The sequence below is a fragment of the Methylibium sp. genome (assembly GCF_965279545.1).
Classification (GTDB): domain Bacteria; phylum Pseudomonadota; class Gammaproteobacteria; order Burkholderiales; family Burkholderiaceae_C; genus Methylibium.
This window is the reverse complement of sequence record NZ_OZ257250.1, coordinates 396764-507983: the sequence shown is the minus strand read 5'-3', so window position 1 is coordinate 507983 and position 111220 is coordinate 396764. Positions and strand designations below refer to the sequence as shown.

The 111220-nt window shown below is 69.3% G+C and carries 109 protein-coding genes (1 of these 109 only partly in view); 59 read left to right on the top strand and 50 right to left on the bottom strand.

Annotated elements, in window-relative coordinates:
* Together ACQY9S_RS02405 and ACQY9S_RS02400 are read right to left on the bottom strand one after the other, a co-directional pair.
* A protein-coding gene (locus ACQY9S_RS02405) for a DUF2126 domain-containing protein (RefSeq protein WP_428422980.1) crosses the window boundary here: on the bottom strand, positions 1 to 917 show its 5' end (the start). Its footprint begins 2566 nt before the window's first position; 917 of the gene's 3483 nt are visible here — the first part of the coding sequence; its start codon is at positions 915 to 917; the stop codon falls past the left edge of the window.
* 36 nt (positions 918 to 953) lie between these two features.
* Positions 954 to 3500 carry a DNA internalization-related competence protein ComEC/Rec2 gene (locus ACQY9S_RS02400; RefSeq protein ID WP_428422979.1) on the bottom strand — a complete coding sequence of 849 codons (2547 nt, stop codon included), beginning with the start codon at positions 3498 to 3500 and terminating at the stop codon, positions 954 to 956.
* Between the two features lie 100 nt (positions 3501 to 3600).
* Here ACQY9S_RS02400 and ACQY9S_RS02395 point away from each other — a divergent pair, with 100 nt between their 5' ends.
* The 3 genes from ACQY9S_RS02395 to ACQY9S_RS02385 all read left to right on the top strand — a co-directional run bounded on the left by ACQY9S_RS02395 (position 3601) and on the right by ACQY9S_RS02385 (position 5019).
* On the top strand, positions 3601 to 4065 hold the full coding sequence (locus ACQY9S_RS02395; protein ID WP_428422978.1) for a RidA family protein: 465 nt from the start codon (positions 3601 to 3603) through the stop codon (positions 4063 to 4065).
* Positions 4062 to 4589 (top strand): disulfide bond formation protein B, encoded by a 528-nt coding sequence (locus tag ACQY9S_RS02390; RefSeq protein ID WP_428422977.1) that lies wholly within the window; start codon positions 4062 to 4064, stop codon positions 4587 to 4589. The genes ACQY9S_RS02395 and ACQY9S_RS02390 overlap by 4 nt, the downstream gene beginning before the upstream one ends.
* 76 nt (positions 4590 to 4665) lie before the next feature.
* The gene (locus ACQY9S_RS02385) at positions 4666 to 5019 is read left to right on the top strand and encodes a hypothetical protein (protein WP_428422976.1); all 354 of its coding nucleotides are present in this window, start codon (positions 4666 to 4668) and stop codon (positions 5017 to 5019) included.
* Positions 5020 to 5043: 24 nt separating this feature from the next.
* On the opposite strand, the gene parC is transcribed toward ACQY9S_RS02385, so the two are convergent.
* From parC to ACQY9S_RS02355, 6 genes are read right to left on the bottom strand one after another with little or no spacing between them, the layout of a single operon-like run.
* Complete coding sequence (gene parC / locus ACQY9S_RS02380; RefSeq protein ID WP_428422975.1) at positions 5044 to 7362, bottom strand: DNA topoisomerase IV subunit A; 2319 nt, start codon at positions 7360 to 7362, stop codon at positions 5044 to 5046.
* A 52-nt stretch (positions 7363 to 7414) separates the two neighbouring features.
* Positions 7415 to 7813, bottom strand: a complete 399-nt coding sequence (locus ACQY9S_RS02375; RefSeq protein ID WP_428422974.1) for a PIN domain-containing protein — start codon at positions 7811 to 7813, stop codon at positions 7415 to 7417.
* Entirely contained in the window at positions 7810 to 8046 is a 237-nt protein-coding gene (locus ACQY9S_RS02370) for an AbrB/MazE/SpoVT family DNA-binding domain-containing protein (RefSeq protein ID WP_428422973.1), read from the bottom strand. Before ACQY9S_RS02370 ends, ACQY9S_RS02375 begins: the two co-directional genes overlap by 4 nt.
* A gap of 45 nt (positions 8047 to 8091) precedes the next feature.
* Positions 8092 to 8631 (bottom strand): GNAT family N-acetyltransferase, encoded by a 540-nt coding sequence (locus tag ACQY9S_RS02365; protein WP_428422972.1) that lies wholly within the window; start codon positions 8629 to 8631, stop codon positions 8092 to 8094.
* A complete protein-coding gene (locus ACQY9S_RS02360) occupies positions 8628 to 10607 on the bottom strand; it encodes a DNA topoisomerase IV subunit B (RefSeq protein WP_428422971.1) in 1980 nt (659 codons plus the stop codon). The genes ACQY9S_RS02365 and ACQY9S_RS02360 overlap by 4 nt, the downstream gene beginning before the upstream one ends.
* 46 nt (positions 10608 to 10653) lie before the next feature.
* The gene (locus tag ACQY9S_RS02355) at positions 10654 to 11931 is read right to left on the bottom strand and encodes an NRAMP family divalent metal transporter (protein WP_428422970.1); all 1278 of its coding nucleotides are present in this window, start codon (positions 11929 to 11931) and stop codon (positions 10654 to 10656) included.
* 160 nt (positions 11932 to 12091) lie between these two features.
* Between ACQY9S_RS02355 and ACQY9S_RS02350 the strand changes: the two genes are divergently transcribed.
* The 6 genes from ACQY9S_RS02350 to ACQY9S_RS02325 all read left to right on the top strand — a co-directional run bounded on the left by ACQY9S_RS02350 (position 12092) and on the right by ACQY9S_RS02325 (position 17032).
* Positions 12092 to 13312: an MFS transporter gene (locus tag ACQY9S_RS02350; protein WP_428422969.1), complete on the top strand. Its 1221-nt coding sequence runs from the start codon at positions 12092 to 12094 to the stop codon at positions 13310 to 13312.
* Positions 13313 to 13319: 7 nt separating this feature from the next.
* A complete protein-coding gene (locus tag ACQY9S_RS02345) occupies positions 13320 to 13454 on the top strand; it encodes a hypothetical protein (protein ID WP_428422968.1) in 135 nt (44 codons plus the stop codon).
* Positions 13451 to 14038, top strand: a complete 588-nt coding sequence (locus tag ACQY9S_RS02340) for a class I SAM-dependent methyltransferase (RefSeq protein ID WP_428422967.1) — start codon at positions 13451 to 13453, stop codon at positions 14036 to 14038. The genes ACQY9S_RS02345 and ACQY9S_RS02340 overlap by 4 nt, the downstream gene beginning before the upstream one ends.
* A gap of 59 nt (positions 14039 to 14097) precedes the next feature.
* On the top strand, positions 14098 to 14979 hold the full coding sequence (dapA, locus tag ACQY9S_RS02335) for a 4-hydroxy-tetrahydrodipicolinate synthase (protein ID WP_428422966.1): 882 nt from the start codon (positions 14098 to 14100) through the stop codon (positions 14977 to 14979).
* Positions 14980 to 15068: 89 nt separating this feature from the next.
* Positions 15069 to 16241, top strand: a complete 1173-nt coding sequence (bamC, locus tag ACQY9S_RS02330) for an outer membrane protein assembly factor BamC (protein WP_428422965.1) — start codon at positions 15069 to 15071, stop codon at positions 16239 to 16241.
* Between the two features lie 23 nt (positions 16242 to 16264).
* A complete protein-coding gene (locus tag ACQY9S_RS02325) occupies positions 16265 to 17032 on the top strand; it encodes an MBL fold metallo-hydrolase (protein WP_428422964.1) in 768 nt (255 codons plus the stop codon).
* Between the two features lie 98 nt (positions 17033 to 17130).
* Here the strand turns inward: ACQY9S_RS02325 and ACQY9S_RS02320 are convergent, their stop codons facing one another.
* From ACQY9S_RS02320 to ACQY9S_RS02310, 3 genes are all read right to left on the bottom strand, one after another.
* A complete protein-coding gene (locus tag ACQY9S_RS02320) occupies positions 17131 to 17412 on the bottom strand; it encodes a hypothetical protein (RefSeq protein ID WP_428422963.1) in 282 nt (93 codons plus the stop codon).
* 141 nt (positions 17413 to 17553) lie between these two features.
* A complete protein-coding gene (locus ACQY9S_RS02315) occupies positions 17554 to 18096 on the bottom strand; it encodes a hypothetical protein (protein ID WP_428422962.1) in 543 nt (180 codons plus the stop codon).
* Positions 18089 to 19234: a JmjC domain-containing protein gene (locus ACQY9S_RS02310; protein WP_428422961.1), complete on the bottom strand. Its 1146-nt coding sequence runs from the start codon at positions 19232 to 19234 to the stop codon at positions 18089 to 18091. The genes ACQY9S_RS02315 and ACQY9S_RS02310 overlap by 8 nt, the downstream gene beginning before the upstream one ends.
* 25 nt (positions 19235 to 19259) lie before the next feature.
* Between ACQY9S_RS02310 and ACQY9S_RS02305 the strand changes: the two genes are divergently transcribed.
* Complete coding sequence (locus ACQY9S_RS02305; RefSeq protein WP_428422960.1) at positions 19260 to 19781, top strand: FKBP-type peptidyl-prolyl cis-trans isomerase; 522 nt, start codon at positions 19260 to 19262, stop codon at positions 19779 to 19781.
* Between the two features lie 49 nt (positions 19782 to 19830).
* Here ACQY9S_RS02305 and dut read toward each other — a convergent pair whose 3' ends face one another.
* Positions 19831 to 20280: a dUTP diphosphatase gene (gene dut / locus ACQY9S_RS02300; protein ID WP_428422959.1), complete on the bottom strand. Its 450-nt coding sequence runs from the start codon at positions 20278 to 20280 to the stop codon at positions 19831 to 19833.
* 4 nt (positions 20281 to 20284) lie between these two features.
* A complete protein-coding gene (coaBC, locus tag ACQY9S_RS02295; protein WP_428422958.1) occupies positions 20285 to 21529 on the bottom strand; it encodes a bifunctional phosphopantothenoylcysteine decarboxylase/phosphopantothenate--cysteine ligase CoaBC in 1245 nt (414 codons plus the stop codon).
* 1 nt (position 21530) lies between these two features.
* Here coaBC and ACQY9S_RS02290 point away from each other — a divergent pair, with 1 nt between their 5' ends.
* Genes ACQY9S_RS02290 through ACQY9S_RS02280 form a run of 3 tightly spaced genes read left to right on the top strand, consistent with a single transcriptional unit; the run spans position 21531 to position 24176 of the window.
* Positions 21531 to 21767 (top strand): hypothetical protein, encoded by a 237-nt coding sequence (locus ACQY9S_RS02290; RefSeq protein WP_428422957.1) that lies wholly within the window; start codon positions 21531 to 21533, stop codon positions 21765 to 21767.
* A gap of 34 nt (positions 21768 to 21801) precedes the next feature.
* Positions 21802 to 23184 (top strand): cytochrome ubiquinol oxidase subunit I, encoded by a 1383-nt coding sequence (locus ACQY9S_RS02285; protein ID WP_428422956.1) that lies wholly within the window; start codon positions 21802 to 21804, stop codon positions 23182 to 23184.
* Positions 23181 to 24176 (top strand): cytochrome d ubiquinol oxidase subunit II, encoded by a 996-nt coding sequence (locus tag ACQY9S_RS02280; RefSeq protein WP_428422955.1) that lies wholly within the window; start codon positions 23181 to 23183, stop codon positions 24174 to 24176. The genes ACQY9S_RS02285 and ACQY9S_RS02280 overlap by 4 nt, the downstream gene beginning before the upstream one ends.
* A gap of 82 nt (positions 24177 to 24258) precedes the next feature.
* On the opposite strand, the gene ACQY9S_RS02275 is transcribed toward ACQY9S_RS02280, so the two are convergent.
* The 6 genes from ACQY9S_RS02275 to ACQY9S_RS02250 form a co-directional block, all read right to left on the bottom strand.
* Positions 24259 to 24843, bottom strand: coding sequence for a putative glycolipid-binding domain-containing protein (locus tag ACQY9S_RS02275; protein ID WP_428422954.1), 585 nt, complete (start codon positions 24841 to 24843; stop codon positions 24259 to 24261).
* 394 nt (positions 24844 to 25237) lie between these two features.
* Positions 25238 to 25543, bottom strand: a complete 306-nt coding sequence (locus ACQY9S_RS02270; RefSeq protein WP_428422953.1) for a hypothetical protein — start codon at positions 25541 to 25543, stop codon at positions 25238 to 25240.
* Positions 25543 to 25797 (bottom strand): sulfur carrier protein ThiS, encoded by a 255-nt coding sequence (gene thiS / locus ACQY9S_RS02265; RefSeq protein WP_428422952.1) that lies wholly within the window; start codon positions 25795 to 25797, stop codon positions 25543 to 25545. Before thiS ends, ACQY9S_RS02270 begins: the two co-directional genes overlap by 1 nt.
* A gap of 25 nt (positions 25798 to 25822) precedes the next feature.
* Positions 25823 to 27241: an FAD-dependent oxidoreductase gene (locus tag ACQY9S_RS02260; RefSeq protein WP_428422951.1), complete on the bottom strand. Its 1419-nt coding sequence runs from the start codon at positions 27239 to 27241 to the stop codon at positions 25823 to 25825.
* Positions 27238 to 29085, bottom strand: a complete 1848-nt coding sequence (locus ACQY9S_RS02255) for an aldehyde ferredoxin oxidoreductase family protein (protein ID WP_428422950.1) — start codon at positions 29083 to 29085, stop codon at positions 27238 to 27240. Before ACQY9S_RS02255 ends, ACQY9S_RS02260 begins: the two co-directional genes overlap by 4 nt.
* Before the next feature lie 10 nt (positions 29086 to 29095).
* The gene (locus ACQY9S_RS02250; protein ID WP_428422949.1) at positions 29096 to 29572 is read right to left on the bottom strand and encodes a 4Fe-4S dicluster domain-containing protein; all 477 of its coding nucleotides are present in this window, start codon (positions 29570 to 29572) and stop codon (positions 29096 to 29098) included.
* A gap of 413 nt (positions 29573 to 29985) precedes the next feature.
* On the opposite strand from ACQY9S_RS02250, the gene ACQY9S_RS02245 reads away from it, so the two are divergent.
* The gene (locus tag ACQY9S_RS02245) at positions 29986 to 32085 is read left to right on the top strand and encodes a sigma-54-dependent Fis family transcriptional regulator (RefSeq protein WP_428422948.1); all 2100 of its coding nucleotides are present in this window, start codon (positions 29986 to 29988) and stop codon (positions 32083 to 32085) included.
* Between the two features lie 233 nt (positions 32086 to 32318).
* Here ACQY9S_RS02245 and ACQY9S_RS02240 read toward each other — a convergent pair whose 3' ends face one another.
* Entirely contained in the window at positions 32319 to 33320 is a 1002-nt protein-coding gene (locus tag ACQY9S_RS02240) for an alpha/beta fold hydrolase (RefSeq protein WP_428422947.1), read from the bottom strand.
* Positions 33321 to 33606: 286 nt separating this feature from the next.
* Between ACQY9S_RS02240 and pqqB the strand changes: the two genes are divergently transcribed.
* The 10 genes from pqqB (at position 33607) to ACQY9S_RS02190 (ending at position 41332) form a co-directional block, all read left to right on the top strand.
* On the top strand, positions 33607 to 34539 hold the full coding sequence (pqqB, locus tag ACQY9S_RS02235; RefSeq protein ID WP_428422946.1) for a pyrroloquinoline quinone biosynthesis protein PqqB: 933 nt from the start codon (positions 33607 to 33609) through the stop codon (positions 34537 to 34539).
* Positions 34540 to 34645: 106 nt separating this feature from the next.
* On the top strand, positions 34646 to 35380 hold the full coding sequence (pqqC, locus tag ACQY9S_RS02230) for a pyrroloquinoline-quinone synthase PqqC (RefSeq protein ID WP_428422945.1): 735 nt from the start codon (positions 34646 to 34648) through the stop codon (positions 35378 to 35380).
* 55 nt (positions 35381 to 35435) lie between these two features.
* Positions 35436 to 35705, top strand: coding sequence for a pyrroloquinoline quinone biosynthesis peptide chaperone PqqD (gene pqqD, locus ACQY9S_RS02225; protein ID WP_428422944.1), 270 nt, complete (start codon positions 35436 to 35438; stop codon positions 35703 to 35705).
* Between the two features lie 13 nt (positions 35706 to 35718).
* Positions 35719 to 36954, top strand: a complete 1236-nt coding sequence (gene pqqE / locus ACQY9S_RS02220) for a pyrroloquinoline quinone biosynthesis protein PqqE (protein WP_428422943.1) — start codon at positions 35719 to 35721, stop codon at positions 36952 to 36954.
* Between the two features lie 61 nt (positions 36955 to 37015).
* Entirely contained in the window at positions 37016 to 37765 is a 750-nt protein-coding gene (locus ACQY9S_RS02215) for an ABC transporter ATP-binding protein (protein ID WP_428422942.1), read from the top strand.
* Positions 37762 to 38565 (top strand): ABC transporter permease, encoded by an 804-nt coding sequence (locus tag ACQY9S_RS02210; RefSeq protein WP_428422941.1) that lies wholly within the window; start codon positions 37762 to 37764, stop codon positions 38563 to 38565. Before ACQY9S_RS02215 ends, ACQY9S_RS02210 begins: the two co-directional genes overlap by 4 nt.
* A gap of 178 nt (positions 38566 to 38743) precedes the next feature.
* Positions 38744 to 39490 carry a hypothetical protein gene (locus ACQY9S_RS02205; protein WP_428422940.1) on the top strand — a complete coding sequence of 249 codons (747 nt, stop codon included), beginning with the start codon at positions 38744 to 38746 and terminating at the stop codon, positions 39488 to 39490.
* Positions 39487 to 40092, top strand: a complete 606-nt coding sequence (locus ACQY9S_RS02200; RefSeq protein ID WP_428422939.1) for a hypothetical protein — start codon at positions 39487 to 39489, stop codon at positions 40090 to 40092. Before ACQY9S_RS02205 ends, ACQY9S_RS02200 begins: the two co-directional genes overlap by 4 nt.
* Positions 40093 to 40106: 14 nt before the next feature.
* Positions 40107 to 40601, top strand: a complete 495-nt coding sequence (locus ACQY9S_RS02195) for a hypothetical protein (protein ID WP_428422938.1) — start codon at positions 40107 to 40109, stop codon at positions 40599 to 40601.
* A 2-nt stretch (positions 40602 to 40603) separates the two neighbouring features.
* Positions 40604 to 41332 (top strand): hypothetical protein, encoded by a 729-nt coding sequence (locus ACQY9S_RS02190; RefSeq protein WP_428422937.1) that lies wholly within the window; start codon positions 40604 to 40606, stop codon positions 41330 to 41332.
* A gap of 171 nt (positions 41333 to 41503) precedes the next feature.
* Here ACQY9S_RS02190 and ACQY9S_RS02185 read toward each other — a convergent pair whose 3' ends face one another.
* The 4 genes from ACQY9S_RS02185 to ACQY9S_RS02170 all read right to left on the bottom strand — a co-directional run bounded on the left by ACQY9S_RS02185 (position 41504) and on the right by ACQY9S_RS02170 (position 45739).
* Positions 41504 to 41737 (bottom strand): hypothetical protein, encoded by a 234-nt coding sequence (locus tag ACQY9S_RS02185; RefSeq protein ID WP_428422936.1) that lies wholly within the window; start codon positions 41735 to 41737, stop codon positions 41504 to 41506.
* Between the two features lie 112 nt (positions 41738 to 41849).
* Positions 41850 to 42836: a hypothetical protein gene (locus ACQY9S_RS02180; RefSeq protein WP_428422935.1), complete on the bottom strand. Its 987-nt coding sequence runs from the start codon at positions 42834 to 42836 to the stop codon at positions 41850 to 41852.
* A gap of 780 nt (positions 42837 to 43616) precedes the next feature.
* Complete coding sequence (locus ACQY9S_RS02175) at positions 43617 to 44279, bottom strand: response regulator (protein WP_428422934.1); 663 nt, start codon at positions 44277 to 44279, stop codon at positions 43617 to 43619.
* Positions 44276 to 45739: a sensor histidine kinase gene (locus ACQY9S_RS02170; protein ID WP_428422933.1), complete on the bottom strand. Its 1464-nt coding sequence runs from the start codon at positions 45737 to 45739 to the stop codon at positions 44276 to 44278. The genes ACQY9S_RS02175 and ACQY9S_RS02170 overlap by 4 nt, the downstream gene beginning before the upstream one ends.
* 420 nt (positions 45740 to 46159) lie before the next feature.
* Between ACQY9S_RS02170 and ACQY9S_RS02165 the strand changes: the two genes are divergently transcribed.
* The 7 genes from ACQY9S_RS02165 (at position 46160) to fae (ACQY9S_RS02135) (ending at position 53016) form a co-directional block, all read left to right on the top strand.
* Complete coding sequence (locus ACQY9S_RS02165; RefSeq protein ID WP_428422932.1) at positions 46160 to 47179, top strand: beta-ribofuranosylaminobenzene 5'-phosphate synthase family protein; 1020 nt, start codon at positions 46160 to 46162, stop codon at positions 47177 to 47179.
* 44 nt (positions 47180 to 47223) lie between these two features.
* Positions 47224 to 48126, top strand: coding sequence for an NAD(P)-dependent methylenetetrahydromethanopterin dehydrogenase (locus tag ACQY9S_RS02160; RefSeq protein WP_428422931.1), 903 nt, complete (start codon positions 47224 to 47226; stop codon positions 48124 to 48126).
* A gap of 153 nt (positions 48127 to 48279) precedes the next feature.
* Positions 48280 to 49437, top strand: coding sequence for an ATP-grasp domain-containing protein (locus tag ACQY9S_RS02155; RefSeq protein WP_428422930.1), 1158 nt, complete (start codon positions 48280 to 48282; stop codon positions 49435 to 49437).
* A 40-nt stretch (positions 49438 to 49477) separates the two neighbouring features.
* Entirely contained in the window at positions 49478 to 50518 is a 1041-nt protein-coding gene (gene mch / locus ACQY9S_RS02150; RefSeq protein ID WP_428422929.1) for a methenyltetrahydromethanopterin cyclohydrolase, read from the top strand.
* Between the two features lie 94 nt (positions 50519 to 50612).
* Complete coding sequence (locus ACQY9S_RS02145; RefSeq protein WP_428422928.1) at positions 50613 to 51533, top strand: ATP-grasp domain-containing protein; 921 nt, start codon at positions 50613 to 50615, stop codon at positions 51531 to 51533.
* Positions 51530 to 52408 carry a triphosphoribosyl-dephospho-CoA synthase gene (locus ACQY9S_RS02140; RefSeq protein ID WP_428422927.1) on the top strand — a complete coding sequence of 293 codons (879 nt, stop codon included), beginning with the start codon at positions 51530 to 51532 and terminating at the stop codon, positions 52406 to 52408. Before ACQY9S_RS02145 ends, ACQY9S_RS02140 begins: the two co-directional genes overlap by 4 nt.
* Before the next feature lie 98 nt (positions 52409 to 52506).
* Positions 52507 to 53016, top strand: coding sequence for a formaldehyde-activating enzyme (gene fae, locus ACQY9S_RS02135; protein ID WP_428422926.1), 510 nt, complete (start codon positions 52507 to 52509; stop codon positions 53014 to 53016).
* 519 nt (positions 53017 to 53535) lie between these two features.
* Here the strand turns inward: fae (ACQY9S_RS02135) and ACQY9S_RS02130 are convergent.
* Entirely contained in the window at positions 53536 to 54030 is a 495-nt protein-coding gene (locus ACQY9S_RS02130) for a dihydroneopterin aldolase (RefSeq protein WP_428422925.1), read from the bottom strand.
* A gap of 263 nt (positions 54031 to 54293) precedes the next feature.
* Between ACQY9S_RS02130 and ACQY9S_RS02125 the strand changes: the two genes are divergently transcribed.
* From ACQY9S_RS02125 to ACQY9S_RS02105, 5 genes are all read left to right on the top strand, one after another.
* Complete coding sequence (locus ACQY9S_RS02125) at positions 54294 to 56354, top strand: sigma-54-dependent Fis family transcriptional regulator (RefSeq protein WP_428422924.1); 2061 nt, start codon at positions 54294 to 54296, stop codon at positions 56352 to 56354.
* Positions 56355 to 56439: 85 nt separating this feature from the next.
* Complete coding sequence (locus ACQY9S_RS02120; RefSeq protein WP_428422923.1) at positions 56440 to 56985, top strand: flavoprotein; 546 nt, start codon at positions 56440 to 56442, stop codon at positions 56983 to 56985.
* Positions 56964 to 58481 (top strand): DUF6513 domain-containing protein, encoded by a 1518-nt coding sequence (locus ACQY9S_RS02115; RefSeq protein ID WP_428422922.1) that lies wholly within the window; start codon positions 56964 to 56966, stop codon positions 58479 to 58481. Before ACQY9S_RS02120 ends, ACQY9S_RS02115 begins: the two co-directional genes overlap by 22 nt.
* Positions 58478 to 59068: a DUF447 domain-containing protein gene (locus tag ACQY9S_RS02110; protein ID WP_428422921.1), complete on the top strand. Its 591-nt coding sequence runs from the start codon at positions 58478 to 58480 to the stop codon at positions 59066 to 59068. The genes ACQY9S_RS02115 and ACQY9S_RS02110 overlap by 4 nt, the downstream gene beginning before the upstream one ends.
* Positions 59065 to 59748 (top strand): (5-formylfuran-3-yl)methyl phosphate synthase, encoded by a 684-nt coding sequence (locus ACQY9S_RS02105; RefSeq protein ID WP_428422920.1) that lies wholly within the window; start codon positions 59065 to 59067, stop codon positions 59746 to 59748. Before ACQY9S_RS02110 ends, ACQY9S_RS02105 begins: the two co-directional genes overlap by 4 nt.
* 54 nt (positions 59749 to 59802) lie before the next feature.
* Here the strand turns inward: ACQY9S_RS02105 and ACQY9S_RS02100 are convergent, their stop codons facing one another.
* From ACQY9S_RS02100 to ACQY9S_RS02090, 3 genes are read right to left on the bottom strand one after another with little or no spacing between them, the layout of a single operon-like run.
* A complete protein-coding gene (locus ACQY9S_RS02100; RefSeq protein WP_428422919.1) occupies positions 59803 to 60411 on the bottom strand; it encodes an aspartate kinase in 609 nt (202 codons plus the stop codon).
* A complete protein-coding gene (locus ACQY9S_RS02095; RefSeq protein WP_428422918.1) occupies positions 60411 to 61472 on the bottom strand; it encodes a hydantoinase/oxoprolinase family protein in 1062 nt (353 codons plus the stop codon). Before ACQY9S_RS02095 ends, ACQY9S_RS02100 begins: the two co-directional genes overlap by 1 nt.
* The gene (locus ACQY9S_RS02090; RefSeq protein WP_428422917.1) at positions 61459 to 62424 is read right to left on the bottom strand and encodes an ATP-grasp domain-containing protein; all 966 of its coding nucleotides are present in this window, start codon (positions 62422 to 62424) and stop codon (positions 61459 to 61461) included. Before ACQY9S_RS02090 ends, ACQY9S_RS02095 begins: the two co-directional genes overlap by 14 nt.
* A gap of 3 nt (positions 62425 to 62427) precedes the next feature.
* On the opposite strand from ACQY9S_RS02090, the gene ACQY9S_RS02085 reads away from it, so the two are divergent.
* The 8 genes from ACQY9S_RS02085 to ACQY9S_RS02050 all read left to right on the top strand — a co-directional run bounded on the left by ACQY9S_RS02085 (position 62428) and on the right by ACQY9S_RS02050 (position 71437).
* Positions 62428 to 63153, top strand: coding sequence for a HisA/HisF-related TIM barrel protein (locus ACQY9S_RS02085; protein ID WP_428422916.1), 726 nt, complete (start codon positions 62428 to 62430; stop codon positions 63151 to 63153).
* Positions 63154 to 63258: 105 nt separating this feature from the next.
* A complete protein-coding gene (locus ACQY9S_RS02080; protein WP_428422915.1) occupies positions 63259 to 64530 on the top strand; it encodes a formylmethanofuran dehydrogenase in 1272 nt (423 codons plus the stop codon).
* A 58-nt stretch (positions 64531 to 64588) separates the two neighbouring features.
* Positions 64589 to 66271, top strand: a complete 1683-nt coding sequence (locus tag ACQY9S_RS02075; RefSeq protein ID WP_428422914.1) for a formylmethanofuran dehydrogenase subunit A — start codon at positions 64589 to 64591, stop codon at positions 66269 to 66271.
* 4 nt (positions 66272 to 66275) lie between these two features.
* Positions 66276 to 67211 (top strand): formylmethanofuran--tetrahydromethanopterin N-formyltransferase, encoded by a 936-nt coding sequence (gene fhcD, locus ACQY9S_RS02070; RefSeq protein WP_428422913.1) that lies wholly within the window; start codon positions 66276 to 66278, stop codon positions 67209 to 67211.
* On the top strand, positions 67208 to 68017 hold the full coding sequence (locus tag ACQY9S_RS02065) for a formylmethanofuran dehydrogenase subunit C (protein WP_428422912.1): 810 nt from the start codon (positions 67208 to 67210) through the stop codon (positions 68015 to 68017). The genes fhcD and ACQY9S_RS02065 overlap by 4 nt, the downstream gene beginning before the upstream one ends.
* Positions 68018 to 68120: 103 nt before the next feature.
* Positions 68121 to 68654 (top strand): formaldehyde-activating enzyme, encoded by a 534-nt coding sequence (gene fae / locus ACQY9S_RS02060; RefSeq protein WP_428422911.1) that lies wholly within the window; start codon positions 68121 to 68123, stop codon positions 68652 to 68654.
* A 264-nt stretch (positions 68655 to 68918) separates the two neighbouring features.
* Complete coding sequence (locus ACQY9S_RS02055) at positions 68919 to 70778, top strand: chorismate-binding protein (protein WP_428422910.1); 1860 nt, start codon at positions 68919 to 68921, stop codon at positions 70776 to 70778.
* Complete coding sequence (locus ACQY9S_RS02050; protein WP_428422909.1) at positions 70775 to 71437, top strand: HAD family hydrolase; 663 nt, start codon at positions 70775 to 70777, stop codon at positions 71435 to 71437. Before ACQY9S_RS02055 ends, ACQY9S_RS02050 begins: the two co-directional genes overlap by 4 nt.
* 187 nt (positions 71438 to 71624) lie before the next feature.
* Here ACQY9S_RS02050 and ACQY9S_RS02045 read toward each other — a convergent pair whose 3' ends face one another.
* The 4 genes from ACQY9S_RS02045 to ACQY9S_RS02030 form a co-directional block, all read right to left on the bottom strand.
* Complete coding sequence (locus tag ACQY9S_RS02045; RefSeq protein ID WP_428422908.1) at positions 71625 to 72521, bottom strand: GTP cyclohydrolase I FolE2; 897 nt, start codon at positions 72519 to 72521, stop codon at positions 71625 to 71627.
* A 128-nt stretch (positions 72522 to 72649) separates the two neighbouring features.
* Positions 72650 to 74545 carry a 1-deoxy-D-xylulose-5-phosphate synthase gene (dxs, locus tag ACQY9S_RS02040; protein ID WP_428422907.1) on the bottom strand — a complete coding sequence of 632 codons (1896 nt, stop codon included), beginning with the start codon at positions 74543 to 74545 and terminating at the stop codon, positions 72650 to 72652.
* Between the two features lie 7 nt (positions 74546 to 74552).
* Positions 74553 to 75446: a polyprenyl synthetase family protein gene (locus ACQY9S_RS02035; protein ID WP_428422906.1), complete on the bottom strand. Its 894-nt coding sequence runs from the start codon at positions 75444 to 75446 to the stop codon at positions 74553 to 74555.
* Positions 75443 to 75700, bottom strand: coding sequence for an exodeoxyribonuclease VII small subunit (locus ACQY9S_RS02030; protein WP_428422905.1), 258 nt, complete (start codon positions 75698 to 75700; stop codon positions 75443 to 75445). Before ACQY9S_RS02030 ends, ACQY9S_RS02035 begins: the two co-directional genes overlap by 4 nt.
* Before the next feature lie 254 nt (positions 75701 to 75954).
* Here ACQY9S_RS02030 and ACQY9S_RS02025 point away from each other — a divergent pair, with 254 nt between their 5' ends.
* The 4 genes from ACQY9S_RS02025 (at position 75955) to ACQY9S_RS02010 (ending at position 79712) form a co-directional block, all read left to right on the top strand.
* Positions 75955 to 77124 carry an aromatic ring-hydroxylating oxygenase subunit alpha gene (locus tag ACQY9S_RS02025; protein WP_428422904.1) on the top strand — a complete coding sequence of 390 codons (1170 nt, stop codon included), beginning with the start codon at positions 75955 to 75957 and terminating at the stop codon, positions 77122 to 77124.
* Positions 77125 to 77184: 60 nt separating this feature from the next.
* Positions 77185 to 78081, top strand: coding sequence for a DMT family transporter (locus tag ACQY9S_RS02020; RefSeq protein ID WP_428422903.1), 897 nt, complete (start codon positions 77185 to 77187; stop codon positions 78079 to 78081).
* 193 nt (positions 78082 to 78274) lie between these two features.
* A complete protein-coding gene (locus ACQY9S_RS02015) occupies positions 78275 to 79147 on the top strand; it encodes a sulfurtransferase (protein WP_428422902.1) in 873 nt (290 codons plus the stop codon).
* 130 nt (positions 79148 to 79277) lie between these two features.
* Positions 79278 to 79712, top strand: coding sequence for a universal stress protein (locus ACQY9S_RS02010; RefSeq protein WP_428422901.1), 435 nt, complete (start codon positions 79278 to 79280; stop codon positions 79710 to 79712).
* 59 nt (positions 79713 to 79771) lie between these two features.
* Here ACQY9S_RS02010 and purN read toward each other — a convergent pair whose 3' ends face one another.
* Entirely contained in the window at positions 79772 to 80398 is a 627-nt protein-coding gene (gene purN, locus ACQY9S_RS02005; RefSeq protein WP_428422900.1) for a phosphoribosylglycinamide formyltransferase, read from the bottom strand.
* 100 nt (positions 80399 to 80498) lie between these two features.
* Between purN and ACQY9S_RS02000 the strand changes: the two genes are divergently transcribed.
* Together ACQY9S_RS02000 and ACQY9S_RS01995 are read left to right on the top strand one after the other, a co-directional pair.
* Complete coding sequence (locus tag ACQY9S_RS02000; RefSeq protein ID WP_428422899.1) at positions 80499 to 81806, top strand: tryptophan--tRNA ligase; 1308 nt, start codon at positions 80499 to 80501, stop codon at positions 81804 to 81806.
* A 20-nt stretch (positions 81807 to 81826) separates the two neighbouring features.
* On the top strand, positions 81827 to 82294 hold the full coding sequence (locus tag ACQY9S_RS01995) for a DUF3717 domain-containing protein (RefSeq protein WP_428422898.1): 468 nt from the start codon (positions 81827 to 81829) through the stop codon (positions 82292 to 82294).
* Positions 82295 to 82303: 9 nt separating this feature from the next.
* Here ACQY9S_RS01995 and ACQY9S_RS01990 read toward each other — a convergent pair whose 3' ends face one another.
* The 5 genes from ACQY9S_RS01990 to ACQY9S_RS01970 all read right to left on the bottom strand — a co-directional run bounded on the left by ACQY9S_RS01990 (position 82304) and on the right by ACQY9S_RS01970 (position 86798).
* Entirely contained in the window at positions 82304 to 83785 is a 1482-nt protein-coding gene (locus tag ACQY9S_RS01990; RefSeq protein ID WP_428422897.1) for a sensor histidine kinase, read from the bottom strand.
* 33 nt (positions 83786 to 83818) lie between these two features.
* Positions 83819 to 84529, bottom strand: coding sequence for a response regulator (locus ACQY9S_RS01985; RefSeq protein ID WP_428422896.1), 711 nt, complete (start codon positions 84527 to 84529; stop codon positions 83819 to 83821).
* 133 nt (positions 84530 to 84662) lie between these two features.
* Positions 84663 to 85190, bottom strand: coding sequence for a Spy/CpxP family protein refolding chaperone (locus ACQY9S_RS01980; protein WP_428422895.1), 528 nt, complete (start codon positions 85188 to 85190; stop codon positions 84663 to 84665).
* A 126-nt stretch (positions 85191 to 85316) separates the two neighbouring features.
* The gene (locus ACQY9S_RS01975) at positions 85317 to 85559 is read right to left on the bottom strand and encodes a hypothetical protein (RefSeq protein WP_428422894.1); all 243 of its coding nucleotides are present in this window, start codon (positions 85557 to 85559) and stop codon (positions 85317 to 85319) included.
* A 366-nt stretch (positions 85560 to 85925) separates the two neighbouring features.
* Entirely contained in the window at positions 85926 to 86798 is an 873-nt protein-coding gene (locus ACQY9S_RS01970; RefSeq protein WP_428422893.1) for a pirin family protein, read from the bottom strand.
* A gap of 266 nt (positions 86799 to 87064) precedes the next feature.
* Here ACQY9S_RS01970 and ACQY9S_RS01965 point away from each other — a divergent pair, with 266 nt between their 5' ends.
* The 4 genes from ACQY9S_RS01965 (at position 87065) to gorA (ending at position 92424) form a co-directional block, all read left to right on the top strand.
* The gene (locus ACQY9S_RS01965; protein ID WP_428422892.1) at positions 87065 to 88984 is read left to right on the top strand and encodes a B12-binding domain-containing radical SAM protein; all 1920 of its coding nucleotides are present in this window, start codon (positions 87065 to 87067) and stop codon (positions 88982 to 88984) included.
* Positions 88985 to 89057: 73 nt separating this feature from the next.
* Complete coding sequence (locus ACQY9S_RS01960; protein WP_428422891.1) at positions 89058 to 89987, top strand: ABC transporter ATP-binding protein; 930 nt, start codon at positions 89058 to 89060, stop codon at positions 89985 to 89987.
* 2 nt (positions 89988 to 89989) lie between these two features.
* Entirely contained in the window at positions 89990 to 90751 is a 762-nt protein-coding gene (locus ACQY9S_RS01955) for an ABC transporter permease (RefSeq protein WP_428425557.1), read from the top strand.
* A gap of 314 nt (positions 90752 to 91065) precedes the next feature.
* Positions 91066 to 92424: a glutathione-disulfide reductase gene (gene gorA / locus ACQY9S_RS01950; protein WP_428422890.1), complete on the top strand. Its 1359-nt coding sequence runs from the start codon at positions 91066 to 91068 to the stop codon at positions 92422 to 92424.
* Between the two features lie 13 nt (positions 92425 to 92437).
* Here the strand turns inward: gorA and ACQY9S_RS01945 are convergent, their stop codons facing one another.
* The 11 genes from ACQY9S_RS01945 to ACQY9S_RS01895 all read right to left on the bottom strand — a co-directional run bounded on the left by ACQY9S_RS01945 (position 92438) and on the right by ACQY9S_RS01895 (position 103680).
* A complete protein-coding gene (locus ACQY9S_RS01945; RefSeq protein WP_428422889.1) occupies positions 92438 to 93412 on the bottom strand; it encodes a glutathione S-transferase family protein in 975 nt (324 codons plus the stop codon).
* Positions 93413 to 93496: 84 nt separating this feature from the next.
* Positions 93497 to 94462, bottom strand: a complete 966-nt coding sequence (locus ACQY9S_RS01940; RefSeq protein WP_428422888.1) for a PDR/VanB family oxidoreductase — start codon at positions 94460 to 94462, stop codon at positions 93497 to 93499.
* 1 nt (position 94463) lies between these two features.
* Positions 94464 to 95498, bottom strand: coding sequence for a Rieske 2Fe-2S domain-containing protein (locus ACQY9S_RS01935; RefSeq protein WP_428422887.1), 1035 nt, complete (start codon positions 95496 to 95498; stop codon positions 94464 to 94466).
* Between the two features lie 11 nt (positions 95499 to 95509).
* Entirely contained in the window at positions 95510 to 96220 is a 711-nt protein-coding gene (locus ACQY9S_RS01930; RefSeq protein WP_428422886.1) for an ABC transporter ATP-binding protein, read from the bottom strand.
* The gene (locus tag ACQY9S_RS01925) at positions 96217 to 96969 is read right to left on the bottom strand and encodes an ABC transporter ATP-binding protein (RefSeq protein WP_428422885.1); all 753 of its coding nucleotides are present in this window, start codon (positions 96967 to 96969) and stop codon (positions 96217 to 96219) included. The genes ACQY9S_RS01930 and ACQY9S_RS01925 overlap by 4 nt, the downstream gene beginning before the upstream one ends.
* Entirely contained in the window at positions 96966 to 98000 is a 1035-nt protein-coding gene (locus ACQY9S_RS01920; RefSeq protein WP_428422884.1) for a branched-chain amino acid ABC transporter permease, read from the bottom strand. The genes ACQY9S_RS01925 and ACQY9S_RS01920 overlap by 4 nt, the downstream gene beginning before the upstream one ends.
* The gene (locus ACQY9S_RS01915; protein ID WP_428422883.1) at positions 97993 to 98913 is read right to left on the bottom strand and encodes a branched-chain amino acid ABC transporter permease; all 921 of its coding nucleotides are present in this window, start codon (positions 98911 to 98913) and stop codon (positions 97993 to 97995) included. Before ACQY9S_RS01915 ends, ACQY9S_RS01920 begins: the two co-directional genes overlap by 8 nt.
* A 15-nt stretch (positions 98914 to 98928) precedes the next feature.
* Positions 98929 to 100101 carry an ABC transporter substrate-binding protein gene (locus tag ACQY9S_RS01910; RefSeq protein ID WP_428422882.1) on the bottom strand — a complete coding sequence of 391 codons (1173 nt, stop codon included), beginning with the start codon at positions 100099 to 100101 and terminating at the stop codon, positions 98929 to 98931.
* A 122-nt stretch (positions 100102 to 100223) separates the two neighbouring features.
* A complete protein-coding gene (locus ACQY9S_RS01905; RefSeq protein ID WP_428422881.1) occupies positions 100224 to 101087 on the bottom strand; it encodes a fumarylacetoacetate hydrolase family protein in 864 nt (287 codons plus the stop codon).
* Entirely contained in the window at positions 101084 to 102019 is a 936-nt protein-coding gene (locus ACQY9S_RS01900; RefSeq protein ID WP_428422880.1) for a VOC family protein, read from the bottom strand. Before ACQY9S_RS01900 ends, ACQY9S_RS01905 begins: the two co-directional genes overlap by 4 nt.
* Before the next feature lie 11 nt (positions 102020 to 102030).
* Positions 102031 to 103680 carry an FAD-dependent monooxygenase gene (locus ACQY9S_RS01895; RefSeq protein WP_428422879.1) on the bottom strand — a complete coding sequence of 550 codons (1650 nt, stop codon included), beginning with the start codon at positions 103678 to 103680 and terminating at the stop codon, positions 102031 to 102033.
* A 137-nt stretch (positions 103681 to 103817) separates the two neighbouring features.
* Between ACQY9S_RS01895 and ACQY9S_RS01890 the strand changes: the two genes are divergently transcribed.
* The 4 genes from ACQY9S_RS01890 to ACQY9S_RS01875 all read left to right on the top strand — a co-directional run bounded on the left by ACQY9S_RS01890 (position 103818) and on the right by ACQY9S_RS01875 (position 108970).
* Entirely contained in the window at positions 103818 to 104723 is a 906-nt protein-coding gene (locus tag ACQY9S_RS01890) for a LysR family transcriptional regulator (protein WP_428422878.1), read from the top strand.
* Positions 104724 to 104840: 117 nt separating this feature from the next.
* Positions 104841 to 105875, top strand: a complete 1035-nt coding sequence (locus ACQY9S_RS01885; protein WP_428422877.1) for a porin — start codon at positions 104841 to 104843, stop codon at positions 105873 to 105875.
* A 167-nt stretch (positions 105876 to 106042) separates the two neighbouring features.
* On the top strand, positions 106043 to 107074 hold the full coding sequence (locus ACQY9S_RS01880) for a Rieske 2Fe-2S domain-containing protein (RefSeq protein WP_428422876.1): 1032 nt from the start codon (positions 106043 to 106045) through the stop codon (positions 107072 to 107074).
* Between the two features lie 255 nt (positions 107075 to 107329).
* Entirely contained in the window at positions 107330 to 108970 is a 1641-nt protein-coding gene (locus tag ACQY9S_RS01875) for a carboxylesterase/lipase family protein (protein ID WP_428422875.1), read from the top strand.
* 688 nt (positions 108971 to 109658) lie between these two features.
* On the opposite strand, the gene ACQY9S_RS01870 is transcribed toward ACQY9S_RS01875, so the two are convergent.
* Entirely contained in the window at positions 109659 to 110516 is an 858-nt protein-coding gene (locus ACQY9S_RS01870; protein ID WP_428422874.1) for an SDR family oxidoreductase, read from the bottom strand.
* Between the two features lie 211 nt (positions 110517 to 110727).
* Here ACQY9S_RS01870 and ACQY9S_RS01865 point away from each other — a divergent pair, with 211 nt between their 5' ends.
* On the top strand, positions 110728 to 111045 hold the full coding sequence (locus ACQY9S_RS01865) for a winged helix-turn-helix transcriptional regulator (RefSeq protein WP_428422873.1): 318 nt from the start codon (positions 110728 to 110730) through the stop codon (positions 111043 to 111045).
* Positions 111046 to 111220 lie beyond the last annotated feature (175 nt).

The following is a 111220-nucleotide window of genomic DNA, read 5'->3' as shown; positions in this document are numbered from 1 at the left end:
CACTGCTCCTCGGTGTAGGGCTTGGTCACGCGCGGCGACTCGTGGATGCGGGTGACGCTCATCGAGTGGACGAACTCCACCTCGCTCTCGTCGACCCCGCCTTCGACCGGTGCCGCGCTCGATGGCTCGGGCGTGCAGGCGACCGGAATGTGGCCCTCGCCGGCCATCAGACCCGAGGTCGGGTCGAGACCGATCCAGCCGGCCCCGGGCAGGTAGACCTCGCACCAGGCGTGCAGATCGGTGAAGTCGGTCTCGGCGCCGCTCGGGCCGTCGAGCGACTTCACGTCGGGCTTGAGCTGAATCAGGTAGCCCGAGACGAAGCGTGCCGCCAGGCCCATGTGGCGCAGCGCCTGCACCAGCAGCCAACCGGTGTCGCGGCAGGAACCGGCACCGGACTCCAGGGTCTGCTCGGGCGTCTGCACGCCGGGCTCCATGCGGATCAGGTAGCTGATGTCGTGCTGCAGGCGCTGATTCAGGCCCACCAGGAAATCGATCGTGCGCTGCGTCTTGCGCGGCACGCTGTCGACGAAGGCCTTGAAGCGCGGCGTCAGCTCGCCCCCCACCAGATAGGGCGCGAGCTCGCGCTCGAGGCCTTCTTCGTAGCTGAACGGAAAATTCTCGGCGCTGGGTTCGAGGAAGAAGTCGAACGGGTTGTAGACCGACATCTCGGCAACGAGGTCGACGGTGATCTTGAATTCGGTCGTCTTCTCGGCAAACACCAGCCGCGCGAGGTAGTTCGAGAACGGGTCCTGCTGCCAGTTGATGAAATGGTCGACCGGCTCGACGCGCAGTGAATAGCTGAGGATCGGCGTGCGGCAGTGCGGCGCCGGCCGCAGGCGTACCACCTGCGGCCCGAGCGCGACGCGCCGGTCGTAGCGGTAGTGCGTGACATGGTTCAGCGCGACATGAATCGACAAGAGGCTCTCCTTCGGAACGGGCGGTGCGTGCCGGCGTCAGTCGGTCGATTCCGGCTCCGCAGGGTTAGCAACTTCCACGCCATTGTGCGTGTAGCCCGTGTCGGGGTGATGCCAATAGCGCCGGACCTGTGGACGCCAGCAGGCGCGGCCTTGCGGCCCGAAGCGCCAGGCGCCGCAGCGCGGGCTGTCGACCACCGCTATGCCGCGTTCGGCATAGCGCGCCAGCACCTCGGGCGCCGGGTGGCCGAAACGGTTGCGGTAGCCGGCCTGCACGACGGCAACCCGGGGTGCCACGGCGTCCAGGAAGGCCGGGCTGGACGAGGTCTTGCTGCCATGGTGCGGCACCAGCAGCACCTCGCTCGCGAGGGCCCCGCCTCGCGCGGCCACCAGCCTCGCCTCCTGCTCGCTCTCGAGGTCGCCGGTCAGCAACACCGCCCGCTCCTGCTGGTCCCAGCGACCACTGACGCGCAACACGCAGCTCAGGGTATTGGGCTTGGTCTTGACGCGCTCGGCGGCCAGCAGCGCCTCGGCCGTGGGATGCAGCAGCTCGAAGCGCACACCGTCCCAGACCCAGCGCTGGCCGGCCTCGCAAGGCACGACACCGACACCGCGCGCACCGGCCAGCGCGAGCAAGGGGTGACTCGCTTCGAGCGAGCTCGCGAGCCGCGCCACCGGCAGCGCGCGCAGCACGGCGGCGGCACCGCCCACGTGATCGGTGTCGCGGTGGCTGAGCATCAACAGGTCGAGCCCTCGTTCCCCGAGCGCGTGCAGCAGCGGCAGCAGCACCCGTTCGCCGGCATCGGCTTCACGCGAATACTGCGGCCCGGTGTCGTAGAGCAGCGTGTGCCCCGCCGTGCGCAGCAGCACCGCCGTGCCCTGGCCGACATCGACCACCGTCATCTCATAGGCGCCCGCTGCGGGTCGCACCACCGTCGGCACCAGCAGCGGCAGCAGCAGGGGCAAGCCGAGCGCACGCACGCGCCACGGCAGCGGCGCCAGCGCGAGCGCCGCGCCGAACAGACCGCAGGCCACCGCCCACGGCGGCGCGGCGGGCACCGACCACACCGCCCAGGCCGGCGCCGCGAGCACCTGCAGCCCGTCATTGAGCCGCTCCACCACCCAGGCCGTGGGCAGCCACAGCGGCGGCAGCAGCACGCCGAGCAGCGCCAGCGGTGTGACCAGCAGCGTGACCACCGGAATGGCGACGAGGTTGGCGACGAAGCCGACCAGCGACAGCTGTTGAAAGAACACCAGCGTCAACGGGGCCAGGCCCAGCGTCGCGACCAGCTGGGTGCGCAGACCGCCGGCCAGCAGGGACCGAAGCCGGGCCAGGATGCCGCGCCAGCGTGGACGTGCCGGGTCAGGCGCGAGGCGGGGGCCGGCTGCGGCCAGTCCGCGAACCTCGCCCGAGGCCAGCAGCAGGCCGACGGCCATGAACGACAACCAGAAGCCCGGCTGCAGCAGCGCCCACGGGTCGATCGCCGTCACGACGACCATCGCTGCGGTCCAGACCAGCGGCCAGCTCCAGCGCAGACCCGCGGCAGCGACCATGGCCACGGTGGCGAGCATCACGACCGTGCGCTGCGCCGGCACGCCCCAGCCGGAGAACACCGCATAGGCACAGGCCGCCGCCACGCCCCCCCAGCGCGCGGCGAGCGGGGCCGGGCAGGCCAGCATCGCGCGCGCACTGCGACGCCACAACCAGCCGACGCACAGGCCCGCGAGCCACGCGAACATCGTGACGTGCAGGCCGCTGATCGACATCAGGTGCGCGACGCCGGTGTTGCGGTACAGCGCCCAGTCCTCGCGCTCGATCGCGGCTTGGTCGCCCACCGCCAACGCCGCCAGCACGCCGGCCGACGACGGGTCGGCCACGCGCGCCGCGATGGCATCGCGCACCGACTGCCGCAGCCGGTCGATCGCCTGGCCGGCCGCTTCGCCGAGCAGGCGGTTCGCTGTGCCGCGCGTCGTGCGCACCGTGCCGGTGGCGCGCACGCCTTGCTCGAACAGGTACAACTCGTAGTCGAAACCCTGGGGGTTGGACAGGCCGTGCGGTCGCTTGAGCCGCAGTGTCAGCTGCCAGCGCTGGCCGGCCCGCAGCATCGGGAGCTCGGCCCCGTCGGGCGTCGCATACCAGCCGAGCGTCAGCCGCGACGGCAGGTCCAAGGCCGCGTCGCCGATGCGCGCCGACTCCGGTTCGAAGCGAAACCGCCAGGCATCGGGCGACCGCTGCGGCAGGCCGGCGACCACGCCGACCACGACCATGTCGCGGCCTTCGAGTCCGGCCGGCAGCTGCTCGGCCAGCCGCCAGCCGGCTCGCAAGCCGGTGGCCCCGAAGCTCGTCGCGGCACCGGCCGATGCCACCAGCACACCGGCCAGCAGCGCCGCCCGGGGGACCGCACCGCCGGCACGGCCACGCAGGATCGCGAACAGGCCCCATGCTGCGAGGCCGAGCGCGCAAAGGGCCGCATAGCCGGGCGGCGGCCACAGTGCCGCCTGCTGCAGTTGCAGCGCCGCTCCCAGCACCACGCCGGCACCCGCGGCCAGCACGCTCGCGACCGGCGTCGGAGGGAAGGAAGGCATGCGGCCAGTGTAGGCAGGCACACGAGCCGGCGGGAGGCCTTGCACGACGGGGGTGACGGGCCGCGCGGTACGATCGGCGCCCGCGCAAAGGAGCCTCGTCATGTCGATCCAGCAACGCCTCAAAGACCTCGGCATCGTGCTGCCGCCGGTGGCCGTGCCCGCCGCCGCGTACGTGCCCTTCGTGCGCAGCGGCAACCTGGTCTTCCTGTCGGGCCACATCGCCAAGCAGGGCGGCAAACCGCATGTCGGCCAGCTGGGTACCGACATGGCAACCGACGCCGGCAAGGCCGCCGCGCGCGCAGTCGCGATCGACCTGCTGGGCACGCTGAATGCCGCGGTCGGCGGCGACCTCGAGCGCGTGCTGCGCATCGTCAAGCTGCTGAGCCTGGTCAACAGCGCACCCAGCTACACCGAGCACCACCTGGTGACCAACGGCGCGTCCGAGCTGATCGGCGAGGTGTTCGGCGCCGACCGTGGTGCCCACGCCCGCAGCGCCTTCGGCGTGGCCCAGCTGCCGATGGGCGCCTGCGTCGAGATCGAGCTGATCGCCGAGGTGGCTGCGTGACGGCTGCCGGCAAGGGATCCCGCCCCGCCAGCGTCTTTCACCGCGTGCCGCGCGGCGTGCTGGCGCTGGTGGCGCTGATCTGCGTCGCCGCGGTCGGCGCGGCGCTGGTCGCGCAGCATGCGTTCGGCATGCTGCCCTGCCCGTGGTGCATCTTCCAGCGGGTGCTCTACCTCGCGATCGCCGCGGTCGCGCTGGTCGGCTGGGCCACGCCGGCGCGGGCGGCGACGCTGCTCGCGACGCTGCTGGTGTTCATGCTCTCGGCGGGCGGCATCGCCGCGGCGGTGTTCCAGCACCAGGTCGCGGCGCAGGACAGCAGCTGCGCCTTCACGCTGGCCGACCGCTTCCTGAACGTGACCGGCCTCGAGACCGCCGTGCCGTGGCTGTTCCAGGTCACGGCCACCTGCGCCGAGGCCGCGTCCGCCCGCCTGCTCGGGCAGCCCTTCGAGGTGTGGAGCGGGCTGCTGTTCACCTTGCTGGGCCTCACCGCCGCGTTGCTGCTGTGGCATCGCAAATCCCGGGCCTGAACGAGGTCAACACAGCGTCACGCACGAAGACTATGCTGCTGCCCGCGGCGCAGGAACGCGCCGAAGGAGACCGGCCATGACCCCCTGGCACCGCTTCTGGTTCCCCGACGGCGACAGCGTGCCGCCCCCCACGCCGGATGCCGCGCTGTGGACGCCGGACGCCCTCGCCGAGACGCAGCGCGAGCTCTGGCAGCAGGCGACCCAGGCGACCGAGGACTGGTGGCGCTACTGGCGCACGAGCTGGCCGAGCCTGCCGGTACAGCCGCCGATGGGACTCGTCGTGCCGCCGAGCCCTCCCGCATCGGCGCCGGTGCGGGCCGCCGCCCCGGCCGTTCCCCCGCGCCGCAAGGCGGCGACCAAGGCTTCGGCGGCGTCCCAGCCGGCGGTCAACGCGCCGTCGCGACCGCGCCGCACCGCGCGCGGCAAGTGAGCCACCGGCCGCCGGTGCGGCCGTTCAGGCGCGCAGCAGCCAGGTCGGCTTGAAGCCGATGTCGGCCGGCTTGCCCTTGCGCGCCCGCACGCCCTTGTAGACGGCCACCGCGGCCGGGCCGAGGGTCTCGTCCTTCGGCTTGCCGCCGCGACCGCTGCCGAGCACACGCAGCGTCTTCTCGAAGGCCGCCACGCTGACCAGCGCGTCCTTCGCTTCCAGGTCCATCAGCGTCAGCCCGCGCCCGCCCTTGGGCTGCAGCTTCAGGTCGTCGAGCGCGAACACGAGCAGGCGGCCACCGAGACTCAGGCAGGCGAGCTGCGTGGCAGCGTCGGCGCGGCTGGGCGGCAGCGGTTTCTCGCCGTCGGCCAGCGTCAGGAAGCCCTTGCCGCCGCGCTGGCGCGACTGCAGGTCTCCGGCCTTCGCGAGCAGGCCATAGCCGCCGGTGTTGGCGAGCAGCAGCGTGGCATCGGCCGGTCCGGCGAAGTAGTGCTGCGGCTGCGTGCCCGACTCCAGCTCGATCATCGCGGTGATCGGCTGACCGTCGCCGCGCGCGCCGGGCAGACCGCTGACGGCCACCGAGTACACGCGCCCGTTCGAGCCGAACACCAGCAGCGTGTCGACGGTGCGGCACTCGAAGGTGCCGTACAGCGTGTCGCCGGCCTTGAAGGCGAAGCCCGCGGCGTCGTGCCCGTGGCCCTGGCGCGCGCGCACCCAGCCCTTGCCGCTGACGACCACCGTGACCGACTCGTCGATCACCTTGACCTCGGCCACCGCCTTCTTCTCGGCCTGGATCAGCGTGCGGCGCGCGTCGCCGTGGGCCTTGGCATCGGCCTCGATTTCCTTCACGACCGTGCGCTTGAGCGAGGCCGGGCTGTCCAGGATGTCCTGCAGCCTGGTCTGCTCCTCGCGCAGGTTCTTCAGCTCCTGCTCGATCTTGATCGCCTCCAGCCGCGCCAACTGGCGCAGCCGGATCTCGAGGATGTCCTCCGCCTGGCGGTCGCTGAGCCGGAAGCGCTCGATCAGCGCCGGCTTCGGTTCGTCGGCATTGCGGATGATGCGGATCACCTCGTCGATGTTCAGCAGCACCAGCTGCCGGCCCTCGAGGATGTGGATGCGGTCCAGCACCTTCGTCAGACGGTGCTGCGTGCGCCGCTGCACCGTCGTGAGCCGGAAGCCGATCCACTCGGCGAGCATCTGCCGCAGCGACTTCTGCGTCGGCCGCCCGTCGGCGCCGACCATCGTCAGGTTGATCGGCGCCGAGGTCTCCAGGCTGGTGTGCGCCAGCAGCACGTTGACCAGCTCCTGCTGCGGGGCGCTGCGGCTCTTGGGCTCGAACACCAGGCGCACGGCAGACTCCTTGCCGGATTCATCGCGCACCGCATCGAGCACGGACAGCACCGCGGTCTTGAGCTGCGTCTGCTCGGCCGACAGCGCCTTCTTGCCGGTCTTGACCTTGGGGTTGGTCAGCTCCTCGATCTCCTCGAGCACCTTCTGCGCGCTGGTGCCCGGCGGCAGCTCGGTGACGACCAGCTGCCACTGGCCGCGCGCCAGGTCCTCGATCTTCCAGCGCGCGCGCACCTTCAGCGAGCCGCGGCCGCCGCGGTAGGCCTCCATGATGTCGGCGGCCGGGCTGATGATCTGGCCGCCACCGGGATAGTCGGGCCCCGGCAGCAGCGTGAACAGCTCGTCGTCGGCGAGCTTGTCGTTGCGGATCAGCGCGACCGCCGCCGCCGCCACCTCGCGCAGGTTGTGGCTGGGGATCTCGGTCGCCAGGCCCACCGCGATGCCGCTCGCGCCATTGAGCAGCACGAAGGGCAGCCGCGCCGGCAACTGCCGGGGCTCCTGGGTCGAGCCGTCGTAGTTGGGGATGAAGTCGACCGTGCCCTCGTCGATCTCGTCGAGCAGCAGCCGGGTGATGGGCGCGAGGCGGGCCTCGGTGTAGCGCATCGCCGCGGCGCCGTCGCCGTCGCGCGAGCCGAAGTTGCCCTGGCCGTCGATCAGCGGGTAGCGCTGCGAGAAGTCCTGCGCCATGCGCACCAGCGCGTCGTAGGCCGCGGTGTCGCCGTGCGGGTGGTAGCGGCCCAGCACGTCGCCGACGACGCGCGCGCTCTTCATCGCCTTCGGGCCGCCGGCCGTGGTGAAGGCCAGGCCCAGGCGCTCCATCGCGTAGAGGATGCGGCGCTGCACCGGCTTCTGTCCGTCGCACACGTCGGGCAGCGCGCGGCCCTTCACGACACTCAGCGCGTACTCGAGGTAGGCGCGTTCGGCGTAGTGGGCGAGCGTGATGGCATCGCCAGGTTCACCCGCTGGGGGGGCGTTGAAGAGATCGGATTCGATGGTCATGCAGGCGGGTCACCGGCCTCGGGCCGTGTGCTTTTGTCGTGCTTCGGTGCGTTCAACGGAACGGGTTGTGGATGGTCAGGCCGTCCAGGGTCTGACCGTGCTGGAAGTCCTCGGAGTACAAGGTCGTGCAACCCGACAGCAAGGCGCTGGCCGCGATGGTGGCGTCGTAGATCGGGAAGCCGTAGCGCCGGGCCAAGGCCAGGGCCCGCTCATGGGTCGCGACCGTCAAGGGCTCGACCCGGCAGACCTGCCGCAACGCCGAGAGAACTTCGTCGATCTTCGGCCACGGCGTCGCACCCTTGCACCGCGCCACGGCAACGAACTCGTTCAGCACCTGCACGCTGATCGTGCCCCCCGTGGCCAGCAGATCCTCGGCCAGATCGGCCTTCGCCTCGTCGCCGGTCAGCAGATAGAGCGCGATGTTCGTGTCGAAGAAAGCGCTGCGGGTCACCCGCGGCCCTCGTAGGCTTCGAGGCGGTCGAACTTGAAGTCGGCCGGCAGCTGCCCGCGGTACTTGCGCAGACGCGCGAGAACTTCGCGATTGCTCGGCGAGCGACTGACGATGAACTTGCCCTTGCCGGCGACGCCGATCTCGATGTCATCACCTTCCTTGAGCCCGAGCACTTCGACCACGGCTGCCGGCAGCCGCACCGCCAGGCTGTTGCCCCATTTCGAGACTTGCATGGAATCTCCGACCGTTCTGGATATACAGGTGCAGAATTGTATATCTCAAGCGGCTTCCTGCCCCGCTTGCCGCCGCACGGCGTACTCGGCTTCGAGCAGCGACATCACGATCAGCGAGTCGTAGACCGGTTCGCTGCCCTCTTCGTTGCGCACGCATTCGCGCAGTCGGCCCTCCTCGACGAAGCCCTCGCTGTCGTAGAGCGCCTTGGCGCGCACGTTGTGGGTCTTCACGTCGAGCCAGAAGCGGTGCGCATGCAGGTCGCGAAACGCCATCTGCTTGAGCTGGCGCAGGCAGGCGCGGCCCAGGCCCCTGCCCTGCGTCATGACCACCATGCGCTTGAGTTCGATCGAGCGATGCCGGCTGCGGCAGCCCTGCAGGATCACGAAGCCGACGGCCTGCGTGCCGGCACCGGCCTCGACGATGAAGTGGCGGAAATCAGGGAAGCGCACCGCGCCTTCGTGCTGGGTGCGCTCCCAGGGCGTGATGTAGGGGCGGCAGGCAGGGTCCTGCTCGACCGTCAGCACGAAGTCGAGGTCGGACAGCATGGTGGGACGCAGGCGCACCCCGGTGCAGGACTCGCTCACACGTCCACCTCGATCGCATCCCCGTGCAGCTCCATCAGCTCGCGCCGCGAGGCCGCCTCGCCCTTGCCCATGAGCTTGTTGAAGGAGACCGCCGTCGCGCCGAAGTCGAGCACGCCCCAGCTCACCGGCAGCAGGCGCCGCGTGTCCGGGTTCAATGTCGTGTCCCAGAGCTGCTCGGCGTTCATCTCACCCAGGCCCTTGAAACGGCTGATGGTCCAGCTGGTCTCGCGCGCGCCTTCCTTGCGCAGCTTGTCGAGGATGGCGGTGAGCTCGCCCTCGTCGAGCGCATAGAGCTTGGCGGCCGGCTTCTTGCCGCGCGCCGGTGCATCGACGCGAAACAGCGGCGGCTTGGCGATGAAGATATGGCCGGTCTCGATCAACTTCGGAAAGTGCCGGAAGAACAGCGTCAGCAGCAGCACCTGGATGTGCGAGCCGTCGACGTCGGCATCGCTGAGGATGCAGATCTTGCCGTAGCGCAGGCCGGACAGGTCGGGCTCGTCGTTCGCGCCGTGCGGGTCGACGCCGACCGCGACCGAGATGTCGTGGATCTCGTTGTTCGCGAACAGCCGGTCGCGCTCGACCTCCCAGGAATTGAGCACCTTGCCGCGCAGCGGCAGGATGGCCTGGGTCTCCTTGTCACGGCCCATCTTGGCGCTGCCGCCGGCCGAGTCGCCCTCGACGAGGAAGAGCTCGTTCATGGCCAGGTCGCGGCTCTCGCAGTCGGTCAGCTTGCCGGGCAGCACCGCCACGCCCGAGCCCTTGCGCTTCTCGACCTTCTGCCCGGCGCGCTGGCGCGCCTGGGCCTGGCGGATCACCAGCTCGGCCAGCTTGCGGCCATGCTCGACGTGCTGGCTCAGCCACAGCTCGAAGGCCGGCCTGACGTAGGTGGACACCAGCCGCAGCGCATCGCGCGAATTGAGCCGCTCCTTGGTCTGGCCCTGGAACTGCGGATCGAGCACCTTGGCCGAGAGGACGAAGCTGGCGCGCGAGAACACGTCGTCGGGCATCAGCTTCACGCCCTTCGGGCAAAGCGCGTGCAGCTCGATGAAGCCCTTGATGGCCTGGAACAGGCCGTCCTTCAGGCCCGACTCGTGGGTGCCGCCAGCCACCGTGGGGATCAGGTTCACATAGCTCTCGCGCACCGCCGCGCCGTCCTCGGTGAAGGCCACGCACCAGGCCGCGCCCTCGCCTTCGGCGAAGTTCTCGGTCTCGCCTTCCTCGGCGTAGTGCGCGCCCTCGAACAGCGGGATCACCGGGTCGGCCAGCAGCGTCTGCATCAGGTAGTCACGCAGCCCGCCCTCGTAGCGCCAGGTCTGCAGCTCGCCGGTCTTCTCGTGCGTCAGCGTCACGCTCACGCCCGGCATCAGCACCGCCTTGCTGCGCAGCAGGTGCACCAGCTCGTTCTTCGGCAGCTCGGCGCTCTCGAAGTACTTCGGGTCGGGCCACACGCGCACGCCGGTGCCCTGCTTGCGGTCCGCGGCGCCGGCCTTGCGCAGGGCCACCGGCTCGATCACGTCGCCGCCGCCGAAGGCCAGCGTCGCCACCTTGCCCTCGCGGAACACCGCGACCTGCAGCCGCGTCGACAGCGCATTGGTCACGCTGACGCCCACGCCGTGCAGGCCGCCGGAGAAGCTGTAGGCGCCGCCCGAGCCCTTGTCGAACTTGCCGCCGGCGTGCAGCCGCGTGAACACGATCTCGACCACCGGCACCTGCTCCTCGGGGTGCAGGCCGAACGGGATGCCGCGGCCGTCGTCGTCGACGCTGACCGAGCCGTCGGTGTGCAGCGTCACGGCGATGCGCTGGCCGTGGCCGGCGAGCGCCTCGTCGGCGGCGTTGTCGATCACCTCCTGCACGATGTGCAGCGGGTTGTCGGTGCGGGTGTACATGCCCGGACGCTGCTTCACCGGCTCCAGGCCCTTGAGCACGCGGATGGACGATTCGCCGTAACGGCCCGGCGCGGAAGGTTTGGTTGCCATGGCCGAAGATTCTAGGGAGCCGCCGTGCGTGCACCGGCGCGCGGGCTTACCACAGCACGAACATCGCGACCACGGAGGCCGCCATCGCCGCCGCCGCCAGCCAGCCGAGCCAGCGCAGGCGGGCACCGATGGTGTTGCCGCCCATCACCTCGCGGTCGCCGCCCAGCAGCATCAACACGACCATGATCGGCACCGCGATCACGCCGTTGATGACCGCCGACCAGAACAGTTCCTTGATGGGATCGGCTGGCGAGAAATCGAGCAGCACGCCGCCGACCGTCGCGACGGCGATGAGGGTGTAGAAGCGCTTGCCTTCGCCGCGCTGCAGCTTGAGATCGAGCCCGCCGCGCCAGGCCATCGCCTCGGTCACCGCGTAGGCGGCCGAGCCGGCCAGCACGGGAACCGCGAGCAGGCCGGTGCCGATGATGCCGAGCCCGAACACGAGGAAGGCGGCCTCGCCGGCCACCGGCCGCAGGGCCTCGGCCGCCTGCGCCGAGGTCTGGATGTCGCGCACGCCCGCCGCATACAGCGTGGCGCCGGTGCTGAGCATGATGAACAGCGCGATCAGGTTCGAGAAGCCCATGCCGATGAAGGTGTCCCAGCGGATGCGCCGCAGGTGGCGCCGCACCTCGGCCGCGCTGTGCGTCCAGTCGCCACCGCCGGCGGCGGCGCGCAGGTCTTCGACTTCCTGGGCCGCCTGCCAGAAGAACAGATAGGGGCTGATCGTGGTGCCGAACACCGCGACGACCATGGTGACCGTGGCGCCGTCCCAGCTCAGCCGGGGCCAGACCAGCCCGCGCGCAACTTCACCCCAGGGCACATGCACGCTGAACACCACGGCGACATAGGACAGCAAGGCCAGCGTCAGCCACTTGAGCCACTGCACGTAACCGGCATAGGGCAGGAACACCTGCAACACCAGGCACAGCAGCCCGAAGCTCACCACATAGACGTGCGCAGCGCCGCCGGCGATCAAGCGCAGCGCTTCACCCATCGCGGCCAGATCGGCGGCGATGTTGATGACGTTCGCGACCACCAGCAGACCGACGAGGACCAGCAGCACCGGCCGCGGATAGCGATCACGGATGTTGGCGGCCAGGCCCTTGCCGGTGAGGCAGCCCAGTCGCGCGCTGACCATCTGGATGCCCGTCATCAGCGGGTAGGTGAAGACCAGGGTCCAGGCCATGCCGAACCCGAACTGCGCGCCGGCCTGCGAGTAGGTCGCGATGCCGCTCGGATCGTCGTCGGCGGCCCCGGTGATGAGGCCGGGGCCGAGCTGCGAAAGGCGTCGCCGCCAGTGGGCCAGGTTTCGTCGGAACGCCATGGTCTTGTCCTTGGTTGCCACCGGGAAGGGAGGGGAGGCCCCGGCATGACGGGACGCATCATCGGCGCTCGCGGCTGACGCCATCATGAAGACCTTGGCACGGGACCCGGCCGGTCGCCGACCTCCTGCAGCGATTGTCGGAACCCCTGACAATCGGCCCATGAATCCGCCGGCCCGCGCCCCGCAGACGCTCTCGATGGCCCAGGTGCTGCTGTGCAGCGCGGCCATCGTGACGCTGTCGATGGGCATCCGCCATGGCTTCGGCCTGTGGCTGCAGCCGGTCACGACGGACCGCGGCTGGACGCGTGAAACCTTCGGCTTCGCGCTGGCGGTGCAGAACCTGGCGTGGGGCCTCGCCGGGCCCTTCGCCGGCATGCTGGCCGATCGCTACGGCGCCTTCAAGGTGCTCGTGATGGCCGCGGTGCTCTACGCGGCCGGGCTGGTGCTGATGGCGCTCGCCACCTCGGGCCTGGCCTTCACCGGCAGCGCCGGCTTGATGATCGGCATGGCCCAGGCCGGCTGCACCTACGCCATCGTCTACGGCGTGATCGGCCGCACCGTCGCACCCGAGAAGCGCTCGTGGGCCATGGGCATCACCGCCGCGGCCGGCTCCTTCGGCCAGTTCCTGATGGTGCCGGTGGAGAGCTGGTTGATCTCGGGCTTCGGCTGGCAGGAGGCGCTGATCCTGTTGGGTTGCGCGGCACTGGCGATCGTGCCGCTGGCCTTCGGTCTGAAGGAACCGCAGCGCGCGGCCGCCCCCGGCGTGCAGCAGAGCATCGGCGAGGCGGTGCGCGAGGCCTTCGGCTACCGCAGCTTCCAGCTGCTGATGGCGGGCTACTTCGTGTGCGGCTTCCAGGTCGTGTTCATCGGCGTTCACATGCCGAGCTACCTGAAGGACCACGGCCTGTCGCCGCAGGTGGCGACGACGGCGCTGGCGCTGATCGGCCTGTTTAACGTGTTCGGCACCTACGCAGCCGGCGTGCTGGGCCAGCGGCTGCCCAAGCGCCACATCCTCGCGACCATCTATGCGCTGCGCTCGGTGGCCATCATCGCCTTCCTGCTGCTGCCGCTGACGCCGGCCTCGGTCTATGCGTTCTCGGTTGCGATGGGCCTGCTGTGGCTGTCGACGGTGCCGGCGACCAACGCAGTCGTGGCACAGATCTTCGGCGTCAAGCATTTCTCGATGCTGGGCGGCTTCGTCTTCCTCGCGCACCAGATCGGCAGCTTCCTCGGCGTGTGGCTGGGCGGCAAGCTCTACGACGCGACCGGCAGCTACGACGTGGTGTGGTGGATCGCGGTCGCGCTCGGCGTGTTCGCCGCGGTCATCAACCTGCCGGTGCGGGAAACCGCCATCCGGCGCGCCGTGCCGGCAGCGGCCTGAGCCAGCCATGCGACTTGCCGCCGTCCAGCGCACGTTGACCTGGGTCGCCGCGGCCACCGCCCTGGCCGCCGTCTTCATGGCCTACCTGCAGCCCGACCTGATGGTCGACCTGGCCAACCGCGTGTGGAGTTGCCTGGGATGACGCTCGCCGCAACGCATGGCGGGCTTGTGCCGTCGCCGTGGGTGGAACGCTGGACGCGCGGGCTGCCGGCGGGCGCACGCGTGCTCGACGTGGCCTGCGGCTCGGGTCGGCACCTGCGCTGGCTCGCGGCGCAGGGGCACCGGCTCACCGGCGTCGACCGCGATGCTGCCGCGCTCGCGGCGTTGCGTGCCGAACAGCCCTCGCAAGAACTGATCGTCGCCGACATCGAGTCCGGCCCCTGGCCGCTGGCGGGCCGCGAGTTCGACGTCGTGATCGTCACCAACTACCTGTGGCGGCCATTGCTGCCGGCCCTCTTCGCCAGCGTGGCACCGGGTGGCCGCCTGATCTACGAGACCTTCGGGCTCGGGAACCAGACCGTCGGCAAGCCGTCGAACCCGGAGTTCCTGCTGCGGCCGGGCGAGCTGCTGGATGCGGTGCGCGAGCAAGGCAACGGTTGGCGCGTGCTCGGCTACGAGGACGGCACTCTGGAGATGCCGCTGCGCTTCGTACAGCGCATCGCCGCCGTGCACGAGGCGCAGGCCGGCGCGTCGGCGTCGGCAACGCCACCGCGTTATCCCTTGTAGCCGCCCCGTCAGCCTCGCTGCCGCGGCTGGCTAAAATCGCAGGATTCAGAGGATTCCCCATGAAACCCATCGTTGGCAGCATCGTGGCGCTCGTCACGCCGATGCATGATGACGGCAGCGTCGACTACCCCGCGCTGCGTCGCCTGATCGACTGGCACATCGCCGAAGGCACGGACTGCATCGGCGTGGTCGGCACCACCGGCGAGTCGCCGACGGTCACGCCAGAGGAGCACTGCGAGATCATCCGCGTCGCGGTCGAGCATGTCGCCGGCCGTGTGCCGGTGATGGCGGGTGCCGGCGCGAATTCCACGCGCGAGGCGATCGAGCTCAGCCGCTACGCGAAGCAGGTCGGCGCCGACTGCACGCTGCAGGTCGTGCCCTACTACAACAAGCCGACGCAGGAAGGCCAGTACCAGCATTTCCGGACCATCGCCGAGGCGGTGGACATCCCGGTGGTGCTCTACAACGTGCCCGGCCGCACCGTGGCCGACATGCTGCCCGAGACGGTGCTGCGGCTGGCCCAGGTGCCCGGCATCGTCGGTCTGAAGGAAGCCACCGGCAACATCGAACGCGCGTGCTGGCTGATCAGGCAGGCGCCGAAGGGCTTCTCGATCTACTCCGGCGACGACCCGACCGCGGTGGCGCTGATGCTGCTCGGCGGCCACGGCAACGTCAGCGTCACGGCCAACGTCGCGCCGCGCGCGATGCACGCGCTGTGCGTTGCCGCGATGGCCGGCGACGCGAAGCGCGCCGCCGAGATCCACCTGAAGCTGCTGCCGGTGCACAAGCAGTTGTTCTGCGAGCCGAATCCGATTCCCGTGAAATGGGCGCTGCAGCGCATGGGCCGCTGCGGCGGAACGCTGCGGCTGCCGCTCACACCGCTCAGCGCAGGCCAGCAGCCGGCGGTCGAGCAATCGCTGCGCGAAGCCGGACTGCTGTGACACCCGGACCACCGCTTCACCCTTGCCCCGCGCTCCACTGCCCCGCCACCCCGGCGGCCCGCCCAGCCCGATCCCCGGAGAAGCCTCCCGTGAGTTTCCAAAGTCGATTCAACGTTCCCGCCCGTTTCCTGCTGCTGGCGGTGGCTTCCGGCCTCTCGGCTTGCACGATCAACAATGCCCTGCAAGGTGACAAGGTCGACTACAAGACCAAAGGCGCGAAGACCGTCTCGCTCGAAGTTCCGCCCGACCTGACGCAGCTCTCGCCCGACCAGCGCTACCAGCCGGCCGGCGGCACGATCAGCGCCTCGGCGCTGCAGACGGCTGCACCCAACAGCGCAGCGCCCACCGCGGCGGGCAGCACGGCCAATGTCGCGCCCAAGGTGGTCGGCGAAGTGACCCTCGAACGCGCGGGCAGCCAGCGGTGGCTGGCGACCCGGCAGACCCCCGAGGAGCTGTGGCCGCAGTTGCAGGCGTTCTGGCAGGAGCGCGGCTTCCAGCTCGAGCTCGAGCAGCGCGACACCGGACTGATGGAGACCAACTGGGCCGAGAACCGCGCCAAGCTGCCGCAGGACGTCATCCGCAGCACCATCGGCAAGGTCTTCGATTCGGTTTACGACACCGGCGAGCGCGACCGCTTCCGCACCCGCCTCGAGCGCAGCACCGATGGCGGCACCGAGATCTACATCAGCCACCGCGGCATGGTCGAGGTCTACACCAGCGAGCGCAAGGACAGCACGGTGTGGCAGCCGCGCCCGGCCGACCCGGAGCTCGAAGCGCTGATGCTGTCGCGCCTGATGCTCAAGATCGGCGGGAAGGAAGAGCAGGCCAAGGCCGCCGCTGCGGCCGCCTCGGCTGCAGCGGTGGCGCCAGCCCCGGCCACCGCGCGTGCACGGTTGCTGGCCGGCATCGGTACCGGCCTGCAGGTCGACGAAGGCTTCGACCGCACCTGGCGCCGCGTCGGTCTGGCACTGGACCGCAGCGGCTTCACCGTCGAAGACCGTGACCGCGCCCAGGGCCTGTACTACGTGCGCTACGTCGACCCGGCGCAGGTGGGCAAGGACGAGCCCGGCTTCTTCGGCAAGCTGTTCGGTGGCGGCAAGAAGGACGCCGCCGCGCAGGGCGGCCTCGCCCGCTACCGCATCGCGGTGAAGAGCCAGCAGGCCGACTCGACCCTCGTGACCGTGCTGAACAACCAGGGCAGCTCCGAGACCGGCGACGCCGCGCAGCGCATCCTGGAGCTGCTGGCGACCGACTTGAAGTAGCGTCGCACCCGCCCGCCCGACGCATGCGCTTCTGCAGCCTCGGCAGCGGCAGCACCGGCAACGCCACCCTGGTCGAGGCGCGCGGGACGCGCCTGCTGATCGACTGCGGCTTCACGCTCAAGGAGCTGGGGCTGCGGCTGGGTCGCGTCGGGCTGGCAGCCGCCAACATCGATGCGGTCTTCATCACCCACGAGCACGGCGACCACATCGGCTGCGCGCTGAGTCTGGCGCGGCGTCACCGGCTGCCGCTGTGGATGAGCCGCGGCACCTGGCGCGCGATCGGCGCACCCGAACTCGACGCAGGGCTGCTGCACTTCGTGCGCGACGGCGCGCCGGTCGTCGTGGGGGACCTCGAGCTTGCGCCCTACACCGTGCCCCACGACGCCGCCGAACCGCTGCAGCTGAGCTGCAGCGACGGCACGCACCGGCTCGGCGTGCTCACGGACGCCGGATCGAGCACCGAGCACCTGTTGGGTGCATTGCAAGGCTGCGACGCGCTGCTGCTGGAGTGCAACCACGATCGCACCCTGCTGGCAGCTTCGAGCTACCCGGCGTCCCTGAAGGCCCGCGTCGGCGGGCGCCTCGGACACCTCGCGAACGACAGTGCGGCCGAAGTGCTCGCGGCCTGCCGTCATGCCGGCCTGCGCCACGTCGTGGCAGCGCACCTGAGTGCGCAGAACAACCGCCCCGAGCTGGCGGCGGCGGCCCTCGCCGCTGCGCTGGGTGCCGGGCCCGCCGATATCGTGGTGGCCAATGCGAGCGCAGGCTTCGCCTGGCTGGACCTGGCCTGATCTCGAGGCGCGGGCATGCAGCCACAAAAAAAGCCGCCCCGAAGGGCGGCTTTTTCGAAACGATCGACTCGTGCAGGGCTTGCGCCCCGCCAACAAGCTTACTTCTTGATCGCGTCCTTGGCAGCGTCGACGGCAGCCGAAGCCGCATCAGCGGCGCCGGCCGCAGCACCGGCAGCGGCCGAGGCAGCCGCGTCGGTGGCGGAAGTCGCGGCGGCAGCGGCGGAAGAAGCCGCATCACTGGCAGCCGAAGCAGCCTGCGCCGTCGCCGAAGCGGCAGCGTCGACAGCAGAAGCTGCGGTGGCCGCAACTTCTTCCTTCTTGCCGCAAGCGGCGAGGGCAGCAGCAGCAATCAACGTGGCAAGCAGGAGCGATTTTTTCATCATGAGGTCCTCAAACGAAGGGTTCAAACAACACCGGTGTGGCAGAACCCGCCGAACAACGTCGAGTTCCGAACAAGACCAGGACAGCTCGAGCAGTCCTGTGCCTAGCCCAAGAGTGTATCCCGAACATGGTGCATACCCTCATAGACCCAACGTAGTTACAGGGAAGCTCTCGTCCGCTCGTTGTGAAAGTGCCTCAATCAACTCCCGGCACTGCACCAAATCGGCCTGCTCGCGGTAGACACGTCCGCGATAGCGCTCCCCGTCGTGCAAGCGCACGGCCACGAGTTCCGGCGCGAACAGCAAGGTGGGCAGCTTGTCGGCAAGCTCCTCATGGACGGCGAGGCACTGGACGATATGCGACCACTGGCGCCGCCAGGCGACCCAGCGCGGGAAACGCTGCGCAAAACCGCCATAGTCGGCGGCCAGCAGCGTCAGCCGACGCCGCGAATTGGCCCAGCGTATCAAGGCCTCGATCACGGCCGGCTGCCCGAGCGGCCAGCGCGCGAAATCAGGGTCGCACAGCCAGAGCTGTTTGACGCCGGCCTCGGCGCAGGCCTCCAGTGCCGCCAGCAGCGCCTCGGAAAAGCCTTCGCGCGTGTCGATCACCTGCGTGCCGGCGCCGGCCTGCGCCGGATCCGTGGCGGCGGTCTCGGGTGCTTGCCGTTCGGTCCCTTCAGTCATCGTCTTCTCCCATGGCTTGAAGCCAGCCGTCTTCGGCCCATTGCGTCAGCAGTTCGTGAGCGGCACCGCTCGCCCGTGCGAGTTCGCCGGCCGACAACGCGCGCCGATCGGCGAGCCGGCGCATCAGCGCTGCATCGCGGCCCGCGGCACGCCAGGATTCTCCGTTCACGAACACGTGGACCGGGTCGTACATCATGCGCGTGCGCGGGTCCAGCCGCACGCCGGCTCCGATCGCCGGCACCTCGACCGGCGGCGCGAACCAGACGCGCGGCTTGGGTTCGGTCAGCGCCTCGCCGAGCGCGGCCTGCAGCGCCCGCGGATCGCGCAGCGCACGCGCCACCGCGTCGGCAGCGAAGCGCTGCAGCGCGTCCGGAATGCGCCCCGGCTCGGTCGTCGCCGCTTGAGACGGATCGCGGTAGAGCACCTGCGGGCCGTCGTCATCGCGCTCGATCAGCCGCCCCAGGACCTCGCGTGCCAGCTCGCTGCGGGCCGGCGCGCGAAAGCCGATCGACGCGGTCATGCATTCGCCTTCGGCCACGCCGTCATGGCCCCAGCCGGGCGGCAGGTAGAGCATGTCGCCGGGTTCGAGCAGCCACTCCTGCCGCGGCTCGAAATTCGCGAGGATCTTCAGCGGCAGGCCCGGCCGCAGCGAGCCGTCGCCGGGCGGGCCGATGCGCCAGCGGCGCCGGCCCTGCACCTGCAGCAGGAACACGTCGTAGGAGTCGATGTGCGGCCCCACGCCGCCGCCATCGCTGGCCCAGGACAGCATCAGGTCGTCGAGCCGTGCCTCGGGCACGAAGCGGAACATCGACAGCAGCTCGTGCGCGGCGGGCACATGCAGGTCGAGGCCCTGCAGCAGCAGCGTCCAGCCCGCCTGCGCGACCGGCGGCAGCGCGCGCCGTGGCAACGGGCCGCAGCGCAGCGTCCAGGTCTCGCCCCGCCGCACGATCAGACGCGACTCGACGGCCTCGCCCGCGGCCAGCGCGAACAGCGCGCTGCGGCTCAAGGGCGCTTGCACACCAGGGACCGCCCGGCGGATCAGCAGCGGCTTCTTTTGCCAGTGCCGGCGCATGAAACGCCGAGGACTCAGAGAGCCGAGCAAAGGGGTCGGCGTGTCGATGTCGGGAGGCAGTTGCATGGGCTCATTGTGCGATCATCCTTTCATGCAAATCACGCCCCCCTGCGTCGTCAGTCTGACGTGGCGACTCGAAGACACCCACGGCCAGCTGATCGACGAGCTGGCCGAGCCGGTGGAGTTCTTCGTCGGCGGCGACGACCTGCTGTCGAAGGTCGAGGAGTCGCTCGTCGGTCAAGCCGAAGGCTTCGAGGCGACGCTGCACCTGGAGCCCGAGCATGCCTTCGGCGACTACGATGCCGACCTGGTGTTCTTCGAGGAACGCAGCGTCTTCCCGGAACACATCGAGGCCGGCATGCAGTTCGACGGTCCGCCCGAGGGCACGACGACGCGCGACCTGCCGCTCGACACCGTGTACACCATCACCGAGGTCTACGACAGCCACGTGGTGCTCGATGGCAACCACCCGCTGGCCGGCGTCGCGATGGTGCTGGCACTGAAGGTGCGTGACGTGCGCGCGGCGAGCGAAGAGGAAATCGAGCACGGCTCGGTCGCCACCTCGGCACTGACGGTGCTGAACGCCGTGCCGCCCTCGCCTCACCTGCACTGACGACCGCGCCGCGCGGTGGTCGGCCGGGTGTGCGGTCGGCCCGGTGCGGTCAGCGCTTGCCGGTCGAGCCGAAGCCGCCCTCGCCGCGCTCGGACAGGCCGAATTCGTCGACGACGCGAAAGCGCGCCTGCACCACCGGCACGATCACCAGCTGGGCAATGCGTTCGAGCGGCTGCACCGTGAAGGCGGTGGTGCCGCGGTTCCAGCAGCTCACCATCAGCGGGCCCTGGTAGTCGGAGTCGATCAGACCGACCAGGTTGCCGAGCACGATGCCGTGCTTGTGACCCAGGCCCGAGCGCGGCAGGATCATCGCCGCCAGGCCGGGATCGCCGATGTGGATGGCCAGGCCGGTCGGGATCAGCTCCGTGCGGCCCGGCTCCAGCACCATCGGCGCATGAAGACAGGCGCGCAGATCGAGGCCGGCGCTGCCGGGCGTCGCATAGGCGGGCAACTGGTCCGCGAGGCGCGGGTCCAGCACTTTCAGGTCGATGGTCGTCATGGAATCATGAATTCAGCGTGGCGCGGCGTCGCGCGATCTCGGCCACCAGCGCACGCGCCAGCGTGAGCTTGTCGGCCGTGCCGCCATCGGCCGGCAAGGCCTGTTCGCCCTCGGCATCGACCAGCAGCAAGGCGTTGTCATCGCGGCCGAAGGTGGCCGGCCCGAGGTTGCCCACCACCAGCGGCAGCTTCTTGCGTTCGAGCTTGGTGCGGGCGTGCGCGGCCAGGTGCTCGCTCTCTGCCGCGAAGCCGACGCAGAACGGCGGCTTCGGCAGCGCCGCCACCGTCGCGAGGATGTCGGTGTTCTCGACCAGCTCGAAGCTCGGCACGAGCTTCTTGCCGTCCTTCTTGATCTTGTGTTCGGCCAGGCGCGCCGGGCGCCAGTCGGCCACCGCCGCGGTCGCGATGAAGATGCCGTGCGTCGCCGCCAGCGGCAGCACCGCGGCGAGCATCTGCTCGGCGCTCTGCACGTCGATGCGCACCACGCCGCGCGGCGTCGGCAGATGGACCGGGCCGGCCACCAGCGTGACCTCGGCGCCCGCCTCGCGCGCCGCGCGCGCCAGCGCAAAACCCATCTTGCCGCTGGAGCGATTGGTCAGGCCGCGCACCGGGTCGATCGCCTCGAAGGTCGGCCCGGCCGTGATCAGCACGCGCTCGCCGGCCAGCGGCTTCGGTGCGAGGTGGGCCACGATGTCCTCGAGCAGTTCGGCGGCTTCGAGCATGCGGCCGTCACCGATCTCGCCGCAGGCCTGGTCGCCGCTGGCCGGGCCGAGGATCACCGCACCGTCGGCGCGCAGTTGCGCTGCATTGCGCTGCGTGGCCGGATGCGCCCACATCTCGCGGTTCATCGCCGGCGCCAGCAGCAGCGGGCAGCGGGCGATCGGCCGTGCCAGGCACAGCAGGCTCAGCAACTCGTCGGCACGGCCCTGCGCCAGCCTGGCCATCAGGTCGGCACTCGCCGGCGCGACGATCACCGCATCGGCTTCGCGCGTGAGGTTGATGTGGGCCATGTTGTTCGGCTCGCCGGCATCCCACTGGCTGGTCAGCACCGGCTGGCCCGACAGCGCCTGCATCGTGACCGGCGTGATGAACTGCTGCGCGGCGTCGGTCATCACGACCCGCACGCTGGCGCCGGCCTTGACCAGCAGGCGCAGCAGCTCGGCCGCCTTGTAGCAGGCCACGCCGCCGCTGAGTCCCAGCACGAGGCGCCGGTTCTCGAGGTCACCGCCAGGCCCGGAGCGATCGGTCATCGTGAGGCTTTCGTCGTCGAGGCCGCTCGTCGAGCGACCGGATGGGCGCGATTATCGCGGCGCCGCCGCGGCAGCGCAGAACCGTCGGAACCAGGAGCGCCGCCGCCGCGCCCAGCCTCACCCGGCCGCGCACGAGCTCGACGCGAAAATCCTCTCCCGGCCGATGAAGATGGGCTCTACAGTCCAGCGGCTGCCGGAGTTCACCCGCAAGGTGAAGCCGGGCACCTCCGCCCGTTGAACCGTGTTGACTTCGATCTGAAAGGACCGGCCGCATGGACCCCCTGATCCTCGCGCGTGCGCAGTTCGCCGCGAACATCACCTTCCACATCCTGTTCCCGACGATCACGATCGCGCTCGGCTGGCTGCTGCTGTTCTTTCGCTGGCGCTGGCTGCGCACGCACGACGGCGCCTGGCTCGCGGCCTACCGCTTCTGGACCAAGGTGTTCGCGCTGAGCTTCGCGCTCGGCGTGGTGAGCGGCATCACGATGAGCTTCCAGTTCGGCACCAACTGGCCGGGCTTCATGGAGAAGGCCGGCAACGTGGCCGGGCCGCTGCTCGGCTACGAGGTGCTCACCGCCTTCTTCCTCGAGGCCGGCTTCCTGGGCGTGATGCTGTTCGGCCACGGCCGCGTCAGCGAGCGCATCCACATGATGGCGAGCTTCTTCGTCGCCTTCGGCACCACCGTCAGCGCGTTCTGGATCCTGGCCTTGAACTCGTGGATGCAGACCCCCGCCGGCCACGAGGTGATCGACGGCGTGTTCCACGTCAAGAGCTGGCCCGCGGTGCTGTTCACGCCGTCCTTCCCCTACCGCTTCTCGCACATGCTGCTGGCGTCGGCGCTGACCTGCGCCTTCCTGATGGCCGGACTGAGCGCCTGGCAGTTGCTGCGCGGCAAGGCCGAGCGCTCCGCGCCCAAGGTGCTGCGCGTCGGACTCACCGTCGCCGCGCTGCTGATCCCGGTGCAGATCTTCGTCGGCGACCTGCACGGCCTGAACACCCTGCACCACCAGCCGCAGAAGATCGCCGCGATGGAGGGCGTGTGGAACACCGAGAAAGGCGCACCGCTGCTGCTGTTCGCGGTGCCCGACGACAAGGCCCGCACCAACCACTTCGAGATCGCGATCCCGAAGATGGCGAGCCTGATCCTGACCCACGATGCCGACGGCGAGATCAAGGGCCTGAACGACTTCCCCGATGCCCAACCGCCGGCCGCGCCGCTGTTCTACGCCTTTCGCGTGATGGTCGGCATGGGCGTGCTGATGCTGCTGGTGAGCTGGGCGGGCTGGTGGATGGCACGCCGCGCCGGCTGGGCACCCGCGCGGCTGTCGCGCGGCCTGCTTTGGGTACTGGCCGGCATGAGCTTCTCCGGCTGGGTCGCCACCGTGGCGGGCTGGTGGGTGACCGAGATCGGCCGCCAGCCCTTCATCGTCTACGGCCTGCTGCGCACCGCCGACGTGGCCTCGACCAACGTGCCCACGCCGATGATCGCGCTCAGCTTCGCGCTGTACGTGACGCTCTACCTCGCGCTGATCGTGGCCTACGTGAGCGTGCTGAAGTACATGGCCGAGAAACCCGAAGACGTGCTGCAGCCCGACGCGCTGGAGCAGGCCGAAGGCCGCGCCGCCGCCGCGCTGGTGAAGGGAGGTGCCGCATGAGCTTCGATCAATCCCTGCCACTGATCTTCATGGCGCTGATGGGCATCTCGATGCTCGTCTACGTCGTCAGCGACGGCTACGACCTCGGCGTCGGCCTGCTGATGCCGCGCGCCAGCGCCGCCGAGAAGGACGTGCTGATCGCCTCGATCGGCCCGTTCTGGGACGCCAACGAAACCTGGCTGGTGCTGGGCATCGGCATCCTGCTGATCGCCTTCCCGAAGGCGCACGGCCTGGTGCTCTCGCAGCTCTACCTGCCGGTGACGCTGATGCTGATCGGCCTGATGCTGCGCGGCGTGGCCTTCGACTTCCGCGTCAAGGCCCGGGACGCGCACAAGTCGACCTGGGACCGGCTGTTCTTCGCCGGCTCGCTGCTGGCGTCGACCTCGCAGGGCTGGATGCTGGGGCGCTACATCAGCGGCTTCGGCGAGGGCTGGAACTACCCGGTGTTCGCAGCGGCCATCGCGCTGGCCCTGCCCGCGGCCTACGTGCTGCTCGGCGCCGCCTGGCTGATCATGAAGACCGAAGGCGAGCTGCAGCGCAAGGCCATCCGCTGGGCCAGGCTGGCGTGGTGGCCGGTGGTCGTGGGCATGCTGCTCATTTCGCTGGCCACGCCGTGGATCAGCGCCACGGTGCGCGAGCGCTGGTTCGAGCTGCCCGCGGTGATCGCGCTGATGGCGATCCCGCTCACGACCGCCATCGCGCTCGTCACCACGCGCCTGGTGCTCGACCAGCCGATCGTGCGCAAGGAGCTGTGCTGGCTGCCCTTCGTGCTGCTGATCGCCGTGTTCGTGCTCGGCTTCCTGGGGCTGGCCTACAGCATCTACCCCTTCGTCGTGATCGACCGGCTGACGATCTGGCAGGCCGCCAGCAGCCCGGCAGCGCTGAAGGTCATCCTGATCGGCGTGTGCATCTCGGTGCCGGCCATCGCGGCCTACACGGCGTTCTCGTACCGGGTGTTCTGGGGCAAGGCGACGGAGTTGAGGTACGGGTAGGGGCGTGCGCAGCAACTGTCGAGCAACAAGGCCGTCTCCAGTCTCTGGCGTGGCCGTCTGTTCCTCGTTCAGGCATTCCAGGTCAACGATCCGTTTTCACGCGCCGGAACAGTCCTGGGTAGTCCACCACGATGTCCTCTTCGTCCACGAGAAGCTCTGCCTGGAAGCCGCTGCCATCGAGGTTCTCGAAAAGGTAGCGCCGATCGGAAAGCCGCGTATATGCCTGCGGCTGTGGATGAACTGTCAGGTCTGGCGCAAAAACCCAAGCCATCAGGAACCGTCGCCGCTCACCGACAGCCATTGGCTCGCGGCGAATCGGAAACATGTTGGTAAACGGAGTCGGCCAGATATCGATATCCCTGCACCCATCGAGCTCGGCAATGACTCGACCATCACCGTGGTGCCAGTGACCTAGGCCGTCTGTTTTCAGAGTCAGCGAGCGGACAGAGTTCTCCGTGATGAGGGCCAGTTCGGCACCGCGAAGCTGCCACGAGTCGTCCCAGTCGAGGCGGTAGATGAGCCGGAACGGACCGCGCTGCTCGTCGTAAGCGAGGACAACGCTGTCACTTGCACGGTCTGCCAGAAGCAGATGCTCCAGTCCGACACCCTCCCGCGCCCTGTTACAAAGGGGTGTCCAGCAGATCGTGCGGGATCGTGCGTCGAGCATCGACACTCCTTTCACGCCGCGGCCTAACGAGACTGGGCAATAACCCGCTTTTCGAGACGATGAACTGTGACGGCGCGAGGAAGCGGAGGGTGGCCGTTCATGGTCAGAATGTGGCGCGTCGAGTTGATGAATTGAAGCCCGAAGCCACATGGCGCGTCAATGCGCGGCTGCAATCGTGCATTGAGGCGTGCAGCCTCTGCGCCCTTTGCCGTCAGCCCGAGCGCACCGCTCGGGTGGCGATCTGCCGGCCCTTGCCACTGACGGGGTTCTTCAGGCAGCGGTGCTTGGCGACCACGATGATCTGCACGCACGTGCTGAAGCCGAATGTCGGCGTTTGTCATGCCACCGCAAAGCCGACGCAGGCAGTCGGTCCCAGGCCCGTGTCCGCGCAGCGCTACCCGCCGCCGCGCTGCATGAACAGGTCGAAGTAGCGCATGAAGCGTTCGCGGGCGGCTTCGTCGACGCCCGTGAAGCGAAAGCTCACCGCCAGCCGCGGCAGGCGCATCAGCGCGATCTGCCGGTCGGGCAGGCCTGACCAGGCGAGCAGGAGCGTCCCGTCGCCGATGGCGACCTGCGCGCTGGCATCGGCGCCGACGATGCTCAGCGCATGCACACCGCAGGCGCCCGGCAGCCAGCCGAGCCATTCGGCCTCGGTGCAGCCCATGTCGCGCTCGAAGCGGGCTGCGTAGCGCGCCTGCATCAGCCGCCGGCGATCGGCGGCCAGATCGCCAGCACGTCACCGTCCACGAAGGTGCGCGCGGCGCGGCTTTCCGGCGCCACGTAGTGGCCGTTCACCAGCACCAGGTGCACCAGCTTCATCGGCAGGCCGTAGGGCGCGATCACGTCGGCGATCGTCGCCTCGGGCGCGATGTCGAGTTCCACCCGGTTGCCGCTGCGGGCCTCGGGCGGCAGGTAGTCGGTCAGCGTGGCGTAGAGCTTGAAGCTGATCTTCATGGGGCGATCATCGCCCAGCCACGGCTCACACGTGCGCGCCGGCCTGGACCCAGCGCTCCTGCGCCTGGCCCTGGGCGATGTAGGCCTCGGTCAGGCGCGTCGGGTCGGCCAGCAGCCTTTCCTTCCATTCGCCGAGCCGCACGCGCCCTTCGACCAGTCCACGCATCACGCCCACGTGCTCGGTCCAGCCGATGCTGTTGCAGCCGACCAGCCGCTCCGCGTCGAACTGCAGGCTGAGCAGCTTGAAGCCCTCGAGGTCGGTGATCTCGGTCTGCTGGCCGCCGGGCACGCCCTGCCAGTCGCCGAAGCTCGCCGAGATCAGGCCCAGCGTGTCGAGCACGTTGATCTGCGTCACGCGCTTGAGCACGGCGCCGCGCTCCAGCATGTTCATCGCCGCGACATAGGCTTCGTCAGCCGCGTTCGGCTGGATCGCGCTGATGACGCGCGTCCGCGTTGCCAGGTCGAAGGCCTCGGCGCAGTCGCCGGCGGTGAAGATGCCGGGCACGTTGGTCTGCAGCCGCTCGTCGGCCAGCACGCCCTGCCCGCAGGCTATGCCCGAGTCCTTCAGGAAGGCGACGTTCGGCTTCACGCCGGTGGCGCTGATCACCAGGTCGGCCTCGACCGTCTGCCCGTTCGACAGGCGCACGCGCATCGCGCTGCCGCGCGGCGCCGGTGCCGTTTCGCGCCACTCGGGCGCGGGCGGCGCCGGGCTCTTGCTGCCGAAGCCGAGCAGCGCCGCCGCACGGGCGATGAAGCCGCCTTCGGCCGAGACCGGTGCCGCCGCGGGCGGCTCGGTAACGCCTGACGGCGCCGCCTCGATCGCCTCGACGCGGGTGCCGGTGAACACGCGCACGCCCTTCTTCTCGCACCAGGCCTTGATCATGTTGCCGGCGGCCGGCCCCATCATGCGCGGCACCATGCGGTCGCCCATCTCGACGACCGTGAGCTCGACGCCGCGCGCCGCCAGCGCCTCCATGATGATGCAGCCGATGAAGCCGGCGCCCATCTGCAACACCTTGGCGCCGGGCTTGGCCAGCGCCTGGATGTGGCGCGCGTTCTCCAGCGTCCAGCAGGGGTGCACACCCGGCAGGTCCATGCCGGGCACCGGTGGGCGCACCGGCTGCGAGCCGGTGGCGATCAGCAGCTTGTCGAAGCCCAGGACGCTGCCGTTGTCGAGCGTGACCGTGCGGCGCGCCGCATCGACCTGGGTCGCGCGCTGGCGCAACAGGCCGATGTCGAGCTTGCGGAACTGGTCGGCGTCGCGCCGCAGGTAGGTGCCACTCTCGTCGACCTGGCCCATCAGCAGGTAGGGGATCGCCATGCGCGAGTACGGCGGCTCCGGCTCGTCGCCGACGATGGTGATGCGGTCGTAGGGGGCGTGCTTGCGGATCGTCTCGGCCGCGATGACGCCGGCCGGCCCGGCACCCAGGATCAGGTGTCTCATAGGCCCAGGCGTTCGCGCGTCTCGGGCTTGAGCCGGCCGCCGGCGTCCCAGCCGCGGATCTCGTAGTAGTGCGGCAGCATCTCCGGCAGCTTGTTGACGAGGCCCTTGGCCGGGCCGGTCTTCGCGGGCTCGGTCAGTAGCCGCTTGGGCAGCGTGTCGTCCTTCGCGGTGAAGCCGGCCTTGTTGTTGAAGTCGCGCTCCATGTTCCAGATGCGTTCGCCGATCTCGTTCAGCTTCTCGAGCGTGAACTCCTCGCCGCAGGCGGCCGCGACCTGCGGCTGCACATCGGCCAGGCCCCAGGCGAAGCTGGTGAAGATGCAGATGCCGGCCGAGTCGAAGGCCGCGGTCGCATCCTGGAAGGCCTTGACCAGCTCCGGCTTGCCCTCGGACACCAGCGGGTCGGTCTTCACCGGGATGCCCAGCACCTCGGACGCCACGGTGTAGCCGCGCAGGTGGCAGGCGCCGCGGTTGGAGGTGGCGTAGGCCAGGCCCATGCCCTGGATGCCGCGGCTGTCGTAGGCCGGGAACTCCTGGCCCTTGACGCTCATGCTCAGGTCGGGGTGGCCGTACTTCGCGGTCAGCCGGGCCGAGCCCAGGCCGATCTCCTTGCCGAAGCCCTCGCCGTTGGCCGTCATCTCGGCAAAGCGCACCAGCGCACGGGCCGAGCCGAACGGCGCGTCGGTGCCGAGCTGCTCCTTGGTCAGCACGCCCATCTCGTAGAGCTCCATCACCGCGCCGATGGTCGCGCCGAAGGAGATCGGGTCCATGCCCTGCTCGTTGCACAGCACGTTGGCGTACTGCAGCGCGTCGAGGTCGTTCACGCCGTTGGCGTTGCCGAGCGCCCACGCCGCCTCGTACTCCAGGCCGCCGGAGGCGCCCCAGTACTGCGGCTTGTTCTCGACCGAGAAGTGGCCCTGGTCGATCTTCTGGATGCGCCCGCAGGCGATGGTGCAGCCGAAACAGGCCTGGTTGGTGACCAGCGGCTTCTTGCCGTCGGTCTTGCGCGGCGTGGCCATCGCCTCGGCGGAAATGTCCTTGGCGCCCTCGAACTGCACGTCGCGGTGGTTGCGCGTCGGCGACGCGCCGATCTCGTTGATCACGTTCATCAGCACCTGCGTGCCGTAGGTCGGCAGGCCCTGGCCGGTGACGGCGTTGTCGGCGAGGATCTTCTTCTTCTCGAAGGTCACCTTCATGAATTCCTTCGGGTTCGCGATGTTGCCGACCCCCTTGGTGCCGCGCACCGCGATGGCCTTCAGGTTCTTCGCACCCATCACCGCGCCCACGCCCGAGCGGCCCGCCGCGCGGTGCAGGTCGTTGACCACCGCCGCGTACAGCACGCCGTTCTCGCCGGCCAGGCCGATGCTCGACACGCGCGTCAGCGGATCCTGGTGCTGCTTCTTGATGATCTCCTCGGTCTGCCAGACGCTCTTGCCCCACAGGTGGGAGGCGTCGCGCAGCTCGGCCTTGTCGTCTTCGATCGACAGGTAGACCGGCTTGGCCGACTTGCCTTCGAAGATCACCATGTCCCAGCCGGCGAACTTGAGCTCGGCGCCCCAGTAGCCGCCCGAGTTGGAGCAGGCGATCGCGCCGGTCAGCGGGCCCTTGGTCACGACGGTGTAGCGGCCGCCGGTCGAGGCCATCGTGCCGGTCAGCGGGCCGGTGGCCCAGATGATCTTGTTCTCGGCCGACAGCGGGTCGACCTTGGGGTCGATCTCCTCGACCAGGTATTTGGACGCGAGACCGCGCGAGCCGAGGTAGGCCCGGGCCCATTCCATGTTCAGCGGCTCGGATTGGACCGTGCCGTTCGTGAGGTTGACGCGAAGGATTTTTCCTGCCCAAGACATGTGATTCTCCTTAAGCCGCAGCGCTCTGGTTGCCGAGCTTGTCGGCCCAGGCCTGCATCTTGTTCAGGCCGGTCCAGTTCGCGTCCACGTAGGTGATGGCGCCGGTCGGGCAGGCTTCCGCGCAGGCCGGCTCGCCGCCGCACAGGTCGCATTTCTGGACCTTGCCGGTCTCCTGCACGTAGTTGATCGTGCCGAACGGGCAGCTGATGGTGCAGACCTTGCAGCCCACGCAGGTGGTCTCGTTGACGATCTTGGCGCCGGTGGCGCCGTCGATCGTGATGGCCTCCACCGGACAGGCATGCAGGCACCAGGCTTCGTCGCACTGCGTGCAGGTGTAGGGCACCTTGCGGCCGGTGTGGTGGAAGTCGAACACCTTGATGCGCGACTTGCTGGGCGCGTAGACACCGTAGTTCTCGAAGGAGCACGCCATTTCGCACTGCAGGCAGCCAGTGCATTTCTCGGGGTCAAGGTGTAGGGTCTTCTGCATGGCTGGCGTCTCCGCTGGCGTTGGGGTGATCGGGTCGAAGCTTCCTGGCGTGCAGCAAACTGCGGACTCGCGCTAGGAATCAGTCTGCCTATGTTCTGGATTGAACACATCACTTCATATCCGGTGCTTACCCTGATCCGTCGCAGGACAATTGCTCCCCTGCAGCAATGCTCCGATGAGACGGGAGCATTCATCCGGCGCTTCGCCGCCCACCTGAGCGCCCGCCACTGCCGCCGACCACGCCGGCAGCGGGTGCTGCGAAACTGAACACGACTTCCATATCTTCCGGCACAGGCAGGCTCACAATGACCGCGAAGGTTCGTACCCAAGCTGGCACCGTGGCTTCTGTGAACGCAGCCCCCACTGCCGGCACGAGAGACTGGCCGCCACCGGCGGCATGAAAGGATGGCTCGATGTCGACCCCCAGCGTGCATCCCAACCTCGCCGCGAACCGCCGCCGCCGCGATGAAGTGGCGCAACGGCCGATCGCCAGCGCCCTGCCCCTCGACGGCGAGCATGTGCTGTCGATCAACGAGTCCCACGAGCGCTGCGCCGCCCTGGGACTGAGCCGCATCGGCGCGCCGGACTACACGCCGCTCGGCCGCGCCGACTTCACGGTCACGCGCGAACGCAACCGCCGCCTGTTCGCCCACGCCGCGCCGGTGATGGAGCTGCTGTTCGACCAGATCGTGAAGACCCAGAGCATGGTGGTGCTGACCGACGCGCAGGGCACCATCCTCCACTCGATCGGCGACGAGGATTTCCTCGAGAAGGCCGGCAAGGTGGCGCTGGCGCCCGGCGTGAACTGGGCCGAGTGCACCAAGGGCACCAACGGCATGGGCACCGCCCTGGTCGACGAGACGGCGGTGCTGGTGCATGCCGACGAGCACTTCATGCATGCCAACCACTTCCTGACCTGCCAGGCAGCGCCCATCCTCGACCCGCGCGGCAACATCCTCGGCGTGCTCGACGTGTCCGGCGACCGGCGCGGCTACCACCAGCACACGATGGGGCTGGTGAAGATGTCGGCCCGCATGATCGAGAACCACTGGCTGAACGACGATTTCAGCGACGCGCTGCGCCTGCACATCCACCCGCGCATGGAGTTCATCGGCACGCTGCTCGAAGGCATCCTCGCGATCGACCACGATGGGCGCCTGCTCGGCGCCAACCGCAGCGCTCTCGATCTGCTCGGCATGAGCGGCGCTGCGCTGCGCATGCACACCGTGGCCAGCCTGCTCGGCACGCCCCTGGGGGCGATCGTCGATCGCGGACGCGCCATGATGGGCGCCCCGATGCGCATGGCGCTGCCCAACGGACAGACGGTTCATGTCCAGGCGCGTTGCAACTGGCCCCTGTGGCCGGGCCAGTGGGCCGGTGCCGGCCCGCGCGCGAGCGCCGGCGCCGGCTCGGCAGGGCCGCAGGCTGCCGGCGACGGCACCCCGACCTCAGCACGAACCGAGCCGCAGGAGGCCCGGCCCGCGGCGCCCACCGCGCCCGCGTCCATCGAGACCGCGCCCGAACCGGACCCCACTTTCGCACGGCTGCTGACGGGCGACGCGCAGGTCGAGGCGCTGATCGCCAAGCTCAAGCGCGTGCTCAACCGCGACATCCCGGTGCTCATCCTCGGCGAGGCCGGCAGCGGCAAGGAAATGCTGGCGCGCGCCATCCACCGCGAATCGCGGCGGGCCGACAAGCCTTTCGTCTCGGTGCAGTGCGCGTCCACCCCCGAGGCGCAGCTGGAGGCCGAACTGCTCGGCTACGCCGAGGGCGTGTTCCCGGGGGCGCGGCGCAAGGGCGCGGTCGGCAAGCTGGTGCAGGCCAGTGGCGGCACGCTGTTCCTCGACGAGATCGGCGGCCTGCCGCTGGGCCTGCAGGCGCGCCTGCTGCGCGTGCTGCAGGAGCGCCAGGTGACGCCGCTCGGCGCGCTGCAGCCGCAGGAGGTCGATCTGGCGCTGATCGGCGCCACCGACCGCAATCCGCGCGACCTGATCGACACCCACCGCATCCGCGAAGACCTCTACTACCGGCTCAACGGCCTGGCGGTCAAACTGCCGCCACTGCGCGAGCGTTCCGACCTGATGTCCCTGGTCCAGCGCATGCTGGCCGATGAATCACCGACTGCGCACCTGACGCTGGCGCCGGACGTCGAGGCCCTGCTTCAGCGCTACGACTGGCCCGGCAACCAGCGGCAACTGGCCAACGTGCTGCACACGGCCGCGGTGATGGCGGCCGGCGAGACCACCATCACACGCGAGCACCTGTCGGACGACTTCCTCGAAGAAGCGCTGCTGCGGACCGCGTCGGCCGACACGGCGGCGCCCGAGCCCTCCGCAACCTCGCGCTCGCCGTCAGCGGGCGTCGACAGCGGCAAGACGCTGGAAGAGCTCGAGCGCGACATGATCCGCCACGCGGTCGACGCCGCCGGCGGCAACATCTCCGTGGCATCGAAGCGCCTGGGCATCAGCCGCAACACGATCTACCGCAAGCTGCGCTGGCGCGACCCGGTCTGACACGGCCTTGCATTCAAACGCATCAGATCGTCCAACCCCAGCGCTGCCACCACCGCGGCCTGCCAGAGCTCGAATACCTTCGCAGGCGGCGATGGTGAGTGCTGGCGAGGGCGTCGGGTGAATGGCGAAGTGAGGTAAAGGAGGAGGGGACGGCCGTGAGGCCGGCGCCGGGGGACACGAGCGGAGCCGTTTACCCGGCGGCCTCGCCAGCAACGCGCAGCACCTGCAACCAGCTACGCCAGCCGCGCCACCCACTCGCGTGCAGCGGCGCGCAGCGCCGGCGCGAGCAGCGGGTCGCTCATGCGGTGCCCCGCCCCGAGCACCTCCTGCGCCCGGGCACCGGGCAGCGACGCCGCGATGACCCGGGCCACGGCCGGGTCGCAGGTCGCGTCGGCCGCGCCCCACACCACGCTCACCGCGCTGCCGGCGTGCAGTGCCGGCATGCCCGCCGGCGCTTGACCTCCGACAGCCCCCCAGCCGGCCGCAGCATAGTGCGCATGGATGCGCCAGGACGCCAAAAGACGCGGCGTGGACTCCGGCAAGGCCGCCGGATCGAAGCCCGCCTGGCTGGCCAGCACACCGCCCGGCACCGACTGCGCCGCGTCGTAAGCCGACCAGACACGCGCAACGTGCTCATCGGCCCCCAAGCGATCGAGGGTAAACACTGAACCATCGTGGAGCAGTGCTGGTTCGCTCTGATACAAAGCGAAGAACGCGTCCGCCGCCGCGGGGCCCAACCACCGCCGCCCGGCCGCCCCCAGCCACCGCGGCCAAGCCGCGACATAGCGCCGCGTCTCGGCCGCCGTGGCGAGAAAGGGACTGCGCAACAGCAGGCCCCGCACCCGCTGCGGCTGCCGCAAGGCATAGGTCAGCGCCACGCGAGCACCCCAGGACCCTCCGGCGAGCGCCCAGCAGGGCAGACCGAGACCCGCGCGCAGGCGCTCCATGTCGTCGAGCAGCGTGCCGAGGTCGTTGTGGGCCGTCTCGCCCAGCGGCAGGCTGCGCCCGCAGCCACGCTGATCGATCGCGATCCAGCGCACCGGCAGGCCGTCGAACCACTGTGTCGGCTCCAGGCGGCTGGCGCCGCCCGGGCCGCCATGCACGATCAACACCGGCAAGCCCTGCGGATCGCCGCCCTCGCACCACCAGACGCGGTGGCCTTCAGCGGGAGCCAGCCAGTCGCCTTGCGGCAAGGCAGGGACGAGGGTTTGCCCCGGATCGTCGGAAAAGCTCACAGGGTCAATGCGGGGTTGCGGCCACCGCGCACCGTGCGTGAACCTCCAGGCGCCGGTGGAGAGACGACCGCCGGGCAAGCTGCCGTAACACGGACGCCCTGCGCGGCATGCGCAAGGCCCCATGCGTGGCTCGGAAGAAAATCATGACGGGCTGGCGTTACCGCAAGGGCACGGGTAGCGTTCGGTTGCGAGCCCGCAGTGTGCGTGATTTCGCGCGGGACTGAAGACGACGAGGGGAAGCGATGTTGGTGATGATCGACCGGCGCGACAGACGCCGGAGTGCGCAGTGAAGGTCCTGGTGCTCGGCTCCGGCGCGGGAGGCGGCTGCCCGCAGTGGAACTGCAACTGCACGATGTGCGCGGCCGCGCGCAACGGCTCGCGGCTGATCCGCCCACGCACGCAGAGTTCGATCGCGATCTCGCCGGACGGCCAGCGCTGGGTGCTGCTGAATGCGTCGCCCGACATCGGCCAGCAGCTGCGCCTGCAGCCGGCACTGCAGCCGAAGCACGGCCTGCGCGACTCGCCGATCAAGGCCGTGGTGCTGATGGACGCGCAGATCGACCACGCGACCGGATTGCTGAGCCTGCGCGAAGGGCCGCCGATCGAGCTCTACGTCACGCCCTGCGTGTTCGAGGACCTGACCACCGGCCTGCCGATCCTCACCGTGCTCGACCACTACTGCGGCGTGCGCTGGCACATGCTGCCGGTCGCGGGCGAGCAGCGCATGGCCGAGTTCGTCATCGACGGCTTCGAGACGCTGCGTTTTCGGGCGGTCGCGATCCCCGGCAAGGCGCCGCCCTATTCGCCGCACCGGCACGACCCGAAGGTCGGCGACAACATCGCGCTGGAAGTCACCGACCGCCTGTCGGGCAAGCGGCTGTTCTATGCGCCGGGCCTGGCCGACGTGGGCGACGTCGAACTCGAGTGGATGCGCAACGCCGACTGCCTGCTCGTCGACGGCACCTTCTGGACCGAGGACGAGATGGTACAGGCCGGCCTCGGCAGCAAGCTCGCCGCCGACATGGGGCACCTGCCGCAGAGCAGTTCGCCGCAGCGCGCCGGCATGATGGACGCGCTGGACCGCACGCAGGCCCGCCGCAAGCTGCTGATCCACATCAACAACAGCAACCCGATCCTCGACGACCACGGCCTCGAACGCGCCGAGCTCGCACGCCGCGGCATCGAGGTCGCGCACGACGGCATGGAGATCGTGCTGTGAGCCGCGCAAGAGGGGCCCCGCGCAGCGGGGATCGAAGCGAGCGAACAGCGCCGGTGGTCGACCGCCAGGCCGTCGATCGGCTTCAACACGACGGAGACCACGTGCTGTGAGTACCGCCCTGCTGCCCTGGTCACCCGCGGAGTTCGAGGCGCGCCTGCGTGCCAAGGAGTCCGGCTATCACATCCACCACGCCTTCAACAAGCGGCTCAACAGCGGTGCCCTGCAGCCCTTCCAGGTGCGCGGCTGGGTCGCCAACCGCTTCTACTACCAGCAGGCGATCCCGATGAAGGACGCCGCGGTGATGGCCAACTGCGAGGACCGCGCCACGCGGCGCCGCTGGATCGATCGCATCCTCGACCACGACGGCCATGGCGATCATGAAGGCCCCAACGCCGGCGGCATCGAAACCTGGACACGCCTGGGGCTGGCCGTCGGCCTGAGCCGCGAGGACCTGTGGTCGCACCGCCACGTGCAGCCCGGCGTGCGCTTCGCGGTCGACGCCTACGTGAACTTCGCGCGCCGTGCGCCCTGGCGCGAGGGCGTGATCTCCTCGCTGACCGAGATGTTCGCACCCAAGATCCACGCCGACCGGCTGGCCGGCTGGCCCAGCATGTACCCGTGGATCGCCGCCGAGGGCCTGGCCTATTTCCGCAGCCGCATCCCGCTGGCGCAGCGCGACGTGGAGCACGGGCTCGAGGTCGCCATCGCGTTCGGCGACACCCGCGCGAAGCAGGAGCGCGCGATCGAGATCCTGCAGTTCAAGCTCGACGTGCTGTGGTCGATGCTCGACGCCGTCGAGCGCGCCTACCCCGACGACCTGACCGAGGACCGCCGACCATGAGCGCGCCGGGCCGTCCCAAGGGCGAATACCGGAGTGCGCAGCACGGAGGGGCCCAATGAGCGCCGTCACCGACACCGCCTGCCCGCGCCTCGCGCCGATGTACCGCCTGCAGTTCGAGCCGGCGCAGGACTGCTGGGTGCTGCTCTACCCCGAGGGCCTGGTCAAGCTCAACGTACCGGCCACGGAAATCCTCAAGCGCTGCGACGGCCAGGCCAGCGTGACCGACATCACTGCCGACCTCGAGCGCGCCTTCGGCCAGACCGACCTGCGCGCCGATGTGAACGAGTTCTTGCAAAGCGCCTATGAACGCAACTGGATCGTCTGAGGAAGTGCACGACATGGGCGTGCCCTCGGGCCAGCTCCGGTCTGCGCCCGGCGCGCCGATGTGGCTGCTCGCGGAGCTGACCTACAGCTGCCCGCTGCACTGCGTGTTCTGCTCCAACCCGACCGACTACGCCGCCCACATGAGCGAGATCGGCACGGAAGACTGGAAGCGCGTGTTCCGCGAGGCCCGCAAGATGGGCGCGGTGCAGCTCGGCTTCTCCGGCGGCGAGCCGCTGCTGCGCGACGACCTCGAAGAGCTGGTCGCCGAGGCGCGCCAGCTCGGCTACTACACCAACCTCATCACCTCCGGCATCGGCCTGACCGAGAAGCGCGCGCGCGCGCTGAAGGACGCCGGGCTGGACCACATCCAGCTCAGTTTCCAGGACTCGACCAAGGAGCTGAACGATTTCCTGTCGTCGACGCGCACCTTCGAGCACAAGAACAAGGTGGCCGCGATCATCAAGTCGCTCGGCTACCCGATGGTGCTCAACTGCGTGATGCACCGCTACAACCTGCCGCACGTGGGCCGCATCATCGACATGGCCGAGCGCATGGGCGCCGAGTTCCTGGAACTGGCGAACACCCAGTACTACGGCTGGGCCTGGCTGAACCGCGCCGCGCTGATGCCCACGCCCGACGACCTGCGCGATGCCGAGGCGATCGTCGACAGCCACCGCCAGCGGCTGGCCGGGCGCATGAAGATCCTGTGGGTCTCGCCCGACTACGTCGACGCCAAGCCCAAGCCCTGCATGGCCGGCTGGGGCGCGGTGTTCATGGTGATCGCACCCGACGGCACGGCACTGCCCTGCCACAGCGCGCGCATGCTGCCCGGCTTCGATTTCCCCAAGGTCACCGAGCACAGCATCGCGAGCATCTGGCGCGACAGCGACGCCTTCAACCGCTACCGCGGCACCTCGTGGATGAGCGAGACCTGCCTGTCCTGCGACCAGCACCCGATCGACCACGGCGGCTGCCGCTGCCAGGCCTTCCTCGTCACCGGCGATGCGGCGGCCACCGATCCGGTGTGCCCGAAGAGCCCCGACCGCCACCTGATCGACGCCACGCTCGACGCCGCGGTGCAGGACGCGAAGAACATACCGACCGTCGCCGCCCAGCCGCTGCGCTTCGTGCCGGGCGCGGCGCGCAGCGGCAGCCTGTGGTACCGCTCCGACGCGAACTCGCGCACGCTGTCCGACGACGGGCGCGACGCCCGGCACTGCGCCGAGCCGGCTGCCGTCGAGACCCGGTGATGCACCGGGCCGTCGACACCGGCCGCCCGGGGACCGGTGCCCGCCGGGAGGTCGCCTCGCGATGCTGAGCGTGCGCGGGCTGACCAAGCGCTACGGCGAGCGCACGGCCCTGAAGTCCCTCACGCTCACGCTGCGCCCCGGCGAATTCACCGCCTTGCTCGGTCCGAACGGCGCCGGCAAGTCCACGCTGTTCCAGGTGCTGACGGGCCTGTTCGCGGCCGACGAGGGCGAGGTCGAAGTCGCCGGCCACTCGCTGCGCCACGACGCCCCTGCGGCGCTGCGCAACATCGGTGTGGTGTTCCAGCAGATCTCGCTCGACCTGGACCTGAGCGTGCGCCGCAACCTGCTGTTTCACGCCGACCTGCACGGCCTGCCGCGCGCCCTCGCCAACGAGCGCATCGCCACCGACGGTGCGCGCTTCGGCCTCGGCGCCGAGCTCGACCGCAAGGTGCGCGAGCTGTCGGGGGGCAACCGCCGCAAGGTCGAGCTGGTGCGGGCCGGCCTGCACCGCCCCGCCGTGCTGCTGATGGACGAGGCCACCGTCGGCCTGGACCCGAAGTCGCGCCACGACCTGCTCGCCGCCCTGCGCGAGGACGTGCGAACGCGCGGCGTGTGCGTGCTGTGGGCCACGCACTGGGTCGAGGAGGCCGCGCCGGCCGACCGGGTGCTGGTGCTGCACCAGGGCGAGCTGCTGGCCGACGGCACGCCCGCCGCGGTGACGGCGGCGCTCGGCGAGCCGACGCTGGAGCAGGGCTTCATCGCGCGCACCAGCGGCAGCGCCGATGCCGCAGCGCCCCGGGAGCGCCGATGAGAGCCCGGCATGCGCTGCAGGCGCTTCGGGCCATCGTGATGCGCGAACTGCTGAAGTTCTCGCAGCAGACCGGCCGGTGGGTGTCGGCCCTGGTGCGGCCGCTGCTCTGGCTGGCCGTGTTCGCCGCCGGCTTTCGCCACGTCGCCGACGCGAGCTTGCAGCAACCCTACGACGTCTACATCGTGCCCGGCCTGGTCGGCATGGTGCTGCTGTTCAACGGCATGCAGTCCTCGCTGTCGATGGTCTACGACCGCGAGATGGGCCTGATGCGCCTGCTGCTCACCGCGCCGCTGCCGCGGCCGTGGCTGCTGTTCTGCAAGCTGTGCGCGACGGCGCTGCTGTCGGCGCTGCAGGCGCTGGCCTTCGTGGCGGTGGCGCTGCTGATCGGCACCGACCTGCCGGTCGCGTCGTGGGGCGGCCTGCATGCCCTGGGGGCGCTGCTGGCCGGTGCGCTGATGCTCGGCGCGGTCGGCTTGCTGCTGTCGGTGCACATCAAGCAGCTGGAGAACTTCGCCGGCACGATGAACTTCGTCATCTTCCCGATGTACTTCCTGTCGACCGCGCTCTACCCGCTGCCGCAGCTGCAGGCGTCGGGCACCGGGTGGATCCACCAGGTGGCCCGCCTCAACCCCTTCACGCACGCCGTCGAATGGATCCGCCTCGCGCTGTACGGCCAGGACCCCGGAGCAGCACCCTGGGTGGTGCTCGGCTGCCTCGCGGTCTTCTTCGCGCTGGCGTGCTGGGGCTACGACCCGCAGCGCGGCTTCGGGCAGCTCGCCAAGCGCGGCGGCGGCGCCTGACCCACGGCGGGCAAACTGCCCTGCGCCAAAGCGCGCAGCCTGTCTAACATCGGCAACGAATTCACCCCCTCAGCACCGTCGGTCCGGCCTGCCGCCGACGGTCGGGACGTCCAACCGACACGGAGGCAGCCATGCGGTCGAAGTTCGCCCGGCAACACCGGGCCCCAATGCCCACGCGATGTGGGCCATCGTCACGCTGCGGCGGCGGCGCATGACGGCCGCCACCGACAACCGCCGCACCGGCGCTGCGCTGCGCGGCAGCACGCTGCCCGAGCCGATCTGGCTCGAGTGGCTGGCCTTGGTCGGACTGCTGGGCTTCGGCACCTGGCTGCTCGGCGTGCGCGGCGTGTGGGGCCTGCTACTGAGCTCCGACCCGACCGGACTGACGCTGGTCATCCTGGTGGTCTTCGTCGCCGCGTCCTTCTGGGCCGGGCGGCGCGCGCGCGAACTGCAGCAGCAGCGCGCCGCGCTGCACCATGCGGTCACCACCGGCCGGCGCGACGGCGCCGGATGGGTGGCCGACTACTGGGCGGCCCTCGCGCAGCGACCGACCGACTTCGACGCGCCGCTGGACGTGCTGATGGAGCAGACCCATGGCCCGCACGCCACCGCGTGGTGGGTCAACGGCATCCAGCTCAAGCTCGGCCTGCTCGGCAAGGTGATCGGCTTCTCGATCCTCGCGATCCAGATCGGCCACACCGAAAGCTTCGACGCCGCGCAGTCCCAGGCCTTGCTCAAGAGCCTGACCTCGGGCCTGGGCATCGCGCTGCTGACCACGATGGTCGGCCTGGTCGGCAACATCCTGCTCGGGCTGCAGCTGACGCGCCTGGACCGCTATGCCGATGCGCTGGTCGCCGATGCACAGCGCCACGGGCTGACTCACGGCGCACGTGACGGCGGGCCGGCGCCCGGGACGAAGGCATGAGCCGACATCGTCGTACCCGCGAGGTCGAGGTCGACCCGTTCTACGACATGTTGTTCAACATGCTGATCGCCTTCGTCTTCTGTTTCATCATCGCGCTGCTGGCGATGAACCCGAAGGCGCTCAAGGCCGGCGACATCCCGGCCAAGGCGGAGTTCATCATCACCGTCAGCTGGCCCGACTACAACCCGAACGACCTCGACACCTGGGTGCAGGACCCCAACGGCGAGCTGGTGTGGTTCCGTGCGCGCGAAGCGGGCTTGATGCACCTCGACCGCGACGACCGCGGCCTCGCGAACGACACCATCGTCGTCAACGGCAAGCAGATCGTGAACCCGCTGAACCAGGAGGTGGTCACGCTCAGAGGCGTCGCGCCCGGCGAGTACACGGTCAACGTGCAGTACTACGAGAGCAAGAACGGCGAGCCCGTCGAGGCGACGGTGTCGCTCGTGAAGGTCAACCCGCGTGCCGAGGTCGCGTACTACGGCACCGTCAAGCTCGCGCGCAAAGGCGACGAGGCCACGGCACTGCGCTTCACCGTGCAGCCCGACGGCAGCGTCGCGAACATCAACACCCTGCCCAAGACCCTGGTGCAGCAACTCTGACCCGCCCCCTTGCCATGACGCTTTCCATCGCCATCACCTATGCGGTCCTGCTCGCGCTGACTGCCCTCGCGCTGTTCTATTCGCGCTGGCCTGCGTGGCTCAAAGGCCTGCTGGTCGCCGGCGTCACGGTGCTGTACTTCCACGCCGCCGCGGTGCTGCAGGCGGTCTGGGGGCTGCCCGCGGCCGAAGCCCTGCCGCCGCGCTTCGTCCTGCTCTCGGCCGTGATCGACGAGCCGACCGCTTCGCACCCCGGTGCGCTGTACGTCTGGTTGAACGCGATCGAGGACGGCAAGCCGGCCCTGGAGCCGCGTGCCTACCGGCTGCCCTACGCCAAGGACCTGCACGGACTGCTGAACGAGGGCATGAAGAGGTCCCGTCAGGGCGTCAGCCAGCTCGGCACCGCGGAGCCCAAGGCTGGCCGCAAGGGCCTGGCCTGGTTGCGACCGGGCCGCGACGAGCAGGACGTGAAGATCCGCGACCTGCCCAAGCCCCAGCTGCCGGAGAAATGAGCATGCGCCGCGCTCTCGCCCTGGGCCTGCCGCTGCTGGCGGCCCTCCTCGGCGGCTGCGGCAAGCCGCCCGCCGCGACCAAGCTGTTCCCGCTGGAGCCGGGCCGGACCTGGGTCTACCGCTCGACCAGCGATCTCGAGGACAACAGCCGCGCGCAGGAGACCCTGACGCTGCGCACCCTTGCCCCGGACGTGCTGACGGTGGAACAAGCTGCCGACCCCGGCCCCGCCTGGCATCGCCACAGCGATGGCGGCGCCGACTACTGGCTGCGCGCCGACGACAGCGGCATCTACCGCGTCGCCAGCAAGAGCGAGATCGACGCCGGACCGCAGCCCGACGCCGCGCGCCGCTACGTGCTCAAGGCCCCCTACACCGTTGGCACCCAGTGGCAGACCGACACCACGCCCTACCTGCTGCTCGAGAACACCAACTACCCGCGCGAGTCGCGCTACCGCTTCCCCACGGTGCCGATGTTGTTCAGCATCACCGCGGTCGACGCGGCGGTGGAGTCCGATGGCCGCCGCTACAGCGGCTGCACCAAGGCGGAGGGCAATGGCCAGGTGCGCATCTTCTCCAGCTCGGTGGGCGGCTGGCGCGACGTGCCCATCGTCGCGCGCGAGTGGTACTGCCCCGGCGTCGGCCTGGTGCGGCTGGAGCGCGAGGAGCTGGTCGGGTCGAGCGGGCTGGTGTTCGGCGGCCGGCTCGTGATGGAGTTGATGGACGAGGGCTGAAGGCGGGCGGCAACGCAGATGGCTGGCTTCCATGCCTGGCCAACCCATTCACACAGCTTGGGCTCCCCCTGCGTCACCGGACCGCGACATAACCTCGCCATCGCGGCCACGCTTTCCATTGCGCCGGTGCCCCCACATGACGGTGGGAACGCTGCAAGAAGTTCAACGGACCTAAAAGGCGAGATCAAGCAACTTGGCGCCAACCATCATGACCAGGTACACGAGTGGAAGGCCGAGCGACACCTGGTAGACGCGATGAGCAACCGGCCGGCGTTCCTTGAGGCGACGCATGACAGTTGGAAGATCAGCCTTCAGATTGGCGAAGATGTCGCCGCTCGTGACTCTGATGAGGATGATGGTCGCTATGTGGAACACACACAGCGCGAGGAACAAGGTGAGAAGCATGAACTAGCGTGGTGCTCCGGTCACTTAGAGCGAATATTATTTTGGCAATGATGGACTTGACGGGGCAGACCAGAAAAGCAAAGGCGCCTCATGGGCACCTTTGTCTTTCAATTCACGAAGCTGCGTCAGTGGGTCTATCCGACGGTTCCGTCTTGTTGGGCGTCTCTCTCAAAGAGCGCTGCAGCCGCTTAAGCAGGAACTTCACCCACTCTTCCATGTCGGCGACGCCATTCGTACCGATGTTGGCCGGCCACTGCAATACAACTTCGCCTTCGTCTAGCGACAAGACTTCTTGTCTCATTCCGTTCCCCTTCTGTGGGGGCACGCGGGGGGCCTGACCGCTGGTCGAAAGGCGGCCCGCGCCGACTTCGATTACCCGCGACGCGGTATCGCCCTTGTTCACGACCATAGGCGGCGCTTCGGCCGCGATCAGTTCATGCGCCGGCAACCCCGTTGTGTGCCCTTCGACCCATGCAAACGCTTCGTCGTCCGAGAACTTCACGAGCCTAAGAGCCTTCGGAAAGCCAAGAACGCCTTCGTGCTCCCATTGTACGTAGTCCCCGATGTTGTGTTTGTTCTTTTTTGAATCGACGCGCTCTGGATCTTGGCTTTTTGCTAATTCCGGCTCCAGCAAGCCAGCAAACTGAATCGATTTCTTGTAGTTGGTCAAGAAGTTGTCGACCGTCGAATCATTGAAGCCGTGGCTGAAAATGAGGGTGGAACGCATAGATTCAGGAAGATCGCGCCCCCATGTCGTCCAACAAAGGTTGTATGCCTTGGGAGCGAGGCACGCTTCCTTTAGCGCCTTGATACGCTCGGGTGACTTCTCATCGTCGACGAGAACTCTGTAGGCCCTGTCTGTGATTCGGATTGATTCACCGCCCCCAGCGGCCGGTGCGGGCAGCACGTCAATCAGACCGTAATACTTCAGCGCGGCGACGATCTTTCCGGCGCTGCTGCTGGTCGGGCTGTAGTCCCACTTGTCCTTGAGAACCGCGTTGAGGTTTGCCGCCCCGCGTTTCGCGAAATCGAAGAGTTTTCTAGTGAGGGTGATCGCGTCACCCAAATTTACGTAGGGGTAGGCCGGCCCACGGGACATGGTGTTCTCCTTGCTCTGCCGCCGGTTGGCGCCAGAACTTAATTTGAACACAGATTTGGCGTCAAAGCGTTGTGAGAGCTGAAATCCTGCTAACATGCGCCCCAGAAGTAGGTGCGCCCCCCGAGAGTACGAATCAAGGGGGGCGCGATGTTCAACCAATGCCACAGCAGGCAGCGCAGGCTGAGCGCACCGACCAGCCAGAGAGGCCCAACCGGTGACTAGCGCCCACCGACACGCTATAGCGTGATGGTGGTGCGAGCCCCTCGATTTTACGGTCGACAGGACCATCCTGTCGACCGCAGCCTCGCGTGTTCGCGCCACCCATTCCGCAAGAGCCCCGGTGATCACCGCCGGATCGCCAACGTGAATGGGAGTTGTGCCATGCACACCACCTTCCGCCAAAAGTGCACCCACGTCCGTGCCTACGTCCGATTCAGATTCGGCCGTTGGGAAAACGTGGTTCAGCACTATCGTTCCGGGCCTTGGTGCCCCTACCTGGCTAACTAACTGGCCTAAGCGGCGCCCCGCGCGTTAGCACGGAGCGCCGCCCACTAACGCAATCCCTCCGCGTGTGGACAATTTCTGCTCGCCATAGAAGAAGGACACCATTTTTTCTGTCGAGCGCAGGCGATTTAGGCGGCCTAACTGAACGCGGCGCCGGACAAGTTGATCCCTGGAAGCGGCAAGACCCCTCTCCCACTTCGATGTCGATGACTGCTTTACATCACGCATCGACAAGAAGCCAGACGCGGCCCGCACATCGCAACAGCCACCGCAGCGCTACAGCCCCGGCCCGCCGAGCCCATGCTCGCGCGCGTAGTTCAGCAACTCCACCGCACTGCCCACGCCCAAGGCCTGGCGGATGCGGGTCTGGTAGTTGGCCACTGTCTTCGTGCTCAGGCGCAGCGTCTGCGCGATCTCCTCGACGCTGTGGCCGGCGAGCAGCTGCTGCAGGATGTCGAACTCGCGGCTCGACAGCCGGGTGTGCGGCGGCCCGCCCTCGGTGCGCGCCGCCAGCGCGGCCACGTCGGGTGACAGCGCGATCTCGCCGCGCGCGGCCTGGCGCACCGCCGTGACCAGCACCTCGGGGGCGCTGCTCTTGGTCACGAAGCCGGCCGCGCCGGCGCGCAGGCACTGGTCGAGCATCGCCGCGCTGTCGTGCATCGTGAACACCAGCACTGAAAGGTCGGGGCGCCGCTGGGCCAGCCGGCGCAGCAGCTCGAGGCCGCTGCGACCCGGCATCGAGAGGTCCAGCACCAGCAGGTCGATGTCGTCGCCGGTTCCGCCGGTCAGCGCGTTGTAGGCCGCTTCGGCATCGCCGTACTCGGCGACGACCGCGATGTCGGCCTCCAGCTCCAGCAGGCGGCGGTAGCCGGCACGCACGACCGCATGGTCGTCGGCCAGTGCGACCCGCAAGGGCCCCGGCAAATGGCTCACAGTCACGACACACTCTCCTGTCCGATCGCGGCAAACGGCAGCCGCGCGTGCAATTTCAGTCCGGGTCGCCCGTCTGCAGCCGCGGTCGCTGGCTGCCATTCGAGATCCCCGCCGGCAGACCAGACACGGTCCTTGACACCGGCCAGGCCGTTGCCGCGCTGCCAGGCGCCGGGGTGGTCGAGTCCGCAGCCGTCGTCTTCGACCGACCACTCCAGCAAGGCGCTCGGTGCGCCGGCCGTCCGCTCGATGCGCACGCTCAGCCGTGCCTGGCGCGCGCGCGCATGGCGGGCCACGTTCGTGAGCGCCTCCTGGCTGATGCGGTAGACCGTCAGCACCAGCTCGCGCGGCAGCCGGTCGTCGGCGTCGAAGCCGGTGCACTCGAACGCCAGCGCGTAGCGCGTGGTCTGCCCCGGCGACTGCACCCAGGCCTGCACCAGCGTCTCGAGCAGCACGCGCAGGCGCCCGACGCTCTCGCCGCCGTCGGGCTGCGACGCGTCTGCGGTGCCGAGCGGGCGCAGCCGCGTCAACAGCGCGCGCACCTCGTTCTGGATGCGCGAGCACTGCTCGCTCATGCCTGCGACCACGGCCGCGAGCTCGGGCTCGTGGGCCAGCCTGCGCTGCAGCCAGCTGGCGTCGACGCGCAGCGCGGTCAGGTGCTGGCCGAGTTCGTCGTGCAGTTCGCGTGCGAGGCGGCTGCGCTCGTCCTCCTGCAAGGTCAGCACCTGGGTGCCGAGCACGCGGCGCCGGGTCTCGGCCTGTTCCAGCGCCACGGCCAGGTGGCGCAGCGCGTGGGCGATGACGTCGAGCTCGCGGATCGGCATCGCGGGCAGCGCCCGCACCGCCGACAGGTCCTGCCGCTCGACCCCGGCAATGGCCGACAGCAGCGGCGCGAGTGCACGGAAGGAGCGCCGCACGCGCCAGTGCATCACCAGCAGCATCACCAGGCCGCAACCGGCCAGCAGGCTCAGCATCTCGACCAGCTGCACCAGCTTCTCGCGTTGCTCGCTGTTGTGCGAGGCGATCCACTGCACCTGCCAGGCCGGCCCGTCCGGTCGCGGCAGGACGGCGGCCACCGTCTGCGCCCGCGGCGGGGCGAACAGCACGCGGTTGAGCTGCACCAGCACGCCGAGCACGGCCGAGGCGGGCTGCTCCGGCCGCGGCTCCAGGCGCACTCGCCCGGCGCCATCGAGCAGCCGCACGTCGAGGTGCCGCGATCCGCCCGCGTCGCGCAGCGAACGCACCGCGGCCACCAGCTGTTCGTCGTCGATCGTGTTCGCGGCGATCAGCAAGGCGCTCATCTCGGCCTGGGCGAGCGCTCCCGAGAGTTCGTCGCGCATGTCCTCGCGCGCGCGCCACAAGCCGACCAGCAATGCCAGCAGCAGCGCACCCAGCACCACCACCAGCGCGCCGCGCATCACCAGGCGCGGCAGCTCCAGCGGCGTTTGCACCGGCGGCACGGGCTGCACGGAAGGCACGTCGGGAAGAACTCCCGGGCCGACGGCTGGAGGAATCACCACGGAATCAGGACGAATCATCACGAAGCAACGAGGAGACCGATCGACGAGCCCCCTGGCGAGGCGGCCTGCCGTGCAAGCCGCACACAGTGCGTTCGGCACGGGCCCCGCACTATCGCCGCTGCAACGCCGCCACGGCGTGCACCGGCCGCTAGGGCTTCCCCTGATCGCGAGGGAGCGCGCTGCCAAAGCCAGAGGGACCACGCCGGCACTCGCCGGCACCGCCGCAGCGTGACACACTGTCCGCGCTTTGGCACATCACGCGACAGAGCGAACGCATCGACACCCGCCTGCGCCACCGGTGGCGGCCGGCGCAGGCCGGGAACAGCGCTTGCTCTGAACCCTGGCTCACGCCGCACCGACCCTGACCCGATGCTCATGACAGCCCGTTCGAACTTGCGGCCCGCGACCGACAGCGTGGTCGTCGTGCGTGCGCCCGGCCGGCTGCATCTCGGCTTCCTCGATCCCTCGGCGACGCTGGGACGCCGTTTCGGCAGCCTCGGGCTCGTGATCGAGGACTTCGAGACGGTGGTTGAACTGCGCCGCGCCGAACGCCCGCAGCTCAGGGCGCGCAGCGCCGCTGCGCAGGCGCAGGCCGCGCGCGCCGCCGCCCACCTCGACACGCTGCAGCGCGCCTTCGGTCTCGATGCGCCGCTCGACCTGTGCCTGCTGCAGGTGCCGCCGGCCCATGCCGGCTTCGGCTCGGGCACGCAGCTGGCCCTCGCGATCGGCCGCGCCTTCGCCAGCCTGCACGGCCTGACGCTCGCCACGCCGGAGATCGCACGACTGCTCGGGCGCGGCCTGCGCTCCGGCGTGGGCATCGCCGGCTTCGACCAGGGCGGCCTGCTGCTCGACGGCGGCACGGGCGACGAGGGGGGCCCGGCGCCCTTGCTCGCGCGCCTGGACCTGCCTGCCGCCTGGCGCGTGCTGCTGGTGCTCGACCCGTCGCAGCACGGCCTGAGCGGCGCCGACGAAAAGGCCGCCATCGCCGCGCTGCCGAGTTTCGAGCGCGCGAACGCGGCGGCCGTGTGCCATGAGGTGCTGATGCGCGTGCTGCCCGGTGCGGCCAGCGGCGACTTCGCGCTGTTCGCCGCCGGCGTCAGCGCGATGCAGCAGCTCGTCGGCGCGCACTTCGCGCCGGCCCAGGGCGGCCGGCTCTACGCCAGCCCGTCGGTCGCGCGCCTGTGCGACTGGATCGCGCGGCAACACGTGGCCGCCACCGGCCAAAGCTCGTGGGGGCCGACCGGTTTCGCCATCCTGCCGTCTGCGGCCGACGCCGAGGCCGCACGGGCCGCGGCACACGCAGCCGGCGTCGTCGACCCCGCGCTGCAGCTGCGGATCGTCGGTGTCCGCTCGCACGGTGCGGCGGTCGAGATCCGGCCACGCCTGTGAACACCGACGTTTTCCCCGACCCAGACGACCTGAAAGCCATTGCGATGGAACGCCCCTACATTCTTCACATGATCACGCCGGGCAAGCAGATGAGCCCGTTCGACATCAACATGGCTGCCGATGCCGGCTACCAGGTGCTGCCGACCTACAGCGAAGTCACGCTCGACGGCGTGACCGGCCTGACGCAGGACGCGATCTTCTCGCGCGGCCCGAAAGGCGTGGTGCGCACCGGCATCTTCATCGGCGGGCGCGACGTGCTGCTGGCCGCCGACATGCTGGACGCCGCGCGCAAGGCGATGGTCAAGCCCTTCGTCGTGTCGGTGATGGCCGACCCGAGCGGCTCCTACACCACCGCCGCCGCGCTGGTGGCCTGTGTCGAGGCGCAGCTGCGCAAGGTGCACGGCACCGACCTCGCCGGCAAGCGCGTCGTGATCCTGGGCGGCGGTGGCACCGTGGGCCGCATTGCCGGCGTGCTGGCACAGCAGCTCGGCGCCGACGTGCGGCTGTCCAGCCGTGGCGGCGTCGAGGCCGCGCAGCGCGCCGCCGACGAGACCAATGTGCGCTTCGGCAGCGCGATGAGCGGCGTGTCGGGCAAGGGGGTGGACGCCATCCGCACGTCGATCGCCGACGCCGACGTGGTGCTCGGCACCGCCGCCGCCGGCGTGCAGGTGATCACCGAGGCCGACCGTGCGATCGCCACGCGCCTGCTGGTGGCCGCCGACGTGAACGCGGTGCCGCCCGAGGGCATCGCCGGGGTCGGCGTGATGGACAGCGGCAAGCTGCTGCCGGGCAGCCGCGCCGTGGGCATCGGCGCGCTCGCGGTCGGCAACATCAAGTACCAGGTGCAGCACCGCCTGCTGGTGCGCATGCGCAGCGCGGACAAGCCGGTCTACCTGAGCTTCCCGGAAGCGCTGGCGGTGGCGCGCGAGGTGCTGGCCGAGGTATGACCCACCCCCGAAGCGCAGGTATGACCCACCCCCGAAGCGCCTGCGGCGCCTCCCCCTCGAGGGGGCGACGCTGGTGGACCGGCGGAGCCGGATCCACGGCGTCTGCGCGCGGGTACCGCGGTGGGGCGCACGGTCGACGCGCGGGACGCTGACGTGACTGCTGCTTCGACAGGTCGCGCGACGCTGGTGGTCGCCGGGCTGTCCGCCCGCCTGATGGCCGAGGCGGCGGCCCGCGAGGGCTACGACGTGATCGCGCTCGATGCCTTCGGGGATGTCGACACACGCCGCGCGGCCCGGCACTGGCAGTCGATCGGCAGCGACAGCGGCCTGCGGCTCGACGAACGCCGCACGCTCGATGCCCTGCGCGAGGCGGCCACCGATCCGCAGGTGCGGGGCTGGGTGGCGGGCAGCGGCTTCGAATGCGTGCCCGAACTGCTGGGCCGCGGCGCCCAGTTGCTGCCGCTGATCGGCACGCCGGCCGAGACGGTGCTGCGCGTGCGCGACCCGGCAGGCTTCTTCGGCATGCTCGACTGGCTGGGGCTGCCCCATCCCGAGATCCAGCTCGACGAGCCAGATCCCCCGCAGGGCTGGCTGCGCAAGGAGGCGCGCGGCACCGGCGGCTGGCACATCCGCCGCGCCGACGACCGGCATCCGGCCGAGCCCGCTCAGCAGCCCTACTACCAGCGCGAAGCGCCAGGCACGCCGATGTCGGCGCTGTTTGTCGCCAACGGCCGCGAGGCACGGGTGCTCGGCATCAGCGAGCTGATCGTGCGGCCATTGGGCCCTGCCCATCCGCATGTCTACCGCGGCGCCATCGGCCCGGTCGCGCTGCCGGCCGCATTGGCCGTGGGGCTGGAGGCGACGCTGGACACACTGGTCGCCGCGTTCGGGCTGCGCGGGCTGTGCAGCCTCGACTTCCTGCTCGACGGCGATCACTGGTCGCTGCTCGAGATCAACCCGCGTCCGTCGGCGAGTGCGGCGCTCTACGCCGAGCAGACGCCGTGGATGCGCGCCCACGTCGAGGCCTGCACGGCCGGCACGCTGCCCGCGGCAGCCACGGCGGCGCCGAGCGGTCGCCCGCTGCGCGGCAGCGAGATCGTGTTCGCACGCGCGGCGGTGCAGTTGACACCGGCGCAGGCGCACGCGCTGGCAGCGCGCGACGACTGCCACGACCTGCCCGCCGCCGGCAGCCGCTTCGCGCCGGGCGATCCGGTGTGCAGCGTCGAAGCGAGCGGCGCCAGCGCTGGCGAGGTCCGTGCCCGCCTCGCGGAAAAACGCGCCGCCTTGCGCGCCGCGCTGGCACGGACTTGAGCTGCATTCCACGACAACGACAACCCAGCGAGACACCGCCATGAGCCCAACCGCCACCGATCCCACGCCTCGCTTCGCCGACAGCCGGATCAGCGTCAACGCCAGCGTTCGGCCGCTGCTGCAGCGCCTGCTCGACGACGCCGACCGCCTGCGCGTGCAGGTCGGCCACGACACCAGCGGCGTGCGCATCGTCGACGCCGGCATCGCCGCGCCCGGCAGCGTGGCGGCCGGTGTGCTGATCGGCGAGATCTGCATGGGTGGGCTGGGCCGCGTCGAACTCGCGGCACAAGGCTTCGGCGACGCGAGCCACGGCTGGCCGACCTGGCTGGAGGTCAGCAGCAGCCAGCCGGTGCTGGCCTGCCTGGCGAGCCAGTACGCGGGCTGGAGCCTGTCGGCCAGCAAGGAGGAAGCGGGCGGCAAGAAGTTCTTCTCGCTCGGCTCCGGCCCGGCCCGCGCGCTGGCCGGCAAGGAGGAATTGTTCAAGGAGCTCGGCTACCGCGACCCGATCGCCGCGGCCGAACGCAGCGGCGTGCTGGTGCTCGAGGTGGACCGCGTGCCGCCGCCGGTGGTGGTGGAAAAGGTGCTGCGCGACTGCGGGCTGCGCCCCGAGCAGCTGACGCTGATCCTCACGCCCACGCGCAGCCTGGCCGGCACCACGCAGGTGGTGGCGCGGGTGCTCGAGGTGGCGCTGCACAAGGCGCACGAGCTGCACTTCCCGCTCGAGCACATCGTCGACGGCGTGGCGAGCGCGCCGCTGCCCTCGCCCGGCGCCGACGGGCTGGACGCGATGGGCCGCACCAATGACGCCATCCTCTACGGTGGCCGCGTGCAGCTCACGGTGCGCGGCGGCGACGATACGGCGCGCCTGCTGGCCAAGGAGCTGCCGTCGCTGAACTCGCGCGACTACGGCCGCGGCTTCGCCGACATCTTCAAGGCGGCCGAGTACGACTTCTACAAGATCGACGGCGCGCTGTTCGCGCCGGCCGAGGTGTGGGTCTCGAGCCTGGAGTCGGGCAAGACCTGGCATGCGGGCCGGATGAACCTGGAGCTGCTGCGCGGGCAGTGGCTCGACGCTGCATGAAGCAGACCGCGGCGAGCCCGGCGCCGGGCCGCCCCAAGCCGGGCGAGACCCCCTCGGGGGGTCGGACGCGGTACTCCGCGGCCGGGGGGCCGACATGAAGGTCGCGATCTTCACCGACGAGACCGGCTGGCACACCCGTCAGCTGCAGCAGGCGCTGCGGGCGCGCGGCGCCGAGGGCCGCTGCGTCGACCTGGCCGACTGCCGCATCGACACCACCGCCGCCTGGCACGGCCTGGTGATCCCCGGCTACGGCCGCGAACTGCCCGACGCGGCGCTGGTGCGCGGCATTGCCGGCGGCAGCTTCGAGCAGGTCACCAAGCGGCTGGGCGTGCTGCATGCGCTGCGCGAGCTGGGCGTGCCGGTCTACAACGACGCACGCGCGATCGAGCGCAGCGTCGACAAGTCGATGACCAGCCTGCTGCTGCACGCCGCCGGCATCCCGACCCCGCCGACCTGGGCGATGGAGTCGCCGGCGCAGGCACAGCGACTCGTCACGCGCGAGAGCGCGACCGGCCATGCCGTCGTGCTCAAGCCGCTGTTCGGTTCGCAGGGCAAGGGGCTGCAGCGCGTCGGCTGCATCGAGGGCGTGCACGTGCCGCTGCCGCCGCTGGCGGACTATGGCCAGCTCGCCTACCTGCAGCGCTTCGTGCCCGCGCTTGAACAGCCGGGCCATGACTGGCGCGTGCTGGTCATCGGCGGGCGCGCGGTCACCGCGATGCGCCGCGTCAGCGCGCACTGGGTGCACAACGTGGCGCAGGGCGCGCGCTGCGAGCCGGCGCTGCTGACGCCCGACCTGGCCGAACGCGCGCAGGCTGCGGCGGCCGCGCTCGACATGGACTACGCCGGCATCGACCTGATCCCCTCGCCCGACGGCGCGCTGGTGCTCGAAGTCAACGGCGTCGCGGCCTGGCAGGGCCTGCAGCGGGTCACGCGCTTCTCGATCGCGAGGGCGCTCGTCGACGACCTGCTCGACCGCAAGCACGCGTCGCAAGCGCGCGAAGCGCGGCAGGCGTGAACACCGCCGCGGCCCGCACGGCTTTCCTGCGCGCCTGCGCGCTCGACGTGGCGGTGCGCAAGCCGGGCAACGTGAGTGCCGCGTCGCCGGGCCACGGCATGGACGCGCGCGTCTTCCTCGACAGCGCCGCGGCTGCGCTGCCGGGCTTGTTCGAGCCCGGCGCGCGCGTCGGCACGCGCATCGAGAGCGCGGTGCGCGCGACGCGCGTGGTCGCCGGCTGCAACACCAACCTCGGCATCGTGCTGCTGTGCGCACCGCTGGCGCTGGCGCTGGAGCGGTGTGCCGAAGGCCGGAACGCACAGGGCGCGGCCGGCCTGCGGCATGAGCTGCAGCAGGTGCTCGACACGCTGGACATCGAGGACGCTCGCGCCGCCTACCGCGCGATCGCCGCGGCGAGCCCGGGTGGCCTGGGGCGGGCCGAGGCGCAGGACGTCGCGACCGCGCCGACCGTCGACCTGCAGGACGCGATGCGGCTCGCCGCCGGCCGCGACCGCATCGCGCTGCAGTACGCGACCGGCTTCGCCGACCTGTTCGACACCGGGCTCGCTTCGCTCGCCCTGCATGCGCCGCCGCCGCGCGAGGCCGGCAGCGACGCGGTGCAGGCGCTGTACCTCGCGTTCCTGGGCCGCTGGCCCGATTCACACATTGTTCGAAAGTTCGGCGAACCGATGGCACAGGCTGTCACCGCCGAAGCGGCGCCCTGGCTCGAACGCGCGGATCGGCTCGAACCGGTCGGCACCGACCCTCGTTTCGCCGAATGGGACGCTCATCTCAAGGCCCGGGGGCTGAATCCGGGCACCAGCGCCGACCTGACGGTGGCCACGTTGTTCATTGCTGGCGCACTCGGAGTGGCCCGACTCTCGACTTTCCCATGATTGCGGCGCTGGCATGGAACGTGTAAGTTCACGGCGTACTGGCAACGCCCAGTGCTCTTCACATTCACTTCTGCAGAACTTGCTCACGGAGACTCAACATGGCAAAGATTGACCGGATGATGGTCGGCGAATCGCTCGTCGGCGATGGCAACGAAGTGGCTCACATCGACCTGCTGATCGGGCCGCGCGGCAGTGCTGCCGAGACCGCGTTCGCCAACGCGCTCGTCAACAACAAGGATGGCTTCACCTCGCTGCTCGCCGTGGTGGCCCCCAACCTGCTGACCAAGCCCGCAACCGTGATGTTCAACAAGGTCACGATCAAGGGCGCGAAGCAGGCCGTGCAGATGTTCGGCCCAGCCCAGCGCGGCGTGGCCATGGCGGTGGCCGATTGCGTCGAAGACGGCACCATCCCCGCCGACGAAGCCGACAACCTGTTCGTCTGCGTCGGTGTCTTCATCCACTGGCTGGCCGAAGACGACAAGAAGATCCAGGACTACAACTACCAGGCCGTCAAGGAGTCGATCAAGCGCGCCGTGTCCGGCTCGCCGACCGCCCGTGAAGTGGTCGCCAAGAAGGGCAGCTCCGCTCACCCGTTCGCGGCCAAGTGATGCCGGCCGGGGCGAGGCGCGCCCTGGCGCGCTGAGCCTCGGACCTTCACGAACAAAAGCCGACCGGTTGCCCGGTCGGCTTTTGTTTTACCCGGAAAGCTGACTGTCACATGTCAGCGGGGGCGCTGCGCCGGGTCGCTGTGTTGCGTTCATGTCCCCCGGTCCGGGCTACCGCCCGGCCCTCCTCCTTTACTTCACTCCACACAGCAACCCGTCCCAGCGCTGCCACCACCGCGGCCAGCCGGGACTTGACGGCCTGCGCAGGCTACAGTGATTCGTGCTGACCAGGGCGTCGGGTGAACGGCGCAGTGAGGTAGAGGAGGAGGAGGGGTCGGCCGCGAGGCCGACGCCGGGGGACACGAACGGAGCCGTTCGCCCGGCGGCCTGGTCAGCAGCGCGCGGTCAAGGCAGGTGGCAGGCATTGAGACGCTTCGAACCTCAACACACACACACACGAACGGCCGCAACGAGCCCCTGCCCGAGCTTCAATCGGGTGCGGTTGAAGGCAACGCTACCGTATCAGGCGCCGCCCGGCGGCACCATGCCGGCACCGATCAGCGACAGCACCGTGGCGCTGCGCCCGCCCGTCGGCTCCGGTGCGCGGCGGCGCTCGATCGCCACGCCCACCGACTCGACATCGTCGAACTTCTTCGGCTTGACGACCACCACGCGCACCCAGTGCGCACCGAACTCGTGGAGCAGGATGTCGGCCACCGTTTCGGCAAAGGACTCCAGCAGCGTGAGCCTGTGCTCCTTCAGCAGGCGCTGCAGCCGCTCGCGCACCACGCCGTAGTCGATCGTGTCGCCGATGCGGTCGGTGTCGCAGGCGCGCGGACGCGGCAGACCGGCCGTCACGTCGATGCGCAGGGTCTGCGGCCGGTGCAGTTCGCTGTCGTGGATGCCGATGACCGTCTGGCCGGTGAAACCTTCGATGAAGATCAGGTCCAGCGCTTCGGCATCGCGGCCGGCGTCGGAGGCGGTGAACTGCAGCTGCGGGCGGGGGGCGGCGATCAAGGGCGACTCCTGGTGCTGAAAGACCATCTTGCGGGTGCAAGACCCGGACCATGCCAGATTTTGGAACACTTCGACACCGCTCCCCGGGCTTCCACCCCCTACGAGGCCCCGAAGCGACGCGTCAGAATCGGGACGCAATGACCCCGTGAGGGACAAGCTGAACGGTCCTGGAGACCATCGCCGGCGGCAACCGGCATGGCGCCCGGGCCCCTGGCGAACCGCCAGTGCCGCGTGCGTTCGGTCATGAACACTAAGGAGACAGCATGGGCATCGTATCGCTGCGCGAGGCAGGCGAACACGCACACCGCATTCTCGACGCCGTGCGCCAGGGCGCCCGGGCCACCGAAGACGCCGAGATGGCGCGCTCCTGGACGCGCTGCCTCGAACAGCACCGCCTGCACCCGGACCGGCCGCACCGCCCGTCGGTCGTGGCCGCCGCCCAGCTGGCGCAGCGCCAGGAGCGGCTGGCCGACGTGATCGACTGCGCGCGCCACGAGATGGCGACGCTCTACCAGCAGCTCGCCGACACCGAGTCGGCCGTGGTGCTGACCGACACCGACGGCGTGATCCTGCACATGGTGTCCTCGCCGGCCTTCGCCGAGGACGTGACGCCGCTGGGCTTTCACGTCGGCGCAATGTGGAGCGAGGCCGAGGCCGGCACCAACGGCATGGGCACCTGCCTGGTCGCGGCCAGCCCGGTCGCGGTGCGGCGCGAGGACCATTTCTTCACCCGGCTCACGTCGCTGACCTGCTCGGCGGTGCCGGTGTTCGACCCGCAGGGCCAGATGACCGCGGTGCTCGACGTGACCAGCCGCTCGAGTCTGCAGCAGCAGCACTCGCTGGTGCTGCTGGGCATGACGGCGCAGATGATCGAGAACCGCCTGCTCGAGCTGCGCCATCCCGAGGCCCATCTGCTGCATTTCCACAGCCGGCCCGAGTTCGTCTACACGCTGCACGAAGGCAAACTGGCGCTCGACGCCGAAGGCCGCATCCTGGCCGGCAACCGCAGCGCGCTATTCCAGCTGGGCCTGCATTCGATGGCCGAATTGCGCGGGCGCCGGCTCGAAGAGTTGTTTCACACCCGGCTGGCGGAGATCGCCGAGCGCTGCCGGCGCAGCGCCTTCCATCCGGTGGTGAGCTTCGGTGCCCAGGGGTCGAGCCGCTTCTTCGTGGTGGCGCGGCCACCCGCCTCGGAGACCGAGGCACACGAGCTGCCGGTCGCGCTCACCGGCCCCGGCACCGGGACGCGCGCACGCGCCCTCGTGCCGCGCCTCGAACCGCGACGCGACGCCGCGCTGCCGCAGCGCGCCGCGCCGGCCTTCGGCGACCCGCGCCTGAGCACCCAGCTCGACCAGGCGCGGCGCGCGATCGCGCGCGACATCCCGGTGCTGCTGCACGGCGAGACCGGCTCGGGCAAGGAGGTGTTCGCGCGCGCGCTGCACGCCGCCAGCCCGAAGCATGCGGGCAGCTTCGTCGCGGTCAACTGCGCGAGCCTGCCCGAGAGCCTGATCGAGGCCGAGCTGTTCGGCTACCGCGCCGGCGCCTTCACCGGCGCGCAGCGCAGCGGCCGGCGCGGCAAGGTGCTCGAAGCCGACCGCGGCACCCTCTTTCTCGACGAGATCGGCGACATGCCGCTGGCGCTGCAGGCGCGGCTGCTGCGCGTGCTCGACGAGCGCAAGGTCACGCCGTTGGGTGCCGAGGAAACCGTCGATGTCGACTTCCAGCTGGTCAGCGCCAGCCACCGGCCGCTCGCGCAAATGGTGGAGGAAGGCCGCTTCCGCGAGGACTTGTACTACCGGCTGTGCGGCTTCGAGGTCAGCCTGCCGGCGCTGCGCGAGCGCAGCGACAGGCAGGCACTGATCGCCGAGCTGCTGGCCCTGGAATCCGGCGGCAGCGCGATGCTCACCCCCGGGGCGCAGGCGCTGCTGGAGCAGCATCCCTGGCCGGGCAATGTGCGCCAGCTGCGCCACGCGCTGCGCACCGCGCTCGCGCTGGCCGGCGACGACGGGCTGATCGACGTCGGGCAGCTGGCGTCGCTGCGGGCCCTCGCCCCCCGGCCCGCCGGCGCCCTGGCCCTGCCACCGCCGGCGACGACCCCGAGCGCCGACAATAGCGTGGCAGCACTGCCGCCGATGAACCCGATCCAGGCCAAGGAACGCGAGGTTCTGCTGCAGCTGCTGGAAGAACACCGTTGGAACGTGAGCAATGTCGCCAAGGCGCTCGATGTCAGCCGCAACACCCTCTACCGCAAGCTCCACAAGCTGCACATCGCCCTGTCCCACCCAGGCCACCCTCCCGTCTCCGGCCGGGCCGCTGATTGGTGAGGCGGCGAAGCGCTGGGCGGCAGCGCTGGGCGACGAGCACGCGCCGGCCGCCGACGACCCGCCGGGTTCGCGCTTCGCGTGGTGCGTGACCGGCTCCGGGCACTACCTCGAGGAGTCGATGGCGCTGGCGGCACGGCTGCCCAACGTCGACCTGTTCCTGTCGGGGGCGGCTGACGAGGTGCTGCCGCTGTACGGCATGCGCCTGGAGGCATTGCGCGAACGCTTTCGCGTGTTCCGCGACAAGAGCGCGAGCTCGGTGCCGGTCGGGCGGCTGTACGCCGAGGCCTATCACACCGTGGTGATCGCACCGGCGACGAGCAACACCGTCGCCAAGTGCGCGTTCGGGCTGTCGGACACGCTGCCGACCAACATGTTCGCGCAGGCCGGCAAGCTCGGCGTGCCCAGCCTGGTGTTCGCCTGCGACACCGAGCCGGTGGTCATCACCAAGGCGCCGCGCAGCCATGCGAGCGAATGGCTCACGCTGAGGCCGCGGCGCATCGAGCTCGACAACGTCGAGCGCCTGCGGCAGATCGACTTCTGCCAGGTGCTGAGCTCGCCGGCCGAACTCGAAGCGGCACTCGACGCGCGGCTGAAGACGCTGAACCTCGCATGGAACACATCGTCTTCCTGACCGGCCGGCTGGCGCAGCCCAGCCTGGAGCGCGTGCTCGCCGGCATCGAGCCGCCGGCCTTCAGCTACGAGGTGCGCGAGATCGGCCTGCAGGTCGCGGCGCTGATGACGGCCGACATGATCCGGCGCCGCGTCACCGCACCGCTGGCCGGCCACGATGCCGAAGGCCGGCCGCGCCGCGTGGACCGCATCCTCGTGCCTGGCCGCTGCCGCGGCGACGTGGACGCGCTGAGTACCCACTACGGCGTGCCGGTGCAACGCGGGCCGGAGGAACTGAAGGACCTGCCGCGCTTCTTCAACCGCGCGGCCCAGCCGATCGACCTGAGCGAATACCAGGTGGCGATCTTCGCGGAGATCGTCGATGCGCCGCGGCTGACGGTGGCCGCGATCGTCGAGCGGGCGCGCGCGCTCATCGCCGACGGTGCCGACGTGATCGACCTCGGCTGCCTGCCGGCCACGCCCTTCGATCACCTGGAAGACAGCGTGAAGGCGCTGAAGGCCGAGGGCTGGAACGTCAGCGTCGACTCGATGAGTGCCGACGAGCTGCTGCGCGGCGGCCGCGCCGGCGCCGACTACCTGCTGAGCCTGAAGCTCGAGACGCTGTGGATCGCCGACGAGGTGGCCGCGGTGCCGGTGCTGATCGCCAGCGACCAGGCCGACATGGCCACGCTGCACGAGGCGATCGAGACGATGGAGCGGCGCGGCAAGCCCTACCTCGCCGACCCGATCCTCGACCCCATCCCGTTCGGCTTCACCCGCTCCATCGTGCGCTACCACGCGCTGCGCGAGCGCTACCCGGAGGCGCCGATCATGATGGGCGTGGGCAACATCACCGAGCTGACCGAGGCCGACACCAGCGGCATCAACGCCCTGCTGTTCGGCCTGTGCGCCGAGCTCGACGTGGCGGCCGTGCTGACCACGCAGGTGAGCCAACACGCACGCCGCGCCGTCGCCGAAGCCGACCTCGCGCGGCGCATCATGCATGCCGCCTCGCGCCACAGCACCCTGCCCAAGGGCATGAGCGACGCGCTGATGACGGTGCATGCCAAGCATCCGTTTCCCGACACCGCGCAGGAGATCGCGGCCACCGCCGCCCAGGTGCGCGACCCGAACTTCCGCGTGCAGGTCTCGCCCGACGGCCTGCACGTCTACAACCGCGACGGCCTGCGGCGGGCGCAGGACGCCTTCGCGCTGTGGCCGCAGCTGGGGCTCGAAGACGATGCCGCGCACGCCTTCTACATGGGCGTGGAACTTGCACGTGCCGAGATCGCATGGCGGCTGGGCAAGCGCTACGTGCAGGACCAGCCGCTCGACTGGGGCGTCGCCACCGTGCGGCGCGCCGACGACCTGGAGGCCTGGTGCGCCCCCGGAACGACGATGACCCACGGCAGCAAGAACACCCCCTCACCCCCACCCTCTCCCCGTGAACGGGGCGAGGGAGTAGCTCCCTCTCCTGCGCCAGCGGGAGAGGGCGGGGGTGAGGGCAAGACCCCATGAACGACCAGATCTTCGAAACCGTGGTCACGACCGTCGCTGCCGACGGCACGCCGCACATTGCGCCGTTCGGCGTGCGCTACCGCGACGGGCACGTCGTGCTGATGCCCTTCAAGCCCAGTGCCACGCTCGACAACCTGCGCACCACCCGGCACGCGGTGCTGAACCTCACCACCGACACGCGCGTGTTCGCCGGCGCGGTGTGTGCGCGCTGGCTTGGCGCGCGCAGCTGGCCGCTGCTGCCGGTGCAGTCCTTCGCCGGGCAGCGGCTGGCCAACGCCCTGGCGCACAGCGAACTGGCGCTGCTGCACGACAACGACCATGCCGAGCGGCCCACCCTCACCCTGAGGCGCGTGCTCGACCTGACGCACGCCCCCTTCCCCGGCTTCAACCGCGCCCAGGCCGCCGTGATCGAAGGCGCGGTGCTGGTGAGTCGCCTGCAGATGCTGGCCCCCGGGAAGATCGACACCGAAATGGACTACCTGCAGATCGCCATCGACAAGACCGCCGGCCCCGAGGAGCACGAAGCCTGGGGCTGGCTGCGCGAGGCCGTGGCGCGCCAGCGCGTCCAGGCCGGAGTCGGCGCATGAAGCTGCTCGTCAGTGTGCGCAGCGTCGACGAGGCGCTGGCCGCGGCCGCGGCCGGCGCGGATTTCATCGACCTGAAGGAGCCGTCTGGCGGCGCCCTGGGTGCGCTGCCGCTGGCCACGACCGAGGCCATCGTCGCCGCGCTGCAGCGCGAGCGCGGGCGTCGTCCGATCAGCGCGACGATCGGCGATTGCGCCGGCATGGACGCGGTGCTCGACCGCGTGGCCGCGACCGCGGCCTGCGGGGTCGACTACGTGAAGGTCGGTGTCGCGCCCGGCCAGCACGCGCTGCTGGATGCGCTGGCGGTCTGCGGCCACGCCGTGGTGCCGGTGTTCATCGCCGATCACGGCATCGACACGGCGCTACTGGCGCGGGCCGGCGCGCTGGCCTTCCCGGCGCTGATGCTCGACACCGACGACAAGGCGCGCGGCAGCCTGTTCGACCTCGCGAGCGAAGCGCAGTTGCGGCGCTTCGTCACGCAGGTGCGCCGCGGCGGCAAGCTGTGCGGACTGGCGGGCGCGCTGCGCTTCGAACACCTGCCGCGGCTGCAGGCCATCGCACCGGACTTCGCGGGCTTTCGCAGCGCCGTATGCAACGGCGCGCGCACCGCGGCGCTCGATCCGCAGCGCGTTCGTGCCTTGCGCGATCGGCTGCAGTGCGAAGACGCGGCGCAGCCGGCGTGATACGGGATTGCATTCAAACGCATCCGATTGAAGCTTGGGCCAGGCACTGCAGGCCTACACCGCGAACGGCCGGCAGCTGAGCGTCTCGTCGAGCAGCAGGTCGCGGGCCCGCGCCAGTTCGCTCTTGTGCAGCAGGTCGATCGGGAAGGCGGCGTTGCGGGCACGGGTCGCGAACTCGGCGTCGAGCACCCCGGCTTCGCTCAGTTGCGCCAGCGTGCGCCGCCCGTCGATGTCGCAGGACTTGACGACCAGCAGCCGCTCGGCATGCAGCCGCTGCGCCAGCCACAGCGCGAGGCTGTCGGAACTCACGCGCCAGTTCGTCAGCTCATCGGCCCGGCCGCGCAGCAGGTCCAGCGGCAGCCACAGCGCCGGCTGGCCGCTCAGCAGCACGCGGCGCAGCGGCTGCTCGCCGGCGGCGGCCTGCAAGGCGGGGCACAGGCCCTGCAGCATCAGCGCCGTCTGCGCCATGCCGAGCACGGCCATGTTGTGGGCCGCCAGATCGTCGAACTGCCACTGCGCCTGCGCTTCGCGCGCCTGCTCGGCAAACGCGCCACCGCCCGGCACGACGATCACGCGACCACCACCGAGCTCGGCCAGCAGTTCGAGCCACTGAGGCAGCAAGGCATCCTGGTTCAGGCTGCCGCCGAGCTTGACGACCCACATCAGCCCGCCCCCCGGCTGAACAGCAGGCCGACGGCCACGCTGGGGGCGCCGACCTGGGCCCGGCGCCGCAGCGCTTCGCCGGCCTGCGGCGCGTCGTCCAGCACCAGCGCAGCGAAGCTGCGGCAGGGGCGGGCGAGCCGCTCGGCCAGCGCCGCGACCAGGAAGTCGCCGCAACCGGCGGCGACCAGCGGCGCCGCGGCCGGCAGCGCGGCGGCGGCGATCACGCGTTCGAGCTGACCCTGGAGCTCGTCGAGCTGCTTGCTGCGCCAGGCCTGCGCGAAGGCGAGCCAGTCGGTCTCGTGCGCGTCGCGCGCATCGAGGCCGATCATCCGGGCCAGGCGCTGGCGCGTCGCGGCAGCCCCCTTGTCGCTGCCGTCGGCGGCCGGATGCAGATCGTGCGCCGGGTCGAGTTCGCCAGTGAGCCGGTAGACGTCGGCGGTGGTCGCGAAGAACTCGTTCATCACGTTCGACACACGGCCGCGGAACGCGACGCGCGGCGCGATCGCACACAGCGGCGTGCGCACCACGCCCTGGTAGACGAGTTCGCCGCCGACCAGGCGCTCCGCGTCGCTGCGGCCTCGCGCGCCCACCTCGCCGCCGCGCAGCGGGATCAGGTCGGCGGTGGTGCTGCCGATGTCGACCAGCACGCCGTCGCCGACGGCCTGCGCCGCCAGCGCGGCCGTGGCCCGCCAGTTGGCCGACGCGATGTCCTGCCACCGCGCCGCCACGTCCGGCGCGGCGCACCAGCCGCGCTCGCCGGCGTAGAACCACAGCGGCCCGTGGAGCGCCGCGCCCAGCAGGCCGGCCAGTGCGTGAACGCCGGCCTCGCGGTGCTCGAACAGGTCGACCATCTCGCCGGTCATCGTGACCGCATGCGCCGCGCCGGCCGCGCCAGGCCAGCGTGCCTGCGCCGCGGCGAGCACCGCTTCCAGGCGGTCCAGCCCCTGCCACAGCGGGCACGCCCATTGCGCCACGTCGCGCAGCACGCCGCGCTCGACCAGGCTGGCCTTGACGTGCGCGCCGCCGACGTCCCAGCCGAGCACCCACTCAGGCGGCGGCATCGGCCGGCTCCTCGTGCAGCGCCAGGATCTCGGCCGCCAGCGTGCGCCCGAGTGCGGCCGACAGGCCGACGAAGGCGCAGGTCAGGCGCGGGTTGACCTCGATCACCACCGGCCCGCGCCGCGGATGCCAGACGAGATCGATGCCGACGAAGCCGCGCAGCCCGGGCATCGCATGCGCCACGGCCTGCGCGATGCGGGCCAGCGCCGGCGCGCGCCCGTCGTCGAGGGTGATCTGGTTGATCGCCACGCCCGCATCGTGCAGCTGCCCGTCGGCGGCGATGTCGATGTGCTGGCGGTTGATGCTGAGCAGCTCCGCCTCGCCACCCTGGCACAGCAGCGACAGGCTCAGCGGCTCGCCGTCGACCCAGGGCTCCACCGTGGCCGACGCGCCGCTCGCGCGGCGCCGCCACAAGTCGGCCTGTGCCGCCGCGCGCTGCGCATGGCGTCGCGTGTCCAGCGTGCCGGCGCCATCGTCCGGCTTGACGACCCAGTGTGTCGCGCCCTCGCCGAAATCCAATGGCGTCGGGACGCGCTGCGCGGCGAGGTGCGCAAGCGTGGCCCGCTTGCCGGCGCACAGGCGGATCGTGGCCCGGTCGCAGCCGATCCAGCGCGCGGGCGGCACCGCTTCGGCCAGCTGCAGCAGCAGGCCATCGCTCTCGGGCGCGACGACCCAGATGCGTTCATGCGCCGCCCCCTCGCGCTGCACGAAGGCCGCCGGCGTTTCGCCGGGCCGCGGGCACACCGCCGCCCCCTGCTGGGCGGGCAGCGCTTCGACCCCGGCGCCGCAGGCGTAGCGCAGGTCCAGGCCGGGCAGTGCGGCCAGCTCGGCCACCAGCGCCGCCCGCATCGCCCGGCCCGCGCGCAGCAGCTCGGCATGGCCGGCGTCATCGCCCGGCGCCGCGCCCCGGCCGCCGCCGCTGAGATACTCGTAGACGAAGAGAGTCGGGTTCATCCTATGCACATCATTCCGGTCATCGACCTGCTGGGCGGCCAGGTAGTCCGCGCGGTGCGCGGCGATCGGCAGCACTACCGGCCGATCGAGTCGGCCCTGTGCCACAGCGCCGATCCGCTGACCGTGGCCAGTCGTCTATGCGAACACTGTGCCATCGATACGCTGTATGTCGCCGACCTGGATGCACTGCAGGGCCGCGCCCCGCAGGTCGACACGGTCGCGGCGCTGCTGGAGGCACGGCCGGCGCTGCAGCTCTGGCTCGATGCCGGCTTCGGCGGGCACGCCGACGCCGAGAGGCTGCTGTCCCGACTGGGCCCGTCGGCGACGCGGGTCACGCCGGTGTTCGGCAGCGAATCGCTGCGCGCGCGCGACGAACTCGCGCGCTGCTTCGAGCCGCCCTCGCGCGCCCTGCTCTCGCTGGACCAGCGCCACGGCATGCCGCTCGACCCGGCCGGCGTGTGGGACGCGCCGGCGCTGTGGCCGCAGCGCCTGATCGTGATGACGCTGTCGCGCGTCGGCAGCGGCGGCGGGCCGGACCTCGACACGCTGGCCGCGGTGCGCACCCGCGCGCCGCAGGCCTTGCTGATCGGCGCGGGCGGCGTGCGCGACGACGGCGACCTGGCGGCAGCGGAGGCCGCCGGTGCGCAGGCCTGGCTGATCGCCTCGGCCCTGCACGACGGCGGCCTGCCGGCCCGCACGCGCGCGACAGCGCACCGGCACACACTGTGACGATCGTGGCAGTCCCGGCCACACTGTGTCGCAGGCTTGCCCCGGCGGTGCCGCGATGGTGCAAGGCCCCGAGCCGTGGCACATGCTTTGCGTGAAAGCACGGCAATGACTTCACCCGCGACCGCACCCCCCACCCGCCCCTGGACCAGTCCGTTTTGCGCGCTGCTGAACGACGATCTGCAGCTCGCGCAGCAAGGCCTGCAGTTCACGCTGTCCGGCACGGTCTGCGAGCGCGCGCAGCGCGCACTGCGGCACTTCAGCGCCGAGCCCTCGACGGCCACGCCACGCATTGCCGGTCAGGCCACCTCGCTCGACGACGCCATCGAGCGCGCCGCGCAGTGGCTGAGCGCCAGCCGCCAGCCGCTGTTCGGTGGGCTCGCGACCGATGTCGCCGGTGCACGGGCGCTCTACCCGCTGGCGTGCGCGACCGGCGCGATCTGCGACGCGGCTGCCGGCGCCGTGCAGTTGCACGGGCTGCGCGCGCTGCAGGACCGCGGCGCGTTCGTGACCACGCTGGCCGAGGTGCGCAACCGCGCCGACCTGATCGTCTGCATCGGCGAGGCGCCGCGCCAGGGCTTCCCGAACCTGTGGCGGCGCTGCGGCATCGGCGAGCCGCTGGTGGCGCTGCGCGAGATCGTCTTCCTGGGCGGCGCGCTCGACGCATCGCTCGACGCCTTGCCCGGCGTGACGCAGCGCCGCGTGGCCCTGCCCGGCGATCTGTTCGATGCGGTGGCGCAGCTGTCGGCGCTGGTGGCCGGGCGCCGCGTGCCGGACGCCGCGCCGGCGCTGGCGGCCCTGGCCGGGCAGCTGCGCGCGGCCCGCTATGCCGTCATCGTGTGGGAAGCGGCGCAACTGCCCGAGCACGGCGCGCTGATTGCCGAAGCGCTGAACCAGCTGGTCGGCACGCTGAACCGCAGCACCCGCGCCGCGCTGCTGCCGCTGGTCGGCAACGACGGGCTGCTGACGGTGAACCAGGTGTTCAGCTGGCTGTCCGGCCTGCCGCTGCGCAGCCGGGCCGGGCCGCTCGGCCTCGAGCACGAGCCGCTGCGCTTCGACGCGCGCCGGCTGCTGGCCGACGGCAGCGTCGACGCGCTGCTGTGGATTTCTTCCTTCGGCCCGGAGCCGGCACCGCCCGCCACCACGCTGCCGACCGTCGTGCTCGGCCATCCGGCGCTGCAGGCGGCCGTCGCGGCCGACGCGGTGTTCATTCCGGTCTCGACGCCGGGCATGGGCTCTGCCGGCCACCTGTTCCGCGTCGACGGTGTCGTGGCCCTGCCGCTCGATGCCGTCTACGACGACGGCCTGCCGACCGTCGCGCAGGTGCTGACGCGCATCGCCGCGCGCGTCGTCGCGCGCAAGCAAGGGGAAGGCGCATGAGCCACGCCCGCCCGCCCGAAGGGGCTCGCACCGCAGTGCGCAGCACGAAGGGACTCCCATGAGCAGCGTGCGACTGCGCGGCGGCCGCGTGATCGACCCCGCGAACGGCATCGACGCGGTGCGCGACATCGGCCTGCGCGATGGCCGCATCGTCGAGCTGCATCCGCAGGAGCCGGTGGCCGAGGACATCGATGCCGGCGGCTGCGTCGTGATGGCCGGCGGCATCGACATGCACACACACATCGGCGGCGGCAAGGTCAACCTCGCGCGCATGCTGCTGCCCGAGGACCACCGCCTGAACCGCGAGCCGATCGCGCTGCCGACCAACCCGCTGGAGCTGGCCTCCTGCGGCCACTGCGCGCCCGGCACGCTGGCGACCGGCTACCGCTATGCCGAGATGGGCTACACGGCGGCCTTCGAGCCGGCCATGCTGCACGCCAACGCGCGCCATGCGCACATGGAGATGGGCGACACGCCGATCCTCGACCACGGCGCCTACGTGATGCTCGGCAACGACGAGCTGTTCCTGCAGATGCTGGCCGAGGGCCGCGACTTCCAGCAGATCCGCGACTACGCCGGCTGGACCATCAACGCCGCCAAGGCGATGGGCGTGAAGGTGGTCAACCCGGGCGGCATCTCGGCCTTCAAGTTCAACCAGCGCAAGCTCGACGTCGACGAGGAACATGTGCACTGGCACGTGACACCGCGACGCATCGTGCACACGCTCGCCAGGGCGTTGCAGGAGCTGGGCGTGCCGCACCCGCTGCACATCCACGGCAGCAACCTCGGCGTGGCCGGCAACATCGAGTCGACGCTGGCCACCATCGACGCCCTGGAAGGCCTGCCCGCCCACCTGACGCACATCCAGTTCCACGCCTACGGCACCGAGGGCCCGAAGAAGTTCTCGTCGGCCGCGCAGCAGCTGGCCGATGCGGTGAACGCCCACCCGAACATCAGCATCGACGTCGGCCAGATCATGTTCGGCCAGACCGTCACCGCCTCGGGCGACACCATGCGCCAGCATGCGAACGCCGACCTCGCGAACCCGCGCAAGTGGATCGGCGCCGACATCGAGTGCGATGCCGGCTGTGGCGTGGTGCCCTTCAAGTACCGCGAGCAGAGCTTCGTGAATGCGCTGCAGTGGGCGATCGGGCTGGAGATCTTCCTGCTGGCGAAGGACCCGTGGCGCGTGGTGCTGACCACCGACCATCCGAACGGCGGGCCGTTCACCAGCTACCCGCACCTGATCCGCTTGCTGATGGACAAGTCCTTCCGCGACGAGCAGCTCGCGAAGCTGCACCCGGATGTCGTGGCGCAGTCGGCCCTCGGCTCGATCACGCGCGAGCTGTCACTGAACGAGATCGCGATCATGACCCGCGCCGGCCCGGCGAAGCTGCTGGGCCTGAAGGACCGCGGCCAGCTCGCCGTGGGCGCCGCGGCCGACGTCGCGGTCTACCGCGAGCACGCGAACCGCGAGACGATGTTCACCGCCCCCGAGCATGTGTTCAAGGACGGCTTGCGCGTCGCGCGCGCCGGCGTCATCACCGCCACGCCGACCGGCGGCACGCATTTCATCGAACCGGCCTTCGACCCCGGCATCGAGAAACTGCTGGCGCCCTATGCGCACAAGCACCTGAGCGTGAGCCACCGCAACGCCGTCATCGGCCACGACGAGCTGTGCCGCTGCAGCAACGGCGGGCGCCTGCTGCCGACGGCCTGCTTCACGACGACTGCGAACTGACGCGATGGAACTCAACGGCATCGTCATCGACGACAGCTTCGCCGAAGCCTTCCCGATGAAGGCGACGCGGCTCGTCATCACCGCCCACGACCTCACCTGGGCCCGCCACGCGGCGGTGGCCACCACCGGCTTCGCCACCTCCGTGATCGCCTGCGGCTGCGAGGCCGGCATCGAGCGCGAACTCGCACCCGACGAGACGCCCGACGGGCGGCCCGGCATTTCGATCCTGATCTTCTCGATGAGCGGCCGCGAACTGGCCAAGCAGGTCGAGAAGCGCGTCGGCCAGTGCGTGCTGACCTGCCCGACCACGGCGGTCTATGCCGGCCTGCATGAGGGCGACCCGATCGCACTCGGCAAGAACCTGCGCTTCTTCGGCGACGGCTGGCAGACCAGCAAGATGATCCGCGTTGGCGACACTCCCCAGCGCCACTGGCGCATTCCGGTGATGGACGGCGAATTCGTCGCCCAGGAGACGACCTGGGTCACGACCCAGGCGGTCGGTGGCGGCAACCTGCTGCTGCTGGCGACCGATACCGCGGCGGCGCTGGCCGCCGCCGAAGCCGCGGTGGCGGCGATGAAGGCCTTGCCCAATGTCATCATGCCCTTTCCCGGCGGCGTGGTGCGCTCGGGCTCCAAGGTCGGCAGCAAGTACCCCGCGCTCGGCGCGTCGACCAACGACGCCTACTGCCCGAGCCTGCGCGAACTGGCCGCCCACAGCGAGCTCGGCCCCGACATCGGCAGCGTGATGGAGATCGTGATCGATGGCCTGACCGACGCCGATGTGGCGGCCGCGATGCGCGCCGGCCTGAAGGCCGTGATCGACCTGGGGGCGACTTCCGGGCTCAAGCGCATCGGCGCCGGCAACTACGGCGGCAAGCTCGGACCCTTCCTCTACCACTTGCACAAGCTGGTGCCGGGCGCCGGGGAGACCGCAGCATGAGCGGCTGGAAGTTCACGCTGAAGCAGGCGCCGCCGCTGCGCGTCGACCTGCGCGCGCTGTCGCCTGCGGCGCTGGCCGACCTGTCCGCCAGCGCCGTCGCGAAGCTCGGCGCCTGGCATGGCAACGAGTCCGTCGCGCTGGGCGAGCTGTTCACGATCGCCGCGCATGCCGACGGCGAACTGCTGTTCGAAGGCGATCTGGCGAAGTTCGACCGCATCGGCTGGCAACTCGCCGGCGGCCGCATCCGCGTGGACGGATCGGTGGGCGACTACCTCGGCGCGGGCATGAGCGGCGGCGAGGTCGTCGCGAGCGGTCATGCCGGCTTGCTGGCGGCCTGCGAGATGTCGGGCGGGCGGCTGGAGATCGGCGGCAATGCGGGCGACTACGCCGCGAGCGCGCTGCCGGGCAGCATGGACGGCATGCGCGGCGGCACGCTGGTCGTGCGCGGCAGCGCGGGCGCACGCTTCGGCGACCGCATGCGGCGCGGCAGCGCACTGGTGTTCGGCGATGCCGGCGACTTCCTGGCGTCGCGCATGGTGGCCGGCACGATCGCGGTGGCCGGGCGCATCGGTGCGCACGCCGGCTACGGCATGCGCCGCGGCAGCGTGGTCTGCGCCGGCGCGGCGCCCGCGATCGGGCCGACCTTCGTGCCCAACGGCACGAACATCGACGTGTTCTGGCAACTGCTCGCGCGCGACCTGGCGCGCCACGGCGGCGCTTTCGCGGCGCTGCCGCAGCGGCCGGTGCGGCGCCACCTCGGCGATCTCGCGGCCAGCGGCAAGGGCGAACTGCTGCTGTGCGGCTGAGCGCGCGGCGTCCCCCTGCGGCGCCGGCCGGCTAAGCTCTCGACCGGAGCCCCCGCGCGGTGCCGGCCGTTCCCGTTTTCATCCACCCACTCGACACCCTGCCATGAGCAAGACCTACACCTTCCACGCCGGCGAAGCCACCGTGCTGGCCGCCGACGGCCAGTTCACCGACGCGATGCCGGAGATCCTGATCGGCTCCACGTCCGGCCCGGTCGGCGCCGCCTTCGCGAACATGATGGCGCAGAGCAAGGGCCACACCGCGATGTTCGCGATCCGCGCCTGCAACCAGATGGTCCGCCCGGCAACGATCACGGTGCCGAAGGTCACGCTGAAGGACAGCGCCAACATCGACCTGTTCGGCGGCGTGGTGCAAGCCGCCACCGCCGACGCGGTGATCGACTGCGTGATCGAGGGCATCATCCCGAAGGACGTGGCCGACGAGCTGTGCATCATCAGCCTGGTGTGGATCGACCCGCGCTGCGCGAAGGACCCGAAGCTCGACAAGAAGGACATGTACCGCACCAACTACGAGGCCACCAAGCTGGCGATCCGGCGCGCGCTGAACAACGAGCCGTCGATCGACGAGCTGATCGCGAACCGGCACACGATCAAGCACGACATGGACGATTGGTCGTAACGCTCACCCCCGTTGAGAAATGACGACCACCCCCGTTGCGGCTGCGCCGCTCCCCCTCGAGGGGGGCAAGCCCGGACACACAAGCTCCAGTGGAGCTTGTGTGCCTGGCGAGCGGCCGAGCCACTGGCTCGGCGCGGCCTGCAAGGCACGCTGGCGGGCCGGCGGAGCCGGACCCGCGGCGTCCGCGCGGTGGGGCTGCGCTTGGCCCAGGTCGGCGCGCTGCGGCATCGGTGATGGATGGTTCGTAGGGCAGACTGCGTGCCGATGAGCGACGACGTTGCCGCCTTTGCCCTGCTCGACGACCGCGCGGCGACGGGCGAGCGGCCGAGCAGCCGGCTCTACACGGGCCATGTGCGCACGCACCGCTGCGACGATCCGGCCGCGCTCGACGCGGTGTGGCGCGCGGTCGAGGCCGACCAGCGCGCGGGCCTGCACGCGGTGCTGCTGGCCGACTACGAATGGGGCGCCAAGCTGCTGCAGGCCGGCCGCCGCGCCGGCGACGAGCGCGCCGCGCTGCGCGTGCTGCTGTTCCGGGAACTGCAGCATCTGTCGGCCGATGAGGCGACCGGCTGGCTCGCCACGGTGGAGGGTTCGGCGGAGCCGGGCCCGGCGGGTTCGCTGGACGTGCAGGCCAGCGTGGACCGAGAGGCCTTTCACGCCGCGATCGCCCGCATCCACGAGGCCATCCGTGCCGGCGAGACCTACCAGGTCAACTACACCTACCGGCTGGACTTCCAGGCCCACGGCGCGCCGGTCGCGCTGTACCGGCGGCTGCGTGCGCGCCAGCCGGTGCCCTACGGCGCCTTCATCGCGCTGCCCGCCGACGAGGCGCAGGCCACCGGCGTCACCCACGTGCTGTCGTGCTCGCCCGAGCTCTTCGTGCGGCACGCACAAGGGCAGCTGACGGCCAAGCCGATGAAGGGCACCGCGCCGCGCCGCGCCGTGCTCGAAGGCGACAGCGAGACCGCGCGGCTGCTGAGCCTGGACACCAAGAACCGGGCCGAGAACCTGATGATCGTCGACCTGCTGCGCAACGACCTCGGCCGCATCGCATGCACCGGCTCGGTCCAGGTCCCGGAGCTGTTCGAGGTCGAGTCGCACGCCACCGTGTTCCAGATGACGTCGACGGTGCGGGCCGAGCTGGCACCGGGCACGGACCTGCCCGCGGTGCTGCGCGCGGTGTTTCCCTGCGGCTCGATCACCGGCGCGCCCAAGCACCACACGATGGAGTTGATCGCCGGGCTCGAGAGCACGCCGCGCGGGCTGTACTGCGGCGCGATCGGCTGGGTGGACGCCGGCCCCGAGGCGCCGGGCACCGCATGCGGCGACTTCTGCCTGTCGGTGGTGATCCGCACGCTCACGCTCGGCCCCGACCGTGACGGCCTGCGCGCCGGCCGGCTCGGCATCGGCGCCGGCATCGTGCTCGACAGCGAGGCCGAGGACGAGTACCTGGAGTGCCAGCTGAAGGGCCGCTTTCTCACCGGTCTCGATCCGGGCTTCTCGATCTTCGAGACCCTGCACGCGACGCGCGAACAGGGCGTGCGCCATCTGGACCGCCACCTTGCGCGCATGCAGCGCAGCGCCATGGTGCTGGGCTTCCGCTGGGACGAGATCGAGCTGCGCGACGCGCTGCAGGACCAGGTCGGGCGGCTGCCGGCCGGGGCACCGAGCCGGATGCGCCTGGCACTCGACCGCGCCGGGCGCTTCGAGCTCACCGGCGCGCCGCTGATCGAGCTGCCACCCGGCCCGGTGGCGCTGCGCCTGGCGCCCGAACCGCTGCCCGAGCCGCGGCCACTGGCCGGGCACAAAACCACGCTGCGCGCAGCCTACGATGCCGGCGTGCGGGCCGCCGAAGCGGTCGGCGCCTTCGACAGCCTGTTCTTCACGGCCGACGGCCGGCTCGTCGAGGGTGGCCGCACGAACGTGTTCCTGCAACTCGATGGGCATTGGTGGACACCGCCGCTCACCGACGGCGCGCTGCCCGGCGTGATGCGCGGCGTGATGCTCGAAGACCCGGCCTGGGCCGCCGCCGAGCGCACGCTGACGCGCACCGACCTGGCACGCGCCGAAGCCATCGTCGTGTGCAATGCGCTGCGCGGCGCGCTGCCCGCCCGGCTGTCGTGAAGCTCGCCCTGTTCGACCTCGACCACACGCTGCTGCCCTACGACAGCGGCATGGCATGGATCCGCTTCCTCGTCGCTCGGGGTGTTTTCGAGCCGGCGCTGGAGACCGATTACCTCGCGCACTGCCAGCGCTACGTCGACGGGGAACTCGATGTCGCGGCGCTGCACCGCTCGATGGTGGCGCCGCTCGGGCGCCTGACCCGTGCCGAGCTGTCGCACTGGCTCGACGAGTTCGAGACCGAGGTGTCGACGCGGCTGCCCCATGCCGCTCGTATGCTGGTGGCGCGGCATCTCGGGGCCGGCGACCTGTGCTGCATCGTCACGGCCACGTCACGCCTCGTCGCCGAGCGTTTCGCGCGGGCCTTGCGCATCGAGCATGTGCTCGCCACGGAATCGGCCATCGACCTGCGCGGCGTGCCGACCGGCGAGATCGTCGGCCCCCCCTGCCACGGCGAGCACAAACTGGACAAGGTGCGAACCTGGCTCCTCAGCCACGGCCGGCCGCTCGACCGGCTCGAGCGCAGCTGGTTCTACAGCGATTCGGCGAGCGATCTGCCGCTGCTGCGCGCGGTCAGCGACCCGGTCGCGGTGCGCCCCGACGCCAGGCTGCAGGCGATCGCGCAGCACGAGGCCTGGCCGATCGAGATGCTGGGCAGCTGAGGCCGGCCGCCTGCGGGTACCGCGCGTTGCTGGCGAAGCCGCCGCCGGGCGAACTCATTCGCGTTCGATGACCGCGAATGCCTGAATTTCTACGTGGGTTGTGACAACGCTCACTTCGCTGAGCGAAGTGAGCCGTTGCCGCAACCATTCGGGCGCCGACCCGGCGCCGCTCGCGCTGCGCGCGAGCTCATTCGCGTTCGATGACCGCGAATGCCGAGTGGTTGTGAATGCTCTCGAAGTTCTCGACTTCGACGCGGTAGCGGCCGACGCGGCTGTCGGCGTTGAGCCGCAGCGCCACGTCGCGCACCAGATCCTCGACGAACTTCGGGTTCTCGTAGGCCCGCTCGGTGATCCACTTCTCGTCGGGGCGCTTCAGCAGGCCCCAGATCTCGCTCGACGCCGACTCTTCGGCAAAACGCACCAGCGCATCGAAGCCGAGTTCACCCGCCGAGTCGACGACGGGCCGCTCCCGAGTCGACTCGCCCCCCCGGGGGGGCGGCGGACGCTGGCGGTCGCCTGGGGGCTCCATCAGTTCGGCTCGGATCGTCACGTGCGAGCGCTGGTTGTGCGCACCGTAGTCGGAAATCTCCTTCGAGCACGGGCACAGGCTCTTGACCGGCACCACCACCTCGCACCACACCGTGCTGACGCCGGCGCGGCGCTCGGCGAGCCAGGCGCCCTGGTAGTCGAGCAGGCTGGACACGCCCGACACCGGCGCCTGCTTGCGGATGAAGAACGGGAAGCGCGCCTCGATGCGGCCTTCGACCGCATGCAGCTTGTCGAGCATCAGCACCAGTTCGTCGCGCAGCGCGGCGGCATCGAGCGGCTTGCCCGAAGCGCTCAGCGCATCGAGCCAGGCCACGAAGCGCGACATGTGCGTGCCCTTCTGCTCCGCCGGCAGCGCGACATCCAGACTCCAGCTCGCCACGGTGGACGAGGCGTGCTCGCCGATGCGCACGGTCAGCGGATAGCGCACCTCCTTCACGCCGACGCGCTGGATTGCCAGATGGCGCTCGTCGCGCTCGCTCTGCGTGTCGGGGATGTGCGTCAGGCCGAAGGCGGAAAGATGGGTCATGTCGTTCATGGGCGTCGCGCCGGCCGTTTGCAGCGGTCTTCGGCGTTGAATTCGTTCGCAAGCATGACAGTTTGTATCAGACGGCGCCGTTCCCGGGGGCGACAAGGGCCTTGTCGCCTTCGTCGCGGCAACAACCGTCAGCCGTTGATCGCCGGCCTCACCAGTTCGAGTTTCGCGCCGAAACGCTTCAGGATGCTCTGCTCGATGCCGGTGGCGTCCAGGCCCAGCCCGGCCAGCAGCTTGGCCGGGTCGCCATGCTCGACGAACTCGTCCGGCAGGCCCAGCGTGAGCACCGGCACGTTCACGCCGGCGGCCTGCAGGGTTTCGAGCACCGCGCTGCCGGCACCGCCCTGCAGGCAGCCCTCTTCGACCGTGACCAGCGCCTCGTGGCTGCGCGCCAGCCTCAGCAGCAGTTCGGTGTCCAGCGGCTTGATGAACCGCATGTTGGCCACCGTCGCGTCGAGCTTCTCGGCCGCCGCCAGCGCCGGGTGCAGCAGCGTGCCGAAAGCCAGGATCGCGATGCGCCGGCCGCTGCCACGCGCTTCGCGCCGCAGCTCGCCCCGGCCCCAGGGCAGCGCCTTCAGCTCGGGCTGGACCGCCGCGCCGACGCCGGCGCCTCGCGGATAGCGCACGGCCACCGGGTGGTTCTGCTCGAAGGCGCTGGTCAGCGCCTGGCGGCACTCGTTCTCGTCGGCCGGTGCGATCAGGCTCAGGTTGGGAATGCAGCGGATGTAGGCGATGTCGTAGGCGCCGGCATGCGTCGCACCGTCGGCACCGACGATGCCGGCGCGGTCGAGCGCGAACACCACCGGCAGGTTCTGGATCGCCACGTCGTGGATCAGCTGGTCGTAGCCGCGCTGCAGGAAGGTCGAGTAGATCGCCACGACCGGCTTCAGGCCCTCGCAGGCGAGGCCGGCGGCGAAGGTCACCGCATGCTGCTCGGCGATGCCGACGTCGAAATAGCGGCCCGGGAAGCGCTGCTCGAACTCCACCAGCCCGGAGCCCTCGCGCATAGCCGGCGTGATGCCGATCAGGCGCTCGTCCTTCGCCGCCATGTCGCACAGCCACTGGCCGAACACCTGGGTGAAGGTGGGTTTGCCGGGCACGGCCTTCTTCAGGCCCTCGGCAGGATTGAACTTGCCCGGACCGTGGTAGGCCACCGGATCGGCCTCGGCCAGCTTGTAGCCATAGCCCTTCTTCGTGACCACGTGCAGGAACTGCGGCCCCTTGCGGTCGCGCAGGTTCTCGAGCGTGGGAATCAGCGAGTCGAGGTCGTGGCCGTCGATCGGGCCGACATAGGTGAAACCGAACTCCTCGAAGATCGTGCTGGGCACGATCATGCCCTTGGCATGCTCTTCGAAGCGGCGCGCCAGCTCGAGCAGCGGCGGTGCGTTCTTCAGCACGTTCTTCGCGCCTTGACGGGCGGCGCTGTAGAAGCGGCCGGACATCAGGCGCGCGAAGTATCGGTTCAGCGCCCCGACCGGCGGCGAGATCGACATGTCGTTGTCGTTCAGCACCACCAGCATGTTGGCACCGGACACGCCGGCGTTGTTGAGCGCCTCGAAGGCCATGCCGGCGGTCATCGCGCCGTCGCCGATGATCGCGACCGAGCGACGGTCCTCGCCCTTGAGCTTGGCGGCCAGCGCCATGCCGAGCGCGGCGGAGATCGAGGTCGACGAGTGCGCCGTGCCGAAGGTGTCGTACTCGCTCTCGTCGCGCCGCGGGAAACCGCTGATGCCGCCGAGCTGGCGCAGGCCGGCCATGCGGTCGCGCCGGCCGGTGAGTATCTTGTGCGGATAGGTCTGGTGGCCCACGTCCCACACCAGGCGGTCCTGCGGCGTGTTGAACACGTGGTGCAGCGCGACCGTCAGCTCGACCGTGCCGAGGTTGCTCGACAGGTGCCCGCCCGTTTGCGACACGCTCGTCAGCACATGGTCGCGCAGCTCCTGTGCCAGCTGCTTGAGCTCGGAGCGCGACAGGCCGCGCAGGTCGGCCGGTTGGTCGATGGTGGACAGCAGGGGATAGGACTTCATGGGCAATTCAACAATCGCGCTCGACCACCTTGTCGGCGAGAACGCTCAGCCAGGCCGCGTTGGGCAGGCCGCTGCGGGCCAGCGCGGCCTGCGCCTGCGCGCGCAGCGCCTCGGCGCGGCGTTGCGCAGCGCCCAGCCCGAGCACGGTGACGTAGGTGGGCTTGTTCTGGTCGGCATCCTTGCCCGCGGTCTTGCCGAGCGTGTAGGACGCCTGGGTCACGTCGAGGATGTCGTCGACGACCTGGAAGGCCAGCCCGAGCGCCGCGCCGTACTCGGCGAGCGCCTGTTTCGCCGGTCCGCTCGCCTCGCCGCAGGCCGCGCCCATCATGACACTGGCCTGCAGCAGCGCACCGGTCTTGCGGCGGTGCATGTCGCACAGCGCCTGTTCGTCGAGCGGCCGCCCGACGCTGGCGAGGTCGATCGCCTGCCCGCCGGCCATGCCGTCCTGGCCGGCCGCGCGGGCCAGCAAGCCGCACAGACGGGCCTGCAGCGCCAGCGGCACGCTCTCGTCCTCGGGCGTCAGCACCTCGAAGGCCAGCGCCTGCATCGCGTCGCCCGCCAGCATGGCCCGCGCCTGGCCGAACTGCACATGCACCGTCGGCTTGCCCCGCCGCAGCACGTCGTCATCCATGCAGGGCATGTCATCGTGGATCAGCGAATAAGCGTGGATCAGTTCGACCGCGCAGGCCGCACGCAGCGCGGCCTCGCTGCCGGTCGCGCCCACGGCCTCGGCAGCCGACAGCACCAGCAGCGGGCGCAGGCGCTTGCCGCCGTCGAGCACGCCGTAGCGCATCGCATCGCCCAGGCCTGCCGGTGCGAGCGCCGGCACCCAGCGCTCCAAGGCCGACTCGACCGCTGCGAGCCGCTCGCGCGACCAGTTGTCGAATTCATCGCGTTTCATGCCGCTGCCCACGGCTTGAGCTCACCGGCCTCGAGCACCTGCACCTGCTGCTCGACGGCTTCGAGCCGACCGCGGCAATAGGTCAGCAGCGCCGCGCCGCGGCGGTAGCTGTCGAGCAGGCGGTCGAGCGGCAACTGGCCCGCTTCCATCGCCGCGACCAGTTGTTCAAGCTCCGCCAGCGCCGCTTCGTAGCTGGCGGGTTCGGCGGCAGGAATCGAAGGGCTGGGCCCGCTGGCGGGTGCTTGCTTGGCCATGAGATCGCGTCAAAACCCAATTGTAGTCAGCCGGGCGTCAAGCGATGCCGGGGAGCGTGAGCATTTGTGCGACACCGCAAAAGCCCTTAGGGATTGCTGCCGTCGACCGGTGCGGGACCCGGCGCTCGGAGGACGGACCGATAGAATCCGCGGTTCCCCCCTGCAGCATGCAGGTGCCCCTGCCGTCGCCGTGACGGCGTGGCGCCCTCGCCGTCACCGACGGCCGGCACCGGATATCGGAGACCCTTCGGATCATGTCCGACTTGAGCATCACCCTTGACGTCCTCGGGCGCAGCCGCGCGCAGCTGCCCGTGTCGAGCTATTTCGACGAGGATCTGTACCGACGCGAGGAGGAGCTCATCATCCGACCTGGTCCGCGTTACCTCGGGCATGCGCTCGCGGTGCCCGAGGTCGGCGACCACCATGCGCTGCCGCAGGAGGGCGAAGGGCGAGCGCTGGTGCGCACCCCCCGGGGCATCGAGCTGGTCTCGAACGTCTGCCGGCACCGCCAGGCGGTGATGCTGCGCGGACGCGGCAACACGAAGAACCACATCGTCTGCCCGCTGCACCGCTGGACCTACGACCTGTCGGGCCAGCTGGTCGGCGCCCCCCACTTCCCCGACGACCCTTGCCTGCACCTGAACAACTACCCGGTGCAGCAGTGGAACGGCCTGCTGTTCGAAGCCGGAGCGCCGCCCGACGCGAACAGCCGCCAGCACACCCGTCGCGATGTCCACGCCGACCTGGCAGGCCTCACGCTGCCGCCGGAGTTCGACTTCTCCGGCTACGTGTTCGACCGCGTGTACCTGCACGAATGCGACTACAACTGGAAGACCTTCATCGAGGTCTACCTCGAGGACTACCACGTCGGCCCCTTCCATCCGGGCCTGGGCAATTTCGTCACCTGCGACGATCTGCGCTGGCAGATGGGCCCCGAGCACTCGCTGCAGACCGTGGGCGTCGCCAGGCACGCCGGCGAGGCGCTCGGCAAGCCCGGCTCCGACGTCTACCGCCGCTGGCACGAGGCGCTGCTGAACTACCGCCGCGACGCGCACGACAGCCTGCCGCCGAAGCACGGCGCGATCTGGCTGACCTACCACCCGACCGTGATGCTGGAGTGGTACCCGCACGTTCTGGTCGTCTCGACCCTGTACCCGCAGGGGCCGCGCAGGACGCTCAACGTGGTCGAGTTCTTCTACCCGGAAGAGATCGCCTCGTTCGAGCGCGAATTCGTCGAAGCCCAGCAGGCGGCCTACATGGAGACCTGTGTCGAGGACGACGAGATCGCGCTGCGCATGGACGCGGGCCGCGAGGCGCTGTGGCGGCGCGGCGACGACGAGTTCGGCCCCTACCAGAGCCCGATGGAAGACGGCATGCAGCACTTCCACGAGTGGTACCGGCGGCGCGGCGCGCTGCCGCGCTGAACGGCAAGCCGCTGCGAGGCCGCCCGACGGGCGGCTCCTCACGCCTCTCGCCCTCGAACGATGCCCGCGTCTTTGCTGATGATGCTCGCCACGCTGCTGTTCGCGGCGATGAGTGTGTGCGTCAAGTACGCGTCGGCGCACTACGCCACCGGCGAGATCGTGTTCTACCGCGGCCTGGTCGGCGCGCTGTCGATGGCGGCCCTGCTGCGCTGGCGCGGCGCCAGCGTGCGCACGCCGGTGCCGGCGATGCACTTCTGGCGCAGCGCCAGCGGCGTGGCGGCGCTGAGCCTGTGGTTCTACGCGATCGGCGGCCTGCCCCTCGCGACGGCGATGACGCTCAACTACATGTCCTCGGTGTGGATGGCGCTGTTCCTGATCGGCGGCGCGATCATGCTCGGGCGCGCGCGCACCGACGGCCGCCTGATCGCGACGGTGCTGGTCGGCTTCGTCGGCGTCGCACTGATCCTGCGGCCGACGATCGAGCGCGACCAGCTCTGGCACGGCCTGATGGGCCTGCTGTCGGGGCTGCTGTCGGCAATGGCCTACCTGCAGGTCACCGCGCTGGGCCGCGCCGGCGAGCCGGAGCCGCGCGTGGTGTTCTACTTTTCGGTCGGGGGCATGGCGGCCGGGCTGCTGACCGCGCTGGCCTGCGGCGGCTTCCACGCCCACACCGATGCGTTCGCGGCGGCGATGCTGCTGGCCGTCGGGCTGTTCGCCACCGCCGCCCAGTTGCTGATGACGCGCGCCTATGCGACCGGGCGAACGCTGGTCAACGCCAGCCTGCAATACCTCGGCATCGTCTACTCTTTCGCCTTCGGAGCGCTGCTGTTCGACGACCCGGTCACGCCGATGGCACTGGCCGGCATGCTGCTGGTGGTCGCTGCCGGCATCGCCGCGACACGGCTGCGCAACCACGCCGCGCCGCGCGACGCCGTCCAATCCACACTGGAGACTTGAACCACCCCCATTGCGCCTTCGACGCTCCCCCTCCAGGGGGGCAAGCCCGGACACACAAGCTCCAGTGGAGGTTGTGTGCCTGGCGAGCGGCCGAGCCACTGGCTCGGCGCGGCCTGCAAGGCACGCTGGCGGCCCGGCGGGGCCGGAGCCGCGGCGGCCGCGCGGCCTCAGACTGCGAATCAGGAGAACTGTGATGACCGATGTCCTTGCCCTGCCCTTGCCGCTGATCGAGGCGGCGGCCCTGCGTGAGCGGCTCGCCGCCGGCGCACCGACCGTCGTGATCGACACCTCGTTCGACCTGGCCGATCCCGCGGCCGGCGAACGCAGCTACCGCGAGGGTCATCTGCCCGGCGCGCACTACCTGCACCTCGATCGCGATCTGGCCGACCACGCCCCCGCTGCCGACGGGCGCTTTCGCGGCCGCCATCCGCTGCCCACGCGCGAGGCCTTCGCCGCGACGCTGTCGCGCCTCGGCATCGGTGCGGCGTCCCCGATCGTCGTGTGCGACCGGCAGGGCGGCATGTTCGCGGCCCGCGCATGGTGGATGCTGCGCTGGCTCGGGCACCGCGAGGTCGCCGTCCTCGATGGCGGCGTGCCGGCCTGGCTCGCCGGTGGCGGTGCGCTCGACGCCGCCATGCCCACCCCCTCGGCGGCGGCGCCTTACGTGCTGGGCGCAGCGCTGACCCCGACCCTGGACGCCGCCGCGCTGCAGGCCGCGCTCGGCCGTGTGCGCCTGATCGACGCGCGGGCGGCGGAGCGCTTCCGCGGCGATGTGGAGCCGCTCGATCCGGTGGCCGGGCACATTCCCGGCGCACTGAACCGGCCGTTCAAGGACAACCTCGACGCCCAGGGCCGTTTCCTGGCTCCCGAGGCGCTGCGCGCCGCCTTCGCACCGCTGCTCGCCGGCCGGCCCCCGGCCGAGGTGGTGCACCAGTGCGGCTCCGGCGTCACCGCCTGCCACAACCTGCTGGCGATGGAAGCGGCAGGCCTGGGCGGCTCGGCGCTCTACCCGGGCTCCTGGAGCGAGTGGTGCGCCGACCCGGCGCGGCCGGTGGCGCGCGGCTGATCAACAGGCCAGCGGCCCCCTCGGCCCCCGCGGGCTCGACGCGGCACTTGATCCTCGGCAATATGCGGTGCAGCCCGGTGGCGCAAGATGCACTCCCGAGCCCCCCACACCGCTCGCCTTGGAGTCCGCCATGTACCAACGCATCCTGGTTCCCACCGACGGCAGCGACGTCACTGCCAAGGCCATCGCGACCGCCGTCTCGCTGGCAAAGGCGCTGGGCTCGAAGGTCGAGGCGCTGAGCGTCAAGGAGCCCTTCCCCTACAGCGCGATCAGCGAAATCCAGCCGATCGCGCCGCAGGAGTATTTCGATGCGCAGGAACAGATCGCCCAGCGGCGGGTCCAGCAGGTGGCTGCGGCCTGCAAGGCCGCCGGCCTGGACTGCGAGACCTACACGCTGGAGGCCGTGCACCCTTACGAAGCGATCATCGAACATGCCGGCCAGCACGGCTGCGACCTGATCGTGATGGCTTCGCACGGCCGCCGCGGCATGAGTGCGCTGCTGCTCGGCAGCGAGACGCAGAAGCTGCTGACGCACACCGCGATCCCGGTGCTGGTGGTGCGCTGACGCGGGCCGCCCCACGCCGGCCGAGACCCTCCGGCCGGCGGGCTAGCCGGGTGCGCCGGTCAAAGCAGCAGTTGCGGCGCACCGTCGCGCTGGCGCACCACGCCGTCGGCGGTGAGCAGCGCGTCATCGACGGCCCAGCGCACGGCCATCGGGTAGAGCCGGTGCTCGCTGGCGAGCACGCGCGCAGCGAGCGTGTGCTCGGTGTCGCCGGACAGCACCGGGACCACCGCCTGCGCGACGATGGGCCCGTGGTCGAGTGCCGCCGTCACATAGTGCACCGTGGCGCCGGCCAGTTTGCAGCCGGCCTCGATCGCGCGGCGGTGGGTGTGCAGGCCCGGAAAGGCCGGCAACAGCGAGGGGTGGATGTTGAGCAGCCGCCCGGCATAGCGCTGCACGAAACCCGGCGTCAGGATGCGCATGAAGCCGGCCAGCACCACCAGGTCGGCCCCGTGCGCGTCGATGGCCTGCGCCAGCGCCGCGTCGAAACCCTCGCGATCGGCGTACGCGCGGTGCTCGACCACCGCGGTCGCGATGCCGCGCGCCGCCGCATAGGCCAGGCCGGCGGCGTCCGCGCGGTTGCTGATCACGGCAGCCACCCGGGCCGACCAGGCCTCGCGGGCGCAGGCCTCGACGAGGGCCTCCATGTTGGAGCCGCGGCCGGAGATGAGGATGACGATGCGTTTCACGGGCGGCAGTGTAGCGATCCGCTCCGGAGGCCCCACCTACAATTCTTCTCCTGCCCGCCCCCTTCCAGCCGCCAGCGCCGGCCCCAGCCCGAGTTCCCCCATGACCGAACGCGTCCTCACCGGCATCACGACCACCGGCACACCGCACCTCGGCAACTACGTCGGCGCCATCCGCCCGGCCATCGCCGCGAGCCGCGAGCCCGGCGTCGAGAGCTTCTTCTTCCTGGCCGACTACCACGCGCTGATCAAGTGCGACGAGCCCGACCGCATCGAGCGTTCCCGCCTCGAGATCGCCGCCACCTGGCTAGCCGCCGGCCTGGACACGCAGCGCGTCACCTTCTATCGCCAGAGCGACATCCCCGAGACGACCGAGCTCACCTGGCTGCTGACCTGCGTCACGGCCAAGGGCCAGATGAACCGCGCGCATGCCTACAAGGCAGCCACCGACGCCAATGCCGCGGCGTCGGAGGACACCGACGCCGGCATCACGATGGGCCTGTACTGCTACCCCATCCTGATGGCGGCCGACATCCTGCTGTTCAACGCCCACCGCGTGCCGGTCGGCCGCGACCAGGTGCAGCACATCGAAATGGCGCGCGACGTGGCACAGCGCTTCAACCACCTGTACGGCCAGGGGCGCGAGCTGTTCGTGCTGCCGCAGGCGGAGGTCGAGGAGGACGTGGCGACGCTGCCCGGGCTCGACGGCCGCAAGATGTCGAAGAGCTACGACAACACGATCCCGCTGTTCGAGGGCGGCGCCAGGGGCCTGAAGGAGGCCATCGCCCGCATCGTCACCGACTCACGGCTGCCCGGCGAGCCGAAGGACCCGGACGGCGCCCACCTCGTGACGATCCACGACGCCTTCGCGACGCCCGAGGCCCGCACCGCCTTCCGCGCCGAGCTGCGCGCCGGCCTGGGCTGGGGCGAGGCCAAGCAGCGCCTGGTGACGCTGGTCGAGGCCCACGTCGGCCCGATGCGCGAGCGCTATGCGCAGCTGATGGCGCACCCCGAAGCCATCGAGGCGGTGCTGCAGGAGGGCGCGCGCAAGGCCCGCGCGGTGGCCACGCCGCTGATCCGCGAACTGCGCCAGGCCGTCGGCCTGCGGGCGATGGTGGCGGTGAGTCGGCCCGAGCCGAAGAAGCCCCCTCGAACCCTCAATGAATCCTTGCCGGAGTTCAAGCAGTACCGCGAGGACGGACGCTTCTTCTTCAAGCTCACGACCGTCGGCGGCAAGGTCCTGCTGCAAAGTGCTGGCCTGCCCGATGGCCGCGAGGCCGGCGGCTGGGTCAAGCGCCTGAAGACCGAGGGGGCGGCTGCGCTGGCCGGCGCCCCGGTGCAGCGCAGCGAGGGGGTCGACGCGGCCGAGGTCGAGGCCGCCCTGAGCGCACTGGTCGCCGCGCAGGACTGACGCTGCCCGGGCGCGCCGCCATGGCCGGCATCCACATCACCGACATCGAGTCCGCCATCAACTGGTGGCGCGAACGCTCGCCATCGCCCGACGGCATCACCGCCTGCGCCGAGGTGCGTGCGCTGGCCGAGGTGTATGCGCTGCTCGTCTACTACCGCGAGAATCAGTGCGACGAGGACACGATGCCCCCGAAGGCCAAGGCGGCCTGGCTGGCCTGGTATGCGAGCACGCCCGACGCGCCCTGCATCGCGATCTGCTCCACCAGCCAGGGCGACGACGTCTGCAAGGGTTGCGGCCGGACCTTCGACGAGGTGCAGCACTGGCCCGCGCTGAGCCCGGCCGAGAAGCGCGCGACCTGGCGGCGCATCACGATGGAAGCCACGGCCTGGCGCTTCAACCGCTACGCCGAGCGGGCGCGCGAGGCCGAAGCGCAGAAGCCCGCTGCGCTCCCGGCCCCGTCACCCCAGCCCTCTCGGTCCGCCGAGTGATCGCCTGCCTCAGGCGATCGGCAGGCTCAGCACGAAGCAGCTGCCGCCGCCCGGGCGCAGCTCGCAGCGCACCTCGCCGCCGTGGTGGTGGGCGATCTGCCGGACCAGACTGAGTCCGAGACCGACGCCGCCGGCCTGCTCGGCGTGGCCCGGCATCCGGTAGAAGGGCTCGAAGATCCGCTCGCGCTGCGCCTCGGGCACACCCGGGCCCCGGTCGCTGACCCGCAGCTCCAGCCGTTCGCCCACGCGCCGCAGCTGCAGCTCCGGTGCGCCAATGCCGCCGTAGCGCCGCGCGTTCTCGAGCAGGTTGCGCAGTGCGCGGCGCAGCAGCCGCTCGTCGCCGCGCAGCGTGGCCGGCACTGCCGCGGCGCGGTCGGCTTCGTCGGGCAGCTCGAGCACGGCGTCGAAGCGGGCCGCTTCCTCCGCGGCGAGGGCGATCACGTCCACCGGATCGCGCACCCGCTCGTCGACCCCGTCGCGCGAGCGCTCGTGGCGCGCATCGAGCCGGCTCGCGAGCAGCACCTCCTCGACCAGCGTATCGAGCTCGCGGATGTTGCGCTCGATCTCCTGCTTCAACGGGCCGCGCCGCTCGGTGGGTGCCGTGTCGAGCATCGCCAGCGCCATCTTCAGGCGCGCCAGCGGCGAGCGCAGTTCGTGGCTGGCATTGGCCAGCAGCGACTGGTTGGCCTGCACCAGCGATTCGATGCGCGCGGCCGCCGCATTGAAACTCGTGGCGAGTGCTGCGATCTCGTCGCGCCCGGTGGCATCGACGCGATGGTGCAGCGCGCCAGCGCCGAAAGTCTCGACCCCTTGCTTGAGCACCTCGAGCCGGCGCGTCAGGCGCCGCACCACCGGGTAGGCGCCGGCGGCCACGGCGATGAACAGCACACCCAGGGTCAGCAGCAGGCCGACGCCCTGCAGGAAGAACGGTGGCTCGGGCACCAGCAGGCGCCCGTCGGGGCCGCGACCGCCGGGACGCAGCATGCTCGGCCGCACGACCCAGAGGGTGCGGCCGTCGCTGAGCGTCACGCGCTGGGGCAGCCGGCGCTCGGCGAGGTCAGGCGGCACATCGCGCCGGCGCTCGCGCGCGTCTCGCGGCCACCCGGGTGGGGCAGCCTCGGGAGCACCCGGAGGCGGGCGGCGCTCGCCGGCCGGCGGCGGCTCGTCCGGCCCGCCAGGCGCGTCGATCCAGCGCGCGAAGGCCTGCGAGGTGGCGATGCGCTGCCCCTGCTCGTCGTCCAGCGCCAGCGGCATGCGCAGCCGTGACGACCATTCGAGCAGGGCCTGGCCCTGCTCCGCGCGCGACGCATCGGCCGGCGGCAGCGCGTTCTGCAGCAGTTCGCCCCAGGCGACCAGCCGCTCGTTGCCGCTCGCCTCGAAGCGCGTGCGCTCGTGCTCGATGTTGCGCTGGAGCAGCCAGCCCGACACCAGCGCGAACAGCAGCAGCACCGCCACGACGGTGAGGTAGATGCGCAGGTAGAGCGTCTTCACCGGAAGGACCGCCCCCCGTGCCCGCGCCGGGCCTCAGGCGGCCTCGGCATCCTGCTTCTTCGCGAACACGTAGCCCGCACCCCGCACGGTGAGGATGCGGCGCGGCGTCTTGGGGTCGTCCTCGATCGCCGCGCGGATGCGCGAGATGTGCACGTCGATCGAGCGGTCGAAGGCCTCCAGCGCATGGCCCTTGAGCGCGTCCATGATCTGGTCGCGCGACAGCACGCGCCCGGGTGCGTTGGCGAGCACCACCAGGAGATCGAACTGGTAGCTGGTCAGCTCGCAGGGCTTGCCGTCGAGACGCGCCTGGCGCCCCCCGGCATCGACCTCGAGGCGCCCGAAACGCAGCACGTCGCCGTCGGCACCGCTGGGCGCGGCGCGGCGCAGCAAGGCCTTCACGCGCGCCAGCAGCTCGCGCGGCTCGAAGGGTTTGGGGAGGTAGTCGTCGGCGCCGAGTTCGAGACCGACGATGCGATCCATCGGCTCGCCGCGCGCGGTGAGCATCAGCAGCGGCAGCGCGCGCGTGCGCGGCAACGCCCGCAGCTCACGGCACAGGTCGAGGCCGTCGCCGTCGGGCAGCATCAGGTCGAGCACCAGGGCGTCGTACAGCTCGCGCTCGATGCGTTCGCGGCCGGCGGCGAGCGTGGTCGCGGTTTCGACCTCGTAGCCGGCCTGGCGCAGGTAGTCGCCCACCATCGCGGTGAGGCGCGCGTCGTCGTCGATCAGCAGCAGTCGGGCACTCATGGTGTTCGGCGGAAAACCGTCGCAGCCGGCGGGCTGCGACGGCACAGTGGAACCGGCGGTTCCGGAGGATATGCCAGCGCCGGGCGGTCACGGGCCGGCGCGCGATGCGGGCCGGCTCGTGGTGCACCCGCTATCAGCCGTTGCGGTCCGGCGGCGGAGCGCCGTGATGGCGCTCCATCCGGTCGTGGCGCGCCTTCATGCGCTCGGCCAGCTGGACACGCTGCTCGACCGTCAGCACGCGGCTCGCATCGAGCATCGCCTGGGTGATGCGCCGGCTGGCCTGGTCGTGCTGCGCCAGCATCTGCTGGCGCAGCGCCTCGACCGCCTGCGCGTCGACGGTCGGCTGGGTGAACAGGCGTGCCTGCTGTTCGCGCAGGCCCTTGCCCGCCTCGCGCTGGGCCTTCAGGTCGGCCGCGGCGGCCTGGGCGATCTGCTTGATCTGGCTGCGCTGCGCGTCGGTCGCTTTCACGCTGTCGAGCATGCGGTCGAGCTGACGCGGCGAGCCGCCCAGCCCGAAGCCCGGCGCGCCGTGGGCCGGCCGGCCTGCGGGGCCGCCGTCGGGCAGCGCCCAGGCCGTCAGGCTCACGCCGCCGGCCAGGGCCACCGCGATCCCGAGGATGACGCCGCGTGCGCCGCGGGCAGAAAGAGAGAAGGTGTTCATCGTGCGTCCTTTCCTTGCAAACCCCATCGGGGTGAACAGATGCTCGGACGCGGCGGTGAAGCGCACTTGCGGTTGGGGTAAAGATGTGTGAACCGGGGCGGCCCGCCGCCCGCGGTGCAAGCACATTCAGGTCGTCATCAGCTCGGCCTGCCGGCGCACGGCGCGGCGCCCCGCCTCCATCGCATGGCGCAAGGCCGAGGCCGGCGTGTCGAAGGTGTGTCCACAGGACAGGCTGTCGTCCTTGAACACGAGCTCGGCCTTGGGGCCGGTTCTCAGCACGACCACGGCCGCCACATAGCCGCCGTAGGCGCTCTCGAAGGTCCCACCATAGATGCGGCAGCCGCCGCAGTCCTGCTCTTCGAAGTGCATTTCGTCTCTCCTTGCCGACGGTGTCGGCACGCAGGAAAGCTTCGTTCATCTCGCGGTGTTTCGCGTCCCGCGCTGGGGGTGGCTCCGAAGGGGGTCCGGGCGTGCGAGTGGAGGTGCGCGAGCGCACGCCCGAGGGGGCACGTCGAGCAGTTTTCCTACAGACCCGCGCGATCTGCCGAACTAAATTGAGCGTGCCGGTTCGGTGACGAGCCGATCCGGTGCAAGGGGCCGTCCCTCCTCCCGTCTCCCTCCTCCCGCTGACGGCTTCTTTCCGGTGGACAGCGCATCGCGCTGTCCACCTTTTTCATGCCCGCCAGCCGCTGACAGCGGTGACGCCACGGCTCCTGCGAGACCCGCGCCGGGTCTTCACGCCGTGGACGCCTGGCGGCCCAGGCGTCCGCTCTGGTGGTCGAGGAAGGCCTGGCGGATCTCGGCCTGCGTGTTCATCACGAACGGGCCGTGCCCGACGACGGGCTCGCGCAAGGGTTCGCCACCCAGCAGCAGCAGGGTCGCGTCCTGCAGGGCTTCGACCATCACCGTGTCGCCATCGCGCTCCAGCACCGCGAGTTCGGCTTCACCGACGGTCTCGCCGCCGGCCACGCGCACGGCGCCCTTCAGCACGAACAGCGCCGTCGTGTGCCCGGCCGGCACCGGCAGCCGGGCCTGGCGGCCGGCCGCCAGACGCAGGTCCCAGACGTTCATCGGGCTGAAGCTGCGCGCAGGCCCCGTGGCCCCCTGCAAGGCCCCCGCGATGACGCGCACCGTGCCGGCCCCGCCGGGCAGTTCCACCTGCGGAATCTGCGCCGCGGCGATGCCCTGGTAGCCGGGGGCCGCCATCTTGTCCCTGGCGGGCAGGTTGACCCACAGTTGCACCATCTCGAACGGCCCGCCCCGGCGGGCGTAGTCGGCGCCGTGGTACTCCTCGTGAACGATGCCGCTGCCCGCGGTCATCCACTGCACGTCGCCCGGGCCGATCACGCCGCCGGCACCGGTCGAGTCGCGGTGCTCCACCTCGCCCGCGTAGACGATCGTGACGGTCTCGAAACCCCGGTGCGGGTGCCGGCCGACGCCGCGCCTTGCCGTGGTCGGCTCGAAGTTCGCCGGGCCGGCGTGGTCGAGCAGCAGGAAGGGCGACATCTCCTGCGGGAGGTCGTTGTACGAAAAGATGCTGCGCACGGGGAATCCATCGCCGACCCAATGCCGTCCCTGGCTGCGCTGGATGAACGAAAGCTGTTTCATTGTTTCATCTCCTTCGAGACCCGCATCTTGAGGCTGCGCAGGGTGTCATTCGCCCAAAGAATCTGCACGCACGGTTCACGCGCGTGCAATCGGGCGGCCGGCCCTTTGCGCCCACCCGGCGCAAAGCAAGCCTCTTGCGCTCGGGCCCAGCGCGGAGAATCGCCCCTCGTACCCCCGCTCCGGTCGCCGGGAGCCGACGCACGCCCCCACGGAGGGCGCCGTTGTCTTTTGCCGGCCCGGCCGACAGCCGCCCACCGCCACTGACCATGCCGTCCCAGCCCGCCCGCGTCCTGTCCGTCATCGCGCCGATGACGCAGCTCAACACCCCGTACCCGTCGACGGCCTACCTGACCGGCTTCCTGCGCTCGCGCGGCATCGAGGCCGCGCAGGAAGACCTGGCCCTGGCGCTGGCCCTGGCACTGCTGTCGCCCGGCGGCCTGGCGGCGATCCACGAGCGCATCGCGGACCTGCCGGCACCGGCGCGCACGCCGCGGGTCGACGCGTTCGAGGAGCGGTTCGAGCGCTATGCGGCAACGATCGCGCCCACGGTGGCGTTCCTGCAGGGGCGCGACGCCACGCTCGCGCACCGCATCTGCAGCCGCGCCTTCCTGCCCGAAGGCGCGCGCTTCGATTCGCTCGACGTCTACGAAGACCCCGACGGCGGCGACCCGATGGCCTGGGCCTTCGGCACCCTCGGCGTGCAGGACCGTGCCCGCCACCTGGCCACGCTGTACCTCAACGACATCGCCGACGTCGTGCGCGACGCGGTGGACCCGCGCTTCGAGTTCGTGCGCTATGCGGAGAGTCTGGCGCAAAGCCAGCCCAGCTTCGATCCGCTGGCCGAGGCCCTGGCGGCGCCGCTCAACCTGGTGGACCGCCTGCTGCGCGAGCTGACGCTGGCCGCGCTGGCGCGCCACCGGCCCACGCTGGTGCTGGTGTCGGTGCCCTTCCCGGGCGCGGTGTACGCGGCCTTTCGCATCGCCCAGGCCATCAAGGCGCACGACCCGGGCATCGTCACCGCGCTTGGAGGCGGCTTCGTCAACACCGAACTGCGCGAACTGACCGAGCCGCGCGTGTTCGACCACTTCGACTACCTCACGCTGGACGCCGGCGAACGGCCGCTGCTCGCGCTGCTCGAGCATCTGGCGGGCCAGCGTTCGCAGAGCCGGCTGGTGCGCAGCTTCGTGCGCGCGGTCGATCCGCACACGGGGTCGGCCGCGGTGCGCTATATCAACCTCGTCGAGCCCGACGTGCCCTTTGCCGAGGTCGGCACCCCCACCTGGGACGGCCTGCCGCTGGACCGCTACCTGTCGCTGCTGGACCTGCTCAACCCGATGCACCGGCTGTGGTCCGACGGGCGCTGGAACAAGCTGACGGTCGCGCACGGCTGCTACTGGAAGAAGTGCAGCTTCTGCGACGTGAGCCTGGACTACATCTCGCGCTTCGATGCCGCCGGCGCCGAGACGCTGGTCGACCGCATCGAGGCCATCGTCGAGGAAACCGGGCAGACCGGCTTCCATTTCGTCGACGAGGCCGCCCCGCCCAAGTCGCTGAAGGCGCTGGCCGCCGAGCTGCAGAAGCGCCGGCGGGCGATCTCGTGGTGGGGCAACATCCGCTTCGAAAAGTCGTTCACTCCCGCGCTGTGCCGGCAGCTCGCCGACAGCGGCTGCATCGCTATCTCGGGCGGGCTGGAGGTCGCCTCGGACCGGCTGCTGACCCTCATGAAGAAGGGCGTTTCGGTCGACCAGGTGGCGCGCGTCACGCGCGGCTTTTCCGACGCCGGCATCCTGGTGCATGCCTACCTGATGTACGGGTTTCCGACCCAGACCGTGCAGGACACCGTGGATGCGCTCGAGTACGTGCGCCAGCTGTTCGCGGCGGGCTGCATCCAGTCGGGCTTCTTCCACCGCTTCGCCTGCACCGTGCATTCACCGGTGGGCCTGAACCCCGAGGCCTACGGCGTGACGCTGCAGCCGCTGCCACCGGTGAGCTTTGCCAAGAACGACATCGGCTTCATCGACCCGACCGGCGTGGACCACGACGCGCTGGGTGTGGCGCTGAAGAAGGCGCTCTACAACTACATGCACGGCGTGGGGCTGGAAGCCGACGTGCGCAGCTGGTTCGACCTGCCGGTGCCGAAGACGCGGGTGGCGCGGCACCGCATCGAGCGGGCGTTGGCCTCGTAGACCGCCGGACCGGATACCGGCCGGTGTCCGCCCGGCACCGGCGCACTCTCACCTTCCGGCTATCCTTGCGCCGATGCAGGACAACATCCTCTCGGCCACAGGCGTCTCGAAGACCTACAGCTCGGGGTTTCACGCGCTCAAGGGCATCGACCTGACGATCCGCCGCGGCGAGATCTTCGCGCTGCTAGGGCCCAACGGCGCGGGCAAGACGACGCTCATCAGCATCGTCTGCGGCATCGTCAACCCGAGCGCCGGCCGCATCGCCGTCGACGGGCACGACATCGTGCGGGACTACCGTGCCGCGCGCTCGATGATCGGACTGGTGCCGCAGGAGCTCACGACCGACGCCTTCGAATCCGTGTGGAGCACGGTCTCCTTCAGCCGCGGCCTGTTCGGCAAGCCTCCGAATCCGGCCTACATCGAGAAGGTGCTGAAGGCCTTGTCGCTGTGGGACAAGAAGGACAGCCGCGTCATGGCGCTGTCGGGCGGCATGAAGCGGCGGCTGATGATCGCCAAGGCGCTGTCGCACGAGCCGCAGGTTCTCTTTCTCGACGAGCCGACCGCCGGCGTCGACGTCACGCTGCGGCGTGACATGTGGCAACTGGTGCGCGAGCTGCGCGCCACCGGGGTGACCATCATCCTGACCACGCACTACATCGACGAGGCCGAAGAGATGGCCGACCGGATCGGGGTCATCGACAAGGGCGAACTGGTCCTCGTCGAGGAGAAGACCGAGCTGATGCGCAAGCTCGGCAGGAAACAGCTCACACTGCAGTTGGCGACCCGGCTGCAGGCGGTACCGCCCGCCCTCCTCGCCTACGATCTGGCGCTGTCGGCCGACGGCAACGAGCTGACCTACACCTACGAGACGCAAGGCGGGCGCGCCGGCATTGCGGCGCTTCTGAAGGACCTGAGCGACATCGGCATCGCCTTCAAGGACCTGCACACGACGCAGAGCTCGCTGGAAGACATCTTCGTCGGCCTGCTCGAGGACAACCCATGACCATGAACCTGCACGCCGTGCACGCCATCTACCGCTTCGAGATGGCGCGCGCCTGGCGCACGCTGATGCAGAGCATCATCTCGCCGGTGATCTCCACGTCGCTGTACTTCGTCGTCTTCGGCGCGGCCATCGGCACGCGCATCCCCGACGTGGGGGGCGTGAGCTACGGCGCCTTCATCGTGCCGGGGCTGGTGATGCTGTCGCTGCTGACGCAGAGCATCTCCAACGCCTCGTTCGGCATCTACTTCCCCAAGTTCACCGGCACGATCTACGAGCTGCTGTCCGCGCCGATCTCGGCCTTCGAGATCGTGCTGAGCTACGTGGGCGCGGCCGCGACGAAGTCGATCCTCCTCGGGCTCATCATCCTGGCCACTGCCTGGTTGTTCGTGCCGCTGCGCATCGAGCACCCGGTGTGGATGCTGCTCTTTCTGGTGCTCACGGCGGTGACGTTCAGCCTGTTCGGCTTCATCATCGGCATCTGGGCCGACGGTTTCGAGAAGCTGCAGGTGATACCGCTGCTGATCGTCACGCCGCTCACCTTCCTGGGCGGCAGCTTCTATTCCATCGAGATGCTGCCGCCGTTCTGGCGGACGGTGGCGCTGTTCAATCCGGTGGTCTACCTGGTGAGCGGCTTTCGCTGGAGCTTCTACGGGGCGGCCGACGTGCACATCGGCTTGAGCCTGGGCGTGACGTTCGCGTTTCTCGTCGTGTCGCTGGGGGTGGTGGCCTGGATCTTCAGGACCGGGTATCGCCTGAAGGCCTAGGGCCTGTTCACACTCCCGGACGGCACACCGGGGACCTCTGGAAACGTCACCGGGACCTCACCGCTCCGATGAAGGGCTTTGCTTCGATCCTTCGCAAGGTCGCGCTCGACAGCAGGTTGCAAAAGCCGTCTGCGTGACAGCCGAATTTGGAGTCAATGGAACCACGGGAGTCACTGATACAGCCATCGCATCAATGACGATCATCAGGCATCTTTCCGTTATCGTTTTGATTCATAGACTTGTCAGGTCAGGCAGTACGGCCATTTGTTGATGGTTCAAATTCCTACTACATCCCAATCGTTGAACAGCAAGCAATGACTCTCGACCCGTTCGACCTGTTCGTGATTGGCGCCGGCAGCGGTGGCGTACGCGCGGCGCGCCTGGCTGCTCGTCAAGGCGCCAAGGTCGCCGTGGCCGATCCCGCGCCGCCCGGCGGCACCTGCGTGAACCTCGGCTGCATTCCCAAAAAGCTCTATAGCTTCGCGGCGCACTATGCAGGATCCTTCGATGAGTCGCGAGGCTTCGGGTGGTCGCTGGACGCGCCGCCGCGTTTCGACTGGGAGACGCTGAAGGCTCGTCGTGCGCGCGAGATCGCGCGGCTCAACGGCCTTTACAGTCGAATGCTCGAAGAATCGGGGGTCGCTCTGCTTCGCGGCAGCGCGACGCTTCGTTCAGCGGGCGAAGTCGAGGTCAATGGTCGGCTGTATGGTGCCAAGCACGTGCTGATCGCCTCGGGCGGGCGGCCCGTCGTGCCCGTATTCCCCGGGCATGATCTCGCCATGACGTCGAACGAGGTGTTCGATCTTCGCGAGTTTCCGAGCCGGTTGATCGTTGTCGGTGGTGGCTACATCGCGAGCGAATTCGCGTCCATCTTTGCCGGGCTCGGGGCGCAAGTGATCCAGCTGTACCGCGGCGAACAGATATTGCGTGGATTTGACGACGACGTCCGGCACTTCGTTGCCGCGGAAATGGCAAAGAAGAGGATCTCGATCCGCACGCGAAGCGACATCTCGCACATCGAGCGCGCTGCCGACGGCGCGCTGCGCGCCACGCTGGCCGACGGAAGTCGGCTGGAAGCCGACACGATTTTGTATGCAACCGGGCGCCAGCCGAATACGGAAGGAATCGGCCTGTCCGAACTCGGCGTGGAACTCGCGGCGAACGGGGCGATCGTTGTCGACGAGGTCTATCGCAGCAGCGTTCCCGGCATCCATGCCCTGGGCGACGTGATCGGCCGTGCACAACTGACGCCAGTCGCGCTCGCCGAAGCGATGGCGTTCATTGACCACCTGTTCGGCGCAGGCAAACGCAAAGTTGATTACCGGCTGATTCCGACGGCCGTTTTCACCGATCCCAGCATCGGCACAATCGGTCTGACCGAACGAGACGCCCGCCAGTGCTTTCAAGACGTGCGGGTGTTCCGAAGCGAGTTCAAGGCGCTCAGGCATACGCTGTCGGGCAGCAGCGAACGCACATTGATGAAATTGGTGGTCGACGGAACGAGCGACCGGGTGATCGGGCTGCACATGGTCGGCGCCGATGCCGGCGAGATCGTTCAGGGCTTCGGTGTCGCCATGACCGCCGGAGCCACGAAGTCGCAATTCGACATGACCATCGGCATCCACCCGACGGTGGCCGAAGAGTTTGTCTCCATGCGCGAGCCGGTGGGCTGACCTCCTTGCAGGCTCAGTACTGCGCTCCCGGCCAATCGATGACGGCCGACCGGATCGCGGCGACGCGCTCTGCCCGCTCCACGAAGTCTGCAACGGCAGGCCGTGCCCCATGCGACCAAAGCGCATCCGCGCCAAGGTTCTTCATGCGCAACAGCTCGATCGCCCAATAAAGATCGGCCATGGTCATCTCGTCGGCAAGAAGCCATCGGTTGCCGCGCGCTGCGAGTCGGCCCTCCAGGCCCTCGCAGGCTTCCTCGGCCTTGTCGTACGCGGCACGCATGGCTTGCGCGGAAAAGAGTTGCTGCGCGGCCTGCAGTTCCTTGCAGCGCTTCGCCGCGTAGCCGCGAACCAGCGCCTTGTCGTCGGCAAACTCCGCCAGGTAGCGGTCGCAGCGCCCCACTTTGCTCATCGCAAAGTCGACGCCATTGCCCCCGCGCCTGGATGCCGGCCGATGGTCTTCACCCGGAGGCCGCCCGCTGAGCATCTGGTAGTTGGGCAGGTTGTCGACGATATCGAGCTCCGCGTCGATGCGTTCCGCCAGATGAGCGGGGCGCAACCGCGCACGGCCGGCGATTGTCGCGTCGATGTACAGGCAGATGCGCTTCGAGTCGACGATCAGCTTTTCGGCGGCCAGGTCGACCAGCGTCGGCACGACCGCCGGATCGCAGCCCCCCGTCGCGACGGACGTGCTGCCGGAGTGTGCGGCCACGAGCGGCAAGTCCAGGTCGTCGCAGGCGGCCAATCGCAGTCGCACATAGGCCGGCAGATACGTTTCGCCGGCAAAGATGTTCATCGATTGGGAGACATACGGGATCTCGTGAAAAGCCAGCACGGCACGGACTTTCTGCGAGCAAATGGAGTTCGGCGCGTTGAACAGTTCGAAACGCGGTGCCTCGCTCTCCGAGGAACCAATGAATTCTCCAGCGCCATCCAGGGCGGCACGGGTCGCCGACAGGATCGTGAGGAAGGACGGATGTGCATCAGGCATGACAGGCTCTCGAGATAGTTGGGGTTGGGTCGGCAATTCGGGTCGGTGGGAACACCGGCGCAAACGACGTGGTGCGCAGGCGCCCTAGAGGTCCAGGACGAGCAGTTGGCTCTTGGCCCGGGAGCAGCAGGGCGTGAACTGGTCGTTGCGGGCACGCTCGGCCTCCGTCAGGTACTGATCCCGGTGGTCCGGCTCGCCATCGAGCACGCGGGTCAGGCAGGTGCCGCAGACGCCCTGCTCGCAGGACACCTCGATCACGACGCCCTGCTCGGCCAGCGCGGCGGCCACCGATCTGTCGGCGGCGATGCGGTAGACCTTGCCCGTGCTCGCGATACGCACGTCGAACGCGGTGTCGCCGTCCGTGTCCTGCGCCGGCGCGGCGAAGTACTCGAAGTGGATACTCTCCTGTGGCCAACCTTGTGCACGCGCGGTCGCCAGCACGAACTCGAGGAAGCCGGCCGGCCCGCAGGCGTACAAATGTCGCTCGCCGCCAGGCGATGCCAGCAGCGCGGGAAGGTCGATCTTCTGCGCCGCATCGCCGTCGTCGAAATGGAAGGCCACCCGCGACGCGAACGACGAACTCTTCAGCCGGTCATGAAAGGCCGTGCGGTCGCGGGAACGGCTGCAGTAGTGCATCTCGAACGGGGCGCCCGCAGAGGCCAGGTGCTCCGCCATCGCGAGGATCGGCGTGATGCCGATGCCGCCGGCCAGCAGCATCGCATGACCGCCGGACGCTGCCAGCGGGAAGTGGTTGCGCGGACCGCCGATGCGGATCAGGTCGCCTTCGTGGACCAGGTCGTGCATCGCGGCGGAGCCGCCGCGCGACGCGGGATCGCGCAGCACGCCGATCAGGTAGCGCGAGGTCTCGGCCGGGTGGTTGCACAGCGAGTACTGGCGCACCAGCCCGTTGGGCAGATGCACATCGATGTGGGAACCCGCGCCGAACGGCGGCAGCGGCGCACCGTCGGGATCGACCAGCTCGTAGGAGCAGATCCCGGCCGCTTCGATGCGCTTGCGAGCCACCCTGACGTGGCGTGCGGAGTGCTCCATCTCAGCTCGCCTTCGAGGCACCACCCTCGTTCTCGGCCAGTGCGCTCAGCACACGCCGCGCCTGGATGCCGCCGGCGTCACTGCGGATGTCGATCGACCGGTAGGCCGGAAACTGCCGCAGGCGTTTGTACTGGGCCTCCATGATGACCTTGTCCTCGAGGAAGGTCGCGGCGACCTCGTCGAAGAAGGCCTGCGTGACGGCCGGCTGGTCGACCTTGAAGTTGTGCGCCGCGCTCCAGAAGTAGTGCGTGGTGTGCTCGGTCTCGGGCGTGATGCCATTGAAGATGCGGGCACCGAAGTGGTCGGCCTGGTTCGCTTCATCGACGCCCTTGCCGGCATCGTTGGCGCCGGTGTAGATGCGGAGCAGGCCAGGGAAGCACTCGATCTTCATCCAGCGGTCGATGCGCCCCTCGAAGCCGACCGCGCGCACATAGGTCGGCGGCGGCGGCGAATCCATCAGGTAGCGCCGGACGGTCACCACGTCGCCGTCGCGCTCGGTCCGCAGCTCGGCCTTGACCTGCGTCGCGGCCGAGCCGCCGATCGTCTTGCGGTGCACCCAGGTGATGTGCGACAGGTCGAGCAGGTTGTCGTTGAGCAACTGGTAGTGGCCCTCGATGTGGTTGTAGCCGGTCTTGTGGGCCCACCCGGCATCGACATGCCAGGGATAGGGCACGATCTTGTCCGGGTCGGCCCGTTCGGGATCGCCCATCCAGATCCAGACGGCCCCATCGCGGTCCACCAGCGGGAAGCTGCGCACCCGGGCGCCCGACGGGATCTTGTCCTGCTCGGGCACGTGCACGCAAGCGCCGGTGCGGTCGTAGGCGAGGCCGTGATACGGGCAGATCAGGCGGTCCTCGCAGAGCTCGCCCATCGACAGCGGCACCGCGCGGTGCGCGCAACGATCCTGCAATGCCACCACCTGGCCGTCGGACTGCCGGTAAAGCACCACCGGCTCGCCGAGCAGCGTTCGGGCCAGCGGGCGGCCGGTCAGCTCACCGGGCCAGGCCGCCACGTACCAGCAGTTGCGTACGAACATCTCGCTCTCCTTCAAACGCCGACGTATTCCCGCAGCACCGCGGGATCCGCCTGCAATTGCGCGCTGGAACCGCTCCAGACCACGCGCCCCTTCTCGACCACGTAATGGCGGTCGGCCAGCCGCAGCAGCGGCCCGATGTTCTTGTCGATCACGATCAGCGCCAATCCTGCCTCCTTGAGCCGCTCGAGGCAGCGCCAGATCTCGCCACGGATCAGCGGCGCGAGGCCCTCGGTGGCTTCATCGAGGATCAACAGCAATGGGTTGGTCATCAGCGCGCGGCCGATCGCCAGCATCTGCTGCTCGCCGCCGGAGAGATTCGATCCCAGGTTGCGTTCGCGCTCCTCGAGGCGCGGGAACATCTCGTAGACCGAGTCCAACGTCCAGGCTGGCTGGGCACTGCGACGGTCCGTCGCGGTCGCGACGAGGTTCTCGCGCACCGTCAGGTTCGGAAAGATGTGCCGCCCTTCCGGCACAAGGCCGATACCAGCCTGCGCAACCCGGTGCGTAGGCCAGCCTTGAAGCTCCGTGCCAGCAAAACGGATGCTGCCCGCGCGCAGCGGGAGCAGGCCCATCATCGACTTGACTGTGGTCGACTTCCCCATGCCGTTGCGACCGACCAGCGTCACCACCTCATGGGGATGTACGTCGAGCGAAACGCCGAACAGGGCCTGGCTGGCACCGTAGCAGGTCTCGATGTCGCGCACCTCGAGCAACGCCGTCACAGTACTTCCTCTCCATCGCCCAGGTAGGCGGCATGCACACCGGTGTCTGCGCGAATCTGCTGTGGCGTGCCGCAGGCGATCGGGCGGCCGTACACCAACACCGAGATGCGGTCGGCCAGCGCGAAGATCGCGTCCATGTCGTGCTCGACCAGCACGATCCCGTACTCCCCCTTCAGGCGCAGCAACAGCGCCGTCAGCTCGACCGACTCCTGGTGGCTCATCCCGGCCATCGGCTCATCGAGCAGCAGCAGCTTCGGCTTCATCGCCAGCGTCATCGCGATCTCCAGCTGGCGCCGCGCACCGTGCGCCAGCTCGGCCACCGGTGTGGCGGCTCTCGAAGCCAGACCGACCTTCTCCAGCACCGCCAACGCCGGTTCCAGAAGCGCGGTATCGGATGCGACGGGCTTCCAGAACGAGAAGCTGTGCCCACTGCCCGCCTGCACCGCGAACATGACGTTCTGCAGCACGCTGAACTCCGGGAACACCGAGCTGATCTGGTACGAGCGCGCGATGCCGGCCAGCGTGCGCCGGTGCACCGGCCAGAGAGTGACGTCCCGGCCGTCGAAGACGATCTGTCCCTCGCTCGGCAGAAGTTCGCCCGACAGCAGGTTGATCAGCGTCGTCTTGCCCGCGCCGTTGGGGCCGATGACTGCGTGAAGTTCACCTGGCCGGACCTCGATGTCCAGGTGGTCGGTCGCGAGCAACCCGCCGAACCGCTTCACCAGGCCCTTGACTGCAAGCAGACTCATCGTTGGCGCTCCTTCTCCAGCAGGTAGCCGTACAGCCCTTGCTTCAGCGCCAGCGTGACGAGCACGACGAAGGCACCCAGCAGCAGCATCCAGTGATCGCGGATCCACCCGTCGACACCCCAAGGCAGACCGGCCGGGAGCGAAGTCAGCAGTTCCTCCAGCAGCAGCCATGCGCCGGCGCCAACGATCGGTCCGACCACGGTGCCGATGCCACCCAGCACGACCATCACGATCAGTTCGCCGGAGACCGACCACTGCATGTACGACGGTGAGGCGAAGCGCGTCAAGTTCGCGAGCAGTACGCCGGCCACTACGCAGATCAGGGCCGACAGCACATACGCGGCAAGCCTGTAGCGCAGGATCGGGAAGCCGAGCGCTGCCATGCGCCGCGGATTCGACTTCGTCCCGCGCAGCAGCATGCCGAACCGCGCCTGCACGAGACGGTGCAAGCCGTACAGTGTCACCATCAGGATCGCGTAGATCAGGTAGTACAGCACCACGTTGTTCGACAGGTCGAGCAGACCGAAATCGCTGCGCAGCGGAATCGGCAACCCATCGTCGCCACCGTAGGCCTTGATGCCGACAACCATGAAATAGAACATCTGCGCGAAGGCCAGCGTGATCATGATGAAGCCGACGCCGCTGGCGCGCAGGCAGACCAGCCCGATCAGCGTGGCCGCGACCAGTCCGACGCCCAGCGCAGCGCCAAGGTGGGCGAAGCCATTGACAATGCCATGGGACGACATCATGCCGACCGCATAGGCACCGATGCCGAGGTAGAGCGCGTGACCGAAACTGATCAGCGCACCGAAGCCGAGGATCAGGTTCAGCCCGAGCGCGGCGAGCGCGAAGATCATGATGCGCGATGCCAACACCAGGTAGAACGGCTGCCCGGCAGCCAACGCGGCGAGCGGCAGCAGACCGAGACCGCCGACGATCAGCACCAATACGGCCGCGCGGGCGGACAACTTCAGGCCGCGGCGCGGCGTCGCGGATTCCGCCACGATCGCAAACGTCAAGGGTTTAGCCATGTTTCACCGGGAATAGGCCCTGTGGGCGTACTGCGAGCACGACGGCCATCAGGATGTAGATCAGCATTGAAGCCACCGCGGGACCGGCCGCCTGAGCCGCGCTGCGTTCGAGCAACTCGCGCATCAGCGCCGGCATCAGCGCGCGACCCAAGGTGTCTGCGATGCCGACGATCAGAGCGCCATAGAAGGCGCCTCGGATCGATCCAACGCCGCCGGTCACGATGACGACCAGCGTGAGGATCAGGATCTGTTCACCCATGCCCGGCTGCACTGACAGGATCGGCGCCGCCATCAGACCGGCCAAGCCCGCCAGCGCCGCCGCCGCGCCGAACACCAACGCGTTGACGAGGCGGATGTTGACGCCCAGCGCCGCGACCATTGCTGCGTCCGACGCGCCGGCGCGAATCAACATGCCGACGCGTGTCTTGTGGATCACCAAATACAGAGCCAGCGCCACCAGCAGCCCAACCGCGATGATCGCAAAGCGGTACGACGGGTAGGGCATGCCGAACAGATCCACCGTGCCTGACAAGACCTGCGGCACGTCCATGAACAGGGGCGCCTGACCCCAGACGATGCGCACCGCTTCGTTGGCGAACAGGATCAGGCCGAAGGTAGCGAGCACTTGGTCGAGGTGGTCGCGCGCATAGAGGCGGCCGAGCACCAGGCGCTCGATCAGCATGCCCATCCCCAGCGCGCCGGGCACCGCGATGAGCCCGGCCACGATGAACGAGTCCGACCAGCCGTAAGCTGCCGCAGCCAGATAAGCACCCACCATATAAAGCGACCCGTGCGCCAGATTCACGAAGTTCATGATCCCGAGCACCAGAGTCAGGCCGGCCGACAGCAGGAACAGCAATACACCGAGCTGGAAGCCGTTGAGCAGTTGAGCGAAGAGCAATGAAACTGTCATGGGTGGCCCCGCATTTCAGTTCAAGCTGCACTGGCCGTGGTAGGCGTCCTGGTGGTCCTTCAATGGTGTCGCCACCGTCTTCAGACTGACTCGCCCCTTGGCATCCTTCGCCGCCTCGAACATGTGCATGTCATGAATCGGAAAATTGTTGTTGTTGAAGCGGAAACTGCCGCGCACCGACTTGAAGTCGGCCGCTTTCAGCGCAGAGCCGAAGGCCTGCTTGTCGGCCAGGTTGCCCTTCACCTTGGCAATGGCCGAATCCAGCAACAGCGCGCCGTCGTAGGCCTGGGCCGCGAAGGTAGACGGGATGCGCTTGTACTTGGCCTCGAAGGCGTCGACGAACTGGCGGTTCACGGGGTTGTCGAGGTCCGGCCCCCAGAAGGCGCCACTCAGAATGCCGAGGGCCGCGTCCTTCAGCGCCGGCAGTGAGGTGCCGTCGGCGATGCCGGTGGACAGCAGCGGCAGCGCCTTCAGCAAGCCCGCCTGCTGGTACTGGCGCACGAAGTTCACGCCGAGCGCGCCAGGGAAGAAGGCGAACACCGCATCGGGCTTTTGCGCAGCGATCTGCGCGATCTCGGCAGAGAAGTCGAGCTGGTTCAGTGGCGTGTAGATCTCATCCTGCACAGTGCCTTTGTAGTAGCGCTTGAAGCCGCCCAGAATGTCCTTGCCGCCCTGGAAGTTGGGCGCCAGCAGGATCATCTTCTTGTAGCCCTTGTCGACCGCGTACTTGCCGACCACTTCCGCAATGTTGTCGTTCTGCCAGGACGCGACGTACTGGTAAGGCGAGCAACCGGCCCCGGCCAGCGGCGAGGGCCCGGGGTTGGTACTGATCAAGAAGACCTGCTTCTCGGTGATCGGCCGCGCGACGGCCATGATCACGTTCGAGCCGGTGATACCGGTGATGATGGAAACCCGCTCGCGTTCGATCAGCTTCTGGACAATCTGCGTGGCGAGTTCGGGCTTGAACTGGTCGTCCTCCTTCAACACCTGAACCGGCACACCGCCGAGCTTGCCGCTGCGCTGCTCTACGGCCAGCATGAAAGCGTCGTACTGATCCTGCCCGATGGCACCGATCGGGCCGGAGAAGGTGGCCAAGAAGCCGATCTTCAGCGGCGTCTGGGCGTGGGCGCTCCCCAAGGCAAGACACGCCAGGCCGAGCAAGCCTGCGCGCAGCGCGGTAGTGAACATGTTTGTTGTCTCCTTGATTCTCTGATCTGGATGATCGAGCCGGCCTCGCAGCTTCGATATCCGGTTGGTTGCCGCTCGGCGCAGGTCACGCCGCCAGGCGCACGAACCGATGGCACGGGGGCCTAGTCTTCCTCGTCGATCACCGGGTTGCGCAGCAGGCCGAGCCCTTCGACCTCGACCTCGCAGACGTCCCCGGCCCTCATGAAGACCGGCGGCTTGCGCGCGAAGCCGACACCCGACGGTGTGCCGGCGATGATGATGTCGCCCGGCACCAGCGCCATCGCCTCGGAACAGGCCTCGATCAACGCGGGCACGTCGAAGATCATGTCGTTGGTGTTGGCGTTCTGCAGCACGCGGCCGTTCAGCCGGCACTGCAGCTGCAGGCCCTTCGCGCCGGGCGGCAGCTCATCGGCGGTCACGAACTCGGGACCGAAAGAGCCGCTGCGGTCGAAGTTCTTGCCAATCATCCATTGCGTCACGCGCAGCTGGTAGTCGCGCACCGAGCCGTCGTTGAACAAGGAGTAGCCCGCCACATGCTCGAGCGCGCGCGCCTTCGGAATCGCGCGACCGGGACGGCCGATCACCACCACCAGTTCGGCCTCGTAGTCGAACTGCTCCGACACCTTCGGCCGCACCAGTGCTTCCCCGTGAGCCACCCAGGAGGATGGGAAGCGTTGGAACATCACCGGATAGGCAGGCGGATCCTTGTAGGGAGACTCCGCCGCGTGGTCGACGAAATTGAGTCCGGCCGCGAATGCCTTCGAGGGCAGTGCGATCGGCGGCAGGTAGCGCAATCCGGCCAGCGGACGGCGGACCTTGGCGCGGGTGACAGCATCGCGTGCCGCTGCGAAGCCGGCCTCGCCTTGGCGCAGCAGTTCGTCCAGCGTGGTGGGCAAACCGAGTGCGGTCAAATCCACCAGCTCCTGTCCAAGGCGAGCACCCAGTGCGGGTTGTCCACCGTCGGAGCGAAAGGCAACTAGTCTCATGAGGTTCCTTCGTGTCGGCACGCAGCAGGGTGCTGCTCGTGGTTGGTGATGAAGTCGTCCGGCAGCGTCGGCCCCCAGACGTAAAGAGAATCGACCGGGTCATGGTCTCCCGCGGGCCAGTTGAAGCCGGCCGGCACGAAGTCGATGTCGTGCGAATACTCGGCGTAGCTGCCCCACGGGTCGCGCACGTAGTAGAAATAGTTCGAGCCGAGCACGTGGCGGCCGACGCCCCACCCTCGGTCGAAACCGTGGGCTCGCATCTGCTCGCTACCGATACCCACGTCGTCGAGACTGCCGACGTCCCAGCTGGTGTGGTGCAGGCCGGGCCCGTGCGACTTCGCGAACGCGACCAGATGGTGGTCGCTCCCATGGGCACCGTGCATGAACGCAATGAGATCGCGCGAGTGGTCGCTGAGGCGCAAGCCCAGGACGTCACGGCAGAACGCGACCATGCGCGGGACGTCGGGCGTGAAGCGCAAAACGTGCGACAGATATCGCGGCCGCACCTGCTTGACCGCGCTGCGGCTCGGCGCGGCGCCATGGCCCCGTTCTGGCGGCCGGACGCTCACACGAGCCGTCTTCGCATTGGGGGAAACCTTGCGCGCTATCACCAGCTGGGTCGCGATGCCGTCGACGTCGTTCAGCCACAGGCCCGGCTCGTCCGCCCAGGGATGAGGCGCTCGCCCGAGACCCAGGCGTTCGATGCGCTCGCACAGCACCGGCATGTCTTGCTCGTGCACACCGTAGGCGATGTACTCGAGCTTCTTGGGCGCACGGCTGTCGTGCACGGTTCCCCAGCGATGCGCGTGGCCGTGGGTGTACAGATCGATACGCCGGCCATTGCGCACGACCCGCAGGCCAAAGGCGGTGTAGAAGCGCTCTGCCTCTTCGATGTCGGGCACCGAGAAGACAAAACGGTGCACGGAATGCACGGCGGCGTCCATCAATCAGCCCTCTGGCTGGCACCACTGGTGGAAGCGCGGCCACTGACGCGTTGAAACAGCGCCGCCGCCACGGTCGGCCAGGCGTCGCCGCGCCATGCGACGTGCTGATCGGGCCGAATCAGGGTATAGCGCGCCTGGTAGAGCGTCGCGATGCCGGCTTCGCGCAACTGCAGCACCGTCAGCGGCACCCCGGCCGCCTGCGCCTGGCGGCGCGCCTGATCAATTGCCTCGGGTTGCGCGCTCGGGCTGGCCAGAAGTGTGAAACCGGAACCGAAGTGGTCGTATAGCGAGCTGCCGTCGTGCAACCAAGCGTGCGGCGCCAACGCGCCAGGACGCGCCGAGGGGACGTAGTTCAGGAAGTCGTGCGGCGCAGGCGGCGAACCGTCCCCGACGATCACCGGCGAGTCGTCGTAGCGGTAGCCAAGAACCACACCCAGCGTCGAGAACTCGCGCACCTTGGCCGCCTGTACACGCGCACCCGTCTCGCGCCGCACACGCTCGCCGTGCTCGCCCTCGTCCTCCAGGCCCTCGGCCCACAGTTGGTTGCCAAGCATCGCGTGATTGGCCTCCGCCTCGTCCAGCACTTGCTCGTGCACCGGTCGGCGCTCGGCCTCGTAGCTGTCCAGCAGCGCCGGGCCGCCCCAGCCCTGCAGGACCGCCGCCAGCTTCCAGCCCAGATCCACGCCGTCGGCGATGCCCATGTTCATGCCATAGCCACCAAACGGCGGGTGCAAGTGGCAGGCGTCGCCGGCCAGGAAGACGCGGCGGTCGCGATAGCGGTCGCCGATCAACTTGCTGGCCACCCATTCATCGGTGCTGAGCACCTCGTAGGGCAGGTCGATACCGGTAGCGCTCCGGATCAGCGCCGGGCCATCCAGATCCTGCAGACGGACACCTTCGGCCACCTTGGTCGGCATGAAGAACCACTTGTCGCCGCGGTCCATGGGACCGATGAGGCTCGGCACCTCGGCGTTGACTTGCCAGTACATCACCGCGGGGCCGTGGCGGTGGGCCTGCGCCAGGCCGGGCGCCCGAAAGACGATGTTGTAGTTGCGTGACAGACCGTAGCTGCCCTTCATCTGCACGCCGATCGCCGCGCGCACGGTGCTTCTGGCGCCGTCGGCGCCGATCAGATAGTCGGTCGCGACGGTGATGTCCTCGCCACTTGCCAGATCGCGCAGCCGCGCCTGCACGCCCTGCCCGCTCTGTGCCAGCGACTGCAGCTCACAGCCGAATCGCAGATCGACACCGGGAATCGATCCGGCATGCTCTCGCAGCACTTCCTCGACGCGGTACTGCGGAATCCACTGCGAGTGCTCGGAGTACAGCGGATTGCGCCCCGGCGCGCAGTAGAAGGCGTTCTCGAAACGGGCCAGTTCGTACCCGGCCAGCCGCGTCACGAACAGCACGTTGGAGGGGTAGTCCACGCCCAGCGGCGAGGCGGCGCGCAACTTGCCGGCAATGCCCCAGCGCCGCAGGTGTTCACGTGTGCGCACGTTGGTCGTCTTGGCGCGCGGCGCGTAACCGACGCGGTCATTGCGCTCGATCAGCATGCAGGCGATACCACGATGCCCCAGCTCGATCGCGGTCGCCAGGCCCACCGGGCCCGCGCCGACGATCAGCACCCGCGGTCCGTTCGGATCGGTCATCTCGTCTCCTGTGTATCCACTCGCGCGGACAGCGCGAGCGGCTCTTCTTGATCGATGAGGGATCGTACGGAGAGGAACTGCTATGCGAAAAGATGACAATCTTTTGCAGTCGATAACGAAACTGAATCAGTCCTGCCGTGAAACTGAACTCGCTGCGTGACTTTCTGACCGTGGCCGAGCGCGGGAGCCTTCGCGCCGCGGCTCGCTCCCTGGGGGTTGCCCAGCCCGCGCTGACGCGCAGCATCCAGGAACTGGAGCGCGAACTGGGGGTGGTGCTGTTCGAACGCCGCGCGCGCGGCGTGCACCTCACGCCGATGGGCGAGGTGTTCCAGCGCCGCGCCGCCTCGGTGCGCAGCGACCTGCGGCGCGCCCAGGAAGAGATCGACCAGCTGCGCGGCGAGACGCACGGCCATCTGACGGTCTGCCTGTCCAGCGTACCGCACATCGCGTTGCTGCCGAATGCGCTGCGACCGTTCCGCACGCGTTACCCGAAGGTGATGCTGAACGTTATCGACGCGGTATTCCCCAGGGTCGAGGCCTCATTGCTCGATGGCACGATCGACTGCTACATCGGCCCGCCACCCGAAGAGATCCCCGGCGAGACCGCGATGGAAAAGCTGTTCGACAACACCCGCGTGATCCTCGGCCGCAAGGGGCATCCACTCGCGCATGCGCGCAGCCTGCGCGAACTGGTCGACGCGGAGTGGATCACCACCTCGATCACCCACAAGGCCGAAGAAGAACTGGGCCCACTGTTCGCCAAGCATGGGCTGCCCGCGCCGAAGCTGGTGATGCAGGCGCAGTCCGCGCTGAGTTTCCTGGTCGCGATGGCTTACTCCGACATGCTGATGATGCTGCCGGTGCAATGGGTGCAGTTTCCGCTGTGGCGCGACGTGCTGGCGGTCATTCCGGTCGAGGAGGTGCTGCCAGCTCCGCCGGTCTGCATCCTTTACCGCACCGGGTTGCCGCTGACACCGGCCGCCGAATACTTCTGCGACATGATGCGGCGCGCCAGCATGCACATGCACACACTCGCGGACTGACATCGCGCGAGCGATATCCAATCCGGCATCGCCGCCGCATGCGCGGCATCTATTCGCTATCGATCAGCCTCCCTATCGTCCCACCTGTTTTTGATCCAACAAAACAGGAGACAAGCGATGAGGAAGATGAATGCCTGCTGGCTTGCAGGCTTGGCAGCGCTGACGATGGAAGCGTCGGCGCAGTCGAATGTAACGATTTACGGCCGCCTCGATGCGTCGATCAACCTGCAGCGTTTTTCGGCCGTGGCGGGAGCCGACAGCACGACCCGAAAGACAGTCTCCAGCGACACGTCGCTGTGGGGGCTGCGCGGCACCGAGGATCTCGGCGGGGGCATGCGCGCATTCTTCAAATTGGAGAACGGTTACCAGATCGACACGGGTAGCGCCCAGGTCCCCACCAAGTTCTGGAATCGTGAGGCCCTGGTGGGCATCGGCGATAGCCGCTACGGCTCGGTGCAACTGGGCAGTCAGTTCACGCCAGCGATCTGGCTGACGCGCGCGATCGACCCATTCATCCGCAGCAACAACGGCGCCAATCTGAACTTGCTGCAAGGTCTGCGCGGATACGCCGTGATGCATGACAACGCCGTCCAGTACATATCGCCGAACTGGGATGGCTTGTCAGTAAGAGCGATCGTGGCGGCATCGGAGGGTGGCCCCGGCCGTGGGCACTCGCTTGCGGCCGAATACAAAAGAGGGAACGGATTCGTTGCCGTTTCCTACGACAACATCAAGGTGCCTGGCGTCGCGGTAGGCCGGCCCGGCGTGTCTACGCTCGACAGCCAAACCTACGCTCTGGGCGGAACCTATGACCTGGGCACAGTCAAGCTGCACGGCTGGGTGCAGACCAATCGCATCGATGGGCTGTCCAACGTGAACGGGTACATGCTGGGCACGACCGTTCCACTGGGGCCGGGCGAGATTCGCGCGTCGGTGATCCGCCGTGATGCGCAGGCAGGCAACGCCACGCAGTCCGCCATCGGGTATTTCCACCTGATGTCCAAGCGCACGACGCTCTACGCCTCGATAGCAAAGGTCGACAACAAGGGCGCGGCGGCATTCGGCATGTGGCCGGGTCGCCTCGACATTGCAGCACCCGCTCCCGGGCAGGACATCACCGGGCTGCAGGTCGGCATTCGGCACACGTTCTAGCGAGCGGCCACTGCACGGCCATTGCACCGATCGCGGCAGCCACCACCTGCCGTGCGTTGTCCTCGAGTGCGTAGAACTGCGGCCCGCACGTGCCTGCTCCCGGGAGCGGGATGTTCGGCAGACGCATGAGTCGCACCGAGGACGAGACCATCTCGAAGAGGGCCACCATGAGTACGTTTCTGAAGGATTGCTGGTACGTCGCGGCCTTCGCCGATGAACTTGGCGGCAGGCCCGTCGGCCGCACGCTGCTGAACGAGCCGATCGTGCTGTTCCGGCGCACCGACGGCCTGCCTGCCGCACTGGAGGACCGGTGCTGCCACCGCGGCCTGCCGCTCGCCCTGGGCGAACTGGTCCCCGAGGGCATCCGCTGCGGCTACCACGGCTTGGTGTTCGACGGCTGCGGCGTCTGCGTCAAGGTGCCCGGCCAGGACACCATCCCGTCGGCGGCGCGCGTCGCAAATTATCCGGTGGCCGAGCGCGACGGCCTGGTTTGGATCTGGCTCGGGGACCCGGCAAAGGCCGACGTGAACATGATCCCGCGCTACGAGTGGCATGCCGCGCCGGGCTGGGCACATCGCGGCAAGCGCAACGAGGTGCAGGCCGACCATCTGCTGGTGGCCGACAACCTGCTGGATCTGACGCATGTCGGCTACGTGCACAAGAGCACGATCGGTGGCCAGCCCGACGCGCACTCGAACGCCGAGATGAACTTCTCGCGCACCGGGGACAGCGTCTCGGTGGTGCGCTGGCTGCGCAACTCGCTGCCGCCGCCGACCTACGTCGCAGCGCATGGCTTCACCGGACGCGTCGACCGCTGGATCGAGATCGATTTCAGGCCGGGCCTGATCACCATCAACGCCGGCGCGAAGGACGTCGATACCGGCGCTTGCGAAGGGCGACGGGACGGTGGCTTTTCACTGCGATCCCTGCACGCACTGACGCCGGCCAGCGAGGGCGTGTCGCACTACTTCTGGACCATTGCTCACGAGGTCAAGCCCGGTATGCCGGACCTGACGGACCGCGTCTACCAGGAAATCGACACCGCATTCGCCGAAGACAAGTTCGTGCTCGAAGCGCAGTACGCCAGACTGCGTCAGAAGCCGACGCCGCCGTTGGTGGACATCAAGTCCGACGCGCCGTCGATCCATGCACGGCGAATCGTCGCGATGCGTTCGGGCTCGGCGATGAACACTCGTTGAGCATCAAGCATCGGGCGGGCGGTCGTTGACATACCCCACCCTGGACGACGCCTGACTTCGAGCGGGTCTATGGCAATGGCAAGCGCTGTCGCATCTCGACGCTCGGAGGTTGGCTCATTCGACTGGCCAACGAGACTTGATCGGGGGCGGAGCCAAGTCCGCTCCCCGAGAGAGGCATTCGGCGGTTCCCATATTCCCAGCGCCATGCAGCGGGGACAGCCTACCTTCCATCACGCACATGATGAGGACTGAAACATGACACACCAATTCGGCCAACAAATTCTCCTGCGATCCCTGCTCACGGGCCTACTGATGCTCGTGGTCCATGGTTGCGGTGGTGGTGACTCGTCCGACGACGACAGTGCTGTCGCCGTCGAAACGCAGGTCGAACTCCGATCGGGATCCGTCGTCGGGAATCTTCCGGACAGCTCGGGGATCCGGAGCTTCAAGGGCATCCCGTACGCAGCCCCCCCGGTTGAAAGCCTGCGTTGGAAAGAGCCGCAACCAGCCGCCGCATGGACCGGGGTCCGGGATGCGACACAGTTCGGCAACCGCTGCTGGGCTTCGTCGTCCAGTGGCCCCATACAGACCAATGGCGTCAGCGAAGACTGCCTCAATTTGAACGTCTGGACCGGCGCTGCCAAACGCGGCGACAAGCAGCCCGTGATGGTATGGATACACGGCGGCGGATTTCAGAACGGCACCAGCGCCGATCCCTTGTACGACGGCGGTGTGCTTGCACGCAAGGGTGTCGTCGTTGTCTCGATCAACTACCGCCTGGGTGTTCTTGGCTTCTTGTCCCGACCGGAGCTGGATGCCGAGTCCAATGGACACAAGTCCGGCATGTACGGCCTGCTGGATCAGCTGGCCGCGTTGCGCTGGGTGCACGACAACGTTGCGGCGTTCGGAGGCGACCCCAACAACGTGACAGTCTTCGGCGAGTCGGCTGGTTCCCACGCAATTGGCCTGTTGATGGCGTCGCCCCTGTCCAAGGGACTGTTTCACAAAGCCATAGGAAGCAGCGGCGCATTCTGGGAAACCTCCAGCGGCCCCATGATGTCTCATGGTGATGCGCAGAACATGGGCTTGGCCCTGAGCGTGAAAGTCAACGCACCGACACTCGCGGATCTGCGTGCCACGCCCGCATTGCAACTGCAAACCGCGACGAACTGGACCCTCGCAACGAATCCTGGGGAGACGAACTTCGGCCCCACCGTCGACGGGCACGTGCTGCCCGACGACCCTTACGTCCTGTTCATGCGCGGACAGCAGACCGACGTGCCACTGATGGTGGGTTGGAACAATGACGAGGGGATGTTCTTCATGGGCTGGTCGCTCCCACACGACAGCGCTCGAGCCTTCACCGACGCTGCGGCGACCGTCTTCGGCAGCAACAATCTGGCCGACTTCCTGCAGCAATACCCGGCGGGGACCGATGCTCAGGCCGCGCAGTCGGCGCAGTCGCTGCAAGGTGATGCAAACATCAAGTACCAGACCTGGGGCTGGGCCAATCTGCAACGGCAAACGGGGAAGTCACCGGTCTACGTCTACAACTTCTCGTACTTGTCGTCCTACAGTCCACTCGCAACACACGGCAGTGACCTCTGGTTTGTTTTCGGTGCCCCTGTCGATCTGCAGTTCTTCTATCCTGGTTCGCCGAGCAATGCGGACAAGGCAATGTCCGACATTGTCCAGTCGTATTGGACCAACTTTGCCCGCAATGGCGATCCGAACGCGGCGGGGTTGTCACAATGGCCTCGATACGCGGGGCCGGGAAGCGATGCCATGCACTTGGGCAACGCTGTGCAGGCCGGGCCGGAGGAAGGAACATCGAGATTCCAGTTCCTCGACAGATTCAGGATTGGCGGCATCCTGACCTTGGCCTTCGATCACTAGCCAGCGCACGATCAGCCCTGCCAGGTGGCTCCAATGAAGCCATCGCGCAGGGCAGCGTCACCGGTCCGCTGCCGATGGAGTGGACAGCGCTGCGGGAGCTTCTGGGTATGGCATGAACCGCCCCACACACATCATCACGGCTCCGCGGTGCGGGGCCGTTCTACTTGGGGCGGTGATGGTCGGAAGAATTATCCGTACCACTTTTGGAGGCCACTGAGAAAGGCCTCCGAGAAGGCGCTTCGATGGTCCAGTCAGCGCCCTGCTGAGAATGGCCATCGGGCCCGCAGCCCGCGCCACGCGGGGCTCGCGCGAAAAAAAGCCCGCGTCGTGCGCGGGCTTGGACTACCTGGCGGCGCTGCGAGTCGCCGGCGAACCCGTCTCAGCCGTCAAAACGGCGATAACAGGGAAGAGTTTCAGGACTTGGGGCCACTTCCACCCCCCGCGGCCAAAAACTCTCGCTGTACCAGGGACTTAGTCGCGTTTGAGGCCGTCACAGGCCGTGCGCGGAACAGGGAACTTAGCGGAGCGGAACAGGGAATTCTGGGAGCAAGAACAGGGAAGTTGTGGTGCCGGATCAGGGAACGGAGCTGCGTGGTTGTCGGTTCGAGCCCTAGTGGCGGACCAAGACGCAGCCAACCTCATTCTTATATCAAAGCGGCGGTCCTTCACCGTCGACCGTGCTACCGATTCACTGACGAGGCAATGCCACTGTGATCAAGGTCGCCAGCGGCGTCGTTGGACGGCCGATGAGCTGGCTGAGTTGCTTCCCATCGTCGAACAGCGCCCCCTGCGACGCCCCAGCGTCCGAGTCGGCCAACAAGGCTGCCAGCCCCTCGGGCAGCCCCGCACCGAGCAGCGCTGCCTTGTAATCTGAAGGCGGCAGATCCTGGTATCTGACTGCCTTGCCGGACAAGCGAGAGATTTCTGCGGCCAGTTCCGTGAGTGAATAAGCGGTGTCGCCCGCCAGCTCGTAGACCCGGCCGGTCTCGGCGCCATCCCTCAGCACGGCCGCAGCCGCAGCGGCGTAGTCGGCGCGTGCGGCCGACGCGATGCGCCCTTCTCTCGCGCTGCCCAACAGCGCGCCATGCGCAAGCGCCGCAGGAACGGCTGCGGTGTAGTTCTCCGTGTACCAGCCATTGCGAAGGATGACGAAGGGCAAGCCTGAGCTTTGCACCAGCGCTTCGGTTTCCCGGTGCTCACCAGCGAGGCCCAGTGCCGAGCTGTCAGCGTGAAGCAGGCTGGTGTAGACCAAGAGTTGCACGCCAGCGTGCCGTGCGGCGTCAATGACAGCGCGGTGCTGGTCGACTCGCTGGCCGATCTCGCTGGACGAGATCAGCAGCAGCCGATCAACGCCCTTCAGTGCGGCTTCAAGCGTCGACGGTCGGCTGTAGTCCGCTTCCCGAACCTGCAGGCCGCGAGCGGCAAGGTCGCGGGCCTTGTCAGGGCTGCGAACCAGTGCGGCGATGGATTCGGGAGCACGCGTCTTCAGTAGTTCTTCGAGAACGAGCCGGCCCAGTTGGCCCGTTGCTCCGGTGACGGCAATCATCATGATTCCTTGATGCGGTTGAGATGGGTGGCAGAATACCGAGAACGATTACTTTTCATAAGTACGCACACAAAGGTAAGTACCCATGGCCTCGAACCGGGAACGGCCCCCCTCTCCTGCAGCGCTGTCCTCGCGGATGGCACGTGGCGAGTTGCTAGCACCGAACTGTCCCTCTCGCGAAGTGCTCAAGCACCTCACGAGTCGTTGGGGCGTGCTGGTGCTGATCGTCCTTCTGAAGGGAACCCACCGCTTCAGCGAATTGCGCCGCAGGGTCGGTGGCGTGAGCGAAAAGATGCTGGCGCAGACGCTGCAATGGCTCGAGGACGATGGCCTGGTCGTGCGCAAGTCCTATCCGGTGGTTCCACCGCATGTCGAGTACAGCCTGTCGCCGATGGGCGTCGAGGCAGCACAGCAAGTTCGATCACTGGCGGATTGGATTGAAGAGAACGTGGGCCGCATCCTTGTCGCACAGAAGGCGAAGCCTCGAGCGAAAAAGGAAACAGGCTTGCGAGCCTTGGTTGCTCGCTGATTTCGATCGCGAAGTCGAAAGAATCGTCGCCACGACTAGCGGTTCGCGTCCGCATAAGTCCGAGATGTCGAACGAGAAGCTTGTGACGCCATACCGGCCGATACTGGCTAAACGCTGTGACGAGAAGCTACCGCATCACTGGAACAAACACGGGTATCGAGATTCGTCCGGAACT

Excerpts from the sequence above, each read along its gene's own strand:
- ACQY9S_RS01920 (WP_428422884.1), bottom strand. The coding sequence starts at position 98,000 with ATGGCTAAACCCTTGACGTTTGCGATCGTGGCGGAATCCGCGACGCCG.
- ACQY9S_RS02210 (WP_428422941.1), top strand. The coding sequence starts at position 37,762 with ATGAGAGCCCGGCATGCGCTGCAGGCGCTTCGGGCCATCGTGATGCGC.
- ACQY9S_RS02200 (WP_428422939.1), top strand. The coding sequence starts at position 39,487 with ATGAGCCGACATCGTCGTACCCGCGAGGTCGAGGTCGACCCGTTCTAC.
- ACQY9S_RS02315 (WP_428422962.1), bottom strand. The coding sequence starts at position 18,096 with ATGACTGAAGGGACCGAACGGCAAGCACCCGAGACCGCCGCCACGGAT.
- ACQY9S_RS02350 (WP_428422969.1), top strand. The coding sequence starts at position 12,092 with ATGAATCCGCCGGCCCGCGCCCCGCAGACGCTCTCGATGGCCCAGGTG.
- ACQY9S_RS02085 (WP_428422916.1), top strand. The coding sequence starts at position 62,428 with ATGCACATCATTCCGGTCATCGACCTGCTGGGCGGCCAGGTAGTCCGC.
- ACQY9S_RS01895 (WP_428422879.1), bottom strand. The coding sequence starts at position 103,680 with ATGACCGATCCGAACGGACCGCGGGTGCTGATCGTCGGCGCGGGCCCG.
- ACQY9S_RS01965 (WP_428422892.1), top strand. The coding sequence starts at position 87,065 with ATGCCGTCCCAGCCCGCCCGCGTCCTGTCCGTCATCGCGCCGATGACG.
- ACQY9S_RS02195 (WP_428422938.1), top strand. The coding sequence starts at position 40,107 with ATGACGCTTTCCATCGCCATCACCTATGCGGTCCTGCTCGCGCTGACT.
- ACQY9S_RS02275 (WP_428422954.1), bottom strand. The coding sequence starts at position 24,843 with ATGCTCGACGCACGATCCCGCACGATCTGCTGGACACCCCTTTGTAAC.
- pqqE (WP_428422943.1), top strand. The coding sequence starts at position 35,719 with ATGGGCGTGCCCTCGGGCCAGCTCCGGTCTGCGCCCGGCGCGCCGATG.
- ACQY9S_RS02035 (WP_428422906.1), bottom strand. The coding sequence starts at position 75,446 with ATGAAACGCGATGAATTCGACAACTGGTCGCGCGAGCGGCTCGCAGCG.
- ACQY9S_RS01940 (WP_428422888.1), bottom strand. The coding sequence starts at position 94,462 with ATGGAGCACTCCGCACGCCACGTCAGGGTGGCTCGCAAGCGCATCGAA.
- ACQY9S_RS01910 (WP_428422882.1), bottom strand. The coding sequence starts at position 100,101 with ATGTTCACTACCGCGCTGCGCGCAGGCTTGCTCGGCCTGGCGTGTCTT.
- ACQY9S_RS02255 (WP_428422950.1), bottom strand. The coding sequence starts at position 29,085 with ATGTCTTGGGCAGGAAAAATCCTTCGCGTCAACCTCACGAACGGCACG.
- ACQY9S_RS02045 (WP_428422908.1), bottom strand. The coding sequence starts at position 72,521 with ATGAACGACATGACCCATCTTTCCGCCTTCGGCCTGACGCACATCCCC.
- ACQY9S_RS02080 (WP_428422915.1), top strand. The coding sequence starts at position 63,259 with ATGACTTCACCCGCGACCGCACCCCCCACCCGCCCCTGGACCAGTCCG.
- ACQY9S_RS02400 (WP_428422979.1), bottom strand. The coding sequence starts at position 3,500 with ATGCCTTCCTTCCCTCCGACGCCGGTCGCGAGCGTGCTGGCCGCGGGT.
- ACQY9S_RS01980 (WP_428422895.1), bottom strand. The coding sequence starts at position 85,190 with ATGAACACCTTCTCTCTTTCTGCCCGCGGCGCACGCGGCGTCATCCTC.
- ACQY9S_RS01925 (WP_428422885.1), bottom strand. The coding sequence starts at position 96,969 with ATGAGTCTGCTTGCAGTCAAGGGCCTGGTGAAGCGGTTCGGCGGGTTG.
- ACQY9S_RS01885 (WP_428422877.1), top strand. The coding sequence starts at position 104,841 with ATGAGGAAGATGAATGCCTGCTGGCTTGCAGGCTTGGCAGCGCTGACG.
- thiS (WP_428422952.1), bottom strand. The coding sequence starts at position 25,797 with ATGAAGATCAGCTTCAAGCTCTACGCCACGCTGACCGACTACCTGCCG.
- ACQY9S_RS02025 (WP_428422904.1), top strand. The coding sequence starts at position 75,955 with ATGTCCGACTTGAGCATCACCCTTGACGTCCTCGGGCGCAGCCGCGCG.
- gorA (WP_428422890.1), top strand. The coding sequence starts at position 91,066 with ATGACTCTCGACCCGTTCGACCTGTTCGTGATTGGCGCCGGCAGCGGT.
- fae (WP_428422911.1), top strand. The coding sequence starts at position 68,121 with ATGAGCAAGACCTACACCTTCCACGCCGGCGAAGCCACCGTGCTGGCC.
- ACQY9S_RS02355 (WP_428422970.1), bottom strand. The coding sequence starts at position 11,931 with ATGGCGTTCCGACGAAACCTGGCCCACTGGCGGCGACGCCTTTCGCAG.
- ACQY9S_RS02325 (WP_428422964.1), top strand. The coding sequence starts at position 16,265 with ATGCGCTTCTGCAGCCTCGGCAGCGGCAGCACCGGCAACGCCACCCTG.
- ACQY9S_RS02020 (WP_428422903.1), top strand. The coding sequence starts at position 77,185 with ATGCCCGCGTCTTTGCTGATGATGCTCGCCACGCTGCTGTTCGCGGCG.
- ACQY9S_RS02310 (WP_428422961.1), bottom strand. The coding sequence starts at position 19,234 with ATGCAACTGCCTCCCGACATCGACACGCCGACCCCTTTGCTCGGCTCT.
- ACQY9S_RS02215 (WP_428422942.1), top strand. The coding sequence starts at position 37,016 with ATGCTGAGCGTGCGCGGGCTGACCAAGCGCTACGGCGAGCGCACGGCC.
- ACQY9S_RS02000 (WP_428422899.1), top strand. The coding sequence starts at position 80,499 with ATGACCGAACGCGTCCTCACCGGCATCACGACCACCGGCACACCGCAC.
- ACQY9S_RS01945 (WP_428422889.1), bottom strand. The coding sequence starts at position 93,412 with ATGCCTGATGCACATCCGTCCTTCCTCACGATCCTGTCGGCGACCCGT.
- pqqD (WP_428422944.1), top strand. The coding sequence starts at position 35,436 with ATGAGCGCCGTCACCGACACCGCCTGCCCGCGCCTCGCGCCGATGTAC.
- ACQY9S_RS02385 (WP_428422976.1), top strand. The coding sequence starts at position 4,666 with ATGACCCCCTGGCACCGCTTCTGGTTCCCCGACGGCGACAGCGTGCCG.
- ACQY9S_RS02270 (WP_428422953.1), bottom strand. The coding sequence starts at position 25,543 with ATGCAGGCGCGCTACGCAGCCCGCTTCGAGCGCGACATGGGCTGCACC.
- ACQY9S_RS01970 (WP_428422893.1), bottom strand. The coding sequence starts at position 86,798 with ATGAAACAGCTTTCGTTCATCCAGCGCAGCCAGGGACGGCATTGGGTC.
- ACQY9S_RS01870 (WP_428422874.1), bottom strand. The coding sequence starts at position 110,516 with ATGATTGCCGTCACCGGAGCAACGGGCCAACTGGGCCGGCTCGTTCTC.
- ACQY9S_RS02340 (WP_428422967.1), top strand. The coding sequence starts at position 13,451 with ATGACGCTCGCCGCAACGCATGGCGGGCTTGTGCCGTCGCCGTGGGTG.
- ACQY9S_RS02105 (WP_428422920.1), top strand. The coding sequence starts at position 59,065 with ATGAAGCTGCTCGTCAGTGTGCGCAGCGTCGACGAGGCGCTGGCCGCG.
- dut (WP_428422959.1), bottom strand. The coding sequence starts at position 20,280 with ATGACGACCATCGACCTGAAAGTGCTGGACCCGCGCCTCGCGGACCAG.
- ACQY9S_RS01960 (WP_428422891.1), top strand. The coding sequence starts at position 89,058 with ATGCAGGACAACATCCTCTCGGCCACAGGCGTCTCGAAGACCTACAGC.
- ACQY9S_RS02190 (WP_428422937.1), top strand. The coding sequence starts at position 40,604 with ATGCGCCGCGCTCTCGCCCTGGGCCTGCCGCTGCTGGCGGCCCTCCTC.
- ACQY9S_RS02115 (WP_428422922.1), top strand. The coding sequence starts at position 56,964 with ATGGAACACATCGTCTTCCTGACCGGCCGGCTGGCGCAGCCCAGCCTG.
- ACQY9S_RS01875 (WP_428422875.1), top strand. The coding sequence starts at position 107,330 with ATGACACACCAATTCGGCCAACAAATTCTCCTGCGATCCCTGCTCACG.
- ACQY9S_RS02125 (WP_428422924.1), top strand. The coding sequence starts at position 54,294 with ATGGGCATCGTATCGCTGCGCGAGGCAGGCGAACACGCACACCGCATT.
- ACQY9S_RS02055 (WP_428422910.1), top strand. The coding sequence starts at position 68,919 with ATGAGCGACGACGTTGCCGCCTTTGCCCTGCTCGACGACCGCGCGGCG.
- parC (WP_428422975.1), bottom strand. The coding sequence starts at position 7,362 with ATGACCATCGAATCCGATCTCTTCAACGCCCCCCCAGCGGGTGAACCT.
- ACQY9S_RS02345 (WP_428422968.1), top strand. The coding sequence starts at position 13,320 with ATGCGACTTGCCGCCGTCCAGCGCACGTTGACCTGGGTCGCCGCGGCC.
- ACQY9S_RS02285 (WP_428422956.1), top strand. The coding sequence starts at position 21,802 with ATGGACCCCCTGATCCTCGCGCGTGCGCAGTTCGCCGCGAACATCACC.
- ACQY9S_RS02145 (WP_428422928.1), top strand. The coding sequence starts at position 50,613 with ATGAAGGTCGCGATCTTCACCGACGAGACCGGCTGGCACACCCGTCAG.
- dxs (WP_428422907.1), bottom strand. The coding sequence starts at position 74,545 with ATGAAGTCCTATCCCCTGCTGTCCACCATCGACCAACCGGCCGACCTG.
- ACQY9S_RS02280 (WP_428422955.1), top strand. The coding sequence starts at position 23,181 with ATGAGCTTCGATCAATCCCTGCCACTGATCTTCATGGCGCTGATGGGC.
- mch (WP_428422929.1), top strand. The coding sequence starts at position 49,478 with ATGAGCCCAACCGCCACCGATCCCACGCCTCGCTTCGCCGACAGCCGG.
- ACQY9S_RS01995 (WP_428422898.1), top strand. The coding sequence starts at position 81,827 with ATGGCCGGCATCCACATCACCGACATCGAGTCCGCCATCAACTGGTGG.
- ACQY9S_RS02110 (WP_428422921.1), top strand. The coding sequence starts at position 58,478 with ATGAACGACCAGATCTTCGAAACCGTGGTCACGACCGTCGCTGCCGAC.
- ACQY9S_RS02030 (WP_428422905.1), bottom strand. The coding sequence starts at position 75,700 with ATGGCCAAGCAAGCACCCGCCAGCGGGCCCAGCCCTTCGATTCCTGCC.
- ACQY9S_RS02165 (WP_428422932.1), top strand. The coding sequence starts at position 46,160 with ATGCTCATGACAGCCCGTTCGAACTTGCGGCCCGCGACCGACAGCGTG.
- ACQY9S_RS01915 (WP_428422883.1), bottom strand. The coding sequence starts at position 98,913 with ATGACAGTTTCATTGCTCTTCGCTCAACTGCTCAACGGCTTCCAGCTC.
- coaBC (WP_428422958.1), bottom strand. The coding sequence starts at position 21,529 with ATGACCGATCGCTCCGGGCCTGGCGGTGACCTCGAGAACCGGCGCCTC.
- ACQY9S_RS01985 (WP_428422896.1), bottom strand. The coding sequence starts at position 84,529 with ATGAGTGCCCGACTGCTGCTGATCGACGACGACGCGCGCCTCACCGCG.
- ACQY9S_RS01935 (WP_428422887.1), bottom strand. The coding sequence starts at position 95,498 with ATGTTCGTACGCAACTGCTGGTACGTGGCGGCCTGGCCCGGTGAGCTG.
- ACQY9S_RS01975 (WP_428422894.1), bottom strand. The coding sequence starts at position 85,559 with ATGCACTTCGAAGAGCAGGACTGCGGCGGCTGCCGCATCTATGGTGGG.
- dapA (WP_428422966.1), top strand. The coding sequence starts at position 14,098 with ATGAAACCCATCGTTGGCAGCATCGTGGCGCTCGTCACGCCGATGCAT.
- ACQY9S_RS02205 (WP_428422940.1), top strand. The coding sequence starts at position 38,744 with ATGTGGGCCATCGTCACGCTGCGGCGGCGGCGCATGACGGCCGCCACC.
- ACQY9S_RS02090 (WP_428422917.1), bottom strand. The coding sequence starts at position 62,424 with ATGAACCCGACTCTCTTCGTCTACGAGTATCTCAGCGGCGGCGGCCGG.
- ACQY9S_RS02245 (WP_428422948.1), top strand. The coding sequence starts at position 29,986 with ATGTCGACCCCCAGCGTGCATCCCAACCTCGCCGCGAACCGCCGCCGC.
- ACQY9S_RS02010 (WP_428422901.1), top strand. The coding sequence starts at position 79,278 with ATGTACCAACGCATCCTGGTTCCCACCGACGGCAGCGACGTCACTGCC.
- ACQY9S_RS02395 (WP_428422978.1), top strand. The coding sequence starts at position 3,601 with ATGTCGATCCAGCAACGCCTCAAAGACCTCGGCATCGTGCTGCCGCCG.
- ACQY9S_RS02160 (WP_428422931.1), top strand. The coding sequence starts at position 47,224 with ATGGAACGCCCCTACATTCTTCACATGATCACGCCGGGCAAGCAGATG.
- ACQY9S_RS02075 (WP_428422914.1), top strand. The coding sequence starts at position 64,589 with ATGAGCAGCGTGCGACTGCGCGGCGGCCGCGTGATCGACCCCGCGAAC.
- ACQY9S_RS02180 (WP_428422935.1), bottom strand. The coding sequence starts at position 42,836 with ATGTCCCGTGGGCCGGCCTACCCCTACGTAAATTTGGGTGACGCGATC.
- ACQY9S_RS02095 (WP_428422918.1), bottom strand. The coding sequence starts at position 61,472 with ATGCCGCCGCCTGAGTGGGTGCTCGGCTGGGACGTCGGCGGCGCGCAC.
- ACQY9S_RS02015 (WP_428422902.1), top strand. The coding sequence starts at position 78,275 with ATGACCGATGTCCTTGCCCTGCCCTTGCCGCTGATCGAGGCGGCGGCC.
- ACQY9S_RS01905 (WP_428422881.1), bottom strand. The coding sequence starts at position 101,087 with ATGAGACTAGTTGCCTTTCGCTCCGACGGTGGACAACCCGCACTGGGT.
- ACQY9S_RS02250 (WP_428422949.1), bottom strand. The coding sequence starts at position 29,572 with ATGCAGAAGACCCTACACCTTGACCCCGAGAAATGCACTGGCTGCCTG.
- ACQY9S_RS01880 (WP_428422876.1), top strand. The coding sequence starts at position 106,043 with ATGAGTACGTTTCTGAAGGATTGCTGGTACGTCGCGGCCTTCGCCGAT.
- ACQY9S_RS02100 (WP_428422919.1), bottom strand. The coding sequence starts at position 60,411 with ATGTGGGTCGTCAAGCTCGGCGGCAGCCTGAACCAGGATGCCTTGCTG.
- ACQY9S_RS02360 (WP_428422971.1), bottom strand. The coding sequence starts at position 10,607 with ATGGCAACCAAACCTTCCGCGCCGGGCCGTTACGGCGAATCGTCCATC.
- ACQY9S_RS02065 (WP_428422912.1), top strand. The coding sequence starts at position 67,208 with ATGAGCGGCTGGAAGTTCACGCTGAAGCAGGCGCCGCCGCTGCGCGTC.
- ACQY9S_RS02370 (WP_428422973.1), bottom strand. The coding sequence starts at position 8,046 with ATGCAAGTCTCGAAATGGGGCAACAGCCTGGCGGTGCGGCTGCCGGCA.
- ACQY9S_RS02260 (WP_428422951.1), bottom strand. The coding sequence starts at position 27,241 with ATGAGACACCTGATCCTGGGTGCCGGGCCGGCCGGCGTCATCGCGGCC.
- ACQY9S_RS02185 (WP_428422936.1), bottom strand. The coding sequence starts at position 41,737 with ATGCTTCTCACCTTGTTCCTCGCGCTGTGTGTGTTCCACATAGCGACC.
- fae (WP_428422926.1), top strand. The coding sequence starts at position 52,507 with ATGGCAAAGATTGACCGGATGATGGTCGGCGAATCGCTCGTCGGCGAT.
- ACQY9S_RS01955 (WP_428425557.1), top strand. The coding sequence starts at position 89,990 with ATGAACCTGCACGCCGTGCACGCCATCTACCGCTTCGAGATGGCGCGC.
- ACQY9S_RS02305 (WP_428422960.1), top strand. The coding sequence starts at position 19,260 with ATGCAAATCACGCCCCCCTGCGTCGTCAGTCTGACGTGGCGACTCGAA.
- ACQY9S_RS02320 (WP_428422963.1), bottom strand. The coding sequence starts at position 17,412 with ATGAAAAAATCGCTCCTGCTTGCCACGTTGATTGCTGCTGCTGCCCTC.
- fhcD (WP_428422913.1), top strand. The coding sequence starts at position 66,276 with ATGGAACTCAACGGCATCGTCATCGACGACAGCTTCGCCGAAGCCTTC.